This window comes from Paenibacillus sp. P36, assembly GCF_045866505.1.
In the GTDB taxonomy this organism is placed as follows: domain Bacteria; phylum Bacillota; class Bacilli; order Paenibacillales; family NBRC-103111; genus Paenibacillus_E; species Paenibacillus_E chondroitinus.
The window spans coordinates 4,118,633-4,233,975 of sequence record NZ_AP038372.1; the positions used below are offsets into that span (position 1 = coordinate 4,118,633).

The following is a 115,343-nucleotide window of genomic DNA, read 5'->3' on the forward strand; positions in this document are numbered from 1 at the left end:
ACCGAACGATCCTGTATCATGATCGCGCACCGATTAGCTACCGTACAGCGCGCCGATCACATCCTTATTTTGGATAATGGTCATGTGATGGAAACAGGAAGAAGAGAGCAGTTAGCTGCAGACCCGAATTCCCGATTCAGCCAATTGCTTGCGACAGGGCTTGAGGAGGTGCTGGTATGACTACGTTCCAGTATTTATGGCGGCTTATTATGTACCGTCCTGGGCGTTATTTTATTAATGCAATTGCTTGGACGATAATTTACTTGGCGCCGATCGTGCCAGGTTTGATTACGAAACAATTTTTCGACTCTTTGACAGGGAATTCCATGCTGGGCTATGGCGTCTGGGGCTTGATCGCTTTGCTCATTGCAGCCGCTCTAGGACGTATATGCCTCATTATTATTGGGTTTATAACGGATGTTCATTTCCGGTTTCGGATGGGGATGCTGTTGAGACGAAATTTGCTTGAGCATGTTTTGAAGCAGCCTGGGGCACAGGCGATTCCGGTTTCCCCAGGGGAAGCGATTAGTCATTTCAGAGACGATGTGGATCAATCGGAAGAGGCGGTAAGCTGGTCTGTTGATGTCTTTGGTTTGACTTGTTTTGCCATTGTGTCCGGTTATATTCTGATACGTATTGATGCTCAAATGACGATGCTTGTGTTTCTGCCGATTGTGCTTGTCATTACAGCTGCGCAGCTGGCGACGGTTCGCCTGCAGAAATACCGCGCGGCCAGCAGAGAAGCGACTTCCAAAGTGACTGGGGAAATCAGCGAAATGTTCGGTAACGTACAAGCTATTCAAGTGGCGGGAGCCGAGGATCGCGTCATTGAGCGTTTCCGCAGCTTTGGAGACAATCGCCGAAAAGCGATGCTCAAAGACCGTCTCATGACGGAGCTTCTGGATTCGGTTTTTTCCAATTCCGTAAACTTGGGTACTGGGCTTATTCTTCTGCTAGCTGGTACAAAAATGAGAGCTGGCACCTTTACCGTCGGGGACTTTGCGCTGTTCGTCTACTATTTGACCTTTGTGACGCAGTTTATTACGAATGTTGGGAAATTCATTACGTATTTTAAGCAGATGAGCGTGTCGCTGGAACGGTTAACGTTTCTATTGCAAGGAGCTTCGGCGAAGGTTCTGACGATGGTTAATTCGCTGCATTTGAAGCCGGGCAGAGCGGAGAAAAGCGCGAGCGGAGTGAAGCAGAGCGAGGGTGTGGCGCTTGGGGACAAGCGCGTAGAGAGGCAGAGCGAGCGTAAAACGCCCGGGGGCACGAGTGGAGAGAAGCAGAGCGAGAGTGCATTGCTCGGCAGCAAGAGCGATGAGAAGCAGAGCGAGAATGCAGTGCTAGAGAGCGGAGCTGCGCTGCAGCGGCTTGATGTGAATGGATTGAGCTATGCCTATGCCGATACCGGCAGGGGCATCTCGGACATTCACTTCAGCTTGCGAAGAGGATCGTTCACCGTCGTAACGGGAGCGATCGGCTCTGGCAAAACCACGCTGGTGCGTTCCCTCCTTGGGCTTCTGCCCAAAGGGAAAGGGACGATTGCGTGGAACGGAGTGCCCGTCGAAGACCCGGGCACCTACTTCACCCCGCCGCGGAGCGCCTACACCGCGCAAGTGCCGCGGTTGTACAGCGATACGCTGCGCAACAATATTTTGCTCGGGCAAGCGGAGCAAAGTGACAGCTTGCAGCAGGCGCTGCACGCGGCGGTGCTCGAGTACGACGTCGCGCAGCTGCCTGGCGGGCTGGACACCGTCATCGGCCCGCGCGGGGTGAAGCTCTCCGGCGGCCAGGCGCAGCGAACGGCTGCAGCGCGCATGCTCGTGCGCGACGCCGAGCTGTACGTCTTCGACGACCTGTCGAGCGCGCTCGACGTGGAGACGGAACAGAAGCTCTGGGAGCGGATGTTCCAGCGTCGCAGCGATGCGACCTGTCTGGTCGTCTCGCACCGCAAAACGGCGTTGACGCGTGCCGATCACATCATTGTGATGAAGGAGGGACGCATCGAAGCCGAAGGTACGTCGGAGGAGCTGCTGCAGCGCAGTACGACGTTCCGAGAACTTTGGTATGGGGATGAGCGGCAATCAGAGTGATGAATTGAAAAGGGAGCCTTTGTGGCTCTCTTTTTTTTGATGCTTGTTAGCGGAGTAACTGGAGTTCGTGGCATCATATTTTCCAGTTGGGTAGGAGGATGAGTGAAGGAAGGGGCAGCTGACAGCAAATTTGAAAGCTTACGTTGCATTTTATACAACCTGCTGACCTAGTTTGACCGCGAATGCGGCCCTTCGTTGCAAAATATACAACCATTTGTTGCGAAAAGGAGGTATGTAAACGCTTTATCGCATATATCGTTGCACTAAGTACAATATGGAGACTCGCTGAGGTCCAATACAGGCAAATGGTTGCAAATTGTACAACATAGGATGCTTTTACAATCGCGAGCAACCTCGTTTAGCTATTTTTTTACATACATTTAAAGGGAAATCCTAGTAGATAAACGAATATTTGATTTTGAGGGGAGGTTCGATCATGAGAATCAGATCAGAAGAAATGAAAGATCATCAAGCGGTCTATCAGCTGAATGTGGAGGCTTTTGGACATAGAGAAGATGAAGCTCAACTGGTTGAGCGTATCCGGGCTTCAGAGGGTTTTATACCGGAATTGTCGATTGTGGCGGAGATGAATCATCAGATTGTTGGGCATATTTTGCTAAGTAAAGCCCATGTAGTGGATGAGGACAAAGAACACGAGGTCATCGCATTAGCCCCAATTGCTGTGAAGCCGGACTTTCAAAAACAAGGCGTAGGCGCACAACTTATCCTGGAAGGCATCCGGAAAACGAAAGATTTAGGATACGGCGCTATATTCCTGATTGGTCACCCCAGCTATTATCCGAAATTCGGATTTGTACCCGCTAGGACATTTGGATTTGAGTTAAAGCAGTTTCAGGTGCCAGATGAAGTGTTTATGGTATGTGAGATCATAGAGGGTTATCTAAAGGATTGGAGCGGAGAGCTCCGATATCCAGATTCTTTTTTTAACTAGAAAGGTGTGAGGGCTCCCGTGTTAAAAGCCATTATTTTTGATCTGGACGGAACGCTGCTGGATCGAGATACATCTTTGAAAGCTTTTGTTGAACATCAGCACCAACGGATGGTTGAGCTTCAGCACATAGATAAATCCGTTTATGTAAAAAGGTTCGTGGCCCTAGATCAGAGAGGTTACGTATGGAAAGATAAAGTGTATCAGCAGCTCATACATGAATTCGAACTTGATTTACAGTGGGAGGACCTGCTAGAGGATTACATGCATCACTTCAGTTTGCACTGTGTTGGGTTTCCGAATCTTCATGAACTTTTGACCTACTTGAAAGAAAGCGGTTTTAAGCTTGGCCTGATTACCAATGGTTACGGAACTTTCCAGATGAAAAATATAGAAGCGCTAAGGATTTTGACTTATTTTGATACGATATTGGTATCCGAAATAGAAGGGCTGCGCAAGCCGGATCCTGAGATTTTTCATAGAGCGTTAGATAGATTGGGAGCACAGCCTGGTGAAGCAGCTTATGTCGGTGATCATCCCGAAAATGATGTTTGGGCTAGCCGAAGGGTGGGCATGAGAGGAATATGGAAAGAAGACGACCATTTCGCAGGTGATTTTGAGCGAGAATATACGATTAGGGATTTGATAGAGCTGAAGGAATATTTGGAGCAGTAGCAAACTGGATTGACATAGCGAAGGGGGAAAGCTAATGAATTCAGAGAATATGGTAGGACTTACGGCGGCTGCTGGCTTTCAGATTGGTGTCAGAAGGACGATTACTTTAAGCCAAGAGAAAGTATGGGAACTATTGACTTCGCCGCAAGGCCGCAAGCTTTGGTTAGGGGAGACTCCGACGATCCTTTTCGAAAAAGGGTACACATTTTGCACAAAAGAAGGAATTAACGGGGTTCTTCGTGTGGTCAAACCTAATGAACAGCTTAGGCTCTCTTGGCAGCCTGCGAGCTGGGCGGAAGCATCAACACTGCAAATTCGGCTGCTGCCCGCCGCTTCTCCCGGTAGAACGACGATTAGTTTTCATCAAGAAAAACTCGAGAGCATGCAGCGCAGAGAGGAAATGAAGGTGCGTTGGGAGGCCGTCCTGAACCGGCTGATGGAGTTAAAGATCAAATGACGATGACGAATACACTCATTTTGGTATTCATTTTAACGATGATCATTCATACCGCTGAAACGTTATCCTATTCCATACGATTTGCCGGGGTGAAGGTGAACAAGCTGGCTGTAGCGCTTTCGCTAGTTGGTATCGTCGTGCTCGTTTCCCGTACAGCCAATTTAATTCAAGCGCCCATGACGGCAAATTTCGTCGACTATGCCAAGGCTGTACCCACGTTTGATTTAGAAAGATACTTGCGAATTTCTTTGTTCGCATCGTCCATCGGCACGCTGATCGCGATCGCCTTATTTCCTTCTTTTATCAACCTTAGTGTACGGGTTATTGCCCGTTTGGAAGTGGCGGGATCTATCCCGAAACTCATTTCAAGCGTGAAGATAGAACAGTTGAAGAACACCAAAAATTACTTGAAAAAACCAAAGTTCAAGCTTAGTCAGTTCCGCTATTTAGGCGTGTCCAAAAGATTTTTAGTCATTAATATCCTGGTAACTGCTTTCTATTCTGTGGGGGTGCTGTCCTCATTGTATGCGGCGCATTTGTTACCTCAGTATGCAACGACGGCCTCCCAGGCATCAGGTCTCATCAACGGGATCGCCACGATCCTGCTTACCATTTTCATCGATCCACAGTTAGGGCTCATTACCGATAAAGCGCTGCAGGACGAGTCACAACGCAGTCAGCTAGGCAAAATTTATGCCCTGCTCATGACATCCCGATTTCTAGGTACTTTGTTGGCACAAGTATTTCTTATCCCTTCGGCCTATTTTATCGGATGGATCGTGAAATGGATTTTCTAATTCTTTCAATTCCTTTCTTTCAGGAGAGCAGCTTGTTATAATAGCTATTATCATAGTAGCGCAGCTAGAAACGGAGCCATGGCATGAAGAAGTTTAAAAAGTTTTATATTGAGATTACAAGTGTATGCAACCTGGCTTGTACGTTTTGTCCGCAAACGAAGCGGCAGGCTAATTTCATTAAGATAGATACGTTTACGAACATTCTTGATCAAATCAAGCCGCATACGGATCACATTTATTTGCATGTCAAAGGAGAGCCTTTACTGCATCCCAAGATTGACGAACTGCTTGATTTGAGCCATGAGAAAGGCTTTAAAGTCAATATTACGACCAACGGAACGTTGATTAATAAAAACAGGCATAAACTGCTGGACAAACCGGCCCTTCGCCAAATGAATTTTTCTTTGCACAGTTTTGACGGCCACGAAGGCTCGGAGGATAAAGAAGGCTATGTGATGAGCATCTTACGATTCGCCAAGGAAATTGTAGCAAAGTCTAATGTCATTATCTCTTTCCGATTGTGGAACTTAACAATGGACAATCAAACGAATCAGGAGCGGAAGCGGAATCGTGAAGTCTTGGAAATGCTGGAGAAAGAGTTCGAGCTGGATTACAAAATCGATGAGGAATTTGTGCGTGGAAGCGGTGTAAAACTCGCAGAACGCGTATATCTGAACCAGGATCATGAGTTTCAATGGCCGGATCTGAAAGCGCAAGAGATTGAAGGTCCAGGCTTCTGCCACGCTCTGCGGAATCAAGCAGGTATCTTGGTTGACGGAACGGTAATTCCTTGCTGTCTCGATGGGGAAGGTGTTATCAATTTGGGAAATATCAACCATACGCCGTTTTCTGAGATTGTTGAAGGGGAGCGGGCGAACCGTTTGTTCGAAGGCTTTTCCAGACGTGAAGTCGTAGAAGAATTATGCCGCAAGTGCGGATATCGGGAACGGTTCAGCATGTAAAATGAAGGTGATCACAGATGGGAAGCTTCTTCATCTCCACGGTTAAAGCGGAGTGAATGAAGCTTTTTTCTATCTTTCTTTGCTTTTGTAGCTAGTTAGTGAGATAATACAAGTTTGATTAGATTTCTATTTTTGGGGGCTTGTAACGTGGGACGGTATCCATTCGATTATGATCATTCACAGCCATTCATGCAGCAGGTGTCTGACTGGATTGCTGATTTATTTTATGAGGTTTTACCCGAAGCTGGGTTTGAAGTGCGCGATGAGCAGATCTACATGGCGTTCCAACTGGAGCGGGCTTTTGCGGAGAAACAGACTATTTTTGCAGAAGCTGGTGTAGGAACAGGGAAAACGCTTGTTTACTTGTTATATGCGATTTGTTATTCAAGACTCGCGAACAAACCGGCCATCATCGCGTGCGCAGACGAATCATTAATTGAGCAATTAGTTAAGCCAGGCGGCGATATTGATAAATTAATGCGGCACCTGGATCTCGTGATTGATGCGCGGCTTGCCAAATCACCTGATCAGTATCTGTGTCTTCAGAAGCTGGATGAAGCCCGATTTGGACACGAAAATATAAGCTTATACCGTGATCTTCATGCCGGATTGCCTGACTTTGTCCACACACGCGAGGCTCTGCAATCCTTTTATGCATACGGAGATCGGAAAGACTACCCGAATTTGAACGATGAGCAGTGGGAACGCGTTAGTTGGGATGCTTATCAGGATTGTTTCGTCTGCGATAAACGGCACCGCTGCGGTCAAACCTTATCCCGAGAGTCGTACCGGAAATCCGCTGATCTCATTATTTGCTCCCATGATTTTTACATGGAACATGTTTGGACGTATGAGGGTCGGAAGCGGGAAGGTCAGTTGCCACTATTGCCGGAGCATTGTGCGGTTGTTTTCGATGAAGGACATTTGATGGAGTCGGCTGCACAGAAAGCTTTGACGTACAAATTAAAGCATACCGTTTTTGAAGAGTTGGTAGTCCGGTTGTTAAAAGGGGAAGTGCGCGAGACGTTAGCCGTCTGTATTGACCAGGCGATTGAGCAAAGCGAATACATGTTCGAAGTGCTGGAAAGCTGCTGCCGACCAATCCCGGGATCGGACCGTAAACAGATTGTGATGAATGAGCAATTGCTGCGTGAGATTCACCGATTGTGTGATATTTTATCACAGATTGAAGAAGAGCTTGTCTTCGAGAGCGAAATGTTCACTTTGAATGATTATCAGCTCAAAATTGTCGAAGAGCATTTGGAAATGATGCAGAAGGCGCTGGCGTTATTCCGTCATGATCAAGCTTTCATCTGTTGGGCAACGGAAAGTATTACAGGATTAAGCTTAGTGGTCATGCCAAGAACAGTGAAAGAAGTGCTTAGAGAGCAAGTGTTTTCAGCTAAAATGCCAATCGTTTTCTCCTCGGCTACGTTATCCGTAGAGGGAACGTTTGATTATGTGGCGGATAGCTTGGGATTGGACAAGTATTTATCGTTCTCCGTGGACTCGCCGTATGATTATGCAGAACGTATGGAAGTGCTCGCACCCAAATGGGCTTCTGGCGGCACTTTCCAGGAAAAAATGGAAGCAGCCGTCGAGCTGTTGCAAAGGACGGAAGGCCGGGCGCTGATTCTATTCCCGACCCACGAAGAGCTTCGACGGTTTAAGCAAGAGATTTTGAAGCGGAGCGAATGTGAGAAGCTGCGTTTTCTATTTGAAGGCGATCAAGAAATCAGCCATCTGATCGCGTCTTTCCAAGGCGACGAGCATAGCGTGCTTGCTGCGGTAAGTTTATGGGAAGGACTTGATGTGCCAGGTCCTTCACTGTCGAATGTGATGATTTGGGCGCTTCCGTTCCCACCGCAAGACCCTGTGTTTATGGCCAAACGGGAAGCAGCCGCGAATGCTTATGAAGAAGTGGACATTCCCTATATGCTGTTAAGACTGAGACAGGGGATCGGCCGCTTGATCCGTACGCGGGAAGATAGCGGAATTATCGCGATCTTTAGCGAGGAAATGCACACGAACGAAACGCTTCGTGAACATATTGAACGTGTGCTGCCTGCTGGAGTAGCATTGAAATATAGTCTGTAGGTTTACGTGAACCAAATGTCGCGAAATCGCACCCACCCGAGGGAATCGAACGAAATGCCGCGAATCGACGGGTGGTAAGCGGTTTTGAGATGTTTCCGATATAGAAAAAGCAAGCTGTAACGCTGCTTGAGCTGTGATTCTAACTGCTCGAGCAGCGTTTTTCTGCGTATTGGGTCGATTTCATTACGCAGCAGCTGCAAGCTGTCATCAAGCAAGCGCTGCACCTCAAGCGCCGCATGCTGCTGCATGCTTTTGTACATATCGTAAAGCCGCAGTTCGCGGTGCTCGTCTATCATAATGGCGAAAAGAACAAGATCAGCCGACATACGCAGTTCGCCATTGAATTGCTCGGCAGGAATGAGCATGATTTGGAGCTTGATGCCGGATAAAGCGTACATGTTCTGCAAAAGAAGCGCATCCTGCTCGTATTGCGGAATCGTAGCAAGCGTTAGCGTCTCCCCTTGATAACCGGCAGAGTGAAGCAGCTGCTCAAAGGTTGTTGATGGCGATGGATAGGGCAAGGGTGCAGGGGGTTCTTCTTGTACCTCTGTCGCTAGATTCGGGAAGAAAGAGTTTGCTTCTTCGATGACATCCCCGGATAGCTGCTCTAATAAATAAGCTCGATCTAATGCCAGACTGAGCGCTTGGCGAATCCGTGGATTTCGTAAGGGACCTTCTTTTTTCTCATTCACGGTCATGAATTTGGTTGTCATGCCCGATTGCCGCACCTGCTGCCAGCGCTGAGCGTCCATGTCCGAAATTCGTACATTATGCATGACTTGAAAGGGCTGCTTCTGTGTAGAGTCAGACAAATGTTCATTCTCTGGCAGCGTCCACACCTCGACACGATCCAAGAAGCCCCGGCCTTGAAAATAGGCAGGAAATGCCTCCAAAATCCAAATGCCGTGCTCATGGCCCGCCAAGCGAAAAGGACCTGTCCCGACAGGGTTCGTGCCCATCCAACCGCCGGCTGCTTCACACACATCTTCTGGTACAATCGCAGCACGATTCGTGCTCAAGAAACCCAGAAACAATTCGTTACGTTCTAGTAATCGGATAACAACGGTCGTCTCATTCGGGCAGACAATCTCCTTGATTCCCGCATAGGCCCAACTGTACAACCCGCGTGGCGCTAGGCGTTGAAGCCTCTCGAGCGCATACTTGACATCACTTGCGGACATTTCACGTCCATGGTGAAAGCGGACTCCTTTTCGGAGGTAAAACGTCCAAACGGTTCTTGTTTCATCAACCTCCCATGCATGCGCCAGATGAGGCACGATGTGCTCACCCTTTGAATCCATCCGGACGAGACCATCGAAGAGCTGATTCACAAGATGGGATTCCCCGGCGTAATGGATCGCAGCAGGATCTAACGAATGAATGGTTTGAGTCAGAGGAAAGCGCAGAACGTCCGACCGGCGATCACCCTGAAGCTCGGAACGAAACCCGAATTGACCAGATAACCAATCTTGGAACTGCTCTCGTAAGTGAGAAGAATGTTCGGTCGATTGCAGCAGCTCAAGTGCAGATTGCAAATCTTGCTTTGCCACGAGCTGTTTCGCTTCTTCCAAAAGTAATTGTTCTTTGCGCATATGAAAAATGAGGGTCGAGCGATTGCCGCGGCCCTTTTTGGGCTGCCAGGTGAGCCACTGTTCTTGCTGCATTCGCTTAAGAAGAAGCACCATATTGCGATGCGTGCAATCTAACTGTGCAGCAAGCTCTTCGAGCGTTGTCTCAAGAGGAGACTCTTCCTGAAGCTGTGGAAAGGCATGTCGAAGTGTCAAATAATGCTTGCGAATTTTCATTAAGTGCCTCCGTCATAAAATATGAAATAACTGAAAATAAACTTACACTTTTTGTTCTTGTTTTAAAGGTTACAATAAAAGGCAGGAATTATCAATTCCTTGCAATTCTATTTCGCTGTGACTAAAGGAGAGAAAGTTCAATGAGAGATCCAGCTCCATGGCAAAGAAAATATAGCTACATGTTAGCGTACGCTTGTTTATTCGGACTGCTGGTACAATATTTATTTATTGGCCGCCCAGCGGGCATTTCAGTTTTTCTAAGCGTTGCCGGCTTCTATGGACTTTATTTTTATTCGATAAAAGGCCGATTAGGCGGATTCGAGCCATGGAAAGGGCAGAGTACAGCAGGGTGGCTGCTTATGGTGCCGGTTGGCTTGTTGGCGTTGACCTATGGCTTGTTCGCAAACAACTTTTTTCATCTGCTAAATATGATCGCCCTGCCGCTTTGTATCGTGATGCAAACGGTCGTGTTGTCAAGGAACAGCAAACATGCGTGGTACCATGCCACATTTCTGCAAGACATGGTTAGGCATGTTATCAGCAGCCCGATTACGTATCTTCCTGTCCCTTTCGGGATGTTGAAAGCATGGCTGCCAAGCGGAAGTAACCATAAAGATTCGTCTTGGGGTAAAGTCGTAAAAGTCTTGGCCGGTTTGTTACTGGCAGCGCCAATCCTTTTTATCGTCATCGGGTTGTTAGCATCAGCTGACCAGATATTCTTTTCCTGGATCGCGGAGATTCCAACATGGTTCAGCGGCTTGTCCATTGGGGAAAGTGTAGGACGAATCGTTCTTGCGGTCGTGATTACCCTTTACACTTTTTGTTACATGTGGGGACTGCTTTTCCCAAAAGTTATCGAAGCATCGCACCCATTCGACAGTCAGAAAAATGAAACAGCTGCCGCTACAGAAGTCATAGTCCGGAACAAAGCGCAGCTTGACCCAATCACAGCAGGAACGCTGTTAGTATGTGTGAATGTTGTTTATGTGCTATTTGCGATTATCCAGTTTTCCTATTTATTCGGGGCTGCAGATGGCCTACTGCCATCCGGTGTGGCGTATGCGGAATATGCGCGCAGAGGTTTCGCCGAACTGGTTGTTGTCGCACTGATTAATGTATCGCTGCTATTCCCTGGTTTACATTGGATACGTTCAAGCAGTCCATTAGGAGAAAAAATCCGAAAAGTGCTGCTTACTCTGCTGGTAACCTGCACGATTGTCATGCTAATCTCCGCCTATGGAAGGCTTTCGCTCTATGAAGAAGCTTATGGATTTACACAAACGAGACTGCTTGTCCATGGGTTTATGATCTTCCTTGGTATTTTGTTTATCCTTGCATTTTTCCGGATTTGGATAGAAAAGATGTCGATGTCAAGAGCCTACATAACGACGGCCATACTTGCCTATTTGGTGATGAACTACATGAATCTCGACCACCGGATTGCCATTAACAATATGGAGCGTTACGAAAAAACGGGTGTCATCGATCTTGAATATTTGGGAAGACTTTCTACCGACGTGGTTCCCGCTTTGAAGGAGCTGAAGGTTAAGCATCCCGAGCTAAGTTCTGTTCAACAAACCATAGATCGTGTGATGAGTGATCAAAAGAACAAAACTTGGCCATCCTGGAATCTATCCAGCTATCGTGCGAATAGGTAGGAAAATCGGTCTTTATTAGCGAATATAGACGGGAAATAAACATGGCAGGAGGTTGCCAGTGGGGGACCATAATGAATTGCCCGATCTTATACGCCGCGTCAAAGAGGGAGATTCGATTGCTTTTGAGCTGCTGCTCAGCGCCTATCGTTCAGCTGCCTTATCTTGGGCGCAAGCTGTCGTTCGCGATGCTTTTCTCGCTGAAGACGTGGTCCAGGAAGCTTTTCTGAAAGTAAAAGACAACATACACGATCTGAAAGACGAAGAGAAATTCGGTGCGTGGTTTCGGGTTATGGTTCGCCGAATCGCGATGAATTCGATTCGGAGAGCTGCTAACCGGAGCGAATATGTAACGGAGGATATACCGGAAACAGGTTGGGAAGCGTCTAGCGGGGGCGAAGCGTTCAGTCCAGAAGCCTGGCAGGAGCGAGAAGAAGGCGAAGACCTGATTCGCAGTTCCATGCGCCCGCTTTCTGAGCAGGCACGCGAGGTTTTAAGCGCAAATGCATTTGAGGATGCGACGACGGAAGAACTGGCTGCCCGCTTCGGGATGAAACCAAGCAATATTTACAATTTGCTGTCTCGCGCGCGAGTGAAAGCGAATGAAGAGCGATTCCGCAAGGAAATCGAGCGTTATCTGGAGGTACGGAAGAAGAGTGGTCACAGAGCCGCCAGAACGCTGCCGCTTCCGGTGTTTTCACGGCCTTATGCTTTTCTATCGGTTATGATTGGTGAAGCGCTTCGCACGGTAGGAGAGGAACACATTTCCCACACGGAACTGATGGGGATCTCAGGTGACGCGTTCCGTTTGAATGTGGCGAAAAGCTGTCATTCACATGGGATCTCAACGTTTGACTGGAGTTACACCGCCTATCGCATTCTGGAGAGGCTCGGCATTCGCGGAACCTGTTTTGGACGTCCTCAACGAAAGACGTTAACACCGGAACAGCAAGTTCATATCTTATCCATTCTTCATGGCTCTATCGACCAAGGTGTTCCTGCGATTATTTGGAACATGCAAAGCAATGAGTTTGGGTTTATCTATGGCTACGATGACAGCGAGCAGAAAATCCTGTATCTGGGTCATAATGGAGTGGAACGTATTGTCCGTTATGACCAGTTGGGACGAAAGGCTGATCAACCGCCATTGTTCGTACTTGGTATTCGCGGGAAAGTGGCGCCTTCTCAGACAGTGGACGCCACATTGCGAGCGATTATTGATCATGCAAGAGGGAAAGAGCCTCCTTTGGCTGGCTACGCCTTCGGTCTTGACGGTTACCGCCTCTGGCTGGAGGCAGTAGAGGATGGTTCACTTGATTTGCAGGGACATGCCTATCAAGTGGCGATTCTAGCCGAAGCTCGGCAGCATGCGGCTAAATATTTGCTGGAGCTGTCGAATAACAGCAACAATGTCTGGCGCAAGCAGCGGCTTGCTGAAGCGGCAGCGTGCTATACGCAAGTCAGTGAATCGTTTACTCGCTTGTATCCGAGTTTTCCATTCGGATATGGGGGCAGTCATGCAGGTCGAATGAGCAAGATTAGGGAGGAACTACGGTTCGCTTGGGAGGCCGAAAAGGAAGGCATTCATATAATTTCAGCAATTGTGGAATGAGCGTGATAGAAATTACGTAGTCGCTGTGTCTTTAAGTTGAACGACTAACTAAGGAGGAAAACGAAGATGTCACATCCGATTAATGCTTTTATGCCAGCCGTATTTGTTCCCGTGCAAGATCTTAAACGCGCTATTGAATGGTATGCGAAATTGTTTCAGCGCCCGATCGTGCCGCAGCCTGATCAGGACACCCATGGTATTTATATTTTTGCTTTGGAGGAAACAGAAATCATTCTGGACAAGAATACCTGGGGGTCTCCACCGACAGTGATGTTCGATGCTCATGATATCCATGCTGCCCATCAATTCTGTGAGCATAGACCGCATACGGTATTAACAGAAGCTTTTACTGACGAGTATATATCTGTTTTTAATGTGAACTCTCATATGGTTTGTAAAGCGAATCGTGATTTAGGTCCAAAACCGGAAAGGCCCGCAAATGCCTGTTTACGAAAAATTAGCCGTATCTTGGCGCATACCGATGATATCGAGGATACGACGGCTTGGTATGAAGCTTTTGTGGGGAAAAGCGCTGGTTCAGACCCTCTTTTCGGCGACTTGCCAGCGATTCTAATGGATCGAGGCCCTCATTTACTTATTGACGATAATCGGCTGAGTCATTCCCAAAGCAAATACTTTGAGCAGCTCCAGGTGGAAACTCGCACGAATCCGATTATGATCATTGAAACGCCGAATTTGGGCGCTGCCCTTGATCATGTTCGTTCTGTAGGTGGTCTTGTTAGAGAGGGGATTGAAAAGCGGGTGGGGGTTACCTGTTTCGAATTTCAAGATCCTGATGGCAACGGATATCTGGTTGTGGAAGAAGTGGACAAAACAGCACAATAAGAGATGAGACGGCGAGATGGCATATGGTGTTCAGCGAGGCGAATTTGGTAAAATATAACCAAATAATGCTAGGGAAGGGTTGACCATATGCCATTTTTATCATTGACGAGTTGGAGCTTGCACAGACTATTGGGGCCATTACGCTGGACGCGTTGGGATGAATCAACACGCTCACAGATTACGGCTGCGCAAGAGCAACCGGAACATCTTACACTGCTTGAGCTTCCCGCTGTGCTGGCCGACAAAGGGTTTGCCTCTTTGGAGGTTTGTCATTTTCATTTTCCGGAAACAAGCGCATCGTATCTTACTGCATTGAAACAATCATTCCAAGCAGCGAATGTTCGCTTTTACACGCTGCTGCTCGAGTATGGCGATATCTCTAGCGCTGATGAGACTCGCAGAGCCTCGGACATCGCTTGGATCAAGGGATGGATCGATATTGCTGCCATTGCAGGAGCTGAAAGAGTTCGTGTGATTGCTGGCGATGCGGAGCCTTCAGACGTACTAGCTTTAGAGCGTTCCGCTAAAGCAATACAAGAATTAGGCGAATACGCCAGCTCACGCGGGGTTAGGGTGGTTACAGAAAACTTCCACTCACTGACTTCTGTGGCTGATAATTGCCTTGCTTTGCTGGAGAAATGCGAAGATGTCCTTGGGTTCACATCCGATTATGGCAATTTCAAAGGAAGCGACAAGTTCGAAGCGCTCGCCAAAACGATCCCATTCAGTGAATCCATCCATGCCAAAGCGCAAACGGATAGCGAAGGATATCCGGATGAAGAAGAGTTCGTTCGCTGCATGGAAATTGCGAAGCAAGCAGGGTACGAAGGGCCGTTTACACTCGTCTATGATGGACCTGGCGACATGTGGGATGGAATTGAGCGTGTTCGGAAGCTTGTTGCTCCGTATGTCACATCCATGTAAAGTTGTGCAATTTCCGATAAAGTTCATCGGAATATAAGAAATATTATTGACGATACTTCCTATACAGTGATACTGTGTATATACAAGGACTACCGTTCAAACGGAGACACTTTCTCTATCGAGAGAAGTTGTCTCTTTTTTTTATTTACCAGCCAATCAGGCATTAGTAGAAAGTAGAAAGGAATGATTGCATATGACAACCCATGCACAGCAAACTGTCTTACTCCCAGAGGTAGAGGAGAACCGGCAAGGAGATTATCCGGTTCATTCGCTATTTCTGAATCGTTGGTCCTCACGTGCTTTTGAACCGAAAGAGGTTGCCGACGAAACGTTGTATACAATCCTGGAAGCCGCGCGCTGGGCACCATCCTCAAGTAATATGCAGCCATGGCGATTTATCGTAGCCAAAACGGAAGCTCAGAAGCAGAAATTTCAATCGTTCATTAAGCCAAATAACCGCTTGTGGACGGATCATGCCCCAGTACTTGTCCTCGTTTTATCGCACAAGCTCCGTCAAGACGGAGCTCTGAATGGCGCCCACGCGTTCGATGCCGGTGCGGCTTGGGCTTCGATTGCTTTTCAAGCCCATTTACTGGGTCTTGCAACACGAGCTGTCGGTGGCTATGACAGAGACATCGCCCGTGAAGTCCTCGGCGTACCCGAGGACTATGACCTGCATGCGGTGATCACTCTAGGCTATCGCGGTGCCAGTGAGCGTTTGCCAAGTGAACTGCAAGAGCGCGAACTGCCGAATGGCCGCCGTCCGCTTAGCGAAAGCATTATCGAAGGCTCCTTCTAGTTGGATGGAGTCATGGAGAAAACAGTTTGCTGCTTTGTTAACCGTTCAACTGCTGGTTTCAACAGCGCATGGCATGTTTATCCCATTGCTGCCTGGGTTTCTTCATGTCATCGGTCATGTTAGTGGAGAATCACTGTACATCTGGTCAGGTGTGATATTCTCGGCCAACTTTGTTGCGATGATGGTTGCGATTCCTTTTCTGGGTCGTATCGGGGATCGGTATGGCCGTAAGCCAGTCATGCTGTGGTCCGGTTTAGGCATGGCGATCATTACAGCGTTAATGCCGCTTGCCGCGGAGCCATGGCAGTTAGCTTTGCTGCGATTATTACAAGGCTGCTTTACTGGCATACTGCCATTTACGATGGTGCTAGTCCTGATCGGCGCTCCAGATAAGCAAGTCGGTGTTTCCGCAGGTAAATTGCAAGTGATGGGCGAGACAGGATCACTAATCGGACCGCTGATCGCCTCATCTTTGCTTTCTTTTCTATCCGTAAGAAGTGCTTATCCAGCCATGAGTGTTTTTATTTTACTTGCGACTGTATGCGTTTTGTTGTTTGTCAAAGACAAAACCCAAGTGAGAGATGAAGTTTCGAGGCCGAAAGGGACGCTTCTAGCCGATTGGCAGCAGATTTGGCATACGAAGCCATTGCCGTCTTTACTGATAAGCGCTTTATGTGTGAATTTTGCTTTTGTAGGGACGAATCCCATTCTTCCGTACTATGTGCAGCAGTCCACACACGTTTTTTCATTTTTTAATAGCCAATGGCTTCTAGGAATTACTTTATCGGCGACCTCTTTTGCTGTTATCATCTTTTCGCCGATACTTGGCAGGCTTTCCGACCAAATTGGTCCCTTATTGCTGCTGAAAATAGCTACGTCGACTGCGTTTTTCCTATGTTTGGTGCAAGTTTTCACACATTTGTACCCGCTTATACTTGGCTGTCGTTTTCTACTGGGGCTGTGCGTAGCAGGTATGATGCCGAATATCCAGGCACAGGTGAGAAAATTGGCTCGCCAAGGGATGGAAGGTCAGACATTTGCCATGGTGAATGCTTGGATGTTTCTCGGGTGCTTATTAGGCCCGTTATTAGGAGGTGTCATCATGGCACGTTTCGGCGTGGAGGGTTGGTTCATTACGGCTATGATTGTCTATGCCGTATCGTTCTGGCAATCATTCCGGATCAGTCGAATCCAGTTGATGACGGTTCAGCCAGAAAGAGGGCACGTAACTATCGCGGAGATAGGGGCCAAATAATTGTTGATCAGGGCGCTTTCAAAAATAAAAGGAACTGGGCGCACAGCGTCCAGTTCCTTTTTATTTTAGTCCGTAATGTTATTCATATAGTAGGCGATGATATCTTTGCGGCGAATAATACCCAAGAAAATTTGTTTGTCATCGACGACAGGAACAAAGTTTTGATCGGCTGCTTTGGCCAGCATATCCTCCATAAAAGCGTCAATGGAGACACATTCGTTGCGAATATGTTTTTTTATGCTGCTTACCGGGATCTCATCCATGTTCTCAAACGTAACGCCAGGCTTATTTTTGAGCGTCCACAACAGGTCGCCTTCGGAAAGTGTGCCAACGTACTTTCCACCTTCATCGACGATGGGAAGTGCTGTATAATAGTGCTGCTCTAATTGTTCCATTGCTTCCTTCATGGAAGAGGTTGACTTAATAAAGGCTACTTTGTCCTTCGGAAATAAAAATGAGGCAGTTTTCATGGTTAGTAATTACCTTTCAGGGAATTTTCAAAACATGATACATCCATTAAACCATACTTTCGGCAAGATGACCTTGAAAGATCTTGCCAAATTCGACAGAGACTTCATTATCATATACCCAAATCATGATAATTACTAACATTACGATTAAAATTTTATCAGAAAAAATAAGTAGAGAAAAGATTGGCATCTGCGTATATACTTGTCTTATGGGAATCTATGCTAATTTGAGCCACTAGGAGGCGTATATCAACATGTTGAAAATTGCAATTGCCGGAACAGGATGGTTTGCTGAGAAGCACGCAAGTTTGTTAGCTGCCAGGGAGGATGCGCAAGTCGTTGCTTTTCTTGGTTCTTCGCTGCCAAAGGCGGAGAAGATGGCGCAGAAATTCGCAGGCGCACAAGCTTTTGACGAGATAGAGATGATGCTTGATACAGTTAAACCAGACGCTGTATACATAAGTGTGCCGCCTATGGCGCATGGTAGTATTGAAGATGCCATCGTTCAGCGAAATATCCCGTTCCTGATTGAAAAGCCGATCGCGTTGGACATGGAAACGGTGAATCGCATCCAAGATCAGGTGAGTAGCAGGAATATCATCACCTCGGTGGGGTACCATATCCGATATACGGACACCGTGCAGAAGGCGAAAGAGCTGCTGGAAACCCGCAAAGTGGGAATGGCGGTTGGCAGTTGGTTAGGAGACATGCCAGGCGTTCATTGGTGGCGTAAGCAAAACGGATCCGGCGGTCAATTTGTCGAACAAACAACGCATATTGTGGATTTGGTTCGCTATTTGGTTGGCGAAGTGGAGGAAGTGTATGCGGTTTATGCACAGCAGCATATGCATACGAAGCACGACGGTGTTGAAGTGGCGGATGTCGGGGCTGTGACATTGAAGCTCGCAGGTGGAGCCGTTGCGTCTATCACGAATACGTGTATGCTGCCTTTCGGCCATCGATCGGGTTTGGAACTGTTTACGGATAAAGGTGTTCTGGAAATTCATCAAAATCGGTTCTTAAAGAATCATGAAAGTACGCAAACAACGGAGTATAAGAACCTCCTCAATCCTTATGAAATTGAAACGGATGCTTTCTTGCATGCCATCAAAACCGGAGACCGGTCGCGGATTTTGACAGATTACGCCGACGCCGCGGTCACGCTTCGCATTACTTTAGCAGCATTGGAGTCCTCTGTAAGCGGAATGCCTATTAAATTAAGATAGTCATGAGAACAAACATCGCGAAATTGCGGTGTTTTTTTCATGGGCGGGTAAATTCATAGCCTGTCAGGTATAAGCCTTCAGAAAGGCGTGTATATATAAAACATGTTATTGGAAGCGGTTACAACTTGTCCCATGAAGAAGCAAATCACCGATCTTATCCTCGGCTAAACATGCAGGAATAGCGATCATGTCGAAGGAGGCGGTCATATGGAACTGTCCTTGACGGAAGAACAGAATATGATTCGTGCTATGGTGCGGGATTTTGCCAAAAACGAAATTGAACCTACGGCTGCTCAAAGGGATGAAGAAGAGCGATTCGATCGGACTCTATTCGATAAAATGGGCGAGCTTGGCCTGACGGGAATCCCGTGGCCTGAAGAGTACGGGGGGATCGGATCTGATTTCTTGACGTATGCCATCGTCGTCGAGGAGCTCTCGAAAGCCTGCGCTTCTACAGGTGTCATGTTATCCGTCCATACGTCATTGGTTTCATGGGCGCTCTCGAAATACGGGACGGAAACGCAGAAAAAGGCGTTTTTGACGCCGCTGGCTCAAGGCAAAAAGCTTGGCGCTTACAGCTTGACAGAAAGCGGTTCGGGCTCTGATGCAGGAGCAATGAAAACAACGGCTGTCAAGGACGGGGACCATTATGTGCTAAATGGTTCAAAGCTATTTGTCACCAATGGCGGAGAAGCGGACGTCTATATCGTATTTGCGATGACGGATCCAGTAAACAAGAAGCGCGGGTGCAGCGCATTTCTTGTGGAGAAAGGGACCGAGGGCTTTATTTTCGGCCACAAGGAGAAAAAATTGGGCATTCGCTCTTCGCCAACGCTCGAGCTGCGATTTGAGAACTGCCGAGTGCCCGCAGGACATTTGCTCGGAGTAGAGGGAGAGGGCTTCCGAATCGCGATGCGAAGCCTGGACGGCGGGCGTATCGGCATTGCCGCGCAAGCGCTCGGGATTGCCCAAGCGGCGATGGAGGCATCGATTAGCTACGCGAAGCAGCGCAGGCAGTTCGGAAAGCCAATCGGTGAGCAGCAGGCTATTGCTTTTAAACTTGCGGATATGGCTACCAAGATTGAAGCAGCCAGACTGCTGACCTATCAAGCGGCGTGGAAGGAAAGCAAAGGATTGCCGTACGGGAAGGAGGCCGCCATAGCGAAGCTTTTTGCCAGTGATACGGCTGTCGCCGTCAGTCTTGAAGCTGTCCAAATTTTCGGAGGATATGGGTACACGAAAGATTATCCGGTTGAACGTTATATGCGCGACGCGAAGGTCACACAAATCTATGAAGGGACGAACGAAATTCAGCGTATTGTGATTTCCCGCATGCTGCTTGCCGACTAGACGCGGCAGGAAGAGAGAAAGGGGAGCGATGAGATGAGTAACAGCTATCACCCTGGACTGGAGAACGTTATTGCTAGTGAAACGGGAATTTCGTATCTGGATGTCGAGAAAGAAGAAATTGTTGTTCGCGGATATGACCTCATCGAGCTTGCGCAGCATGTTACCTATCTGGATGTAGCAGGGCTATTGCTTGAAGGACTTCTGCCTGATGAAAATGAACGATCCTCGTTCGAAGAAAGAATTAAAGATGAATATGGATTGCCATCGAACATTTGTTCTATCCTTCGTTTACTGCCAGAGCAAGCGAACCTTATGGATGTACTGCGAACGGGGATTTCAGCTTTGGCCAGCTACGATGACGAGCTTGAAGATCGTTCTAAAGAGGCAAATACGCGAAAAGCGATTAGGTTGCTGGCAAAGGTACCGCAAATTGTAGCAAATGGCTATCAAGCCAAGACCAAACAAATGTTCGTAGAACCTCGAAAAGACTTATCCTATTCAGCTAATTTCTTGTACATGATAACGGGTCAAGTGCCTACAAAGATGGAAGAGGATATTTTTGACCAATCACTCATCGTCTACAGTGAGCATGAAATGCCGAATTCGACATTTGCGGCAAGAGTGATTGCTTCGACGCAGTCCGACCTGTATGGCGCGCTTACCGGGGCGGTTGCCTCGTTGAAAGGAACGCTGCACGGCGGCGCTAATGAAGCTGTCATGGAGATGCTGCTTGAGGCAGGTTCGGAAGGCAACTTGGAAACACTCATGTTAAGTAAATTAGCTCGGAAGGAACGCATTATGGGTTTCGGTCATCGGGTTTATATGAAAAAAGCCGATCCGCGCGCGTTATTGATGAAAGATGCGTTAGCTGCGCTTTCGTTAGAGAAAAACCAACCTGAGCTGTACACGATGTGTGTGGTTGGTGAAGAAATCATGAAACGTGAGAAGAATCTGCATCCGAACTTAGACTATTATGCAGCTCCTGTCTATTATTTGCTCGGCATTCCGATTGAATTGTTCACTCCGGTATTTCTCGCTGCCCGTACGATAGGCGTTAGCAGCCATGTGATGGAGCAGCACGCGAATAATCGGCTATTCCGGCCACGCGTCCTGTACACAGGACCACGCAACTTACATCCTTGAGCGCTGGAAATTCATTTGCCAGAAAGGACGACATTGTAAATGAGCGGATTTGAGAACTCGGCCGATAAGGAGATGACTTTTGACCCGTTAATTGAAGTAATAGCTGACTATGCACTGAACGCGCATATTGAAAGTGAAGAAGCGTATCGCATTGCGCAGCATGTGTTGTTGGATTCCTTGGGGACCGGCTTGCTGGCGCTGCGTTTTCCGGAATGTGTGAAACATCTGGGACCGATTGTGCCGGGAGCGAGCTTGCCTGGAGGCGCCCGAGTGCCGGGTACACGATACGAATTGGACCCGGTGCATGCGGCATTCAATATCGGGTGCATGATCCGATGGCTCGACTATAATGACACGTGGTTGGCGGCTGAATGGGGGCATCCATCCGATAATTTAGGCTGTATCGTGGCGCTTGCCGACTATATTAGCCGCAGTAGGGTGGCAGAGGGCAAAATGCCGCTCTACGTGAAGGATATTCTTACGATGTCCATTAAAGCGCATGAGATTCAAGGCGTACTGGCCTTAGAAAATAGTTTAAATCGTGTGGGATTAGACCATGTTCATCTTGTGAAAATAGCGTCAACGGCCGTAGCGACTGCCATGCTTGGCGGAACGAAGGCGGAGGTGTGCAGCGCGCTCTCGAATGCCTGGATAGATGGAGCCAGTTTAAGAACTTACAGGCATGCGCCAAATACAGGGTCACGCAAGTCCTGGGCTGCGGGGGATGCGACTAGTCGCGCGGTGCGTCTGGCCTTAATGGCTGTAGGCGGTGAGATGGGGTATGCAACCGCGCTTTCGGCCAAAACATGGGGTTTCCAGGATGTGTTATTCCGAGGCAAGGAGCTGATCTTAGGGCGAGAGCTGGGTTCCTATGTGATGGAAAATATTTTATTCAAAATTTCATTCCCAGCCGAATTTCATGCGCAGACAGCTGTGGAATGTGCGCTAGAGCTGCATCCATTGGTAAATGAGCGTATAGAGGAAATTAAGTCTATCACGCTTACGACACATCAATCTGCCATTCGGATCATTGATAAGAAAGGACCTTTGTTTAATCCGGCAGATCGGGATCATTGCTTGCAGTACATGGTGGCCATCGGGCTGCTGTACGGGACATTGACGGCTGAGCATTATGAAGAAAACATCGCGAAAGACCCGCGAATAGATGCGCTTAGGGCGAAGATGATCGTCACGGAAGAGGAGCAGTACAGTAAGGACTATCTGGACCCAGACAAACGCTCGATCGCAAATGCGGTGCAAATTCATTTTCAGGATGGCACCTCAACCGAGAAAGTCGACTGTGAATACCCGATCGGTCATCGCAGGCGGCGTGCTGAAGGCCTACCCAAGGTGATAGAGAAATTCGAGACGAACCTTCTGACCCGCTTCCCTAAGAAAAAATCGGCCGACATTTTGAACCTATCGCTTGACTATGAGCGTTTCATTCAGACGCCATGTCAGGAGTTTCTATCTCTTTTTGTTATTTGACCGATGGTATGCACCAAAAAACATGAAACATGATCATGCAGGAGGTTCCTATGGCATGGCTCATTGAAGAAGAACCGGAGCAAAGGGAGTTAGCTGCTCGTTTTCGTCAACTCGTCGAAGCGGGTCCCATTGTCAAAATCCCCGGCGCTCACGATGGAATGGCAGCTCTTATTGCCAAACAAGCTCGGTTCGAAGCCATTTATCTCTCCGGTGCCGCGTATACAGCCAGCAGAGGGCTGCCGGATTTGGGCCTCATCTACTCTAACGAGGTGGCGGATCGAGCTCGTGAACTGGTTCGTGCGGCACGTCTTCCGCTGTTGGTTGACATCGACACCGGCTTTGGAAGTGTTCTGAATGCCGCACGAACAGCGAAGGAGATGGTGGAAGCCAAAGTCGCGGCCGTTCAACTGGAAGATCAAGAAATGCCGAAGAAATGCGGCCATTTAAATGGTAAAAAGCTGGTCTCCGCCGAGGAGATGATGCAAAAAATTCAAACGATCAAGACCGTTTCCCCCTCTTTATATCTGATTGCCCGTACGGACGCCAAAAGTGTAGAGGGAATGGACGCGGCGATCGCTCGAGCGAAACAATATGTAGCTGCAGGCGCAGATGCTATTTTTCCGGAAGCGTTGGAGAAAGAAGAGGAGTTTCTCAAATTCAGTCAAGAATTAACCTGTCCCTTGCTGGCGAATATGACGGAGTTCGGAAGAACGCCGTATTTTACGGCACAGCAGTTTGAAAGCTGGGGATTTCGCATGGTGATTTATCCCGTGACTTCGCTGCGTGTTGCGGCCAAGGCGATGGAGAAGGTGTTTGAGGAAATCCAGATGACAGGTTCGCAGAAGGAATCGTTAGACCACATGCAAACACGCAGCGAGCTGTACGATACGATTCGTTACTTTGAGTATGAAGCGCTGGATGGGAAAATTGCCAAAACCGTTTTGCCCGAGAGGGGCTAGGCCTCACTGATATCTTAATGTCGGTGGGGTTTTTGTGCACATCCGTCATCCGAGGAGAGGAGGTCCAGCGGTGTCATCAGGGAATCATAAAGTGCGATTCATCACTGCTTCCGCTTTGTTCGACGGCCATGATGTGTCCATAACGATTATGCGGCGGATTCTGCAAGCTAGCGGAGCGGAAGTGATTCATCTTGGTCATAACCGGTCGGTACAGGAGATTGTGCAGGCAGCGATTCAGGAGGATGTTCAAGGCATTGCCGTTTCCTCATATCAAGGCGGACATGTCGAATTTTTCACCTATATGATCGATTTGCTTCGTGAAAAAGGTGCTTCCAGCATAAAAGTTTTTGGTGGAGGGGGCGGTGTCATCCTGCCTTCGGAGATCAAACGGCTGCATGCGTATGGCGTTACACGCCTTTTCTCACCGGACGATGGCAGGGAGCTAGGGCTTCAAGGGATGATTTCTTACATGATGAAGGAGTGCGATTTCAGTACGGTTGCTACCGATAGGAAGGGAGCTAGCAGAACTGAAACAGCGAAAGATCACAGATCTCTTGCGCAGCGTATTACTGAAGCAGAACTCTCATGTGATAACGCAGCGGACAATCCGCCTGAACATAACTCGCCGTCACAGGTGCCGGCTTGCCCGATTGTCGGCATCACTGGCACAGGAGGAGCGGGGAAAAGCTCCTTAACGGACGAAATTGTCCAGCGTTTCCTGCGGCAATATCCGGATAAGACGATAGCGATTCTATCGGTTGACCCAACCAAACAACGAAGCGGGGGAGCTTTGCTTGGCGATCGGATCCGCATGAATGCTGTCCATTCCGAGCGCGTGTATATGCGCAGTATGGCTACACGCGGATCAGGTAATGAATTATCCACTGCGCTTAGCCCAGCAATCGCTGTTTTGCAGGAAGCGGGCTTTGATCTGATCCTTGTCGAAACAAGCGGAATTGGTCAAGGCGATCACCAGATCACCAAACTCGCGAATGTCTCCCTCTATGTCATGACTAGCGAGTTCGGCGCGCCTTCGCAGCTAGAGAAGATCGATATGCTTGATTACGCAGATTTGGTGGCGATTAACAAATTTGACCGGCGAGGGTCCGAAGATGCTCTTCGGGATGTGAAGAAGCAAGTGCAGCGAAATCACGGCAGATTCACTGAGCCTTATGAATCAATGCCTGTTTATGGCACCATGGCTAGTCAATTTAACGACGTTGGTGTGGATACGTTATTTCAAGCCATCATTGAGACGTTGAACCGCAAATGTTCACTGCAATGGCCGATTGATGGATTCGGCTCGGCTTCACACGCGAAAACGCATGTCATTATACCGGTGGATCGTACTCGTTATCTAGGTGAAATCGCTCAGTGCATCCGATCCTATCATGCTTTTTCGGAAAAGGAAGCGGAGCTGGCGAGCGCCTGCTACCGGCTCGATGGAGCGATTGCTGCCACAAGGCAAACTCTAGCTCCAGTACCAGATCCGGAGGAAAGTTTAGCTTCACTTCATGCAATGAAGCTGAATTATGAGAATCAAATGCATAAAGATACGCTCCGCATGCTTGCACAGTGGCCCGAACGTCAGAAACAATATAGCGGTAAAACGTTCATTACGCGTGTTCGGGAGAAGGAAATCGTGACGGAACTTACCACGACAAGCTTATCAGGAATGGATATTCCCAAAATCAGCTTGCCGAAATATAGAGATTCTGGCGATATTATTCGGTGGCTGTACCGTGAAAATGTGCCGGGAGAATTCCCTTATACCGCAGGTGTGTTTCCATTTAAGCGTACCGCTGAGGACCCCAAACGTCAGTTCGCAGGTGAGGGCACACCGGAACGAACGAATCTGAGATTCCATTATTTGTCCAAAAATGACCAAGCAAAACGTCTCAGCACAGCGTTTGACTCTGTCACCTTGTACGGGGAAGATCCCGACGAACGTCAGGATATTTATGGCAAAATCGGCGAAAGCGGCGTCAGTATCTGTACGTTGGATGATATGAAAAAGCTGTATGCCGGCTTTGATCTGTGTGATCCAATGACGTCTGTTTCCATGACGATTAATGGGCCTGCACCGATCATTTTGGCGATGTATATGAATACAGCGATGGACGATCAGATTGAGCGTTTTGCCCAGAAAAGCGGAAGAGAGCCAACCATGGATGAGGCGTCCGAAATTCGCAGGACAACGCTGAAATCGGTTAGAGGAACGGTGCAAGCGGATATTTTGAAGGAGGATCAGGGACAGAACACCTGTATTTTTTCTACGGAATTCGCACTGCGAATGATGGGCGATATTCAGCAGTATTTTATCGATCAGGAGGTACGCAATTATTATTCGGTTTCCATCTCGGGTTATCATATCGCGGAAGCTGGGGCGAACCCGATTTCTCAGCTCGCTTTCACGCTGGCCAATGGTTTTACCTATGTCGAATACTATCTGTCCCGGGGCATGTCGATTGATGACTTTGCGCCGAATCTTTCTTTCTTTTTCAGCAATGGGTTAGATCCGGAATATACCGTTATCGGGCGGGTCGCGCGCCGCATCTGGGCTACAGCAATGAAAATGAAGTATGGAGGGAACGATCGCAGCCAGAAGCTGAAATATCATATTCAAACTTCCGGACGTTCGTTGCATGCACAGGAAATGGATTTTAATGACATTCGAACGACCCTTCAAGCCTTGATGGCGCTGCTGGATAACTGTAATTCGCTGCATACGAATTCTTATGATGAGGCCGTAACGACGCCTACGGAAGAGTCGGTTCGCCGAGCGATGGCCATTCAGTTAATCATTACGAAAGAGCTTGGTTTCATTAAAAACGAAAACATGCTTCAGGGCTCTTTTATCATCGAGGAATTGACGGATCTGGTCGAGGAGGCTGTCCTGCAAGAGTTGGATCGCCTTAGTGATCGTGGCGGTGTGCTCGGTGCCATGGAGACTCAGTATCAAAGGGGTAAAATTCAGAATGAATCGATGCTCTATGAGATGAAAAAACATCAAGGAGACTTGCCGATTATTGGCGTCAATACATTTTTGAATCCTAATCCACCTGAAGGGGACATGGATATTCCGCTTGCCAGGGCATCGACAGCAGAGAAAGATCAACAAATTACCCACCTTCGGGAATTTCTTGATCGACATCAACAAGCAGCTCCAGCGGCTTTGCAGAAACTTCAGGGGGTGGCGCTCTCGGGCGGAAATATTTTCGCGGAATTAATGGAAACTGTCAAAGTGGCGAGTCTCGGGCAAATTACACGCGCGCTTTATCAAGTCGGCGGGCAATATCGCAGAAACATGTAAAAAACAGAGGAGGAATGGCGATGTCTTCTCAGCACATGCTCAAGCATCAACAGCTGGGTTTAACGGACGATGACGTGCTGAAGATGTATGCTTACATGCTGAAAGCGAGAAAATTCGATGAACGTGCTACGCTGCTGCAAAGATCAGGTAAAACGGCATTTCACATCTCCAGTATCGGCCAAGAAGCAGCACAGGTGGCGGCTGCATTCGCTTTGGATAAACAGCAGGATTATTTCCTTCCCTATTACAGAGATTATGCTTTTGTGCTCACAATTGGCATGACGGTCCAGGAACTGCTGCTGGCGGCGCTGTTCAAAGCGGAGGATATTAACGGGGGCCGGCAGATGCCAGGGCATTTTGGTTATAAAAAGCTCCATATCGTATCCGGCTCAAGCCCCGTGGCGACGCAGGTTCTTCATGCGGTTGGGATTGCGCTCACGGCTCTGATGAGGAAGGAAGAACATGTGGCCTTCGTGACTTTTGGAGAAGGCTCGAGTAATCAGGGCGATGTGCATGAGGCTTTTAATTTCGCCGGCGTATTCAAGCTGCCCGTGATTTTCCTATGCGAAAACAATCAATATGCGATTTCGATTCCAGCCCATCGGCAGGTTGCCGGTCGTGTCGTTGATCGTGCAGCAGGTTATGGTTTTCCAGGTCAACGCGTTGATGGCAATGATGCTCTGGAAGTTTATCGTGCCGTAAAAGAAGCCAGAGAGCGTGCCGTTCGCGGCTATGGCCCCACATTAATTGAAGCGATGATGTATCGAATTCCTCCTCATTCTACCGCAGACGACGATATGCTTTATCGAACGAAAGAAGAAGTGGATTACCACAAAGATCAGGAAGGCGTTCAGCGATTCCGGCGCTATTTGTTGGAGAGTGACGTACTTACTGAAGATTTGGATCGCGCCTTGCATGACAATATTGCCAAAGAAGTGAATGAAGCCACAAAATACGCTGAAAAATCGCCATTTCCGGCACCAGAGGATGTGCTTCGGCATGTGTACGCGGAAGATGGGGGTGAGGTTTGAGATGCCGATCATCACTTACTTGGAGGCTATTCGTTCAGCGATGTTAGAGGAAATGCAGCGGGATGAAAACGTGTTTGTACTAGGCGAAGATATTGGAAAAGGGGGTGTCTTGAACGCCACGAAGGGCATGCGCGATAAGTTCGGCGAGCTGCGGGTGCTCGATACGCCGCTTTCTGAATCAGCCATCGTAGGCGTCGCAATTGGGGCGGCGATGGTCGGTATGAGGCCGATTGCAGAAATTCAATTTGCCGATTTCATATTTCCAGCAGCCAACCAAATCATTAGCGAAGCCGCCAAGATTCGATATCGCTCCAATAATGACTGGCATTGTCCGATTGTCATTCGCGCACCTTATGGCGCCACAGGCGGCGGGGGCTTGTATCATTCACAATGTCCCGAATCGGTATTTTTTGGGACGCCGGGCCTCAAAATTGTCGCTCCATCCACCGCTTATGACGCCAAAGGATTATTGAAAGCAGCGATTCGAGACGACGATCCGGTTCTCTTTTTCGAACATAAAAAATGCTATCTCTCCGTGTCAGATGAAGTTCCTGCGGATGATTATACGGTACCTATCGGGAAAGCAATTACCCGACGCGAAGGTAAGGACATCACGGTCATCGCTTACGGTTTATCCGTCCAATATGCCATGAAAGCAGCGGCTGAACTGGAATTAGAGGGCGTCGGTACAGAGCTTCTTGATCTGCGAACGCTGCATCCGCTTGATAAAACGGCTATTTTTGAGGCTGCAGCGAAAACTGGAAAAGTTCTAATTGTCCACGAGGATAACAAAACGGGCGGTATTGGTGCAGAGATATCGGCTATGTTGGCTGAACACCTGTTGTATGAGCTGGATGCTCCCATCATGCGCTGCGCACCGCCGGACGTTCCCCCAGTCGGGATGGCGCCGACACTGGAGAAATTTTACCTGCCGAGTATAGATACTGTGAAGGATGCGATGCGCCAACTAGCGGAATTGTAGAGGAGGGTGGCTATGTCGCAACACGAGGAATCAGGTGCAACGCTCCCAGGCGATCAAATATTTCCTATCAGCCCGATGCGACAAGCAATTGCTTCCCGCATGCAGCAAAGTGTCACCGAAATTCCCCGTGCCTGGCTGATGATCGAAGTTGACGTTACGAATCTCGTCGCCTTGCGGCAAAAGCTGAAGGAAACCTTCTTGTTGACAGAAGGCTTTCCGCTTACAATCTCACCTTTTGTCATAAAAGGGATTGTGAATGCTTTAAAGGAGTTCCCGCTAATGAATTCATCATGGACCCCGGAAGGTATTGCTGTCCAAAGAAATATTCATATTTCCGTTGCAGCTGGCTCTGAGGATGAGGATGCTGTGATTGCGCCTGTCCTCCATCATGCAGACCGCAAATCCATCGCTGGCTTGGCGTTTGAGCTGTTCGATTTGCTCAAACGAGCAAAGGGGGGCACTATACGACCAGCGGATATGCAAGGCGGCACGTTTACTTTTCATAATACCGGAGCCTTCGGGTCGATGCTTTCATATCCCATTATTCAACACCAGCAAGCGGCTAGTCTTACCTTTGAAAACATTGTTCGGAAGCCCGTTGTGATTCAAGAAATGATCGCCATCCGATCCATGGTCTCGATCTGCCTTTCATTTGACCACCGGATTCTGGATGGGATGATTTGCGGTCGATTTTTGCAGCGAGTCAAGCATTATTTGGAAAAATATGATCTGGAAACTGTGATCTACTGAGGCTTTTCACCTTAGGAGGATTAACGTATGAAGGAAAGTGTCATTGTTGGAGGGGCTCGCACACCTTTTGGGAAATTTGGCGGCGGCTTAAAGGATGTCTCGGCAGTCGAACTTGGTGGCACTGCAATTCGGGAGGCGATACAGCGTTCTTCACTTGAGCCGTCTGTGATTGAGGCTGTCATTATGGGGATGGTCCTGCAAGGGGGAGCAGGGCAAAATCCTGCGCGTCAGGCTGCACGTTTGGCGGGCCTCGACTGGAGCGTAACGGCAGAAACGATCAATAAAGTATGCGCATCGGGTCTGCGAAGTGTCACACTTGCTGATCAAATGATCCGTTCCGGCGATGCCGATTGCATGATTGCGGGTGGAATGGAGAGCATGAGCAGTGCCCCTTTCTTGCTGCCAAGCACCCGTTGGGGGGCACGGATGGGGAATCAGACGACCATTGACTTGATGGTGCACGATGGTTTGCTTTGTCCATTTGAACTTGTTCAGATGTTCGTTCATGGCAGCAACGTAGCCGCAGAGTTCGGCTTAAGTCGTGATCGGCAGGATGAATGGGCGCTTCGCAGTCATGTTTTGGCGATTGAGGCAAGAAGGAAGGGCTACTTTGCAGAGGAAATAGTGCCTATTGTTGTGCAATCGAAGCATGGAACGAAGCGGGTCGACGAAGACGAAGGTCCGCGAACGGATACAAGTATGGAGAAGCTTGCTGCATTGCCGGCCCTGGTGAAAGGCGGAACGATTACGGCGGGAAATGCCCCTGGCGTTAACGACGGGGCGGCGGCGATGGTCGTGATGTCGAAGGATAAAGCATTAGCCTGCGGCGTTAGTCCGCTTGCAACGATTGTTGGTTCTGCGACTGTTGGTGAGAGAGCGCCGTACATTGCGACAACGCCTGCGTTAGCGATTCAGAAGCTTTTGCGGCAAACAGGCATCAAGCTGGATCAAATCAGCCGGTTTGAAGTGAATGAAGCCTTCGCTGCGGTCCTGCTGACCAGTGAACAAATGCTTGGATGGAATCCGGAACTCGTTAACGTGGGCGGCGGAGCCATCGCGCTTGGTCATCCCATCGGAGCAAGCGGAGCGCGGATTCTGCTCACCTTAATCCATGAGCTGCGAAGAAGCGGTGGCGGCTACGGCATTGCCGCAATTTGCAGCGGGGCTGCGCAAGGTGATGCCATTCTCATTCGGGTGGATGGATGAAAAGGTTGGAGGGAGCGGAGCTATGAACATACAGACCATCATGGTCATTGGCGCTGGACAAATGGGAAGCGGGATCGCACAGGTGGCTGCTGCTTCAGGTTTCCAGGTGCTGCTGCACGACACATCCCCGGAATTTCTGAACAGGGGCATGCAGGCGATCAGTAAACAGTTAAGCCGAAATGTGGAGAAAGGCAAACGGACACCTGAAAGCATGGCGGAGATTATAAGCCGCATACGACCAACTGAGTTTGTAGAGCATGCGGAGCAAGCAGATTTTGTTATTGAAGCCATTTCAGAAAATATGGCGTTGAAGGCCTTGCTGTTCCATAGGCTGGATAGTCTTTGCTCGCCTCATACGATCTTGGCAACGAATACGTCATCACTTCCTATTTCGGAAATTGCAGCTGTTACGGGACGTCCGGAGAAAATTATCGGGATGCATTTTATGAATCCAGTGCCGGTTATGCCTCTCGTAGAAGTGATTCGAGGGTTGGAGACGTCGCAGGAAGTATTCGAGGTTGTTTACGGGCTGAGTCAGCGTATGGGAAAAACACCGGTTGAAGTGAATGATTTCCCTGGTTTTGTTTCTAATCGGATCTTGATGCCGATGATTAATGAAGCGATTTTCACCGTATATGAAGGTGTAGCCTCTATTGAATCCGTGGATAAAGTGATGAAACTCGGCATGAATCATCCGATGGGACCGCTGGAGCTCGCGGATTTCATTGGACTGGATACGTGTCTTTCGATCATGGAAATACTCTATGATGGTTTTAAAGATTCCAAGTACCGGCCTTGTCCGCTGCTTCGTAAATATGTGAAAGCGGGGCGATTAGGGCGTAAATCGGGGCAGGGATTTTACTCTTATCAAGAATGAGTGTGGCGGCTAGAGGTGTGCGGCAAACAAAGTTGGGAGGGAACTACTGGTTTTTTGCGCTAAAATGGAGCGTTTCGACCATGTAGTTCCTTTAACGTTATTTTGTGTTTACACGAGAACAAATGTTTGGTATTATGTGGATATTAATTCCAAATTAAGGGGATGAGTGAAATGGGACGAGTTGTCTTATTTGAAATGAATAGTCAAGATCCTGAACGTGCGGCGAGTTTTTATTCTACTGTTTTTGGTTGGGAAATCGGCGCATCCAGTTGGGGTTACCTTCCAGTGACAACAGGAAATGAGGACAAGCCTGGCATTCACGGCGGAATTTCTAAGGGACCAAGCGATTATCCTCATGGTATTAGAATTCAAATTCAAGTTGATGACATAGATGAAGCTATACATAACTCTGTAGAAATGGGAGCTCAAGTTGTTAGAGAGAAGATGGAATTTGATAACTTCTATCTTGCTTATTTAGTTGATCCCGTAGGTAATGGAATCGGATTGATTCAGAATAAGTAGGATGGATTTGCCGTTTTGTTGGTCTTGGGAATGATTGGGGTTTATTGGTATACCCCCGTAGAATGGCTTGGCAATGCGAACAAGTATACAGATGCAGTTAGTCATAATCATTTTAAATACACACGCTACTAGGGGCATCGTCTAATAAACAGCGAGAAGGAGCGAGTCATGTTAAAGAGATTGGAAGAACTGTTTGGTGTAGATTTGGGCACCTGTAATACGCTAATTTACCAGCAAAAAAAAGGTATTGTTCTGCAAGAGCCGTCCGTAGTCGCCATTCAAACAGATACAGGGGAAATCAAAGCTATTGGCCAAGAAGCCTATGATATGATTGGGAGAACTCCCGCTAATGTGGAGGTCATTTATCCACTAAAAGATGGCGTCATTGCTAATTTTGATATGACCTTAGCGATGCTTAAATATTTTATTGGCAAAATTAGAAAAGGCTACAATTGGTTCCGCAGTTTTCACGTTTTGATTTCCGTTCCATGCGGCATTACGAATGTGCAAAAGCGGGCCGTTGAAGAGATGATCGTTCATAAAGGAGCGAGGCGGTCAACAACGGTAGAAGAGCCGCTGGCCGCAGCGATGGGAGCAGGGCTTCCTGTCGAAGAACCGATAGGCAGCATGGTCCTTGACATTGGTGGAGGAACAAGCCAAGTTGCGATTATCTCACTTGGCGGCATTGTCGTAAGTGAAGCAATTCGCCGTGGAGGCATGTCGATTGACCAAGATATTATTGAATATGTGAAACGTGCCTACAATATGGTTATTGGTGAGCGAACAGCAGAGGAAATCAAGAAGAACGTCGCCACTGTCGTGAAACCTGTGAAGGAAATTACAATGGACATCCGGGGGCGTGACTTGATGGAAGGATTGCCTCGCAGCATTACGATCTCTTCAACGGAGATTTATGAAATTTTCGATGACTTTATGATTTCAATTGTGGAGTGCATACGGCTTGCCATGGAGAAATGCCCTCCTGAGCTTGCTGGCGACGTTATGGAGCAGGGCATCCTGCTATGTGGTGGCGGCGCTTTACTGGAAGGACTGGACAAGCGCCTTCAACAAGAATTAGGTGTACCCGTGTATCTTGCGGAACATCCGATGGCTTGTATTGCTCAAGGGACAGGGAAAATGCTAAACTTCAATGGGGCGATAATTGAACGATCTGCCAAACTGATGACAGCGTCTGACAAGTTGATGACAGAGAAGCAAGAGAGCGTCCAATAAAGGAGGCTTATCCATTGAAGTTTAGAGCAGTATCCGAGCAAACAAAAATGAATTATATGATGTGGAGTATTCGAAGAGAAATTGTCAAAGAAAATGCGTATTTGAACTCTCTGCCCTATGATCCATCACCTATTATGGAGATCGTCAAACAACACTTGGATGCATGGGACCCAATCGGGCTGCTGGACATGCATGGTCTTGAAGACGAATATGAAGGTGAAGCGCGTACGCTAACGATTTATATAACGAAACACGTTTCAGATTTAGATGCGCACAGCTTTAGCCAAGCCATCAATCAGTTGTTTCGCGCTTCATTCGGCGAAGAGTATCAAGACCAGGAAACTTCGGTTGAAATTGCAGCGGCAATCCTTCATTCTCTCCGATCCAATTCAATTTTAGCGTAAACGTTGAAGCAAGTTGGGCACCGTGGTTGGTGCCTTATTTGTGTTAAGAGGGACTTGCCATGGTTGCATTAACGCGCATTTTATAAGAGAATAGAGCGAGGAATAGAGAAATGGGGAGTCATCGTGAGCGAAATGCTGAACAAATACTGTGCCAAATTATTTGGCAAAACGGGTTTTATCATTGAAATTGGCGTCATTAAAAAAGTAACGAACCGGACCATTCACGTGGATTGGGGAACAAAGACGTGGATCTATCAGAATAAAGATTTTAAATGGATCCCGCTAGACAAAGAAGAATTTGAACAAAGATATAAGAAACCTAAATTCTCTGAAGGGGCACTTAACCGTGCGGCTGAATTGGGTTTGAAAATAACGTATAACTAACATGATGGCGATATCATTGAAATGACTTGAATTCCTACGGGGAATTTCAAGTCATTTTTTTAGATCTGCTAGTTTTCAAGCTTGGTTCGCTCGAACGGCTTGCAGCCACTCGCCTACAATTGATAGTGCTTCTTCCGATTTCACGATTCTGTCATGGTTATGGCCAGCTAGAACGCGGACTTTAGCAGGTGTATATTTGCTGTACAGAGGTTCATAGGCATGGGCATCAAAGACTTCATCTTCTTCACCAACGAGGACGAAGGTAAACGGGTTTAATTGGCGCAAATAGTTCTCAAATTGATTATCTATCATGCGGGATACAGCCAATCGATAGCTTAGCTGGCAAGTTTCAGTGCCATGCAGTTTATCTTGAGGTGTGAGTCGCCGATAGACAACGGTATGGTTAAACCTGGTAATGCCAATTGCATTGAGTCCCATCAACAACGCATATTTCGGAATACTTACTGTGGATTCATTGTTGTTGCCATCCTTGCGAGCAAGTGGAGAGTTGGGACTAAGTGCGGAAGAAATAAGCAAATAGGCATGAATACTCGCGTGAATCGGGCGGATTGTTTGTCTCAGAGCCGTTGCTCCTCCTGCAGAATGACCGCCAAAGATGATGGTTGCATCCGGATAGCGACTCTGGATGTGGTGGAATAAATCTTCGATGTCATCGTCCAGCTGTCCGATATAATCGATGTCGCCTCGGCGAAGCGGATTTTCGCCATAACCGCGTAAATCGGGTAAGATGACAGTCGCCAGATGTTGTTTGGACATGTAGGTACCAAATTCACGTAAATAAAGGCTGGGTTCTGTAATGCCATGCAAAAAAATGAGCACAATATCGGAAGGTCCTTCGAAATGCCGGTAAGGCAGTTTCGCGCCATCTCGGGCCGTAAACGTTTTATAATCGGTCGTATAGCTTGTCATATTTGAGCAGCACTCCAGATGAAGGATTTAATTGGTCAAGGAAGTAATTCCATGTGACATGCACAACTTCCTTCTCTTGCAATTCCATTGCTCAGGCGATTACACATGTATGATCAAATCCGTTATAGTAGAATAATGAAAAAACTTAGATGAGGTGATGAGTATGCAAAAAGTAGCAGCAGTCACAGGTGGTGGGCATGGCATCGGACGTGCAATCGCACTTGCCTTTGCTCAAGCAGGATTCGGTGTTTCCATAGCGGATATTCATGAAGATGCCGGTTTGGAGACGGTGCAACTTTTGAATGCTTATACAGAACATGTCATTTTCACGAAGGTTGATGTTTCGAAGGAAGACGAAGTTAGGCAGTGGATGGAGCGCACGGTCTCTGACTTAGGCGGGATTGATGTTCTTATTAATAATGCAGGGATTATGCATAATGCGGATGTACTTGATCTCACGAGTGAACAGTTCCTACGGGTTATCTCCGTGAATTTAGGCGGAGCTTTTCTATGTTCGCAAGCCGCGGCGCGTGTCATGAAGGAGAAGGGGCAAGGCGGAGCCATTATTAATATTTCGTCTACGCGGGCATTTATGTCAGAGCCAAACACGGAGGCGTATTCAGCTTCAAAAGGCGGCATCTCAGCACTGACGCATGCGATGGCTATAAGCTTGGGGGAATACGGCATTCGTGTTAACGCCATTTCTCCCGGATGGATTGAGGTTCGGGATTGGCACTATCCGGCTGCACAAGGCAGCATTGTTCATTCCGAAGTGGATAAAAAACAACATCCGGTAGGCAGAGTAGGCAAACCAGAGGATATTGCAGCTGCTTGTCTCTACCTGGCCGACGAGAAAGCCGGTTTCATTACGGGTCAGAATCTAACCATCGACGGCGGAATGACGGTTAAAATGATATATGCAGAAGAGTAAACTACATAGTGAATTTAAACTGAAACAGCCCTAGACACATAGTCTGGGCTGTTTTTATTTGCAAAATGGGTTCTTCAGGACGCGAAGAGAACTACAGTCCTCTATTCCAAGCGAAAAGCACAATTTGTACGTGTGAGGGGAACTACGTTCCTCTATTTTGCCGATTCACTTAAAAAAAGCGCCACATCGGAAGACAAATAAGACCCGCCAGTTCCGTTCAGAGTGGATATGGCTCGTTTCCCTCAAAATAGAGGACACCAGTTCCCTTTGCAAAAGGGTACCCAGACTTTCGCGGAGCTTTTAGAAATGGGTACTTAGGATCTTCATCTTCCGTGAAAGTGTTTGTCACTTTTTATCAATAATAGCGACTGTACAACGTGAAATACAAATAAGTTGATTCTTCTCATCGGAGATGCGAATATCCCAAACCATCGTTTTGCGGCCTTTGTGTATAGGCGTGGCAACTGCTGTTACAATGCCATCACGTTTGCTTTTAAGATGATTCGCATTGATTTCTAACCCGACAGCCGCATACTTTTCTTTATCGACGATATTAATCTCTGAGGCAATGGAAGCGGCTGTTTCCGCGAGTAGAACCGAAGCTCCGCCATGCAGGATGCCGGCAGGCTGATGGGTGCTAGGTCCGACCGGCATGGACATGACCACCCGATCAGGCGCCAGTTCCACGAAGTCGATGCCAAGCGAGTGTATAGCTGTATGCAAACTTCGTTCTTTCATAAAGATGATAAATGTGTCTTTATCCATCCCATACGATTGATAAATTTGTTCTGCTACAATCATTAGCCATATCTCCCTTCAGAGTTCTTCCTTTTCTAGTATACGTGTCGTCTTGCAGCTAGTAGAAGGAAAACTTTTATTGTGGAAAGGATAACAATTTCCTGATAGGAAATTCTAATGGCAATAACATAAAGGGGTTGGCAGCATGCAGATTGATAATGAGAAGTGGGAGCATTTTCAAGCGGATGAGCAGGTGGAAGTCGCCGAAACCAATCAAGAGTATGATTTGATACGAGCGTATGCAGACCAATTGAATGGAGAAGTTGAAGTGGGTGAAGTGAAGTAGAGTCAGCATATGAAGGAATGAAGTGCCGCAGTCGATGCGGCATTTTTTAATTTGCAACGATTTTAGCAGTTGACAAAAAGATACTCGAAGGCGTTATATGGAATGTAATTAAAGATGCCATAACTAGCTAGAGGGGGCTTTACATGTTCTACTCGCTAAAAAACCGATTGATCGTGTTTTTCGTCGTCTTATTGTTCGTCTCGTTCGGGACGATGTCGTACTTGTTTTTTACAGAGTCACGATCCATTATACGCTCCTATATCGAATCGTCCGCTTTCGAAAAAATGGATGAATACGGGTCATTCGTCAACATGGCGTTGGTTCAAATCTACGATGTTTCATCCATTGTTTTTAACAGCTCGACGGTGAAAAACTGGGACAATACCCTGTCAGATACTGCATTGCCGGCAGGTGAAAAGATGCTGGCAAACATTAATCTCAGTCAGTTTCTAACCCAAACCACGAATAATTATTCGATTGTTTCGTCGGTGACGGTGTATCGGCAGGAGGGATTATGGATCACGGCGGACAATCAAATGATGAATGATTCTTCGTTCAAGAACGAAGCGTGGTACGATCGTTTTAAAACAAGAGGCATTCAATGGGTATCTGCTCATAAAGATCCAATTGAACTGAATCGTTCGAAAACGTTTGACGTACTCAGTTTATTGCTGCCAATCGGCACATTCGAGCCCTTGCAATCCAAAAATATGATGAAAATTAATGTTAGCTCTCAATTTTTCTTAGAGCCGCTAAGTCGGATTCATTTAGGCGAAAAAGGTACGATTTTCCTGCTGGATGGTCAAGGAGAATCCGTTCTAGGACAGCATGAATACGACTCTCACCCCGAGGCAGCGAAGCAAATGGAGGCAATCCGCAACAGCACGCAGCAGAACGGTGTCATTTATCTGGAAAATGAAGCTGGCGCTAAAGATATTATGGTCTATAAAAAGCTAAAGCTTAACAATTGGCTGTTGGTTGGCATTGTGCCTGAAGTTGATTTGTACGGTAATTTGTACAAGCTGCGCACAAGTCTCTTGATTTTTGGTTCCTTGCTGTTGGTAGGGGCAATTGCTGCGGCAATTTGGCTTTCGCACGGCATTTCGAAACCGCTCTCACGGTTGGCATCCGGGATGCGTTATGTCCAGATGGGCGATTTTGACGGCGCCGAGAATCGGATTCCTGCTGACGAAAAGGTGCGCAATGAAGTCAGTTACGTGACGGCAACGTTTAGAAACATGGTCAGCCGGCTCCGGTATCATATCAAAACAGAATTTGAGCTGAAACTGTTAAAGCAGCAGGCGGAATATAAAGCTTTGCTGATGCAGATTAATCCGCATTTTTTGTTTAATACACTTGAATTATTAAGCAGTTTGGCTATGCAGCACCGTACACAGGATACCGTAAAGGTCATCGAGGCTTTGGGGAAAATGATGCGTTTTTCCTTGAAAATCAGCAACGATTTAACACCGCTTGAAGAAGAACTGAAATATGTCCGCCATTATGCGTCCATTTTACAAATTCGATTTGCCGATAGGCTGAATCTCTCGTTAGAAGAAGATGAGTCGCTTCGTTCATGTGTCATTCCCAAGTTCATTTTGCAACCGCTGATTGAAAACGCTGTAAAATACAGCTTTAAAGAGCAGGCTGAAGCAAAGGTTATTGTTAGAGTTCGGCGTGAAGATCAGCGTTTAATACTCACCGTTGCTGATAACGGCACAGGAATCACGTTGGACCTGTATCAGCAGCTGCGCGCAGAGTCGTTGACTTCTCATTTTGACCATATTTTAAAAACAAGGTCGGAACAAATCGGTTTGCGCAATGTTTTAGCCAGATGCCAGCTCTACTACGGCAATTTGTTCGAGTTTGAAATTACGCCGGGTGAGCTCGCAGGCACAAGTATTTCACTAATTTTGCCTATTCAAGGAGGAAGCCTGGATGTATAGTGTGCTTATTGTCGATGATGAACCGGAAATTCGCCTTGGTTTGAAGCTCAAGGTCGACTGGGAACGCTTAGGCTTGAACGTTGCAGGTGAAGCAGGCAATGGAGCTGAAGCCATGGAGTGGCTGGCACAGCATCCGGCTGATGTGATCATCACAGATATGAATATGCCCGTCATGAACGGCGTGTCCTTTTTGGAAGCTTGCTACGAACAGTATCCCGCTTTGCGGTTAATTGTTATTACAGGCTATGAGGATTTTCAATATGCCAAAGCGGCGATTCGCAATCAGGCAAGGAATTATTTGCTCAAGCCTGTGACCCAAGATGAACTGACCGAAACGCTGGGCAAAATCGTTCAGGAGCTGGATGGGCTAAGGAATGAACGTGACCAGCAAGCCATGATGCAGTGGCGGCTCTCGCAATATTACAAGGAAATGAAAGAACATTTTCTTGTTCATCTTGTCAAAGAAGAGGTGGAACGGGAGTCCGTATTGCGGGAAAGAGCCAAGTGGTTTCAACTGGATGCATGGGAAAGCCGGCAAGTGCGATTTGTTACAGCGGGTTTGATCGAGCGTCATACGATGCAGCAGGAACGTTCACCTGACAAATTGCGGCTGCCTTTCGAGATGCTCTGCAGAGAAGCGGCAGAGAATTCAAAAGGGCTGTTTCATGTGTTTCGGGATGCGAATTATGCAGGATTGATGCATTTCGTAACCGCCACTGAAGAGGGGGAACTGGAATCTTTCGTACAGAACCTTCGTCATGCAGTAACCGAACATTTGGGATACGAGCCTGCGATTGGTACAGGTCAGAAGGTAACTGGCCTGAGACAATGGAAGGATGGCTATTTATCTGCGTTATTGGCTTGGAATTTGATAGGTAATCCTGGTTCGAATGTCATTCAGCAGCATGGCGCCATGGAGGCCGTTCTTTCGGAGGAAACGACGAAGGTGCTGCAGCGTTATGTGACACGAGGCGATTTGGCCGCGTTTGAGCAGGCGGTTTACAAAGAATTGAGTGCTTCTTTTGCCGCTTCGCAAGCTCGCTTTGTGAAACTTATTTTTCAGCTATATCTAATGCTGGATTCGATGGCCTTTACGGCCGGCATAGCCTTAGAGAGCAGTGAACAACTGTGGCTTCGTCCCGAGCAGGTGTGGGGCTTTGATACGGCAGCCAAGGCTCAGCAATTTCTGAATAAACTGGCTGTGAAAATTATGGCTGGGCCGGAAAAGGACTCTCTGGATGCCGATCATTCCATGATTCAAGCTGCCGAGCAATTTATTCAAGACAATTACATGTATGATCTGAATTTAACGATGTTAGCCGAACGTTTTAATTATAATTCCTCCTATTTTTCTGAAATGTTCAAAGCCAAAGCCGGTAAAACATTCATTCAATACATTACGGATGTGCGGATGGCGAAAGCTGTACAGCTGCTGGAGGAAACGATGCTCAGTTTGTGGGACATTGCGGAGCTGACGGGTTTCTCGAATGCGAGTTATTTTAGTTCAAAATTTAAACGGATGTACGGGATATCGCCATCCGATTATCGAGTGCGCCTTAAATCACCTGAAAAATTTGATAATCAAGTACCGAAGAAATAGCATTCAAAGGAGCGCCGTAAATCCTTATGATGATCCTACTGGGGGCACATCGTCCCCCGAAACGATCATGAAGGAGGAGGGCGCTCATGTCATCTCTACGAAAATCCGCCCTTTCGAGGCAAAATCGTACGGCTTATTTATTTTTATTGCCATGGCTGATCGGATTTTTCTGTCTGACCTTAGGGCCAATGCTGGGCTCGCTGTATCTCTCGTTCACGAAATTCAATTTACTGAACAGCCCCCGGTGGCTAGGACTGGACAATTATGTGCAAATCTTCAAGGAAGACGACTCCTTTCTGCATTCGATGGGACTAACGTTCCAATATGCCTTGCTGTCTGTGCCTCTTCGATTGATATTTGCCTTAATGGTGGCAATGGCGCTGAATAAAGGAATTCGGGCGCTAGGCGTATACCGAACCGTCTACTACATCCCGTCGCTGCTCGGGGGAAGCGTTGCGATTGCCATCGTATGGCGTAAAATATTCGACGGAGACGGATTGTTCAACCAATTTTTGAGCTTGTTTGGCATTGAGGGACCGGCTTGGGTCGCACATCCGGACTATATTTTATCCACGATCATTACATTGTCCGTGTGGCAGTTTGGATCTGCGATGGTTATCTTTTTGGCAGGACTGAAGCAAGTGCCCGCTGATCTGTATGAAGCTTCGCAAGTGGATGGTGCAGGGAAGATCAGGCAGTTTTTTCAAATTACATTGCCTCTATTGTCGCCGGTTATCTTTTTTAACCTGGTTATGAGCATTATTAATTCGTTCCAGGTGTTTACGCCTGGTTACGTGATTGGTGACGGGCGCGGGGGCCCGGTTAACTCAACCCTATTTTATACGCTGTATCTGTATTTAAAAGGATTTGCATTTTTCGATATGGGGTATGCGTCAGCGCTTGCATGGATCATGGTAGTTGTTATTGGCGTATTAACGGCGGTTGTGTTCCTGACCTCAAAGTATTGGGTATTTTACGGCGATGGCAAGGATGAAAGGGGATGATGCAATGACTGTGAACAGGAACTATACAAAACTACTTAAACATTTGTTGATTATCGCTTTTGGCTTGCTGATGCTGTATCCCGTCTTGTGGCTGCTCAGCGCATCGTTTAAACCGAATCAGCTCATATTCTCAAATACAAGCCTTTGGCCAACAACATTTACATTGGATAATTATATCAACGGCTGGAAAGGGCTGCAGGGTACGACGTTTGGCCGGTTTTTCCTGAATTCCGCGCAAATTTCGGTGCTTTCAGTTCTTGGAAACATCATTACGTGCTCTTTTGCTGCTTATGCTTTTGCCCGTTTGGAATTCAGATTCAAAAAGCTTTGGTTCAGTCTAATGCTGGTGACGATCATGCTTCCTTATCATGTTACATTGGTCCCGCAGTACATTATTTATAACAAATTTGAATGGATTAACACGTACCTGCCGCTGATCGTACCCAAATGGCTGGCTCACGATTCTTTCTTCATCCTGCTTATGGTGCAGTTCATTCGTGGTATCCCGAAAGAGCTGGATGAGAGTGCAACGATTGACGGGTGCGGACAAGGTCAAATCTATTTTCGGATTATGATGCCGCTGTTGGTGCCTGCCTTAATTACAACTGCTATTTTTACTTTTATCTGGACGTGGGACGACTTCTTTTCACAAATGATTTATTTGAACAACATCAAATTGTTTACCGTTCAACTTGGTATCCGCTCCTTGTTTGATCCTTCCGGAGAATCGGATTGGGGTGCGCTGCTTGCGATGTCTGTGCTTTCACTGGTGCCGATCATGACGATTTTTCTATCTTTCCAGAAATATTTCTTGGAAGGCATTGCGACTACGGGTTTGAAATAACCCGAAAAATTGAGTAGTCAACACCCGAAGAAATGACATTCTATGTACGTTGAAAATGCTTTACGATCAGGGTATCAACGATCATAACACGAAAAGCAGGGGGAATTTTCTATGAAAAAACAGTTGATCATGACAACGTTGACCATGTTGATGGCCGTGACAACGGCTTGTTCCTCAGGAACAGGCACAGGAACAAGCAACGGCACAACAAGTGCGCCGGCGACAAGCACGGCAAGTGGAGCTGCAAAAGCTGAACCAGTTGAACTCCGACTTATGTGGTGGGGCGATCAAAAACGGGCAGATCGTACGAATGAAGCGCTGCGCAAGTTCGAAGAGAAAAATCCGAACATCAAAATTGTCGGTGAGTTCGCACCAAGCTCCGGTTACTTTGATAAGCTCAACACGCAGCTTGCTTCCGGCACAGCACCTGATGCGTTTTTCCTTGGCGGGAACGTCGTTGATTACGCCAATAAAAACGTTTTGCTGGAGATGGATCCTTATGTAGGCAAAGAACTTGACCTTAGCGATATGGATAAATCCATGATTCAGTACGGGACATTCAAAGGTAAACTTCTACATGTCTCTGCCGGTGCGAATGCAAGGGGGATTGTTGTCAATACGGAGTTGTTCAAAAAAGCTGGAATCCCTGTTCCAAAAGACGGTTGGACATGGGAAGAATTTGGAAAAACGAGCAAAGAAATTTCGGATAAGTTGGGTAAAGACGTATTCGGTACGTACAATTTCACTGTCGATGGCATGGATATCTACTTGAAGCAAAGAGGCAAGATGCTTTACGACATGGATAATGCGAAGCTTGGCTTTGAGCAGCAGGACGCGGAAGAGTGGTTCGGCTTATGGGATTCGATGACGAAAGCTGGCGGCGTAGTTACACCGGCGCTGCAAGTGTCTAATCCTCCGTCGGATACGAGCAAATCACTTGTGGTTACCGGCAAAGTGGCGATGAGCCTGCTTGCTTCCAATCAGCTTGGCGCTCACCAGAACTTGATTCCGGATAAGCTGGAGTTAGTCCAACTGCCTCGTGGACCAAAAGGTACCGGTGTTGTATTCGAATCGAGCCAAGGCTTGTCCGGTTATGCCAAAACAAAGCATCCGAAAGAAGTGGCAATGCTGATGAACTATTGGATTAACGATCCGGATGCGGCGAAAATTTTGGGCAATGACCGTGGAGTTCCTGTTACATCCAAAATGCGTGAGCTGTTGAAGAAGGATGCGAATCCGGTTGATCAAGTTATCTATGATTATACGAGCCGAGTCTCTGCAGCAACGAACAAAGAACCGTTCGCGGTGAGTTACAATCCTCCTGGCAACACGGAGTACACGAAATTAATTGAAACAACCGTACAGGAAATTGGGTTTGGCAAAAAAGATGTGAAAAAAGGCGTGGCTGATTTCTATACCGGTACGGTCAAAATTTTCAACAATAACAAATAAGAAATCCGCTTGCGGGAGAAAAGGCTGCCACTGGCAGTCTTTTTCTTATCTTCTAATAAGCTTGCTGACATATTTCATTGAGACAAGAAAAGAGGCTGAAATATATGAAAGAAGACGTGCTTACGAAACTTCGCGGGATTCAGACGGAGGAAAAGGTCGGTGAGCTGAAAAAAGCTTCCGATGTTCAGGTAGTAAAAGAGTGGGTGCAGCATGGCGTGAAATTTGCGGCCTCTTCCGATAAATTTGAGAGTGTCTACTACGAGGCACTGCGTAAGTTGTTGGATTGTGTGGTGCCAACCCTCGGAGACAAGCCTATTTTACATGAAGGCGGCATCTATTTAGGTTGTTGGCTGGAAAGCACGGGGACCATTAATGCCGAGCTGCTTTCACGCTTCCTACCGTCCGTGTCGCAGACGACGTATGAAATGTTCGCCGACCACCAGCGCGAAGATGGCTTAATTCCGTATAAATTGACCGAGACGGGTCCATCGTATAGGCAAATCCAACTGGTGACACCACTTGCGCGAAGTGTGTGGAATCATTATCAACTGAACGGGAAGGATCAGACCTTTCTGCGTAAAATGTACACGGCCATGCAGCGCTATGACGAGTGGCTGGCTACTTATCGCGATACGCGTGGTACAGGTACTGTCGAAGCGTTCTGTACGTTCGATACGGGTCATGACTTGTCGCCGCGTTTCTGGCATGTAGCGGATACACCGCATAGGAATGATCCGCGGGAGTATAACCCGGATTCTCCGATTCTGCCTTTCCTTGCACCGGATTTAACGGCAAATGTGTATTGTCAGCGACTCTATTTGGCGAAAATGGCGGAAGAGTTAGGCGAAAGCGGCGAGCCGTGGCGGGAGAAAGCAGCCACCAGCTTAAATCGCTTATTCGAATACTGCTTCGATGAAACGGATCAGTTCTTCTATGATCGGGATAAAAATGACGAGCTGGTTCGCGTTCAATCGGATATCCTTCTGCGCGTGTTAGCTTGTGAAGTTGGCGATCAGGCATTTTTCGATCAATCGCTGCGGAGATATCTGCTGAACACGCGTAAGTTCTTTGCGAAGTATCCTTTTACCTCGATCGCGATGGATGATCCTCGATTTGATCCTTTTTCATCGTATAACAGCTGGGCAGGGCCATCCAACTTTCTCAGCCTGATCCGTGCACCGCATGCCTTTGAGCATCACGGCCGATTCGTAGAGTTAACGTATGTGCTGTATCCCATCATGGCGGCCTTTAATAAAATGACGCGTTTCTCTCAAGCGCTTAGTCCGTGGACAGGCGAGGAGGGGTTTACGCAAACCTACTCACCGGCCATTTTATGCGTGTTGGATTATGTTGAACGGCTATGCGGGATTATGCCTAGACCGGATAATGATCTTTGGTTTACAGGACTGCTTCCATACGCCGTCGATCACGGGGAAGAAATTGCTGAGGCTACGGCCTATAGTCGCCAAGTAGACAGTGTAACTTTTGAACTGGTGAATACGGTGGATCAATCGATTGTTTACCGGGATGGGAAGGTGCTGCTTCAGTTTCCGAATGGGTTAAGAGCTGTGACGGATCGAGAAGGAAAACTGAAATCGCTCATCGGGATGAGCGTTCGAACTGTAGAGGGGATCGTTTCTTATGATGGGCATGAGTGGCATGTAGCTGTAAAAGGAAATGAGCGAATTGATTTGATGAATGGCATAGAGCTGAAAAAGGTTGAGGTTGATAGGGGAGTTATCGCACCGACTTATCGTTAGTTCTATGTAAATAACCAAGTATAACCTCTCATCGATTAACAAATAATACCGTTGTTATGAGAAGGAGGGTATCCAAGCTATGGTTGGAAATCGAAGCAAGCGGGGCATCGCTCTGTTAGCCGTCCTGTTGGTTATGCTTGCTGCCTCAGGGTGCGGGAAACAGGAAGCGGTCAAAGTCGGCATTGAGCAAAACTTCCGTCCGTTCACGTATACGGAAAACGGGGATAAGAAGGGCTTCGAGGTCGATTTGTGGCAAGCGATTGCGAAAAAAGCGGACATTAAGTATGAACTCGTTCCCATGGAGCATGGAGAACTCATCAAGAGCGTCAAATCCGGCGCGGTTGATCTGGCGATTGCCGGTATGACGGTCAGCAATGCCCGCAAGAACAATTTTGAATACTCCAGTCCTTATTTTCAAACAGGACTGGTCGTCTTGACATCTACCGACAATGGTGTCATTAAAAGCAAGGAGGATTTAGCTCAAAAAGTGGTGGCCACCAAGAACGGATCAACTGCTTTTAACTACGCAGGTGAAATTCAAGGGGCAAAAATACGGAGCTATTCCAATGTCGCTGATGTCTACAACGAGTTAAAAAACAATACGGTGGATGCCGCCATTTTCGATGAGCGTAACGCCCATGATTTTCTGCAGGACAAAGCGCAAGGACAAGTGAAAATGGTTGGAGAAATGTTTAACAAAGAGCGGTACGCCGTCGTTGGGAAGAAACGCAATAAATATATCGGCAAAGTGAACAAGGGCATCGAGGCTGTCAGCAAAGACGGAACTTACGAAACGATGTATACGAAGTGGTTTGGCGCGAAGCCGGACCAAATGCCGGATAAAATAAAAAAAGATATGGAGTACGAAATGCAGCACGAAACCGTGAAAGGTCGCTAAATGGCGGCCTTTATTGCTTTATAGGCGGCCATTCCGGTTGACCTGGAGTATACTCCAGGCTATAAAATCGTTACAAAGGAGGCTTGGTATGGAACTTACCGAACATACACTTTCAATTTCAGAGCTGTCTGAGAAGACGGGCCTGAGCATAGATACAATACGTTATTATGAGAAAATCGGGATCTTGCCCTCACCTCATCGTAAAAGCAATGGACGGCGGGAGTATACGAGCGGCGATCTGGAACGATTCATTTTCATTACACATTTGAAACGAACACAGATGCCGTTAAAAGAAATCGACCGCTATATTCAGTTCTATATCGATCAAGACTACGAGGGTTGCTATCAAGTTCTTCATAAGCACAAAGAAGACATAGAGATGCAAATGGCTGAAATGAGCATTGCACTTGAGAAAATGAACTATAAATTGGACAATTTCAAGAGTCTCGTAGCTGGTCAAAATGGGGAGCGAAGTTAGCGATCCAGCACTCCAGCACTCGCTAATATTTTAGGAGAGTCAACGTTTGTCCCTTTCTATTTTCGAGTAATCTCATAGTATAAACTGTAAGATTACTATAGTGGAATAGGAAGTGACGAACTATGGGTTTCAGTTTCCGAAACGCTACAAATGCTCCGCTGTTTATTTCCTTCGGATACTTTAATTTACTCTGTCGACCAACGACTTTTGTCAAAACGGGTTGGTACAGAGTGGACCCTGGGCAAACGCGACAAGTTTGGAGTGGGTTCGTTGGCGGACAAACGTTTTATTATTACGCAGAAGATGCATTCGGACGCCGCTGGGCAGGGCAATTCTTCACACAAGTCCCTTCGACACCGTATCGCTGGTGCTGGGACACGGGTTGTTCCACTTGCCGAACAGTGGGTTTTAGAGGAATTAGGCTCGGCTTGCTTGTTGCCAATTTCACACTAACATTAACCGCAATTCGGAGTGCGAGAAATGCTTCTGGTCCTGTGGCATTGCCATCTAAAGGCATTTCATCACTGCGTAAAATTCCTACAGGCAAGCCTGGAAAAGTAGGCAGACCCCTTCTCGGAGGCCGCACGTCAAATCGCTTTTGGTTGCCCCCTAAATAGTCAACTTTCTCATCCGCCTTTTCGGCGGATTTTATTCTTTTCATGGGTATCAAGAGGATCGTCAACTTTTTTCGCGAATAATGCTATTGGAGATACATAGAGAGTACTCACGCCTCAGATTGACGTAAAGGAAGTGCATGTAATGAAAGTGACTGTATTAGGCTGCGGAAGATGGGGTTCTTTTTTATCCTGGTATGCCAATAAACAAGGACATGATGTGAAATTATGGGGAAGAGAAGCTTCCCGCAATTATCAGAAGTTGTTGCAGACGAGAACAAATGATTATTTGCTTTTACCACAACAGATTCAGTTAACGAATAGCTTGGAAGAAGCTGTTGCATTTGCTGAACTTATCTTTATTGCGATTAGTGCTCAAGAACTTAGAGGGTTTGCTAAGCAGCTTAATTCGTTGAACCTTGCAGGCAAGTCATTTGTTCTGTGTATGAAAGGTCTTGAAGTCAATACCGGGGAAAGGCTTACACGTGTCATGAAAGAAGAAATTCAGCAGCCTGTCCATGTTGCCATCTGGGTCGGTCCCGGACATGTGCAAGACTTCGTGCAGGACATTCCGAACTGTATGGTGATTGATTCGGACGACAGTCAGGTTACGAAGTTAATCGTTGATAGCTTGGGAAGCGAAACAATCCGCTTTTATTATGGGGAAGATGTATTAGGAAATGAAATTGGTGCGGCTGCGAAAAATGTGATCGGTATTGCGGCAGGCATCCTGGACGGATTAGGCTATTCAAGCTTGAAAGGGGCGTTAATGGCTAGGGGTACGAAAGAAATAGCCCGGTTAGTCAAAGCTATGGGCGGGAATGAGTTGACTGTGTATGGATTGGGTCATCTCGGTGATTATGAGGCGACCGTGTTTTCGAAACATAGTCATAATCGGCGATTTGGGGAAGCTTTTGTCAAACAGGAACCCTTTGAGAAATTAGCCGAAGGAGCAGCTACGGTGAAAGCCTTGCTTCATTTGTCAGCCAAGTATGATGTGGAATTGCCCATTTGTCAGGCTGTGAATGCCGTCCTTTGGGAAGAGCAAGATGCGCGAGATCAGATCATGAAGTTATTTATGCGACCTGTCAAATTTGAAACCATTTAACTAATACATATTTGTTGCAAGCATAGGTAGTCAATGTCATTACATTGATCACCTGTGCTTTTTTTGAGTCTGGGATAAAAAGGCAATTGGATGAAAATACTAAAAATTAAATGAAGATATGACTTTTCTTTTTAAGGTGTCAACGCTAAGGAGGGAAGTTGTTTGGTAGTACCTACAACGGGTTCGATAAACCCAATCGTTGAGCATAACCTAGAACGCATTCAGAATGATTTAGGTGGAAGCGATGACCTGGTCATTCGTGAGATCCGTTATGACGAACATACAGAAATTGCGGCGGCCGTCGTGTATATCGATGGGTTGTCGGACACAACAGCTATTAATAATTACATTTATGACGTGTTAAATCACAAGCTAAGTGTTGTCACAGAGTCGGAAAATGTGAATATAGACTTACTTGCCAAAGAACTTCTAGTCGGTGTCGGATCGATTCACACGGTTACAGACATGACATCTTTATTCACCAATTTACTTTCTGGTGAAGCCATCATTTTTCTCAAAGACACGGACATTGCCTATCGCGCTGACGTTCGTGAATGGAAGGGACGCGAGGTGACGGAGTCAACGAACCAGACGTCCGTGCGTGGTCCACGCGAAAGTTTCACGGAAACACTTCGCACGAATACGGCGCTGATTCGCCGAAAAATTAAAGATCCCAGGTTATGGCTTGAAACCATTTCAATAGGCAAGATAACGAAAACCGGTGTGAGTATTATGTATATCAACGGTCTAGCCAAGCCATCTGTCGTTGACATGGTTCGTACAAGACTTAACGCCATCGAAATCGATAGTATCCTTGACAGCGGTTATATCGAGGAATTAATTGAAGATACTAAGTTTTCTTTGTTTCCAACGATCTACAATTCAGAACTGCCTGACAACGTAGCATCACAGCTATTGGAAGGGAAAGTAGCGATTTTAGTTGACGGAACACCTAATTTGTTGTTGGTGCCATGCCAATTCGTTACTTTTTTTCAATCGGCGGAGGACTATTACCAGCGTGCAGCTTATGCGAGTTTACTGAGACTATTGCGATTTGGAAGTGTGTTTATTTCATTATTGCTGCCATCTTTATATATTGCCATAACAACCTTCCATCGGGACATGTTACCTGCTTCGTTGTTGATTGGGTTGGCCGCTCAGAGAGAAGGGGTGCCATTCCCCGCATTTGTCGAGGCGCTCGTGATGGAAATTACCTTCGAAATATTACGAGAAGCCGGCTTGCGGATGCCGCGAGCGATTGGCCAAGCTGTATCCGTCGTGGGTACTCTGGTTATCGGACAAGCTGCTGTGGAGGCGGGTATTGTATCTGCGGCGATGGTAATTGTTGTATCCGTTACCGCTATTTCCACTTTCACCTTGCCGGCGTACAGTATGTCCATTCCAATACGCATTCTTCGCTTTGTGTTTATGGCGATAGCTGCTAGCTTCGGATTGTTCGGGATTATCATGGGCGTGTTCGTGCTCCTGCTGCATTTATGTTCGCTGCGCTCTTTCGGCGAGCCGTACATGTCTCCATTTTCTCCGTACAACCAAACGGATTTAGAGGATACTCTCGTACGCTTGCCGAGATGGCTGATGTTCAAAAGACCTGAAACATCGTTACATAGCGGCAGCATCAGGGTACGCAAGCGTTAGGAAGGAGGCGCTGTCGTCATGAGGTGCAAATGGGCTGTCATTATACTCTGTTTGCTGATGTTAACCGGCTGTTGGAGCAGACGGGAATTGAACGAGCTGCTTATCGTGCTTGGAGTCGGTATTGACTGGGAAGACGGCGAATATTTGATCTCGTTCCAGGTCGTTAACCCCAGTGAAATTTCAGCTCAAAAAAAAGGCGGAGATCGTCCTCCCAGCACGCTTTTTCAGGGACGAGGCAAGACGATGTTCGAAGCTGCAAGATCCTTGACGGCCGAGGCTCCGCGTAAAGTTTATATGGGTCATCTGCAGCTTTATGTAATAAGTGAAAAATTAGCGAGGAAGGGAATAAAAGAATTTATCGATAATTCGTTTCGAGACAATGAGCTGCGGATGGATTTCAATATTGTTGTGGCCAGAGGCACGAAGGCGGAGAACATTTTGAAACTGTATACACCACTCGAGAAACTATCCAGCCATAGCATGAAGCAATCGCTAGAAACCTCACAAAAAAATTGGGCGCCAACCGCAGCTATTACATTAGATGAAACGTTAAATAAACTTTCCAACCCCGGTTATGAGCTCGCGCTTACAGGCATTCAAATAATCGGGGATCCCCAAATAGGTGAATCGAAACATAATGTAGAATCCTTTCTACCGCCAAGTCGTTTCCGATATTCGGGCATCGCTGCCTTCAAGGAAGATAAATTGATAGGATGGTTGGATCAACAGGAAAGCAAAGGGTACACGGATATTACGGATAATCTGGATAGTACCTCAATCGAAGTTGCGTGTGGAGAGCACAAATATATGGGCATTGAAGTCACGTCTTCCGATACCAAGTTGAAAACGAAAATACAGAATGGTTTGCCCGAAGTGAATGTTCAAGTGCGGGTGGAAGCGAATATCGTCGACAGGCCTTGCATCGATGTTGATTTGATGGATCCGGCAACAATGAAACATTTGGAGGAAGAAACCAAAAAAATTGTTCAATCCAATATGGAAGCGACCGTCGCTCATGCCAAACAGATAAAGTCTGATATCATAGGGTTCGGTAACCAAGTAGGGAAGGAGCATCCCGCATATTGGGAACAAGTGAAAGATGAATGGAATGATGAAACATTCCCCAAGACCAAAGTGCATTATGATATTCAAGTTTTTATCCGGAAAACGGGAACAACGGGCAATACAACAATGAAATAGCGTACGTGTAGAAAGGACGCGGTTCAAGCATGTCCTCTTTTTTTGCTGTACTAGCTATAGCGGCGGGAACCTTCTGGTTGGAAGCTCCAGGGCTGATTCGACGAAAGCATAAACGCGAGTTGGTTATTTTCATTATCTTCCTGCTCATGGGAACCGCGCTCTATGGAGCTTTGACGCTAAAAGTAAAACTCCCGAATCCATTTTACATATTAAAATTGTTGTTTCAATGGCTTGGTTAGCAGTTAATCTGTGTTGGTAGGAGAAAGGGAGGGCACATGAACGATTATGACAATGCGAAGATATCCCAGCGCCAGTTTACAATCTTGATCATTCTGGGGATTATTGGTGATTCCATCTTAATCTTGCCAACGATCATTGCCGCCTCAGCCAAGCAGGATTCTTGGCTATCCATGATTGTAGCCACGTTCATAGGATTACTTTCGGGCTGGTTATTCGCTTCGATTGCAAATAAGCTTCAACGAAACAGCCTGTTCGTGTTCACGCGCCAGAAGCTTGGCCACTTGTTGGGAGGTTGCTTCTGTTTGCTCTTCATATTTGAATTTTTCATATGCATCTTATCTCTTTTGAGTGAGATGAGCCAATTTATGACGACTCAAATGATGCCGGAAACACCTGTTAACGCAATCATTATTGTATTTCTCGTGGTTATTATCATCGCTTACAGGTATGGGATTGAAGCATTTGCCCGTATGAGCGAGCTGTTATTTCCCATGTTCATGGTGTTGTTTCTATTTCTCATTATCTTCTTAATGCCTCAAGTCGATTTCTCCAACTTATGGCCAATTGCAGCAAAAGGGATAAGCCAGATCTGGCAGGGAACGATGCCGGCATTCACTTACGGGTTTACAGAGATGGTTATCTTACTTATGTTGGTTTCGCATGTTACAGGAAATGCGAAGTTGACCAAACCGATTATAACAGGTTTTGCTTTCGGCGGAGTCATTATGATTTTCATTGTACTGCTCTGTGTTCTCGTGCTTGGTACGAATTTAATGGAAACGAAATATTATCCAACCTACGTATTAGCACAAAAAATATCAATAGGCCACTTTTTGGAGCGGCTCGAAGCGATTCTTGCTTTTTTATGGATCATAACTGTTTTTTATAAAACACTATTGCTCTTTTTCTCACTTACTACCGGTATATCGCAGCTGCTTAATCTGAAGGAAAGTAAAATGCTGACAATCCCAATTGGCATGATTCTTCTCGTCGGCACCGTTGTCGGCACGCCTAGTATCGTCATTTACATTGATCTTTTGAAGCAATATTACGTTTGGTTTGATCTAAGTTTTTGTGTCGTCGTTCCTTTGCTACTATATGCACTGCTTCTTATAGCTGATAGAAGAAAACAAAGTCTCTCGTCATCTAAATGAAATGGTATGGAATAGAGTTGGACACATAAAGTTTACAAGTTCGTAACATGTACGTTACCTTGCAGAGGTATAATTTCACCGAGCATCACCAACTTTGCTATAGGGAATGTAAATGGCTGGCACGGGTGCCCATGGCGTAATGAACACGGAGGGCGGATGGAGAAGACCAAAATTTTGTTGATTGAGGATGAAGCAGCAATTGCCGATCTTCTGGAATATGGACTGCAAAAGGAAGGATATAGCATTCAAAAAGCAGCTACAAGTGCCGAAGGTTTAAGAAGACTGGAGCTGTTCCAACCAGATTTATTATTGCTGGACTGGATGCTGCCGGACGGGAATGGTCTGGATATTTGTAAAAAAGTTACCGCATTATATAACATTCCAATTGTCATGCTTACAGCTAAATCTGACATTACAGATAAAATTCTCGGTTTGGAATTTGGGGCTGACGATTATATCACGAAGCCTTTTGATCTTCGAGAAGTGGTTGCTAGAATAAGAACAATTTTGCGGCGGTTTGCTCAGGCGAATCGGACCATGAACGAATCACAAGAAACCATCATCCAAATTAGAGAAATTACGATTAATACAAGCGAGCGTTTGGTTCATAGAAACAATGAGCTTATTGACCTGACCCCGAAAGAATATGATCTTCTAATGACGCTCTATCAATCCAAGGGTAAAATTTTTACACGAACAGAACTGCTCGATCAGGTATGGGGTTACGATTTCGTTGGAGATACAAGAACTGTAGATACGCACATTCAACGCTTGCGTAAAAAGCTGCAACTGGGTGATCTGATTACTACCGTGTTTAGCATAGGCTACAAATTTGAGAAACAAGTGGACGGGTAACATGCTGCACACCATAAGAGGGAAGCTGCTTATCGGATTTTTTCTCATTTTTCTTATTTTCTTTGTGATTTTAAACCAGATGGTTGCAAGAAATATTGAATCCGGTAATCAAAAGATGATGACGGATTCATTAATTGGTCTGAAAAATAACAGCAATGCCTATGTGCGGCAGTCGTTTATGATCCATCATTTTGGCAATGATGAACTGTATTTCGGACAAATCGCCGAGGAGATGGCGAAAGATTTGCAGCATGATACGTCCACCAGCATCGCTATGTATTCCGTAACAGGGGAAAAGCTGTACGCAACGGACCCTGCGCTGTTTGAGGCGGCTGGAGATGATTTGAAACAAGCCTTGCTCGGCAAAACCGCCTATCGGATTACTTCTGAGAATCAGACAACATCGGTTCTGTTCGCATTCCCGGTCATCGTTGATGGAACGAAAGTAGGGATTATTCGGTTTGCCAAGGATTTCACTTTGCTCTATGAGCAGAGCACGCAAATTAGGCGAACAATTTTTGTTACCGCTATGGCTGTTTTTGCAGCAGCTTTCCTGTTCACTTATTTGCTATCTCGGCACATAACTATACCTTTAGTGAAATTGTCTACGGCTTCCACCGAAGTTATGAAAGGAAAGCTAAACACTCGACTTACGTTTAGGCGCAAGGATGAGATTGGAAAACTGGCTGCCAATTTCAATAACATGATTGAACGCATCCAGAATCAAATTGCCACCATTGAGCAAGATCGGGATCAATTGGATGAGTTGAACCAAGCGCGCAAGCGATTTTTCGATAATGTGACCCATGAACTGAAGACGCCACTTACAACTATTATGGGGTATGCCACCATTATTCGTGAGAACGGAAATCAAGATCAAGAAATGTTTGAAAAGGGGATTACCCACATTCTTGATGAGAGCAAGCGGCTGCATGAGCTGGTTTTGAAGCTGCTCGAGCAGTCGAAGGAAACCCATGTGGCGGATCGAATGACCATCGTGGATGTGGGTTTCCTCCTGAAAGATGTTAGCGAAACAATGACGATTAAGGCCAAACGATATAAGAAAACGATTCGATGCCATGCGGACAATGGTTTATTCGTAAGTGGACAGCCGGATAAACTGAGGCAGTTATTCATCAATCTTCTGGATAACGCCATCAAATATGGCTATGCCCATTCGGACATTGTGGCGAAAGCGGAACTTGCCTCCGAAACTGTGCGTTTGACGTTCATAAACCAAGGTCCCACGGTTCGTCCGGAGCATCTCAGCCGGATCTTTGAGCCGTTCTATCGGGCCGATGCGACTACGCATGAGGCAGAAAGTGCAGGCTTGGGCCTTAGTATTAGCCAAGGAATTGTAGACGAACATCAGGGCAGCATCCGCATGACAAGCCATTTGGATCAAACCAGTGTCTATATCGAGTTGCCATACCGTAGATTGGAGAGTGATCGGGAATGAGTAAACGTTGGGTCCGCATGTTTACGATGTGCTTCCTGATTACGATCTTATTGGCAGGCTGTTCGAGCAGATCACGCTCAGAAACGATTATCATCCCGGATGCAGAGGAAACATCGCAGGTCAAAGAGGAGCAAGGTGCATATGATGTCAAGACGATCTACCGTATCCTAAGTAAATCTAGTGAGCTGGGGACACCAATAGGTTGGATCCATTCCACTTCACTTCTAAGCCTCTTTGACGAAAATGAAAATACAGTTAGCATGGAACGTGTGGATGCCCCTTATGAAGAGCATCTGAAATTATTCGGCATTGGGGCCAAGTTATCTTTCATGACTTTTTCCCCTGCCAGCCAGTCAATTGCTTATGTCAAACAAGAAAATGGATCTTTTGGATTAAACATCATGACTCTGGCGGATCAGAAAGAAACTGTGATCGCTCCAATTGCGATGGAACAGTTGCGGACATTGCGATTTGGATGGTCGAATAATGGCCGTTATCTCGTTTATCTCTCGAATAAGTCCAAGAACAAGGGAACTTCTATTAACGTATACGATTTGATGGATCATAACCTGAAAACCTATTCGTTTGGTGGATGGGACGAAGCGGATATCATCGGTTCCATTCAGCTAGCGGACGATGCCCAAAGTGTAGCCATCGTCCGCTCAAGAGGAAAACAATTTTATGTGGAAATCGGCACGTGGAACGGCAGCGAAATGGTCCGGCAATATGAACATCTCGCTGCGAACGACAGCCAAGTTGAGTGGATCCACAACGACCAGATTGCGTTTATCGGACAAGAGGGGACATTGTATGCGTATGACCGACGCAATGCTGCCTTTTCCGTTCTTGTAGAAGGGGTCAATGCGTTTCGTTTATCTCCGGATCGCAAATCGATTGCCTACGCACAGGACAAGGACACCGTCTACGCAGCTTCGTTATATGGCAACAATGTACTCAACAAGACGCAACTCTTCAAAGGAGTCATACCCTCGCTTATGGCGTGGAGCCAGGATAATAGAAGGCTTCTTCTATGCGGGTGGAAACCTTACGAATGGGATAAGCCTCGAGCGGCTCCAGCCCCTGCTCCAGCTCCCGAGTCCGCTTCGCACTCCTCAGCGGCTCAAGTTGTTGAAGGCGCATCGAGATTGAATCAAAACTTAGTGATTGAATTCAAATAAAGAATCGAAGGATTTCCTTCGGTTCTTTTTTATTGCAACTCGTTGACATTTCGTTGACAAGTTGGATAAGTGACAGCAACATCCTTGGGTTACATTGATTTTATAGGCGTTATATCAAAAATCATTGAACAAGGATGGGGTAAAATTGAAAAAATCCAGATATTGGTTAGGACTTAGTTTAAGTGTTTTCATGCTGGGGTTATCAGCTTGCAGCTCGAACTCGAGCTTGAGCCCGAGCAGTCCTGGCACGGACACGGGGAAAACGGGAGAGACTTCCACTCCACAGCAAACAGGCACGAATGCAGCAAATGAGTCTAAAGGCGGTAAAGCTACGATTGTTTTTTCTACATTTTGGCCGGATGAGGAACTCAAGAAAGCTAAGAAAAGTTATGAGGCTGCGCATCCGAATATTACCATTGAGCTGCAGGATGTCGTGACAGACGATGCGCATTTGGAAGCTGAGCTGCAAAAATATGTAACCGCGACGAATACAGCCATGTTATCTGGCAAAGGACCTGATATGCTCGCCTTAGACATGCTGCCAAGTGAGAAATATGTCGGTCAACATTTGCTTGCTGATCTAAGCGGGATGTTGAAGAAAGACCTTGGATTCCAAAAGGGTGACTATTATAACAATATTCTGGAAAGCTCCCAGACTAATGGAGGACTTTTCGGAATGCCGCTATCTTTCTTCCTCAATGTATTCATCGGTGATGAAACAGTCATCAAACAAACCGGTGTTCCGATTGACGATAAAAATTGGACGTGGGAAAAGTACGCCGACACCCTCAAGCAGCTAAGTCAAAAGGGACCTAATAAAGTGCCGGCGGGCAGTGCTCCTGGAGCTGCGGCGTCAGAAGGGAAGGAAATGATGCAAATGCTGCTGGGTGAAATGGTGAAGGAAAACTATTCTCATCTGGTAAACGAGTCTTCCCGAACGGCAAGCTTCGACTCGGCAGCTTTTACGGATATGATGGAGCAGATCAAACAGATGTATGATGACGGCATTTTCGCCAGTTCTCGCGGCGGATCCTATTTCAACCCCAAAAATATCAATTCCGCCTGGGATTATCTGGTTACGATGAAGGAATCCGGTAAAGATGCGAGACTGTATGCCAAACCAAGAGCGGAAGGAACGACAGCTGGCGGATACTTTTACCCCTACAAGGTTATCGGAATCAATGAGAAATCCCCCGTCAAACAAGAGGCATGGGAATTCCTTCAGTATTTGATGTCGGGTGACATTCAACCAGCGCCAGAACGAGCCGGTTTCCCCATCAATAAAAAGGTGTATGAGAAACAAGTCCAACAGCTCTTGGCCAGCAAGACGGTCAAAACCTATGAAGAAGGTCCATTACATGGTCAATCGATTCCCGTCGATCCCGCTCAGATCCAACTGTTGAATGGCTATTTGTCGGAAGCCGTTCATCCCGTTGCGTTCCAGCCCACCAAAATTGAAGAGATCGTTCAAAAAGAAAGCGAGGCCTTCTTCAGCGGTCAGAAACCCGCTAAAGATGTAGCCAAACTTATACAAAACAAGGTGATGACCTACTTGAATGAGTAAAATCCAACTTCCGACTTGGCTTGGGAAAGAAAGTATCGCCCCTTGGATCTTCCTGGCGCCTAGCGCAGTAGGCTTCATATTGTTCTATATCATCCCGTTCGGTATGGGGATTGTGTATTCATTTACAGATGCTACGATTGGCGGATCATTTGTCGGCTTTGATAACTATAGCGCACTGCTCACCAGCAGATCGTTTCATAAAGCAGCAATGAATACCTCACTATTTACGAGTATTAGTGTGCCGCTTCTGATCTTATTTTCCTTGGTGCTCGCTATCCTCTTAAACCGGCAGCTCACCATACGTAGTTGGCTGCAGACTTCCTTTGTTTTGCCCTTGGTCGTGCCGGTAGCTTCCATCATCATGATATGGCAAATTTTCGTTGACTGGAATGGAGCCTTAAATGCATGGTTGCATAGCCACAACTGGGCTAGGATCGATTGGATGCAGTCCGACGGCTCGATAGGGGTATTGGTGATTTTATACATTTGGAAAAACGTGGGGTACGACATGATCTTATTTCTGGCCGGACTTCAAGCGATTCCTGTTTCTTATTATGAATCCGCCAGGATGGATGGGGCCAGCAGGCTGCGTCAGTTCGTTCATATCACACTGGTCTATTTGACTCCGACGATGATTTTTGTTGTGCTGATCTCGATTATCAACTCGTTTAAAGTGTTCAGAGAGACGTATTTGCTCGCCGGCGACTATCCGTATGACCGTATTTATATGCTTCAGCACTATATGAACAATATGTTCTTTTCACTGGACATTCAGAAGCTGACCGCAGGAGCTACGCTGATGGTTGGTTGTATCCTGATTCTAGTGTTCGTACTGTTAGCCGTCGAGCGACGGTTTCAATCTTTTATGGAATAGAAGGAAGTGAAAGACATGGTAAGACGGTTGACCAAGGTTATCGTCACTTTCTTGTTAGCGATGGCAGCAGGCATCTCCTTGGTTCCCATTGTACTAACCTTTACGAATTCTCTCATGACCGAAAGTGAGATTGGACTTAACTATGATTGGATCGGGAAAATGCCTGATGCGGCAGCAGGAGATAAGGATGCATTCGTTAATCTGAAATGGATTCCGGATTGGCTTAGTTTCAATCAGTATCTCGAAGTATTAGTGCGAAATCCGAAGTTTCTCCATATGTTCTGGAACTCAGTAGGGCTGGTCGTCCCCATCATCCTGGGTCAAGTCGTTGTAGCTTCTTTAGCGGCTTATGCATTTGCCAAACTTCGTTTCCTTGGAAGAGACCAATGGTTTCTCTGTTATCTGCTGACGATGTTAATGCCTTTTCAAGTAACGTTAGTACCTAATTATATTATTTTGGAAAAGCTCGGGCTGCTAAATACACAATTGGCGATTGTGCTGCCAGGCATCTTCGCGGCTTTCGGAGTCTTCATGCTGCGCCAATTTATGTTTCATATTCCAGCTGTATTGACAGAAGCGGCCAAAATGGACGGAGCCAGCCATTTCACGATCTTTGGTCGTATCATTCTTCCACTTGTAAAACCGGGGTTTGCCGCACTTATCGTTCTGTTATTCGTTGATTATTGGAATATGGTCGAGCAGCCGCTTATCTTTCTGCAGGATGTGGTCCAGCAGCCCTTATCGCTTTATTTGGCACAGATTAGCAAAGAGGCTAGAGGTGTCGTTTTCGCAGCTTCCGTGCTCTATATGAGTCCTATGGTGGTTTTATTTCTTTACGCTCAAAACCATTTCGTTGAAGGGATTCAACTTTCAGGGATTAAAGGATAAAGCGGCATCGGGTCGATTTGAGCAAAGGCAGGATCAGGAGGAAACGTTTTGGATTTTGAAATGAAAAATGGTAATAGCAAGCCCGGAAAACGCTGGCTTCATCTTGTCACTGTACTGATGATAGCCGTGTTCGTGATTTCAACGTTGCTGAGCAACACCCTCTACGGCATGACGCTTCCGAAGGTGACGACACAAAACGTTGGTCCTGGACAATTGGATCAAACTTTTAAAGGCAGTGCATTTCTAAAACCCATGGAAATAAGAGAGCTCTCAGGACAACCAGGCTGGAAGGTGAGTAAGGTACAGGTGCAAAAAGGGGAAGTTGTCCAAAAGGGACAGCTTCTTGTACAGTACAACAATGAGGAAGCTCAAAATCAGCTGCAAACCGAGCAAACGTCATTAAACAAGCTGATGTTATCCATGGAGAAGCTGGAGTATGACTATGTACAAGCGGTGCATAGCGAGGATCAAGGCAGCATTCTGGCTGCTAAAGCCGCAGTGGAAAGCGCCAAACTTGACATCACCGCCCAACAGAAGCAGATTAGTGAAATGAACGCTAAGTTGGAGGCATCTCAATCGCTGCTCGCTCCATTCGACGGGAAGGTTGCGGAAATTAACGCAAAAGTAGGGCTGGCGGCACTCACAGGCGCCGCAGATATCCTGCTTTTGAATTCACAAATGGGCTACAAAATCAGCTTGTTGGTTCCTGCTTCTATTACCGATAGTCTCACTCTAGGAGAAGCAATTGAAGTTCAACTTCATGGGCAGAATGATCAGTCTATTTCAGGTAAAGTAGCGAATATAGAGGGAGCGGAGATTGGAAATGCCTTATTAACTGAAATCAATGGCGGACAATCTGAAAAGTCTGTAGACAGCAATCAGTTGACGATAATTTTTCAAGATGCATCGCTCGCAGGGAATGAAAGGGCTCAAGTTACGCTTACTAAGAAAGGAAAGCCCGGTATGATGCTTGTTTCGAAGGCTTCCGTGCGGAGCGATGCGGCAGGCGCGTTCGTTTATACGGTCGAAGAAAGAAAAGGTCCGCTCGGCAATGCGTTCCATGCCATTCGAAGAAGCGTGAAAGTCGTAGAATCGAACGATCAAGCTGCCGCTGTTGAAGGATTGTTTCCTCAGGAACCGGTCATTGTGGAAAGCAGTGAACCGCTTTTGGATGGGAGCCGAGTTCGAGTTGTCGAGTAATTGGATGTAGATAAATGATGACATAATTAAAATTATGTAAACAAATAACCGATTTCACATGATTATGACACATGTGGAGTTGGTTATTTGTATTGTTTGAGCTATATATTGTTGCATAATCAAGTATTCAGTTAAAGAATTGGCTATAATAAAATAAAAAAGCTTATAATATTACATAAATGTTGTAATGTGCAACACTTTATTCATACTTTTCACAAAGGGGACTCATTTCGTATGCAAATCAAAGTACTGGCGATCGCTCCATACCCCGGACTAAAGGGTTTAATTGAAAATATCGCAAAAGAGGAGCCACGAATAAAGATCGATATCGAAGTTGCGGATCTTCATAATGCTCTTCCTATTGTCCACGCTGCCAAAGGAAAATATGATGTCATCTTGAGCCGTGGGGGAACCTCAACGCTTATAAAAAGTCAAGTAACAACGCCTGTGGTCGATATTCCAGTCTCCGGCTACGATATTTTGAGAGTGCTCACGTTGGTGAAAAATTCAAATAGCAAGGTAGCCATCATTGGCTTTCCTAATATTTGCCGCGGTGTCGCAGAGGTATCCAGCCTGCTCGATTATGAAATTCCCATCTATTCGGTAGATCGGGCTGATGATGTTCCTGAAGCGCTGCAAAAAGCTTTTGAAAAGGATGCCCAAATTGTGCTTGGAGACGTTGTCACTGTGAATACAGCTGAGCAAATGGGCTATAACGGCATTCTGATTACCAGCGGACGGGAGTCGGTGCTTGAAGCGCTTGAAGAGGTGAAAAGGATCTATGAATTCGTCTGGAAAGCCCAGGAGAGCGAACATTTATTTGAGCATATTCTGGAGCACCACCGGACGGGCGTCATGGCAGTCAACGAAAGCGGCGGCATTCTTTATGCCAATGAGGCAGCTGCTTCATTATTAGGTTATAACAGCGCTGTGATACGCGGGATGAATCTGGCCGGCATAGATCCGATATGGAGCCGTTATTTGGAGGAAGCTGATAAAGGTACAACGAGCGACGTAAATAAGCAAACAAAATGGTTTCAAAAAAGGCAGGTAAGCATTGAAATCATCGTGCCTTCCAAGCAAAATCGTCTAAGCTACCACTATTTCATTTATTTATATCCTTCAGAGAATCAACTGAACAGTACCGCTACTTACAATTTCCAAATAACCGACCGGATTGCTACGTTTGCCCAGGTAATGGGCTCCAGCAGTGTCATTATGCAAGCAATCAAACGTGCCAAAGCGATGGCGCAGACACGCAATCCCATTTGGATATCGGGAGAAGAGGGCAGCGGAAAGCAGTTATTCTGTCAAGCCATTCATTCCGCTAGCGAGAGCGCAGGGGACGCGCTATATATCATTCCTTGCGAGCAATTATCGGAGGAGGAGCAGGAGGCGGTTCTACTCGGAACAAACGACTATCCGGGACTGCTTTTCAAAGAATCTGTCGGAACGATTTGTCTGGAAAATATCCAGCACATTAGTCAGCGGCTGCAGCGCAAATTACTGTCTACAATGACAACAGGTACGAACGTCCGTCTCATTGTAACTACATCCCACCCGATTAAGCTGATGCTAAAAAAAGAAGAAATGGAGCCGTCTTTTGTCCTAGCCTTTATGGATATGTACATCAGCCTGCCGCCTTTGCGCGAAAGATTGGAAGATATTGATGAGATCGCCCGTGTTTTAATTGCGAATTATAACTCGCGGCATGGCAAACAAATCGTTGGTATCCGGCAGGAGGTACTGGAAGACGATCTTATGCACAAGCTCTGGCCCGGAAATATTCACCAGCTGAGGATCGTCCTTGAGAGCATGCTTGCCTGTACGAACGGTCATTATATTGGCCTGAGTGAAGCGAAAGAAGGTTGGCAAAAAGTCAAGGAATCGTTGCAAAATGAAGCAACCAGCCAACTGGCGACGATCAATTTATCTGGGAGTTGGGATGAAATTGAGCAGCGCATTCTTTTGGAAATATTAGAAAAAGAAGGTATGAACCAATCAAAAGCCGCAAAACGACTAGGAATTAATCGTTCAACCCTCTGGAGAAAGTTAAAGGACGTGTTGCAAATTTAAACGATTGACCCCGTTGTTATCGTGGAACACCTGTCTTATAATCATCACATGGGCGATAACGATTATAGGTGTTGCATATTGCAACTATATGCTCAACAAAACTTCTTAGGAGGAAGCACACCATGAGAATTAAGGCAGCCATTGATCGGATTCCCGGGGGTATGATGATTGTTCCACTCATTCTGGGGGCTATTATTACAACATTATTCCCCTCAATGGGAAAAACATTTGGATCTTTTACAGGCGCATTGATGACGGGATCTCTGCCAATTTTAGCTGTTTTCTATGTCTGTATGGGTTCAACAATCAACTTTAAAGCAACCCCTTACATTTTGAAAAAGGGTGGCACATTGCTTGGAACGAAGATTTTAACAGCAATCGTTGTAGGATTTATAGCCGCTAAGTTCTTAGGCAATGGAATGATTAGCGAAGGTTTCTTTGCAGGCATTTCGGTATTGGCTATCGTAGCGGCTATGAACGATACAAACGGCGGTTTGTACATGGCTTTAATGGGGCAATTCGGCAAGAAAGAAGATGTTGGCGCTTACTCTGTCATGAGCTTGGAATCGGGGCCATTCTTTACGATGATTTCATTAGGTATCGCAGGTTTAGCCGCATTTCCATGGCAGACTTTCGTTGGTGCGATTTTGCCATTAATCGTCGGTATGATCTTGGGGAATTTAGACAAAGAAATGCGCGAGTTTTTATCCAAAGCTGTACCTGTTTTAGTTCCCTTCTTTGCTTTTGCTTTGGGAGCAGGGTTGAATCTTCAGACGGTTTGGAAAGCCGGTTTCCTTGGCGTATTGCTTGGTATTGGTGTCGTTGCTGTGACGGGTCTTACTTTGACACTTATTGACCGCTTGATTGGCGGCAACGGCATTGCCGGTATATCAGCCGCTTCGACTGCAGGAAACGCAGCAGGTGTACCGGCGGCTGTAGCCGCGGCGAATGCTGCCTATGCTCCGCTTGTACCCTCTGCAACCGCATTGGTAGCTTCTTGCGTGATCGTGACAGCTATCCTTGTGCCAATCGTAACCGCTTGGTATGCCAAAAAAATTGGAGCTAAGAGCCAAATCAACTAAATCGTTCGAGATTTGCATGGGAGGAACTGCACCATGAAACAAATTGCCATCATTGCAGATGACTTGACCGGAGCTTCCGACTCAGGCGTTCAATTTGCAAGAAAAGGGCTGCAAACGCAAGTGTTTTTTGATATCGAGCAAGTTTCTAAATCACAACAGACGATGGAGGCAATCGTCATTGATACCGACAGCCGTTCCACTCTGCAAGAGATCGCTTATGCCAGGGTGAAAGAAGCGGCTTGTCAGATCGATCAAGCGGCTTTCCCGCATATTTATAAGAAAATGGACTCTACCCTTAGAGGAAATCTGGGCGTTGAAATCGACGCTGTAATGGACGTCATTCCTTATGACTTTGCTGTCGTTGCCCCGGCATTCCCTAAGATTGGCCGTACCACTCTACAGGGCGTACATTATCTTAACGGTGTTCCGGTTAGTGAAACCGAAATCGCCAATGACCCGAAATGTCCAGTCAAAGAATCCGATTTAGTCAAATTATTTGCTTCGCAATCCAAGCGTAAAGTCGGCCTTATTCCTTTAGAAATTCTACATGCAGGAAAAGATCAGGTGCACCTGAACATTCATTCACTCCTTGAGGCGAAAACGGAACTTATCGTTTTTGATGCTGCAACCGAAGAAGATGTCCAGCATATCGCGGAATGGGTTGCCCAAACCAGCTATAAAATACTATGGGCAGGTTCTGCTGGATTGGCTGATTTCCTGCCTGATGCTTTATCGCTTCCTGTTCGTATAAGTGATTCTGCGCCGCAATTATCAGGCGGGACGAAACCTGTGATGTTAGTCGCAGGAAGCATCTCACAGGTGACTCGCGGGCAAGTGGCTGCTTATAACAGTGATCCGCAAGTCATTGCCGTAGAATTAGATACGGTACAAGCGATTGCTTCCGAAGAAGGCTTAAAGGCTGAGATTGAACGATGTGGTAGAGAGCTTCAGGCTGCATTAAGAAACGGGTTGGATGTCTCCCTATGCGCAAGTTCATCTCCTGATCAAGTTCGATTGACGAAGTCAGCAGGTTTGCAAAGAGGATTAGACTCGACGGAAGTATCCAACCAGATCTCGCATATATTGGGTGCAATCGCCTCCGAGATTATGGAGAGTATCGAGTTGCAAGGGGTTATTTTAACAGGAGGAGATACAGCAAAGGGTGTATGTAAGCATTTGGGCGTATCTTCTATACAATTGATAAAAGAAATTGAACCAGGGATCCCGTTAGGCCTCCTTGTTCGTAATCAACCCGTATGGGCGGTTACAAAAGCGGGAGCTTTCGGGCAAGAGCATAGCTTATCCAAGGCTAAAAAAGCATTAAAGGGGGAAACATTTCAATGAATAGACCAATCATCGGTATCACGATGGGTGATGGAGCAGGTGTAGGCCCGGAAATCATCATGAAATCACTGAAAGATGCTCAAATTTATCAAACTTGCCGTCCTTTTGTCATTGGTGATGCTAAATTATTGGAGAGAGCGGATCAATTCGTTCAAACTGGACTTCGTGTACGCCGAATTGCTTCTGTGGAAGAAGCGCAGTTTGAGCACGGAATTGTGGACTGTTATGACCTAAACTTATTGCCGGCCGATCTTCCCATTGGCCAAGTATCCAAAGAAGCCGGACATGCCGCATTTATGTATTTGAAACAGGCGATTGAACTGGCTAACGCGGGAGCAATTGATGCAATTTGTACCGCTCCACTGAATAAAGAAGCGCTTCATAAGGGTGGACACATTTACCCGGGTCATACCGAAATTTTGGCGGATTTAACAGGTACTGAGGATTTCTCCATGATGCTTTCCGCTCCAAAACTGAAAGTCATCCACGTCACGACACACGTTGGTATTCTGGATGCTGTACGTATGATCAATCCGGATCGTGTCTATAAAGTCATTCGAATGGCTCACGAAACTTTGCAAAAAGCTGGCTATACGCAGCCAAAAATTGCCGTCTGCGGGATCAATCCGCATGCGGGAGAGAACGGACTTTTTGGATACGGCGAAGAAGATGAAAAAGTTGTTCCTGCTGTGAAGAAGGCGCAAGAAGAAGGCATTCAAGTCGTAGGACCTCTGCCTGCCGATACGCTATTCTTCCGCGCGACGCGGGGAGACTTCGATATCGTCGTTGCCATGTATCATGATCAAGGACATGGTCCGATCAAAGTATTAGGCCTAGAAGCCGGTGTAAATATTACAGTGGGTCTTCCAATCATTAGAACCAGCGTTGATCACGGTACGGCGTTCGATATTGCCGGCAAAGGAATTGCGGACGAGCAAAGTCTGAAAGAAGCGATTAAGCAAGCGATTGAGTTAGCTCCTAGACGCGAGCAATAAGAGTTCGGTTAATAAACCTCTGGATAAGGCCATTGTGCCGTGTTCAGAGGTTTTTTGCCGTCGGATCTTAAAAGGGTTTAATAATGAAATGAAGAATAGTAAAAGACAGGAAATTAGAAGCCAGGAGGAGTTAAGTGATGAATATAAGAGTTTTGGAGGAGTTCGATGCCAAGTTATATCAAGAATTACGATTAAAAGCTTTGAAACTCAGCCCTGAGGCTTTTGGCTCGACTTATGAAAGAGAAGTGCAATTAACGTTGGATACCTTCGTAGAGCGAATTAAACCCACGGATGGGAAATTTGTACTTGGCGCTTTTGATGAAAACGGATCGCTGGTTGGCAGTGTAAGATTTGTTCGAGATAGCGGCATGAAAAGCAGCCATAAAGGAAATGTCTATGGGATGTACGTCGCACCTGAGGCAAGTGGGCAAGGTTTAGGCAAAAAAACTAATGCTGGAACTGGTTAGAAGAGCAAGCAGTTATGACGGAATGGAGCAAATAAATTTAATCGTTCTGTCTGAGAATGTCATTGCCAAAAAATTGTACAAGTCCTTAGGTTTTGAAATCTATGGTGTTGAACATAAAGCATTGAAGTATAACGGGCAATACTTTGATGAGGATTTAATGGTTCTGTACATCTAAACGTAGAAGATGAAGCCGATGTTAGCAGATCGATTGGATGATTATATTAGAAAGTAAAATATTTTTATAACGTGTCGATTCTTCCGTTTTTAATTCGTTGTCCTTATAGAGCGTAAAATTCTTCCCAGAAATCATGCAGCTGGCAAAAATAATACAAAAATATGGAGGGATGCATTTATGAGATTCATGATGATCGTTAAAGCTACAACAGATTCAGAGGCAGGGAACAAGCCAAGTCAAGAGCTACTTGACGCTATGCAAAAGTATAATGAGGAATTAGTGCGAGCAGGCGTTTTGCTCGCTGCCGATGGCCTGCAGCCAAGCTCTAGCGGCATACGGATTTCTTACCCGGAAGCTGGGGGCAAACCGAAAGTGGTTGATGGCCCGTTCACTGAAGCCAAAGAAATGATCGCCGGGTATACGTTAATTGAAGTTAAGTCCAGGGAAGAAGCGATCGAATGGGCGATGCGTATGCCGGATCCTCACGGTTTTGGCCAAGGGGAAATTGAACTCAGACAGGTGTTCGAGATGGAGGAACTAGCGGAAAATCCCGAAATACTTGCGAAAGACGCAGCCCTTCGTGAGCAAATACGGGAGCAGCATAAAGCGTGAACTTGTCCCAAACTCACCGAACCCTCGATACCATATGGCGAATCGAATCGCCTAAAATTATCGCGGGATTAACACGAATGGTGCGCGATGTTAGTCTCGCAGAGGATCTTGCCCAGGATGCTCTGGTCATTGCTCTCGATCGATGGTCCGATCACAATATTCCAGATAATCCGGGCGCATGGCTGATGACAACGGCCAAACGGCGAGCCATTGATCATATGCGCAGAAATAAACGACGTGATCAGAAGTATATGGAGATTGGACACCAGATGGAATTATTTAAAGAAAATGAACATTGGGACGGGGAGATCGGTGATGACATCCTTCGATTGATTTTTATGACTTGCCATCCCAGCCTATCGCAGGAAGCAAGAGTTGCACTGACCCTTCGCCTGTTATGCGGGCTTACGACGGAAGAGATTGCACGATCCTTCCTCGTTGCGGAGTCAACGATTGCCCAGCGAATCGTGCGGGCCAAGAAAACCCTGAGTACGGGAAAGGTTCCCTTTGAAGTGCCGACTGAGGAACTCAAGGACCGTCTGACTGCAGTGCTTGAAGTCATTTACCTCATGTTCAATGAAGGGTACTCGGCAACATCGGGGCAGCATTGGATCCGCCCCTTATTGTGTCAGGAGGCATTGCGGCTCGGACGTGTTCTGGCTGAGATTGCAACGGAGGAACCTGAGGTGCATGGACTTGTCGCCTTGATGGAGATTCAATCTTCCCGGTTTAAAGCACGGGTTAACACCGAGGGAGAACCCGTGCTTCTCATGGAGCAAAATCGAGCACGTTGGGACTATTTGCTGATTCGCCGAGGTTTGATCGCTCTAGAACGAAGCAAGAAGCTAGGTAAAGCTCTTGGTCCATATACTCTTCAGGCCGCGATTTCGGCCTGTCATGCACAGGCGCGAACAGCAGAAGAGACGGATTGGGTCCGAATTGCTGCGCTCTACGAAGCGCTTTCGAGAGTATCGCCGTCGCCGATTGTTGAGTTGAACCGGGCTGTTGCAATTTCAATGGCGTTTGGTCCAGCATTCGGATTGCAGATCGTTGATGAGCTGCAGTCGGAGCCATCCTTAAAGGGATACCATTTGTTACCGAGTGTTCGCGGTGATCTCTTGGTGAAGTTAGGACGGGACGATGAAGCCTGTAAGGAATTTGAAAGCGCAGCATCTATGACGAGGAATGAACGTGAGAAAGAACTTTTAATGAAACGGGTAGAAGAAATCAAAGCTGCAAAGATAGCAAAGGAGAGGTTGTAATATGAATCCGGAAGTAACTGATTTTATTGAGGCGTTGAAAGAAGCGTGGCAGAGGGACATGTCTGTCAAACTGCGACAAATTGTCCAGGAAGTCGTCCCGGACGTGCATGAACGCATGCAATATAAGAAACCGCATTTTTTGAAAAATGGCAAATATGCCGCCGTCATATCCACGTCCAAAGACGCAGTGAGCTTCACCATTTTTAATGCTAATGGGTTAACTTTCCCGAACGGATTATTCGACGGCCCACCAGAAAGAAAGACGATGAAGCTGAAGCAAGGGCAAGCCTTTGATCCCGAGCTGTTGTCCTCCTTAGTTAGCCAAGCTGTTGCAGGACTTTAAGATAATAATATCAAGAAAACAGCCCCAGGTATGCTAAGCATCCTGGGGCTGTAGTGTGTCTATTCTGCTGCACTTTCGAGATTTTTAAACTGATTGGAAAACATCCGGGAATACGTGCCATCTTGGCCCATCAAAACGTTGTGACTGCCTTGCTCGGCGATTTCGCCACGATCAATAACCATAATCGTATCCGCATCCCGAATCGTATTCAGCCGATGCGCAATAATGAAACTCGTACGCCCTTTCATGATTGAGAGGAGGGCTTCCTGAATATGCAATTCCGTTCGCGTATCAATGCTGCTCGTCGCCTCGTCCAAAATGAGAATGGAGGGATCCGCCAGGATGACGCGCGCAATCGCAAGCAATTGGCGCTGCCCTTGACTTAAATTACCGCCGTTCTCGGAGAGCGGGGTGTCGTAACGCTTCGGCAGCCGGCTAATGAAGGCATCAGCATTCGCGAGCTTCGCAGCGGCAACCACTTCAGCATCGCTGGCATCGGGCTTACTGTATTTGATGTTCTCCTTAATGGTGCCGGAGAATAGATACGTATCCTGCAGCACGATGCCGAAGCTGCGGCGTAGACTGTCACGCGTGTATGATTTAATATCGCGTCCGTCAATCAAGATCGTACCGCTCGTAGCGTCATAGAAACGGGTCACCAAATTGACAATCGTCGTCTTGCCTGCGCCTGTTGGTCCGACGAGTGCGAGGCTGCTGCCAGCCGGCGCATCAAAGCTGACTTGATTGATAATCGGCATATCCGGCCGATAGCCGAAGGTGACGTCCTGGAAAGTGACATGTCCGACGGGTTTTACCAGTTCGATAGCGCCGGGCTCATCTTCAACTTCTTCCGCTTCGTCCAACACTTCAAAAGCACGTTCTGCCCCTGCAACACCCGATTGCAGCACGTTGTACGTGTTCGCGATCTCATTAAGCGGCCTCACGAATTGGCGCGAGTAGCTCAGGAAGCTGGCAATAACGCCGACAGTGATGTGGCCTTTCACGGCTAGAATGCCGCCGACAATCGCAACGGCGGAGAAGCCGATATTATTGATAACGCTGAGGAGAGGCATCAAAAAACCGGACCAGATTTGCGCTTTTAGCCCAACCTCATAAAGCTTTTCGTTCACGTTATTAAATTCATCGATAGCTTTCTTCTCACGGTTAAAGGCTTTGACAACGAGAAGTCCGGAAATCGTTTCCTCAATGTGGCCATTCAGCTTACCGAGCTGTGCCTGTTGGCCTTTGAATAACACGCTCGTTCGCTTGGTAATGGTTTTGGCGAGGAAGAACACGAGCGGCACGGTAATAAGGCTCGCCAGTGTCAAGGTGGGGCTTAGAATCAACATCATCACTAACGATCCAACGATGGCTATGGATCCTGACATGAGCTGTGTAGTGGACTGCGAGATCGAGTTGCTCACGTTGTCAATATCATTCGATAGCCGGCTCATGATATCCCCGTGAGAGCGTCCGTCGAAGAAAGCAAGAGGCAGCTTTTGCAGCTTCGCAAACATCGTTTGCCGAAGTCGCTTCACGACGCGCTGTGCAAGCCCGGCCATGACCCAGCTCTGCAGGAAAGTAAGCCCGCCATCTGCGATGTACGTAGAGATGAGAACAATCAGCGTCACATCAAGTACGCTATAGTCAACTTGGCCTACAGCCATTGCGTCAACGGCTACACCAATAAGATAAGGGCCGGCCAAGGTTAAGGCGGAGTCGGCAATAATGAACAGAAAGACGATCGTCAGCCATTTTCGTTCGGTGCCTAAATAGGACCATAGACGGCGTAGGGTGCCTTTAAAATTTTTGGGCTTCACGGCAGGAGCGCGGCCTCCCCGACCAATCGGCCCCGTGATCATCGGGACGTCAGGTGCTGGTTGACGCGATCCTTCATTCGGCTTTGACATGATGAGGCAGCTCCTTTCCGAATTGAGATTGGAAAATTTCTACGTAGACGCGGCAGCTCTTCATCAACGTCTCATGTGTGCCGACGCCAACAATTTCGCCGTCGTCCATCACTATGATTTTATCTGCGTCCATCACCGAGGTAATCCGCTGCGCAATGAGTAGACAGGTGACACCAGATGCAAAAGATTTCAGAGATTCTTTAATGTTTGTCTCCGTCGTCGTATCCAGGGCGCTTGTACAATCGTCAAGAATCAATACATCCGGCTTGCGAACGAGCGCACGGGCAATCGACAATCGCTGCTTCTGGCCGCCAGACAAGTTCACGCCGCGTTGGCCAAGCATCGTTTCATACCCCTCGGGAAACGAAGTAATAAAGCCATGGGCTTCTGCCATTTTGGCAGCTTGCATAATCTCGTCAAGTGTTGCATGCTCATTGCCCCAACGCAGATTTTCTTCAATCGTTCCGCTAAATAGAATTGATTTCTGCGGTACGATGGCAATCTGATCACGCAGCTTAGCTGGATCAAGCTTTCCAATGTCCACTCCGTCTACGCGGATCGTACCAGTGCTCGTATCATAGAATCGGGGGATAAGGCTCACGAGACTACTTTTCCCAGACCCGGTAGATCCGATGATACCAATTGTTTCACCGGGCAGGCAGGTGAAGTTAATATTTTTCAGCACAGGATCTCCAGAGGCACCCTCATAGGCAAACGAAACGTTTTCAAAATCAATCTGACATCCTTGACGACCATTAGGCAGTGCAGCAGCGACATCCCATGTCATCGTATTGACCTGATCGAAAACTTCGCCGATTCGATTGGCGGAGGCTTTAGCTCGCACGAATAAGTTGAAAACCATGGAAATCGTCATCAGCGCAAACAAAATTTGTGTCATGTAATTGACGAATGCGACGATATGTCCAACTTGCATTTGACTGTTATTCACTCGCCAGGCTCCCAGCCATAACACGGCAGCGATCCCGAAATTGACGCTGAGCAGGATAGAGGGGTTAAAAATAGCTAGCAGCCTCGTCACCCTTATGGATTTGTTCTGATACTCGATATTGGCCTGTTGAAACTTACCCGTCTCGTGATCGAACCGGTTAAAAGCTTTGACGACGCGTACGCCGGATAGATACTCCCGCATAACCCGATTGACGCTGTCCAGCGCCTTTTGCACGCCTACAAACCGGGAAAAACCCACTTTCAAGTTCAACGCAACGAGCACGCCGACGACCGGGACAACGATGAGCAGTACGACGGACAAATTAGGGTTAAGTCGCACGGCCATAATGAGACTCCCGATGCACAGAAGGGGGGCTTTGACAAAAATGCGCATAAGTCCATTTACAAAATTTTGCACCTGCGTCACATCATTCGTTAATCGCGTAATTAATGACGCGCGTTCGAATTGCTCGATATTCGCGAACGAGAGCGATTGGATTTTTTCGAATAAATCCCTTCTTAGCTCCGTGCCGAATTTCTGTGAAACATGGCTTGCCACAATATTGCGCATCGAGGCTGCGACAGCCCCGAACGCGGTGATGATCAGCATCAATCCGCCCATACGGAGCACGTAATCGAGCCGTTTCTCCGCAACACCCACGTCCAAGATGTGGGACATAATCGTTGGTTGCAGCAAATCCGCGAGCGCTTCCAACGTCACGAAAAAGACAGCAACCAGAAATAGCTTCCAGTGCTTGCTGACATAAATCTTCATAAAACCCATCGTGTACACTCCTTTTTCCGTGGTCAGCCCCTCACTTGAACATTACTCCGATTTTGGCAAATTGTCATCCTAGGTATTTGTTAAAACTGGAAAAAAGGCATTTTTATTTTTCTCTTTATTCCAGAGTTTTCAACCTATATCATAAATTGTGAATGAGAGGTGGGATTGGAGGAGGCCACGATGGTACCTGCGCTAGTAGAACAAACCATGAATCAGTTAGTTCACTCATTAAACACTCGAACGTCGAACATTACAGCTATTTATGTGTATGGTTCAGTTGCGTTAAACGATTATATCGAGGGTTCCAGTGATATTGACTTTATCGCTATTGTACGAGAACCATTTTCGCAGACGGATGTTCAAGCCATTATCGAAGCTCATAAAGAAGTAGAAGCTGCGATTCCAAATACGGATATTATGGGGGCTTACATCCTTTTCAAGGATCTCAATAGAAAACAGGGTGATATTAAACCTTTATTGACTTACTTTGATAAGCAAATCCATATAGATGGCAGGGGAGCGGATTTAAATCCGATAACTTGGTGGATAGTAAAAAAACACGGTATCCGAGTGTATGGCTCTGAAGTAACGTTCAATTACGATTTGGATAAGGATACACTGCGCACTTACGTCATAAATAACTTAAATAGTTACTGGGTTGGTTGGATCACTAGGTTAGAGCAAAAATTGCAGACTGTTCTAGAGGCGCAGCAAGAACTTGAAGTTCAGCAGCTCGATCAAGCAATCGAGTGGTGCACGCTGGGCATGTTGCGGCAGCTGTTTACATTAAAAGAGCAGGATATCACGAGTAAAGTTGGTGCGGGACGTTATGGGCTTCAACATGTACCAGGCAAGTGGCACGGGATCATTGAGGAGGCTATAGCGATAAAGCGACTTCAACCCAATCGTTTGTATTCATCACAAATGGAGCGTTTGACTGATTTAATAGCCTTGCTTAAATTTATTCAATTGGAAGCTAATCGTGTATATGAAATAAGACTCTAAGCCCTTGATCTGTATAGGGGCATAGAGTCTTTTTTACTAGGCATTCCTAGGATTTTTTTGAAAATAAAGAAACAAATCCGTTATCAGCTTGGCAAGGATCGTAACCAGGAAGTAAAGCAGAAATAAATAAAAGTAATTCATTTTGCCGTACAGATGAAATAAATCAACGGTTGATAACAATGGTTTTAAGACAAAAGCGAAGGCGGCACACATCAGAGCACCAAATAAATAGTAATTTTTTTTATGATTCAGTGTCCACTGATATAGCAGCATCAGCACAACCGGATTAAAAGCAGCATCCATCGTGATACTTGTTGGCAAGTAAGGCATAATTTTATAGGGAAATCCCCAAATATAATTTCTTTCACCATACAGATGAATATAGGTAGCCATGACATGTACGCTGAAGCCATAGAATCCGATCTGCAACGCTTTCTTACGATCGAGAACGAACCAGAGAATGACTAAGGGAATGACGAACATAGCCATATTGACCCAGAATTCCCATGTCTGGGCGTTGGAATATTGTACCCAATAATCAATCCAGGAGTGGGACAGCGACTTCTCTTTATTTAATAATTCCTCGTACACATGCTGTTGCTCTGGTGTCATAGAAAATCTCCCTGCATGTCTTTTTGTTATTATGCGCGCTTCGCACGATTTTACACGGGATGATGGAAAATTTATCTTTTTAGTTTCGACACTACCCCCTGAAATCGACAAAATACGACGAATTGTTTAAAAGCTATGCATAATTAAGGAGTGAATCAAGATGGCGAATACTTACAAACGCTTCATTCAAAATCAACTCGAAAAAGCGAAATCTACCGCTTCCGAATTCATTACTTCAAGAAGTGACGAGCAAGATGAAGACACATTAGAATTGAGTCCTGACACATATGATCAGCTGAGAGTAATCGCTAATATGCAGCATACGACCGTACAGGAAATCGTCAATAACATCATTGCCCAATACCTGGAAAGCTCCCCTTATGAAATAACCCATATCTCGGTGGATCAAAAGGAAGATAACCCGCTATTGTATTTGGATGGCATTTGCAAATTAGAGGATTAGGAGTGCTGACGACATATGGATAACCACATGAATATACAGGATGCCATTTTCCTGGATGGTACAGCTTTAGCCGCGTTCATGAACCCTGAAGATCCCAGTTATGCGAAAGCTCGTTCTTTGTTTCTGGATTTTCATGATCTGGAACGTAATTACGTGACGACCAACTCGATTATATTTGATCTTCACGAATGGCTGCGCAATGCGTACAGCTACCAGCGGGCCGAATATTTTCTGAGTGCAATCGATAAAGCCGTGAGTAAAGGCAAGTTGACACTGATCTCCAGCAGTCCTGAATTCGAAATGGAATCGCGCAGATTACTGCTAGACAGGCCCGAACTGCGGTTCTCGCTAAGTGAAGCATTTACTGCAGTGACCATGTCCTATTATCAAGTGAAACGTATATTTACGTTCAATCGCAATTTTATGATGCTTGTTAATTTGGATAAAAGCTTTCGCATCATCCCATCTAATTAATAAATCACAGCGAAAAAAGAGGCAGTCCCAGAGTCATTTCATGACGGAGGGAGAGCCTCTTTTTTGTTTGAACTCTATTGAACCAACTCTATGAACCTTCTTGCTGATATAGAAAGAGGCATGTTGCGCATCGTCATAATCCCTACGTGAGTAGGCGGCAGCTTCACATCCAATTGAATTTCAAAGAGGGAGCCTTCTTCCAGCTCTTTCGAAATAAATTCCTTCGTCACGTAGGAGATCCCTAGTCCTTTCCGTGCAAACTCGATGAGAAGCTCCACACTGCCGACCTCAATTTCAGGCTTGAGTTTATAGCCGTAGCTTTGGAATAATTCCGTAATGGCCATTCGTGCCCGGCTGTTGCGCGAGAATAGAATGACGGGATATTGCAGCAGCATTTCCAGGGATAAAGTCTCGCCCTTCAACTGTTCGTAACGCGGCCCCGCCACAAAACAATCCTTAAGCTGAATGCTTTCCCGTACTTCAAGCTGGGCATCAACAATAGGCATACGAACAACGCCCAAATCAATCCTGCCTTCTTTAAGAAAAGAGATAATTTCCGGTGTAGTACCATGATTCAAGTGCAGCTTGATACCTGGGTGATTTTGATGGAATTCTTCCAAATACGGGAGTAAATAATGTTTGAAAAGAGAGTCGCTTCCGCCGATCCGCAGCTCGCCGCTGTCCAGATTTTTGAGCGCCGCCATCTTCTCCTCAGCTCTCGATATGAAGTTCTGAGACTGCTCGATGTAGGAATAAAGAATCGCACCTTCTTGCGTTAAAGCAACACCTTTGGAATTCCTGTAAAACAAAGCGAGACCAAAGCTGTCCTCCAGCTGCTTGATGGCGTGGCTAACGCTTGGTTGGGTAATATACAGGGCTTTGGCAGCCTGTGTTAAACTGCCTGTTTTCGCTGCCCAATAAAAAACTTTGTACAATTCGTAGTTATTTATCATAGATGAGGTCTATATCTCCTCTGAAATATAATGATTTCTTTTATAGGTGGTAATTATATTATAGTGGAGTTACGAAAAAGAAACCAGAGCTGCTAACTGATTGAGGGAGTTCTGTTGGAAGGAGAAGAGAAGAAAATGGAACCTACTACATTTGTCTTATTTGGAGCGACAGGGGATTTAGCCAAAAGAAAGATTTACCCCGCACTATTTAATTTGTTTGTTGATAATAAACTACCGGAATCCTTCTCTTTAATTGGTCTGGGAAGAAGAGAGCTTTCAGATGAAGCCTTCCAGGCGAATGTCGAACAATCTATCCATACTTTCTCCAGGCGTAAAGCAAACAATCCTGACTTATTGAAAAACTTCTTACGCACATTCCGTTACAGTGTACTTGACATAGATCGTAAAGAAGATTATCAGAAGCTGCTGCAGCTCATTGAACAACGGGAAGAAGAACTCCGCATCTTACCGAATCGCATGTTTTACTTATCTGTAGGACCTGAATATTTTGAAAAGATTGCTGCGAATATCAAAGAAAGTGGTCTAGGTTCCGCAGATGGTTGGAAACGCCTGGTGATCGAGAAACCGTTTGGCCATGATTTGCAATCCGCTCGGGATTTAAATCAGCAGTTAAGCAAAGCTTTTGCCGAAAATGAAATTTATCGTATTGATCATTATCTTGGAAAACCAATGGTTCAAAAACTTGAGGTTATTCAGCAGTCCAATCCCGTCCTTCACGCGATATGGGCGAATAATTACATTGCGAACGTTCAGATTACGGCAAACGAAACCGTTGGTGTTGAAGAAAGAGCAGGCTATTACGATCATGTTGGCGCGGTAAGAGACATGTTCCAAAACCATATGCTGCAATTGCTAATGATGCTTACCATGCACCTTCCTAATGTCAGCAACTCCGAGTTGGTTCGGTTTAAGAAGAAAAAAGTGATGGAAAACCTCGAGCCGCTGCTTAAACAGGATGTTGGTTCCAGTGTGATCCGCGGGCAATACAAAGAAGGTTCGATTGGAGGAAAGCAAGTCGTTGGTTATACTTCGGAGCCAGGGATTGCCAGCACATCCATGAACGATACATTTATTGCCGCTAAATTGCAGATCGACGATTTCTTCTGGCGGGGCGTTCCGATTTATATCCGGACAGGAAAAAGAATGCATGAGAAATCAACACGGATCGTCATTGAATTTAAAGAACCGAATACGAATCTGACCCAACATCATGACGAAAGCCAAGTGCCAAATCTTTTGGTATTTGAAATTAGTCCAAATGAAAGTATCACGCTGCAATTAAATTCGAAAGATCCTTCCAAGAACGGGAAATACAAACCTATCCAAATCGACTTTCACGAAAGTCAGGAGGATGTTCCCGAAGCTTATGAAAACTTGATCTATGATGCTTTGCAAGGAGATCCTACGTTCTTTGCGCATTGGGACGAAGTCGAATTGGCTTGGGCTTGGGTTCAACCGATCCTGGATGCTTTCCAAGAAAATCTAGTCCCGCTTCATCACTATGCCGCGGGCACGAATGGTCCTGCTGAATCCGATGCCTTATTGGCGGCGAATGGCCATCATTGGTGGTTTGACTCCAAGAATGAGCAAGAAAATAAACCAAGTGAAGAAAAATATTTTGCCCATCATACAAACTAATTGACGATTTATTCCCTGCATGCAGGTCTAAAAGGAGAGGTTCCAGATGGCTATTTCATTTAATTATTCCAGCGCATTACCGTTTGTTCAGCAGCATGAAGTTGATTACTTCAGTGAATTTGTGAAAGTGGCGCATGACATGCTTCATGAGAAGAAAGGTCCAGGCTCCGATTATCTCGGCTGGGTGAATCTGCCGCTTCAATATGATAAAGAAGAGTTTGCAAGAATCAAAGAGGCTGCACAGCGCATACGTTCCAATTCCGATGCCTTAATCGTCATTGGTATTGGCGGCTCCTACTTAGGCGCTAGATCCGCGATCGAAGCGTTGTCTCACACTTTTCATAATCAAATGGATGGAAATACACAAGTTTATTTTGCCGGTCAAAATATTAGCTCCACGTATATCACGCACTTATTGGAGCTGCTGAAAGATAAAGATGTTTCCTTGAACGTCATCTCCAAATCGGGAACAACGACGGAACCGGCTATTGCATTCCGCATCCTGCGAGATTATATGGAGAAAAAGTATGGGAAGGAAGAAGCGAAAAAACGCATCTACGCCACAACAGACGCTTCGAAAGGGGCATTGAAAAAGCTGGCTGATGAAGAAGGCTATGAAACCTTTGTCATCCCTGACGATGTAGGCGGCCGCTATTCTGTACTTACTGCGGTAGGACTTTTGCCGATTGCTGCAGCGGGGCTCGACATTGATCAAATGATGGCTGGAGCCGCGGCGGCTGCACAGAAATACAATAATGCTGACCTGGCTACCAATGAAAGCTATCAGTATGCAGCGGTTCGAAATGCCCTTTATCGTAAAGGGAAAAGCATTGAGCTGTTGGCGAACTTTGAACCATCTTTACATTATGTTTCCGAATGGTGGAAGCAGTTGTTCGGCGAGAGCGAAGGCAAGGACCAGAAGGGTCTATATCCGGCGTCTGTGGATTTCACGACTGATTTGCACTCCATGGGTCAATATGTCCAAGAAGGTCGTCGCGATCTGATCGAAACGGTGCTTTCTGTGAAGAAGCCGAGAGTCGAGTTGACGATTGAGCAGGACTCCGCCAATCTGGATGGTTTGAACTTTATTGCAGGCATGACGATGGACGAAGTGAACAAGAAGGCGGCGGAAGGCACGCGACTTGCCCATGTTGACGGAGGCGTTCCGAATCTGATCGTTGAATTGGATGCACTGAATGAGTATACGTATGGCGAAATGGTGTACTTCTTTGAGAAAGCATGCGGCATCAGCGGCTTGCTGCTTGGTGTGAACCCGTTTGATCAGCCCGGCGTTGAGGCATACAAAATCAATATGTTTGCTCTGCTAGGCAAACCTGGTTTTGAAGCGCAAAAAGCCGAACTACAAAAACGTATCGCTGCAACAGAGCAGAACTAAGAGGAGGTAATTACGATGAGCAAACAGCAAATTGGTGTGGTTGGATTGGCCGTGATGGGGAAAAACCTGGCATTGAATATCGAAAGCAAAGGCTTCTCTGTAGCTTTATATAATCGTTCACCTGAAAAAACGAATGAACTTTTGGAGGAAGCGCCAGGAAAGAACTTTGTAGGTACTTACAGCGCTGAAGAATTCGTGCAATCTCTTGAGTCGCCGCGTAAAATCTTAATTATGGTTAAAGCAGGCCAACCTACGGACGATACTATCAATTCACTAATCCCTTACTTAAGCCCAGGAGATATCCTCATCGATGGCGGTAACGCTTATTTCCCTGATACGCAGCGGAGAAATAAAGAACTTCAAGCCAAAGGATTCCGCTTTATCGGTGCGGGTGTTTCGGGTGGTGAAGAAGGGGCTCTGAATGGACCTGCGATCATGCCAGGGGGACAAAGAGACGCGTACGAATTGGTTGAGCCAATCTTGACGGCTATTTCGGCCAAAGTGAACGGTGATCCATGTTCCACCTATATTGGAGCAGACGGCGCAGGGCATTATGTAAAAATGGTTCACAACGGCATTGAATACGGCGATATGCAGCTTATTGGCGAAGCGTATCACTTATTAAAGGATGTACTCAACTTAAGTACAAGTGAATTACATGACATCTTCACGGAATGGAACAATGGCGAGCTTGATAGCTATCTGATTGAAATCACAGCCGATATTTTTGCGAAAAAAGATCCGGAAACGGGCAAACCGATGGTGGATGTGATTCTTGATTCAGCTGGACAAAAAGGAACAGGAAAATGGACAAGCCAAAGCTCATTGGATTTGGGAGTGCCATTGTCCATTATTACGGAATCCGTGTTCGCCCGTTTTATCTCAGCCATGAAAGAAGAGCGTGTTGCTGCAAGTAAACGTCTGAATGGTCCCGCGGCTTCAAGCTATGACGGTGATCCGAAAGAATTCATTGAAGCTGTTCGCAAAGCACTCTACACAAGCAAAATCGCTTCCTATGCGCAAGGTTTTGCCCAAATGAGAGCCGCTTCTGACGCGTACGGTTGGGACTTAAACTACGGAAACATTGCGATGATCTTCCGCGGCGGTTGTATTATCCGCGCAAGATTTTTACAAAATATCAAGGATGCTTATGATCGTGACCCTGCATTGAAAAACTTGTTCCTCGACGAGTACTTCGGCAAAATCGTAGACAACTATCAAGATGCATGGAGAAAAGTTGTTTCGGTAGCTGTAACAAGAGGGATTCCGGTTCCTGCTTTTGCTTCCGCGTTAGCCTACTACGATAGCTACCGCACAGAGAGACTGCCGGCTAACTTACTGCAAGCTCAAAGGGATTATTTTGGAGCCCATACATTTGAGCGTGTAGATAAATTAGGCAGCTTCCATTTTCAATGGATGGAAAACAACGAATAAATCGCATAGACTTGTGTACAAGGAAGCCGCATAATTGCGGCTTCTTTTATTTGCGCAACAATCGGCTAGGTACTTACGTCTAATAAGCTGTTAGACATACACAAAGATGAGGAGCTTTGGATTGAGAAACCGTACTTTATGGAGGTTGTTTACTGTCGTGCCGTTTCTGGCGGCCATGCTCTTGATCGGAATGATACATATGGTGATGCTGGCCAGAGAACAGGTGATGCCGTTCGCAGAACCTTATGGACGAGCGACATTGTTACCTGAGCTCGCTTCCCAAGCAGGTCCTGTTCAAATAACCGGGTACCAATCTTTTGCCTATCGTTCAGGAAATGAACTGATCTATGTGAAGATTGACAATGAGGGGCGGAGCAGCTCAGTTGTACGACCTGTGCCGGACGCGGAGCTTTTTCAGTCCTATCGCCTTATTGGTGAGGCAAAAGCCGTTTGGATCGGTGCGAGCAACAAGTTGTATGCGAGTGAATGGGATAATGAGAACTGGTCCCCGAGAAAATTACTGACTGAAACCGAAATAAATGGCGTTCAGGCCCTACAGGCGGGAACGGACAAAACTATACTTCTCACGTATAACGATGAAGCACTCATTGTGGGTATTTCGTCTGGAGAGGATGCACCAAATTGGATAAAGCTGAACGCTAGTGGAATTAAACAGGTACAAGGTTATATGGATAAAAATGGCATGCTTTCCGCTGTTTATGCGACTAGTAGGGAAGGGAATACTGCCCTGCACGTTGCCAAACTGGATACCAAATCCGGGAAAACGGTCGTCATGGAGAAGCTCAAAGATCTGGAGTTGGTCAATAGGTATTTAGAGGATTATACGTTGTATGCAGACAACTCTTTACTCAAGGTCGCCTATACGATCAGCTCTGCTAAGTCAGGGAAGAGTAGTTTACAGATGCTCACATTTCCTTGGAATCAACCGGCTGATATACAAGATGAGCGGATAGATCTTCCAAGCTCGGAGACCAGTGATTCAGATACAATCTTACAACCTATCTTCTCTGAAACAGATACTGGCGAAGCCACACTTGTCGTCTCATCCGTTTATGAAAAAAATCGGCGCTTGAGCAGCCAAGAAGTGTATGAATTAAGCTTTCATGAAACGCAGCTGGAATCATCATCAAAAATCAGTCAAAATGACGGATTCGCTCAATATCCTAAGCTTGTGCAAAGTTCGGATACTCGCCTAGCTGTTTGGCTTGATTCAGTGAACGAAGCGTCTTACCGTGTCTACTATGCGACAGATCAACAGCCTTACCGGGAGAGGATGAACCGGCTAACAGCAAATGACCTGCGAACAGCTGCCGAGAATGTTCCGCTGCTATGGGGAATCAGCCTCGTCACGTGGTTTCTAAGCCTGAAGTGGATCTTCTTGCCAGGTATCTATCTGCTGGTGCTCAGCGCTTTTTGGCAGCATCAATACGATTCCCGCCCGCGGTTGCATTTTTTCATATCGCTTGGCATGTATGTTGGAGTTAAGGCACTATTTATTCGAGATTACCGAAAAGCTGAGGCGCTCCAAGTGATGCCTGAAGCCTTCCAACCAATCTTGAGTTACTTATTTATGCTGATGATTATGGCTTTACTTGCTTATGTAAGTACGCGGCTATGGAGAAAAGGGCTGGATGATCGTAATATTGGTTTGGAATTGTTTTATTTTGTACTTCTCGATGTCTTTATGACGAATTTATGGTATTCCTATTTTATGTCCCCTGCAATTTTCTAGCGATAAATAAGGCTGCCACGTAACTGAGTGGCAGCCTTGCTGTATTATCTTTTAAGTCCTGCGCATATAGGCAATTACTGTGATAGGTGCAAAGATGGCCACAATGACAATCGCTCCGAAAAGCGAGATGGTGAGATCCCAGCCGACAGTACCCGTGTTGGCAAGTTCTCTTACGGCGGAGACGAGGTGAGAGATCGGATTGATTTTAACAAACCATTGAAGCCAGCCTGGCATGGTATCCACAGGCACGAAGGCATTGGATAGAAACGTAAGAGGGAAGAGTACAAGCATCGATATCCCTTGAACGCTTGAGGCTGTTCGGGCAATCACACCGAAGAAGGCAAAGATCCAGCTGATAGCCCAAGAGCAGAAGATGACAAGAAGCGCAGCGATCGCCACATGTCCCAAACCACCCTCAGGACGATAACCCATGATAAAACCCATGGAAAAGGTGAGAACAGTAGCAATGGTATACCGGATCGTGTCAGCCAAAAGCGCTCCTGCCAAAGGCGCAATCCTCGCGATAGGCAGTGACTTGAATCGGTCGAATACGCCTTTATCCATATCTTCCCGCAGTTGGACACCTGTAACGATGGAGGTCGTGATAACGGTCTGTACGAGGATGCCAGGAATAATGACGGGCAAATAGCTCACAACGTCGCCCGAGATGGCGCCGCCGAAGATGTAAGTGAACATGAGTGTGAAAATAATGGGCTGCAGTGTGACATCGAACAATTGTTCAGGCGTGCGCCGAATTTTCAGAAGTCCTCGATAAGCCATCGTTAACGAGTTGCGCACCGATTGGCTGAAGCTTGTATGGTTCCTCAATTTACGCTCAGCAGGCGGTAGAATGGAAGTGCTTTTCATACTCATACTCTAACCTCCTGTCTGCTGTTCGACTCATCGGATTGCTGGGAAGTCTCCCTAACACCTTGACCTGTAATGGTTAAAAATACTTCATCAAGGGTCGGCTTCTGCACACTCATCTCCGCCAAATGAATGCCGGCTTCTCGCAAGGCAATAAGCAGGTCCGTGACAAGATCCGCATTGGTCATGGGTGCTGTAATTTTTCCAGACGTGACAGTCGGGCGTACCTTGAGCACTTGCTCGATGATCCGGCAGGCAGCCTCAATATCTTGTGGATGACTGACGATTAATTGCAGAGAGGAGGTGCCTACGGAGGCTTTCAATTCATCCACAGTTCCTTCAGCGACTACACGCCCGCGATCGATAACCGCTACTCGGTCCGCGAGTTGATCGGCTTCTTCGAGGTACTGTGTGGTTAAAAGGATGGTAGAACCTGTGTTCACCAACCGGCGGATCGTGTCCCACATTTGTGAACGCGTGCGGGGATCCAGACCTGTCGTAGGTTCATCCAGGAAAATAAGAGGGGGCTGTGCGATAAGGCTCGCCGCCAGATCCAGTCGGCGGCGCATACCGCCGGAGAAGTTTTTCAATGGCCGTTTCGCGGCTTCGGTCAAGCCAAATTCCTCAAGCAACTCCCCTGTTTTGTTCCTAGCCTCTGCACGGCTTAGACCAAGAAGCCGGGAGAAGATCATCAGGTTTTCTGTCGCGCTAAGCGACTCATCAACCGATGCGTATTGGCCGGTCACTCCAATTAGTTGGCGCACAATCTGCGACTCTTTCACAACATCATGGCCGAAAATTTTCGCCGACCCGCCGTCGGGCCGAAGTAACGTTGCCAGCATGTTAATGGTGGTCGTCTTGCCGGCGCCATTAGGACCAAGTACGCCATAGATGGTACCCGCTGGAACGCTTAAATTCACGCCGTCGACCGCACGATTTTGGCCAAAAGCTTTGAAGAGCCCGCGTGCCTCGACTGCCAGAACTTCAGAATTACGCTCACTGAATGTCAGTTCCAATGCAATTCCTCCTACATAATGAATTACTGTGGATTATAACTTGCATTTATAAACTGTATATAAACGGAAATTCATGGGAAGTCACTATTAGACATGGTCTAGCGTCAACGGCAAAAAGGCATATTCGCCGTGCGTGACAATCTCCCCTTTGTGAACGCTTATGCGATGTTTGAAAAGGGGACCATCAATAACCGTGGTATGGAATTCTCCACCCTCGCCACAAGGATCAATTCCACGGGCTACAAGCTCCTCCACAAAAGCTAGGGTTAACGTTCGACCAAGATCATCTTCCCGCATTCCTAGTGCTAAATTAACGGTAACTACGATTGAAACAAAACCTAAGCGAATGAATTCCTCAACGGTTTCACGGTGATCCATTTCCCATAGCGGCATACCCAATTTTAATCCGGCAATGCTCGAGACTTTATCCTGCCAACAACCATGAGCCGTCAACTCGAGATCTCCCGTGACTAACACCTCCGCACCTTGCTTTTTAGCATCTTCTAAAAGGTGGATAAACACTTCTTCGTAATCATCCCAACTTGCCGGTGCCGTATAGACAGGCAAACCAATGGATTCGGCTTGGGCACGTATAAGATCGGGTGGTGTCCCGTGTGATCGGGAACGTTTTCCTTCCTCCTCCAGCATAACGATCAGGCCAAGAGCTTTTCCTACTTTCATTGCTTTATAAAGCGCAAGGACACTATCTTTTCCTCCGCTAAAAGAGGCGATAAATGATTGTCCGTTAGCGCCATTTTTCCAGTCTGCGACTGCTGTCATTCCTTACATCCCCTTTTGTACACCTAAGTTATTATTGCCTAATTCTATCACGAGTTGCTCAAAAAGAATGCCAGTAATAGAACTAACAATTATTATATTTTGATATCGGGAAATGAGATATTCAGTATCAGCAATATGTATTATGCAAGATAGGAGAGGGTGTTGTATATTTCTTGAGAATGATTATTCTAACTTAGGAGAGTTGAGCAAATGAGAAACGATTTTATTTTCCATATTTTAGATAAACATCTCGAACAATTTATTGAATTGGTTGAAAGTTGCCCAGAAGACAAACGTAAGGTTGTTCCAGAAGGTTTTGTCAACAGTATACATTGGCACCTAGGACATGTACTCACGGTTACTGAATTTCATGTTTTCGGTCTTTCCGAGCAGCGACTCGTCCTTCCAGCCAAATATCAAGAATTATTCGCCTACGGCTCAAGACAATCCCATTGGCAAGAAGAACCGCCAGCATGGGACATATTAATCGCTCAGTTGAAAGAACAGCGTAATCAGATTCATGAGTTGTTGAAGGATAAGTTGGAAGAACCTGTGAAAGAAAATTTTTTGAAAGGTGAAAATTATGGAGAGTTGATTGTTTCAACGGTGCTGCATTTAGTTAATCATCTTGGCATTGTATGGGCTATGCTAAAAGTACTGAAATAATCGTTGAATTCCATAAAACAACGCTAGAAGGCAGCCTTTCCATGTGGATTGGTTGTCTTTTTCCATTGGAAGGCAGGATAGCACGGAAGCAGTGAAGAATTTTATATGAAAAATTTGGCCTAAGGCAGTTTCAGGAGGGAATGAAAATCAATGAATCATGATTTAGAGTGTTTAGGCTGTAGATTAGCACTGGGTCTTGAGCCAACTCATGTCGTATACGAGGATGAACACGTGACGTGCATCTTAGTGATTGACCCATGCAGTGAGGGACATAGCATAATTTTGCCTAAAAAACATTATGCGGACGTTGACGATTTGGATGTAGAAACAGCCCTGTCTGTGATGAAGGCCTCAGCTAAACTATCGAAAGGATTAAAAACGTTATTCCACCCGGATGGAATCAGCATGATGCAAAATGGGGGGAAGTTTAGCGATTTAGGGCACTTTCACATGCACATCTGGGCTAGATATGAGAATGATGGGTTCTCATGGATTGACCCGTTGGATGTTGGCGCAAGGGAACGATTTACGGAGACAAGGGAGATACTCGCAAGCGCGATTGCCGACTTAGAAAAGTGATAGCAAAGAGCTCTAAGGAATTTCAACTCCCTAGAGCTCTTTCATTTCTTCAGCGATGTTGAACGGAAAATCAAATGGTTGACAACGTCCCGCCGTCAATCACATATTCGCTTCCTGTAATGGAAGCAGCGCGGTCAGACACCAGGAAGGCGGCAAGTTCAGCCACTTCCTCCGGCAAGCCCGGTCGCCCGATCGGAATGCCTCCGAGGGAATTCATCAGTTCTTCCAGAGCGGCTTCGCGGCTTCCAGCTGCAGTAGCGATACGGTCAATCATACGATCCGCCGCTTCTGTTTGGATGAAGCCTGGCGCTATCGTATTTACGCGAATCCCTTTCGGGGAAAATTCCTTGGACAGGCCCTTGCTGTAAGTGGTAAGGGCCGCTTTGGATGCAGCGTAAGCCAAAGTTGTTTCGTACAGCGGCATTTTTCGCTGAATGGAGCTTACGTGAATAATGGCACCTTTGCCTTGCTCGACCATTAGCGGCAGCAAGCCTCTGTCCAAGCGTACGGAACCCAGAAGGTTCATATTCAGAGTTTCCATCCAGTCTTCCTCCGTCAATGCCAAAGCACCGCCAGGAGGAGTGGAAGCACCGCCTACCGTATTAATCAAAATGTCGATACCGCCGAGTTTCTCATAGACGGCCTGAATGATGACCGCGGTACCTTCCGGCTTCGTAATGTCAGCTTGAACAAAGTGGACGTTTGGAATCTCGTTATCCGTTGGAATCTGGCGGGCGGTTGTGAGCACGGTAGCACCGGCTGCCGCAAGCCTATTCACGATCGCTAGGCCCATTCCTTTTGTTCCACCTGTTACTAATGCGCGTTTTCCTTGAAATTCATGCTCATATGAAGACAGTTTCATTATAATTATCCTCCTGTGTGTTAAGATCTGATGGTGTGAGTCTTGGTCACAGGTATAAGCTTACGTCCAAATAAATCATAAGTCTAATTCATATTAATTATAAATTACATTATTATTTTTCATACAAATTCTTCAACCTTGCTTCAATCATTAGCAGTATGTATGATAACAACAGGAATGATAACTATTATGCATTTAGGAGAGGCGATATGGAGCTTACTCAATTAGAATATTTCCTGGAAGTTGCCAGGATCGAACATCTGACGAAAGCCGCGGAAGCTTTATCCGTCACACAACCTGCACTTAGTCATTCGATCTCAAAGCTTGAAGCTGAGCTAGGCGTACCTTTGTTTGAGCGGAAGGGCAGAAACCTGCAAATTAACCGTTACGGAACCATGTTCGCGAAGCGAGTTGAGAAGATTTTGCAAGAGGTAGAGCGAGGAAAACAGGAGATCGAAGAATGTTCCAATCCTGAGTCGGGGATCATCTATCTTTCTTATTTAAATATATTAGGTGTAGGTTTAATTCCTCAATTGATACGTGAATACCAGAAAGCTAACCCGAAAATCACCTTCGAGTTGACACAGGGAGATAAGGGAGCGATTCTGGAGCAGGTCGAGAAGGGCTTCTCCGATGTAATGATCACCTCGGAAAGACCCGTCAACGAAGCCTATGAATGGGTGCCAATCCTTTCGCTGCCGTTGTATTTGGTGGTCTCTTACGATCATCGTTTTGCGGGCAGGGAATCCATCAGCTTAAAAGAAATTACAGGGGAGCCGTTCGTGGGCTTGAAGCATAACTGCTCTTTAAGAGATTCGCTTCTCACCCGTGTCCATCATATGAATTTCACCCTCGCGTCCACCTACGATGCGGAGGATCTTCCAACGGTGGCCGGTTTCGTAGCGGCAGGTCTTGGCGTTTCTGTGCTGCCCAAAACATCTGGTTTGCACCTGGAAGGTCTACAATGGATACACATCCAAGAGGAAGGTTGGCTATGGGAAGTTGGACTGCATATTAAAAAAGACCGGTTTCTGTCCCCGGCCACGCAGAAATTCGTTAGCTTTCTGAAAGAAAAAGCAGACCACCCAGAAAGGAATCGATAACTTGGAGTTACTTTTCAAAACCTCTAGCCCTAATCATGAGATTTCCGTTTACGACACTACTGAGCTGTATGGTGAAAAGGGAAGGTTTCGTGTCTTGGAGTTTTCTAATAGCGCCATCCAAGGTGCGATGGATTTGAATGATCCGGCACATATCTTATTTGAATATCCACGAGCTATGATTCATCTAATTGAATACAACATCCCGTCTATCGAGAAAATGTTTATTATCGGACATGGGATTGGGACGATAGCCGGCTATTTTTCTGAAGAGCAATGCAAGGTAGTAGAAATAGATCAGACCGTGGTGGAGTTGAGTAGAAAGTTTTTTGGATACAGGAAGGATAATGTCAGAATAGGTGATGGCCGTCAAATCCTTACGAATGAAAAGCAGCATGTTTATGATACAATTGTCTTGGATGCTTTTACTGAAAAAGGAACGCCTACGCATTTGATTTCGAAGCCATTTTTTGAAATTTGCAAAGAAAAGCTTGATCCTTCTGGACTGATCGTCATGAATCTGTTTGGTAAAGGCGACAATGACCAACTCGTGAACGCTATTCATTCTACGCTAAGTGAGGAATTTGCTTATATACAAGCATTTCTTCTACCTTCAGAAGGCACAGCAGATATTCAAAATTTCTTGCTTGCAGGAAGTCAAGAGCCAATTGGGTTCCAAGCTCGCCATATGGCAGGCTTTGCGCAGATAGAACTGGGTCAAGGGTATATCATTCGGGACAAAGTCGATAGAAGCGAGCTGAATTGATTACTCGATTTGCGATCGGAGATGTCCGGCCAAGTAATCGCCATCCAGCCGCGGCGATAGCTTCCTCGTTAATTGCTTCATACATGAGCTGACGGATGCCTTCCGCTGTCCGTATAACGACCAATGCATTTGGATTCGTCCGGCGGATTTGCTCAAGTGTTTTATCTTTCTGCGTAACAAGGCTTGCAATAAAAACATGCTGGTAAGAAGCATAATCGAACTCCGCACCATCGCCTTGCACGACTTGCACGTTATCGCTTAAATGAATGCGTTCCATCAGGGAACGTGCAGCCTCGCAAGCATCCGGATCCATATCTACACAAGTGACGCTCACATTCCATCTAAGATGAAGCAGTATCGCACTCAACGGCAAAGGCCCGCTTCCGACAAAAACAATAGGCGCAGAAAGCTCCTCGGACCGAATGATCCTGCGGAGCTGTTTCAGTTCCTCGCCAACAAGACTGTCATAATTTCCCCAGTTTTTATATTGGAATAAGCTCGCTAATCCGAATTCGGGCTGATCGTAGAGGTGGCGGGAGTCGAACAACTCCATGCCGTACTCGGCTTCGGACAGCTTGGCAAGCAGCCCTTTTTGGCGTGTGGCGACTTCAACATTCTCCATCACATACTTGACTTCTTCTGGAGTGTATACTTGCCTAAGTGCCTCTGTGAAAATAGAAATCGGTTTCGTGATCGAGGAATTTGAAGGGGTCAGATCCGACTCCCGTTGAAGGACATCATAGGTTTCTTTTACAAGAGCTATCAAATCTGATATCCGCTTAGACGGCTCTGTCGTAGAACAATATTCCATAAGCGTTTACCTCCTGTCCATTTCCGTACAATTGCTTGAACCCAATATATTCGATAAACTCATTATTTAGAAATGAATTTCTGCTTTTAGACCGACCATTCCTATAGGAGGTAATTGCGATGAGTATTCAAGCATCCAGCCCAATTTTATTCACGATACCAGAGAGCTTTGAGAGTGAACGTTTGCTAATAAGAGCTCCCTTATGGGGAGATGGCGCGATGGTTAACGAAGCGATTAGAGAAAGTATGGATGAATTGCGTCCCTGGATGCCGTGGGCTAGACAAATTCCCACCGTTGAAGAGTCCGAGATAAACATCCGACGTGCCAGGCTGGAATTTTTAGATCGGACTGATCTGAGATTACTTCTATTTCTGAAGGAAACGGGGCAGCTCATTGGCAGTAGCGGCTTACACCGCATTGATTGGGAAGCGCGCAAATTTGAAATTGGTTATTGGTTGCGTACACCTTTTAGTCATAAAGGTTATATGACGGAAGCCGTAGCCGCCATCACGAATTATGCCATACATGAGTTGCACGCTAATCGTATTGAAATTCGATGTGACGGACGTAATACTGGAAGTTCACGTGTTGCTGAACGTCAGGGATATACGTTGGAAGGAATTCTTCGACAAGAGAAGTGTGCGCAAGATGGTACTTTGAGAGATACAATGGTTTTTGCAAAAGTTCGCGGTGTTGAGTTTTAGTTCATCTCAGAAAAAGAAAAAGGAATCTGAGGTCATCCACAGGTTCCTTTTTTGTCATTTCGTTAAATTTGAACGCATTTTAATTAAACCTTCATTTTGGATATCTGTATGAAATTGAAGATCCATTTTCAGCTGAGGGTAGTATTCGGTTCGCCAATTCTGCAAATCTTTTCTTGGAATGATAGTACGGAAACGCTGCCCAATTCCTAGAATGTCAGCTTCACTTTTTTGGATTTTTGAAAATAGCATTTGAAATCTTTCTGTAATTAGCTTTTCTAATTCTTGTATAATGAGCATTTGGCTTGGATTTCCTTTTGTCTCCAGGACGACAACTTTCAATTTGATTTGTGTATGCATATAAGGTTTATTGTCAACAAGCTCGCTATTATATTTCATAGAATTACTAACAATTAAGACACTCGCATGATCCATGACCTCGATTTTTCCTTGTGTGCTTTCCTTGTTGAAGGCATTATACAGAAGAGTTTCGTCGGATGTGATCTGTTCAACCATCTTCCCATTTTTAATAACAGATGAGCCTATATAGTCACATGGGGAGGATTGACCTGATTTAATAATAGGGATCGCAATATCATTGGTGTACGAATATATACTACGATAAATTTGCCAGATTTGTGCTCGAGCAATCTGTGGGTTCCAACCCGCATTTTTTTCGAAAAAGTCGTAAACAAACGCTTGTTTGGGGACTGTTGTTTTCTTTTCATTGGCTAAATACTTTTCAATCTCTTCATCGCAGATAACAACGTACGCTTTAAGCGAAATTTCCCCGTTTCTCATGAAACCAGCGATAATATCTTTCAACCCTTGCTGTGCAAGTTTTTTTTCAATTAGAATGACTTTAATATGGAATAAATCGATTTGTTTTTCTTTATTCATACTGATTTTATCTACCGCTTGGCTGATTGTTTTACCAGTTTCACTGATTAAATTCAGTTTTATCATATTCTGATCCAACTCAGGGTCTTGCAGGATGACTTTGTACTCATCATTTTGCTTGCTTATAGCCATAACCAGTGGTAAAGTACGATGATTTATGTCCTTATTATCCCAACAGCCGCTCAACGTAATTACCATACCTAGAAGTACAATAACTTGCAACGAAGACTTAATTGAGTTCATGCCCCACCTTCCTTTTAAAACGAAGCCCCAGAAAATAAATAGACAACGGAATGGAAACTAAAACAAAAAATCTTAAAGGAGTGTTCCATAGAAATAGATTGCCGACGCTATTCCAATCCGGAATCAATAAACAGGAAACAAAGATAACAACCGAGATCGCGAGCAGTAGATAAAACGGCTTAATGATTGGTAAACACTTGCTTATAATGCGATTGGCCTGCCATAACGTTATGGAAATGAATAGCATGCTGAAAGTAATCAATGTAAGCAAGAAAAACATGGTCACTCTGTCAAACATGAACCAAGAAATATTAATGGTCTCCACAACAACGACAAAAGGAAAATGAAGAGTTACTGCTGTTGCCTCCCCGAAGGTGAGAATAGGAATATAGACGGAGAAGATAAAGAAGGGAATAAGAAAAAGGGATGCGAGAAGAATTTTTTTTCTTTGATATGTAATAACAGGCTGAATGAAGCCCAGAAACAAGAAGCCACCTGCGAAGGCAAAAAAGCTTTTAAAATAAGAGGGTTTCGTCAGGAACGAGAAGTCTTGTTCGAAAAGGGGAAAGGAGTAGTACCAATTAATGTTCTGAAACGAAGTGAAACTAATCATAGAAATTAGAGGCAGAAAAATAATAGCCAATAGTACCCCAGTGCGAAAAATGGCTTCAATCCCTTTAGCTGCAAGATACGTTGACACAAAAAGTAATAACATCATGATTGACCATAATGGGGTATTGGATAAAAAAACGATACAAATGATTTCAGAGTAAGCGCGAACGGCCAGAATGGCGATGATGAAAAAATAAAGTGTAACCGGCAGAAGAAAAATGATAGCAGCTGCTTTTCCCGCATGGAGGTAAATCCGAATAATGTCCCACTTCGGGTAGAAGCTTAGACCCTTCATATAGATGGAAATAACAACAAAATGAACAATAATTCCTATTACAATAGGGATCCAATGTGCGGAGTCTGTACTTCCAATAATATCTTCCGGATATAGGAAAAAAATAAGCCCCAAATGAGTAAGAAGGTACATAAGCATGACGGAAATGCTTTTATCCATGATTGCTCCGATCCTTTGCCACATTGATTTGAATATAGGGAACTCCAAAAGTATTTAGACTTGCCAAGTAGGCGCATACCAGGACTAAACCCGCCAAAATACCCAGCACTCCGTACATGGCAGCTAAAACCACAATTAAATATTTAAATAAACGGATGGAGAGCGAATTTTGAAATCCAACCACCGTTGAATTCGCAATTGTCGTGGCGGCCAGGATAATCAGGATGAGGTTACTCACTAATTTGGCAGCAACGATAGCTTGACCCAATATAATCCCGCCTACCATGGTAATTGTGGGCCCGATACTTTTGGGTAATCTGACACTGGCTTCCACAATTAATTCTAGAATAACTAGGATCAGCAGGATTTCTACAAGGGCAGGGTAGGGCACACTATCACGGCTTTGAGAGACCGCTAACGCAAGTTCTATTCTCAACACCTCGGGATTAACGGCTACGAGGGCTACATATAAAGCAGGAACAATTAACGTCATCAAAACGCCAATGATTCGTAAAAATCGGACTGACAGCATTAAAGGAAGCGGATAATTGCGATCGTTTTCCATTGCAAACATATCCCATAACAAACTAGGCAGAATAAGTGCTAAAGGTAATCTATCTACAAATAGTATGACTTTCCCCATACGCAAGCATTGAGCGGCCTCCAGAGGAAGTTCTGTCGTTTTAAATTTAGAGAAGGATTCCCAGGCGGAAAATCCCATCGTTTTTGATAAGTTTTGTAAATTGTGAACTTCCTTATCCAGGTTCATTTCGAGTTGACGAACAATATTATTCACCAACTCCATTTGCACATAGTTCTCACAATACAGAAGCGAAATCTTTTTTTTCTCATCCTTGCCAACATAAACCGATTTGACAAAAAGTTGATCTGTGCTTACTTGTTTCCTGACAATACCAATGTTTTGTTCAATGTCTTCGACAAAGGAACTAAGCGGCCCCTGAAGGACGTTTTCATTCGTAGGAGGTTCAGTAAACCGATTGAGCAATTTGGGTATCGGCTGCGACACAACAAATTTGTTGTATTTAGCGAAAAATAGGATTAATTTTCCCTGCAAAATAGATGAGGTGAGAACATTAATATCACTCTCTTTGACTTCCCCGAACAAGCTTAATAATTCTTCCTCTGTTATATTTGCAGAAATTGCCTTTTCTATGTACATATGCATAGCTTCTCGAGACTCAGTCAAGTCGACCAATGTGTTGAAGCCCATTAAGATAACAGAGATATTCATAAAATAATCCTGTTGAAGAAAGAAATCATCGTTATTCAGAAACTTAGCTGTAATTTCTTTTATTAATGGATTCATTTCCTGAGTCCCCTTTATCTTTCAAAACTTTTTGTTATAATTTCCCACCGGCAAGTAATATATGCAAAGTTAATCAGCAAATGAAATGACAAAAAACCTCCCGGAAGTAAGGGAGGTTTTCATTCATATCAAATCATATGGCCAAATCTTATTTGGCAGTTTCGCTATATTTTTTAAAGTTGTCTAGAAACGCTTGCCAGCCAGCTCTTTGCATTTCAACAGGATTTGCGCTTTCAGCATCAAATGATTCAATTACCTTTGTATCGTTATCTTGACGAATAAATGAGATCTCAACTTTTCTTCCATCGCCCATGGTGTAAGAAATGAATTCATGCGTTCTCACTTCATCATAAACGCCGCCTAAGTCAAATCCAAAGCTTCCATCCTTGGCTTCGAGTCTTGTAACGAATGTTCCGCCAACCCTTAAATCATTTTCGGCTCTTGGCGCGTGCCAGTCATCAGAGGCGAAAGACCATTGTGTAATATGTTCTGGTTGTGTCCAAAATGCCCACACTTGTTCAACTGGTGCATGTACTGTAGTTTCAACCGTTACTGTCTGTTTAGCTGTTTCCATAACGATTACCGCCTCACTCTAAGTATTTTGATGAACAATGGTAATTATACCATTAAATAACGGTTAGCCATAATGTTAAAGTTGTCCCGTAGGTGTCAAGGTTATTCCTGTAAAAATGGAGAAGTCTATTACTAGTTGTCTATGTTATAATTTTACTATTAAACGCTTTCACAACTCTTGTAAACAATATTACGACTCAAATTCATGTTCACAATGGAGGGAAAGATATGCAGACGACCCTGTTGTACGGTAAAGGAACTTTAACTGTTGATGTGCCAGACCATTCCAAGATTATCGAGCCTTATCATATGGATGGATTGCAAGATGAGAAACTAGCCGTTCGGGAAGCTCTTAGACATCCGATTGGATTGCCGCCTTTGGCTGAGTTGGTCAAATCTACAGACAAGGTTGCCATTGTCATTAGTGATATTACACGTCCAACACCTAACGAGAAGTTGGTCCCGTGGATTCTTGAAGAACTGGCTCACGTGCCTAAAGAAAATGTTGTCATCATTAACGGTACGGGAACGCATCGCGATCAAACCGAGGAAGAACTGATTCAAATGTTGGGCAAGTCGGTTGTCGACAGTGTCCGTGTGATTAATCACCATTGCCACAACAACGATGAACTTGTGAAGGTGGGGCATAGCCAGTTCGGGTGCGATGTCTATCTCAATAAAGAGTATGTAGAGGCCGATTTCAGAATTGTTACAGGTTTTATTGAGCCTCACTTTTTTGCAGGTTTTTCCGGAGGACCGAAAGGGATCATGCCTGGTATTGCTGGAATTGAGACCATTTTGACCTTTCATAACGCCCGAATGATCGGAGACCCTTTGGCAACGTGGGGGAATATGGTAAATAATCCGTTGCAGGATATGACCCGTGAAGTCAATCGGATGTGCAAGCCCCATTTTATGCTCAATGTGACTCTGAATAAATCGAAGGAAATCACGCAAGTTTTTGCTGGTGAGTTGTTTGAAGCCCATGACCAAGGGTGTGCTTTCACCAAACAGCATGCCATGATCCCGGTTGAGGGACGGTTTGATGTTGTCATTACTTCCAATTCAGGCTACCCGTTAGACCAGAATCTGTATCAGGCAGTCAAAGGGATGAGCGCGGCCCATAAGATTGTTAAAGAGGGTGGAACCATCATCTGTGCCTCAGAATGCTCGGATGGGATTCCGAACCACGGCAATTATGCAGAAATTTTACAGATGCGTAAAACGCCACATGAAATTCTCGACATGATTAACGACGGAAGCTTTCAAAAGTTCGATCAATGGCAAGTACAAAAACAAGCCGTTATTCAGGTCTGGGCCGACGTTTATTTGTACTCTTCATTAGCCGACGAAGACGTTGAAAAAGCGATGTTAAAAACTTCTCATGATATTCAAGTTACATTGGAGCAATTGAAAGAGAAGTATGGTGAGAAGATGACGGTAGCCGTTTTGCCTTTGGGACCTTTAACCATTCCATATGTGAATGAGGAGTAAGATTCAATAAAAGCTTGATGTTCGTTGCGTTTTGACCTGTAAAATGGTTGATCTACACGGGCGTCAAGCCTATATGTTTAAAATTAGTTGCAATAACATCCTATATGCCATATAATGAAATTAGTTGCAATAACATCCTATTTAAGGAGGGGTAAATTGAACGATCATTGGAAGCCTGCTAACGAGGACAGCACGGAATCACACGGGCAATATATCTCTGCCATCTATCGACACATGCAAATCCTGATCTCATCTGAGCTGCAACCTTATCGCATTGGAAGCGGTCAGTATATCTTCCTCATGTCAATAGCTTTTCATCAACCCATTACACAGAAAGCGCTAAGCGAGAGGCTGCTCATTGACAAGACGACTACAGCTAAAGCGATTGCGAAGCTGGAAGCAGAAGGATATGTTCGGAGGGAAGCCGATCCCACGGACAATCGCTATCAACTACTCTATCTGACAGAGTCAGGTCGTGAGGTGGTGCCTAAAGTACAAGAAGCATTGAGCCGCGTCAAGAGTAAAACCCGAAAAGGTATTTCGGATGATGAGTATGACTTGTTGAACGACCTATTGAAGACTGTCCTTCATAATCTGAGTGAACAAGAAGACGTGTAGAGGCAAGTGCTTTATATGAAGTATAAATTTAAGGAGGATGTACATGATGATTGCGATCCCTTTTATCGTAGTGGAGAACTGTAAAGACGAAATTAATTACTACCAAAGTATTTTTGGTGGTGAGATTGTTATTCTGCGCAAGCAAGGTGAAGTGGTGTTAAACGCGGACCTTCAAGTTGGGACGGCAACACTTAAATTTGCCGATGTTCAAGCGGCGAAACCGGCGTTGAAAGGTGACTATGTGAGAGTTTTCCTGAAAATCGATTCGGAAGAATCGTTCCGTGCGATTTACGGAGCATTGTCAACCGGCGGGACAATCCTTACCGAAGTATACGAGGCTCCATTTAACGGTCTGCTGGCGATAGTGACTGACCGGAACGGCGTGTGCTGGGTGCTGTCCTTTTATCGAGAGTAGAAGGGAGATCCTAATGGAACCAGTCATTTTCAATCAAAGAAAAATGGTTACATTGTTCGGCTTTTCTAAAACGCATGATCAACAAAAAAGGTACAGTGATACGATTTTCGAATTGCTGGATAAAGTTTGGAAGGAAGTACGGGAGAAGGGGCTTTCTCATAAGGGAACGAACCACGTAGTTTATGAAAATGGCCACCATATATTTGCCGGTATTGAATTGGTTCTTCCTCCGAATGAAGATTCATTACTGGAGATGAAGGATGTTATTTTAGAAAAATATGCCTATTGCAAACACATCGGACCCTATAGCGAGCTAGATAAAACTTATGAAAGCATTCGTGCAAAAGTGAAAGCTTCAGATGAATATCATGAGCTTCCGTTAATGGAAGTGTATGGACATTGGAATGAGGATGAAACCAAACTGGAAACGGAGATTTTCTATAATCTCAAATCTTAGTAGAAGAGGAAGGATGCTTACGTGACGGAATCGTTTAATGATTTTCTTTCTAAGGATGATCTGGACCCGAAGGTTATTCAACAATTCAAACAGGCGGTTGATCGCAATGAGCCGGAAGCTGTAAGACAAATCCTGCAAAGCCATCCATCGCTTGTTTCACGGATAGACGAACCAAGCTTTGCCTTTGATACACCAGCAATTGTGATCGCTTCATACAGAGGTAATCGTCAGATGGTTGATGTGCTGCTTCAATTCGGAGCGGATATCAATACCAAAAGTAGTTGGTGGGCTGGCGGATTCGGTGTTCTGCATCACGATCATCATAACTTGTCCCGTTACCTGATTGAACGAGGAGCTCGTGTCGATCCGCACGCTGCTGCAGCATTGGGGATGATAGACGTTTTGCAAAAGATGGTGGAAGAGGATGCAGAGGTTGTCAATCAGCGTGGTCCAGATGGGCAGGTTCCTCTGCATTATGCCGTCTCATCTGACGTCATCGATTTCCTGCTGGATCACGGCGCTGACATCGATATGCGGGATATTGACCACAATAGTACGCCAGCTCAATATGCGGTTAATAAACCTGACAAATGCAAACATTTGATTAAACGTGGTGCTCAGACGGATATCTTTATGGCCGTTCAGTTGGGAGACCTTGAACTTGTTCGCAGGATTCTTAACGAGAATCCCAATGCCCTTGAAGCTCAGGTGGGAAAAAGGGAGTTTACCTCCGGTGAATCGAACGGTGGGCACATTTACGAGTACATGATCGGCACTGGAGCGAGACCGTTTTTCCTTGCGGCGCACCTGGGACATGAAGCCATTACGGAGTTGATGCTGCCGTACAGTTCAGTTGAGCAGAGATTGCTGCTCGCTTGTATGCGGGCGGATACCGAAACCGTCCATGCCATGTTAAGGGAGCATCGGAATATCATCCAATCCTTGGATTGGGAATACCAGAGTATGATTACGAATGCAGCATGGGATCATCGGATAGCGGCTGTGCAACTCATGTTGGATGTTGGTTTTCAGCCAGATGCGCGGCGAAATGAGCATTCGATGACGGCCCTTCATCATGCGGCGATCCGGGGTGACAACGAAATTGTCCAATTGCTGCTCGGACGTGGAGCATCCATCGATATTCGTAATGAATATGGGGGGACCCCGCTCAATAGCTGTATGTGGGGCTCTATGCACAATCAGGACCCTCAAGGAGACTATGCCGCGGTAGCCGAGAGCCTCATTGCAGCAGGCGTAACGCTTCCGGAGAAGGCCACGGGCAGTGAGCTTGTGAAGTCTGTTCTAATGCGGCACGGAGTACCGGCATGAAAATCAGAGGTTATTCCATTTTGTTGGAATAGCCTTTTTTATATCGCGCAATATGAGAACGTTCGGTAAAAATAATTCTTTACCGAACGTTCTCAATGTGTTATAACTATATTCAGAAGGGAGGTGATGTGAAATGCCTCGAGTCAAGGAATTTGATGTCGATGTGGCGTTGCTGAAGGCTGTGAGGTTATTTTGGGAACAAGGCTATGAGAAAACATCGATTAATGATCTGGTTGATCATTTAGGTATTCATCGCAGAAGCTTATACGATACATTCGGTGACAAGCATCAACTGTTTCTAAAAGCCATAGAACGCTACAATGAGTACTTGAACGGGCAATTTCAATCAGGCATCACCCGCGCCGACAGTGCTAAGCAAGCTATTCGTTTTTTGTTTGACTTCATGATTGAAGGGACCGGCGACAAGCCCCCAGGTTGCCTGCTTGTCAATATGGCTGTAGAGCTTGCCCCTTGGGATCTAGAAGTGGATGCCAAGACTGTACAAAGCTTCGATAAAGTGGAGAATCTTCTAGCTGAATTGATTCAGCGGGGACTGGAAAGTGGTGAGTTCGCTTCGACTCGTAACGCAAGTGAGCTTGCTGAAGAAATGCATAACACAATGCTAGGTTTGCGTGTACTCGCCCGAACCTCTACCAACAAAGAGAAGCTTCACCGCATAGCTGGCTCTGCTATGTCGATGTTAGATAATTAATTGGAGCCTTATTTTTTTGCAAATACTAGAATGTTCATTCTTGATTACTAAAATTGATAGACAAAAAGGAGAAATAAATGATGAGTAAAGTATGGTTTATTACAGGAACTTCAACAGGATTTGGCCGTCATTTTGTGGAGCAGCTGCTTCAAGCTGGGGATAGAGTAGTTGCGACAGCGCGCAAACTTGAAGCTATTCAGGATTTTAAAGCAATAGCACCGGATCGTGTTCATCTTGTCGCTCTGGATGTCACCAAACCGGACCAAATTCAAGCTGCTGTTCAAGAAGCTGTTACTGTATTTGGAAAAATCGATATTGTCGTGAATAATGCAGGATACGGACTGTTCGGTATGCTAGAGGAGTACACGGAAGAACAAATTCGGAAACAGTTCGACGTTAATGTATTTGGTGTATTGGATGTCATTCGTGCGACACTTCCTGTATTTAAACGTCAGGGATCCGGACATTATCTTAATTTCTCGTCTTTCTTCGGAGTTGTTTCGTTCCCGCCGTTCAGCCTATATGCCGCCTCCAAGTTTGCAGTAGAAGGTTTCTCTGAAGCATTCGCGAAAGAATTTGCAAGCTTTGGCATCAAAACGACGATTGTCGAGCCGGCTGTTTTTGCCACCGAGTTTCTCGGACACTCCCTGGAGCAGACGGAGAAAAAGCCGGAGTACATCCCGTACTACGAAGCGTATGAAAAAAACTTATCAAACATCAAAATTGGCGATCCGGCCAAAGCGGTCCAATATATTATTTCCGTCATCAATGAAGGAAATGCGCCGCTGCGGCTTCCGGTTGGATCCCAATCTGCTTATTCCATTCGTGATGCTTACAACCAACGGTTGGAAGAACTCAACGCGTGGTACGATCGGTCAGCAGAAGCAGACTCGAATTGATTTATATAGAAGAAGGCAGTTCGCTGGTTATAGCGGACTGCCTTTTTTGATTTCATGGTCTTGACCTTAACACCTATGGCAGGGTTTAAAATGAAAGTATCTTTTACATGAAGGAAGAGGTGCAATAATGGATATTACGCCGCAAGAAGAAGAGATGATAAAAGCTCTGCGCGAAGCTTCACTGCCTCCTTTGTATGTGCTTATACGAATAAGAAATGATATTTTAAATGACACTGTAAGCATTGAAGGGAGCCGAAGAAGTGACGTCAAAAAAGCCTTGGAAAAATACATCAGCCCGTTATGGGCAGACTACAATCAAGCTAGGAATGAGTAATAGGAGTAAGTTTCTCTTACCTAATTGATGAACGTAGGCGGAGTAACTGGAGTTTCTACTGTTAATAATGGCGCGGAATAAGACTTGGATGAAATAACGGGAGTTTGTACAGGTAATTCAGTCGATTCGCCTCGAGAGGCGATGTCGGGACAGATAAGAACCGAATTCGAAGGCATACGTTGTATTTTATACAACATAACAGCGAGATTTGACCGCGAAGGTGATCTTTCGTTGCACAAAATACAACTATTTGTTGCGAAAAAGCGTGATGGAAGCGTTTTAACGCGAGATTCGTTGTAAAAAGTACAATAAAAAACCGATGTGAAGCCAAATTGCAGCTAAATGATTGCACGAAGTACAACGTAGAATACGGTTACAGTTGCAAGTTGATGATGAGCGTTTGGGGTAGGTGATGAGTAATAAATGGTTTGACGGTATGAGGTTTAGAAGATGCTTCTTAGTAGCAGAGTCGAGGTCGAAGGCTAATACACTTTTTCCTTGTTCCCCTTGAACCAATTGGGCAATTATGGTGTAATAGATACAAACATATGTTCTTGAGTTTAAAGGGTGATGAGATGAAGTTAGAACGATTAATTTCGATTACGTATGCGCTTTTGAATAATGAAGTGATTTCCGCTTCAGAGCTTGCGAACAAATATCAGGTCTCTCAACGAACCATCTATCGAGATATAGAGGCAATTTGTGCGGCTGGAATCCCTGTCGTATCTTATCAGGGCGTCAATGGCGGATATGGAATTATTAAAGAGTATAAAATGGAGAAAACTTTATTGCATGACAACGACATTGAGTCATTAATCACGCTTCTTCACAGCACGGCGACGGTGTTCAAAGATGAGGGAGCGACGGAGACGATGCATAGGCTTCAAACAATTCAAAAAGATAAAATGCCTAGCTTGACCATGGATTTAGGAAGCTGGCGAGCCAACAATGAAACACTGCATACGCTTCGTGCAGCGATAACAACACGCCAAGTCATTCGATTTGAATATATGAATTCTAAGAATGAGAGAGCTCGTCGGATCGTTGAACCAGTCAGCCTGCTATTTAAATATTATTCTTGGTATTTACATGGGTATTGTAGAGTTCGCAAGGATTATCGTGTATTTAAACTTACAAGAATGATAGATTTGGTTACCTTGCCCGAAATTTATCCGTGTATCCATTCAGCCTTTCTACAAGATCTCTCTTTGGATTATCGGAAAAATGAAATCGTAGGAGCTGTTCTTCATTTCTCAGGGAAATCATTGGCAAATGCCTTGGATTGTTTCTATGCGGAAGATAAATATTTCAATGAAGATGGCACGCTTACAATTACCATTATCAATCCTTCAGAAGCAGAACGGTTAGTTGAAATGATATTAAGTTTTGGTGAAGATGTGGAGGTTCTCGAACCTCTGTCGTTAAGGCATTTACTCAAAATTAAAATTGAAAAAATGTTAAATCGATACCCACAAGTATGACAGACTGTTGTCATAGTTGATTTCGTATAATGAGCTTAAAGCGAAGGGAAGTCATCCTATTGAGGAAATGGAGGTGTGCGCCTTGCATCATGATCCTTATTTTTTAGAGGAAACGATGAATGAGCATAGACAAGAGCTTAAAGCAATTGAAAGCAATGCCTGGAAATGGAGGCCGCGAACTATGTCGAAACAAGTCAAACAATCAAATAAACTGACCATGTTGTCCGGTCTTCTAACACTAATTGGACTAAAATGATGAACGGCACCTCCCTGCGTCATTTGGAGGTGTTTTCTTTTTCTGGAAAGGAGAATATCATTTAATTTATTTTTGCACTTGTATAATTCGACAGACTGTTGTATTTTTAAGCGGACTATAAAGATAGAGAACTATTCAATTAGTTTTCAGGAGAGGGAAGTGAAGAAACAAATGAAGCAATATAATACTAAGGCTATTATGGCGTCGCTGCTGATCTGCGGTTTCGTTGGCATGTTCAGTGAGACGGCCCTCAACATAGCTATTAGTAACTTGATGGATGTGTTCCAGATTTCAGCAGCCACTGCCCAGTGGTTAACGACAGGGTTTTTGCTGACTCTGGGAATTCTGATGCCGATGACTGGTTTACTGCTGCAATGGTTTACAACAAGGCAGCTTTTCATTATGTCGCTCTCAAGCTCGATCGTTGGGACATTGATTGCTGCTCTAGCAGTCAATTTTGAAATGTTGATGGTCGCTCGTGTTCTTCAGGCAGCTGGCATGGGGTTATTGATTCCACTCATGTTTAATACAATTTTGGTCGTTTATCCCCCGGAGAAGCGCGGTGCAGCAATGGGTTTCGTTGGCCTGGTTATCATGTTCGCACCGGCAACAGGCCCAACTGTGGCGGGACTTTTAATCGAGTATTTAACTTGGCACTACATCTTCTGGTTATCCCTACCGTTTTTAATTTTTGGGCTCTTGATCGGTTTGAGAAACCTGGAAAACGTCACCGAGGTCACAAAACCGCGTATCGATCTAATTTCAATTATTTTATCATCCATAGGTTTCGGTGGCGTAGTGTTTGGTTTCAGTAAAGCAGGCGAAGGAGAAGGCGGCTGGACTAGCGCAATCGTATTAACATCGATCATAATCGGCTTAATCTCTCTTGTGTTGTTTGCGCTTCGCCAAACATCCATGCGCGAGCCAATGATGAACTTGCGCGTCTTCAAATACCCGATGTTTATTATCGGACTGCTTCTTGTGTTGTCCTGTATGATGATTATTTTATCAACTATGATTATTTTACCGATGTATTTGCAAAATGGCATGAAGTTATCCGCGTTTACGACAGGGCTCATGCTGCTTCCAGGTAGTGCTTTGAATGGTATCTTGTCTCCACGCATGGGGCGCTTATTCGATAAGTATGGACCTAAATGGCTTGTAGTTCCTGGCCTAGCTATTGTTGCTGTGATGCTATGGTTTTTCTCCAGTATCACGGTTGCTTCTTCCGTGGCGTTTATCGTCGTCTTGCATATTGGACTCATGGTTGGTATCTCTATGGTATGGATGCCGGCTCAGACGAATGGACTTAACCAACTTCCGCCGGAACTTTATCCGCACGGTACAGCGGTTATGAACACGCTGCAACAGGTTGCAGGGGCGATCGGTACAGCAATTGCAATCAGTATCCTGACTAGCGGTATGGAGAAGTATCTAGACAGCTCTTCCAAGCCGAGTGAACCCCTCGAGGCTGCAAAAGCCATGATGCTTGGTTCCCAGAACGTGTTCATTTTCGCTATGATAGTGACACTTATCGGGTTAGCCGTAGCCTTCTTCATCCGCCGTGTCATTGTAAAGCACGCGACGATGAATGCTATGCATTAAGATTAGTAAGAAGCTCGCTCAGGCGGGCTTCTTTTTTTGTTTCACAAATGATCTACCATAGACGTATGTTGAATTATTGGTAGGAAAGGGGAGGAAACGAATGGGGAAAATCACAACGGCTGCCGGTGTTTCTATCATTACGTGTACCAATCGTCCACAATATTTCAATCACATTTTGCATAATTTTCAAAGACAACACGACTTGTTAAAAGAACTTATCATTATTATAAATAATGACCAAATGAATCTTGCCGCTTATCGCCTCAGAGCGCGTAAAGTTGCCAACGTCCGCGTGTATCAAGTCAACGAGAAGACTTCGTTAGGACAGTGCCTCAATTGCGGAATCGCGAAAACCAAATTCCCGTATATCGCCAAATTTGATGATGATGACTATTACTCACCCTTTTACTTAAAAGAGCAAATGAAGGCACTGCGTTTGACGAAAAGTGATGTTGTTGGCAAGCACGCCTGCCTGGTTTATCTCGCGGCTGCTCACAAGCTGCTTATTAGATCACCTCATGAGCGAAACAAAGAGGTTAAGTTTGTGCAAGGAGGCACGATTTTGTTCCACAGACGTGTTCTTAAGAGGGTGCAGTTTCCTGACCGCTCGCTGGGAGAAGACGTAGCTTTTCTCAGAGCATGTAATCAACATGGTTTTAAAACTTTTGCAACGACACCTTTTAACTACGTGTACATCCGTCGTAAAAATAAACAAAGCCATACTTGGCGAGTGAAAGATGATTTTTATCTAAAGGGCAGCCAGCTTCTCTCGTTGACGAGAGATTTCCGCGCGATCGCCAAAACTGAAAGTATAAAAAAACCGCCTCGCCGATAGGGGATCGGCGGTGCGGTAAGGGGGAGAGTCTACGTTTACCAATATATTCTTGGATCCATCATATGTCGTAGGTGTTCTGCCTAATTTGGCTCCGACAAATAAAGTAAGTTTATAAGAAGGAGTAAAGACCGTTCTTCTGAAAATTGTCCGCCAGAAAGCGGGCTTTTTGTACGTTATAAGGCGTAATCGTACCTTATGGTGAACTCATTTTTCCCCTACAATCAGTCATGTAAGCGCTACAATTATCTCGAATTTATTACTGGGGGTATTCGAAATGAGGGACTGGACGAAACTCAGCAGCATCGGACTCGCATCAATCATGGCAGTTTCACTTACAGCGTGTGGAACGGAAACGAAAAGTGACGCGGGCTCAAAAGCAACACCGGTAACATCTACAACTCCTGCCGCGGCAACAACAGCTGCGCCTGCTGCAACAACGGCTGCAGCACCAGCCAATGCTCCTATCAAGCTTAGCATTTATACCAATCATTTCGACGATGACACATCAAAGCCTTATGATTACGCAGTTGCGGAGCTAAAAAAAGAAATGCCCAACATTGAAGTTACGCTAGTCCCTGGCCTGCAAGATAATGGACAGAAAATCAAAACGCAAATGGCAACCGGAGATTTGCCTGATATTATTGACACGAATTGGGATATCATGCAGATCGGAAGCAAGTCGAATAATATTCTGACCTTAGATGATGCTCCGGAAACGGCACAATTCAAGAAAGATTTGAACAAAGGCAACGAAGCGAAACTAATTGCACCAGATGGCCATGTGTATGGCTATCCGTATGCCGGCACTGAATTTATTATTTTGTACTATAATAAAAAGCTTTTTGCTGAAGCAGGCATAGAGGCGCCGATCAAAACGATCGATCAATTGAAGGATGCCGCTAAAAAGTTCAATGCGAAGGGAATCATTCCACTCGCGATCTTCTCCAAAGAGAAATGGATTGGCAACGCCTTGTTGCAAGGCTTCATGACTCGAGAGGAGCCGAAAGGTTACGGAGCCCTCAATGGCGCGGCAGAAACGCCGGAAGCTCTGAAGCTGGCCGCCAAGCAAGTAGAAGAGCTGCAAAAGGCCGGCCTATTTGCTAAAAATGCGACGCAGACGAACTATGATCAAGCTTCTTCACTTTTTTATCAAGGCAAAGCGGCCATGTTCGTGAATGGTCAATGGGAAATACCAAGCTCACAAAAAAATCTCGGAGACAATGTAGAGTTCATGAATTTCCCAGCGAAAGATGAAGCCACTTACGAAAAGGCGAAGTTTGCCATGAATGGGGCCGGGGGACCAGGAGGCTTCGCCGTTTCCGCCAAAACAAAAAACAAAGAAGCTGCCATTAAAGTAGCGGCATTCATGGCACGTAAATATGCAGAGTACAAGTATACGCAAGTGGGCACACCGATTGTTTCCATCAAGGTCGATAAGCCTATCACAGCGCAAGTACCTGCTATGCTGTCTCGTCTTGGTAAAGAAGTGATCCCCAATATCACGAGCTTCGCAACCGTGCAGAATGATACAAATGTGAATCTCAGTATTGACGTCAACTCACAGAACTTGATTGTGGCAGGATTTACGGCGAATCAGTTCGTAACGAATCTCAATAAAACACTGAAGAAATAAATCCTTTCAGTACCTGATGACTCACATCGACCTGTAAGTCGGTGTGAGTTTTTTTCAAGAAAGGGAGCATAGAGATGAAACAATACTTAGGAAACAAATGGGCTATTCTCATTTTTTTAACTCCGGCAATTGTACTTTATAGTGTCATTGTGTTTTATCCCATTCTTCAGACTGTTTATCGCAGTTTTTTTGAATGGGATGGGCTTGGCGAAGCGACTTTTATAGGCGTGCGAAATTATATCGACCTTAGTCAAGATTATTTATTGACGACATCGCTGCGAAACGGGCTTTTGTTCGCCCTGGTGTTAGTCATTTTCCAAATCGGTCTAGGTACGTTGTTGGCGCTAATATGCTCGGATCCGACGGTGAAAGGGCGAAAAGTCCTGAAAACCGCCTATTTCATTCCCGTTGTACTGTCGGTCACGGTCGTGTGTCAACTTTGGCTTTCCATGTATGACCCGGTTAACGGAATCATTAATAAGTTGTTTCAAGCACTTGGAATCGCTTATCAGCAAGACTGGTTGAACTCGCCGAGCGTCTCCATTATAGCAATTGCTTTCGTTAATGCTTGGCAGTATATGGGGTTTCAGTTTGCCTTGCTTTATGCCGGCGCGAAATCCGTTCCAGAACATTATACAGAAGCTGCTCGAATCGATGGCGCAGGTAAATGGCGGGCGCATTGGCATATCACGCTCCCATTAATGAAGGAGACGTTCAAGTTTTGCTTTATTATTGCCATTACGGCTGGGATAGGGGCTTATGTGCAAATGGCTATTATGACAAATGGCGGACCAGGAACGACAAACTATACGATAACGTTCATGATCATTCGAAATGCATTTTCGGGCAATCAATATGGGTATGCTTGTGCCATTTCGGTTTTGTTGATTGTGATTAGCCTAATCGCCACCATCATCATCAATAAAGTGTTCGATAGCAGAGAAACCGGATTGGAACAAGGGTAAAGGAGAGTCATCATATGAACAAAATCGTTGGAATCGTCCTGCAGTCCTTTTTATGGGCCTATTTCGTTATTTCCGTCTATCCGTTGATATGGATGGTTTCCTATTCGTTGAAAAACAATGATGAAATTTTCGTAACCAATCCTTTCGGATTGCCAACACACTTCCGATACGAAAATTATGTGAATGCCTGGAATAAATTCAGTGTCCCGACTTATATCACCAATAGCATGATTGTTTCAACGATAACAACGATAGGTGTTGTCTTGTTCGCCGTCATGTTTGCCTATGCGATTGCCAGGCTTCGGTGGAAATTTCGCGAAACTGTGCGGATTTACATGATTATCGGAATGTTTATTCCGATTCAAGTCATTATCATTCCCTTGGCGATTATCGTGAAAGATTTTCACTTGACGAATACTTACGGTGCTTTATTGATCCCTTATGTGGCATTTGGTCTGCCCTTTGCCTCGATGGTCTTTTATGGATTCCTGCGTGGGATCCCGCAAGAGTTGGAAGAATCGGCTTGTATGGATGGCGCTTCCATTTACCTCACGTTCTTTCGTATCATGCTGCCGATTCTCACTCCAGCCGTCGCCACCATCATTATTCTGCAGTTTATGGGAACGTGGAATGAATTCTTTTTGGCATCGATTTTAATAACAAAAGAGGAACTAATGACTTTGCCGATAGGGCTCATCTATTTTCAAGGCCTTCACGCGACCGACTGGGGTGGCATGGGGGCTGTCATGACGATCGCCAGCTTGCCGATGGTCGTGTTATATTTGATTTTCACCGAACAAGTGGAAAGCGCATTGACGGTCAGTTCCGCTGTGAAGGGATGAATGGACGAATTTTTTAGGCTGCTGAGCGATAGCTTGGCGGCTTTTTGCATTAACTGGTAGAAATTAGGGAGGAATATTGAAACTTTATTAGTTTTAAAGTGTCTAAACAGAGAGACTTGAGGAAGGGAGCGAAAGAAGCGAATGGATACGTATTGGAACCACAATACAGCATTTCATGAAGAGTTGGTGGACAACGCTAAAGTTCATGGCGGTCGAGTACTCGACATCGGATGTGGGGACGGGTTATTACTTCAACGGCTCGCGCCCTTCGCTCAGCAGGTTGTCGGCATAGACCCCGATTCGAATTCATTCGAACGCGCACGGACACGGCTTGCTGCAGTATCAAATGTAACACTCATAAACGGTGACTTCCTTACCATGCCAATCCCTTCTCATGAGGAACGCTTTTCTACTGTCATTTGTGTAGCAACTTTGCACCATATGGACTTAAGAAGCGCACTGGTGAAAATGAACCAAGTACTAGCGCCTGGCGGCCGGCTCCTCATCATTGGGTTAGCAGCGGATAAGTCGATGATTGATTTTATCATCGCAGGGCTGCTGCTTCTCCCAATCCGGATTATGGACCGAGCCCATGGCGGAATGCAGGGTCCAAATGTGCGAATTGCAGAACCCAAAGAATCAATTAAGGAGATTCGTCAAGCTGTAAACGAGATCCTTCCAGGGGCAATTGTCCGGCGCCGTTTCTATTACCGTTATCTACTTTCTTGGGTAAAACCAACGGACACCCATTAAGAATATTGTTAGGAGGTTATGGTTAGTTATGACTACATACATTTATTTTGTACGACATGGTATCGCACCATTTTCACATGAACTGGAACGGGCAGGAGGAGCAAGCCTATCAGAACAAGGAAAAGCAGATGCCATAAGAGTGGCCGAATTGTTAGGCAATGAAAATATAGATGTTTTAGTTTCGAGCTCCTATCATCGAGCAAAAGAAACAGTTACTCCATTGGCAGAGCTGCTAAAACAAGAAATTATCCAATACGATGAACTCATTGAAAGACCCATTGCGAGCTTGAATTATCCAATACCCGAAGAACAATTTCTACTTGGGATTGAAAAATCATTCACAGATATTGATTTTTGCATGCCTGAGGGCGAGACAACAAGACAAGCTCAAGAGCGAGCGATACCCGTTATATTGAAATTGCTATCTGACTATGCAGGTAAAAAAATTGTTATTGGGACACATGGGAATATTATGACCATCATATTGAAGTATTTTGACTCAAGTTATGGATTTGAATTTTGGAAGCAAACAAGCAAACCTGATATTTACAAACTTGAATTCGAAGACAAGAAATTAAGAAGTGTTGAGAGGTTATGGAGGTGAAGAGATGCGAAACTCAATTAGGCTGGTACAGCCTTCGGCTGAGTATAAGGATGAATATATTTCGTTTTATGAGGATTGGATAGCGAGTGGTGAAGATATAGTTCCTTGGACTGTAGAGAAGGAGCCTTATGATTTCACCGTCATGCTGAATTTCTTATACTCACAAGATTCCGAAGAGAAGATAACGGACGGAAGATTTGTGCCGCACTCTACCTATTGGTTACTAGATGATGATTCGGGAATGATTATTGGCGCTGCAAATCTGAGGCATAGACTGAATGAAAAACTGCTCAATAGCGGCGGACATATTGGATATGGCATACGGCCGTCAGCAAGAAGAAAAGGGTATGCGACACAGCTTTTGGCCTTAACATTAGAACGGATGAAAGAGATGGGCCTGAACAATGTACTTCTTGTTTGTGATAAGGGAAACGTGGCCTCTGAAAGAACCATCCTAAAAAACGGTGGCAAGTTTGAATCGGAATATGTAGAGGATCATGGAAATGTGGTTAGACGTTTCTGGATCCAGATATGAAAAAGAGGCTGCCGGAACCAACGGCAGTCTCTTTCGTTAACTAGTTACGCTTTTTTTATCGTATAAAAACCATACTGTTCGATTTCATCTAAAGCTTTACGTCCAAAAGACTCAATGAGTTCATCAGCTCGGATTTTCGTTCCGCCAAGTGTAAGTCCGTCCCAACGTACAACTCTACCGTCTTTAACCAAGAAATAATCATCCATATTGTTGCCTCCCAAATGACATTTTGGAAATCTGTGTGTTAGCATGCGCAGAGTTCATCTGCCTATACGTATTTTACCATTATTTTGTTTTCCACGCATCTTGAAAAGCAGGGTCAGCAGGTCTGTGGAGATATCAGAACAGCAGCTTAATTCCGAAGAAACCAAACTTTAATAATCATATCATCCTTTATTTCATACATGGCCACAGCTTCCAAAATAGCGCCTTCTAATCTGCCGATGATTTGCTCATGGTCGATGACATATTTGCCATGAATGATTCTTTTATCCACCGTTGCAAACATGTTCGGGAAGGTTTCAAACAATTTTTCATAACGCGCTCTCATAGCAGCCTGGCCTTCCATAGTAAGGGTGTCAGGAAAATCATAGATTTTCACATCTTCACTATAACAGCTCATGAATAAATCAATATTTTTATCGTTGTATGCTTGTAATTGTCTTTCTACAACCGAGTTTTCCATGTGTCTTTCCTCCAAAAAAATAGTGTCGTGGCAGAAGTATAGTATAAACAAATTTGCCGCATTGTAGAAGAGTAACAGCAATACATATTCAATGGATGTCTTCACTGGTATTTGTTATGATTGAACTACCTAGTGAGTTAGAATTCATCAAGCTGAATATTTGGGAGGATTGAGACATGAGCCACAACAATGAAACAAACATCGCCGCGGCGCAAGTAGGAGATTGCGAGATTGTGATCACCCGAGTATTCGATGCTCCGCGTGAACTGGTGTTTGAAGCTTGGACGAACGAAGAGCAGTTGTCGAAATGGTGGGGGCCGAGAGGTTTTTCATCTACATTTCAGAAGTTTGAAATGAGACCAGGAGGTACATGCGAGTTTATCATGCATGGTCCTGATGGCGTTAATTTTCCTAATACCAATGAGATTCTTGTGGTCGATAAACCAGAACGCATTGTGCTTAAACACGCTGTGTTTCCTCATTTTACCGCAACAGCCGTTTTTGAAGACTTGGATGGGAAAACGAAACTTACCTATAGCTCGGTTTATGAAGAAACAGAAGCTACCTTTGATAAGGTGAAGGTTTACGCTGCTCCAGGAGCTGAACAAACCATGGACCGCCTTGGGGAGCATTTGGCAAGTTTAATTTAACGTTTAGACAATATTAACCAGCGGCAGTAGGCTAATATTTAATTATGCCGCTGGATTCATCATAATATTCTCAGCTTAACGGCCTCATTTGACAAACAAACGTTTTTAAGTTATTTTATATGCTATAGCATATATTAATTTGATAAAGAAGGGAGCGCATAGGATGGAGCTGAGTAATCTCACTGGGTTTCTTGTTCATCGAACTGATGTTAAGATGACTAATTTTTTCACAAAAATACTTAAACAATATGAAGTAACTCCGGAACAATGGGGAATCCTTCTTGTACTTGATACAGAAAGAGCGACGAGCCAGAAAGAGCTTGCTGAAGCCATCGATCGAGATCAAACTACCGTTGTGAGGATGATTTACTCACTGGAGAAGAAAGAAATCGTAAGAAGAATACAGAATGAAGCGGATAAACGCTCCCACAACTTGTTCCTTAGCGATAAAGGAATGAGTCTCAAAACCAAGCTAATGCCGATTGTAAAGGCAGCTCACGATCATGTAACCAAATATCTGAGTAACGATGAGATTCAACAGTTGCATGTAATACTTAGCAAACTATATTCAACCGTAAAAGATGAATGAGTGCCTTGGCATCAAATATATGCTATAGCATATAAATGTAATCATTTTAAAATGAAAGAGCGTGAAAACAATGATAATAGCTATTATTTTACAAGTTATTTTGGGTATTTTCTTCATAATAACAGGAACGAGAATCATTTCAGGTAAAATGGCTAAGGAATTTAGCCGAATTGGACTCCCGTCCTTTTTTAATTTCGTAACTGGTTTTTTTGAAATCATAGGCTCAGTTGGCATGATCGTGGGGATGTGGTATCCCATCGTAGCCCTGTTATCCGGTTTACTTCTAGGAGCAACAATGCTGGCCGCAGCCTTTAGTCTGCTTGTGATGGCACGTGATCCATTTACCAAAGCGATCCCAGCCATCATCCTGTGTCTGCTCTCATTTGCAATTGCTCTTTATCATTTCAACCTCTAAATGTGAAAATAAGAAAGAGGCTGCCAGCAGCAACGGCAGCCTTCTTTTTACGATTTGGAGGAAACCTCACTATACCATCGCTGTAGTTCTTGGCCGATAGCATGCGGGTTTTCCTCCACTAAATGATGATAACCCTTGCCAATATCGAAGGTTGTGAAGTTTTGCAGATTTGCTTGGCACCAGCTTATTTGCGGTTCGCGAATGGTGCATCCTGGTGTGGCGTAAAACAGGATTTTCGGCATAGAGGCCTCAGTGAACCATTTGTTACGCAAAAGCACGGCTTGTACGACTTCATCGGGGCTGCCCTCGATAGGTATTTGGTTCGGAAACACCCACATAGGTTTTCTGTTGTCCTGATTCTTGAAGGGTTCGCGATACTGTTCATGCTCTTCCAGGGATAAAGACCGGTTGATGATGATCGTAGGCATGCCTTCAACAAACACGCTCTTATCCCGCATCAGCGGCCATCCGAGCTCGGGATCGCGCAGAGTCTGGAAAAGCTCTTTCGCTTCAGCAGGCGTAAACACGGACCAATCCGGACATGGATACAAGGCTTGCGGTTCAATCATCGCAACTGCCTTCACTTTGTCCGAGTGATTCATAGCATACTGCAAGCCTATCGCCATTCCCCAATCGTGCCCGACGATCGTGAGATCAGCAAGACCTAGTTTTTCAATAAACTGGCTCATGTAGTCGACATGCTCCAAGAAGGTATACCCGACATCTGATTTGTCGGATCTGCCCATCCCGATTAGATCGACCGCGATGCAGCGTGCGGAGTCCGCTAGGTAGGGGATGATATTTCTCCACATGTATGACCATGTCGGGTTGCCATGCAAGAATAGGATAGGATTTCCTGATCCTTGATCGATATAATGCAATTGCTGACCATTTATCTCAAGAAAACGGGATTCGAAGGGATATTCTTTTCCAATTGGTGCAGTCTCATGGTTAGACATACGGTTACAACTCCCTTAATATTTATTGTTGAAATACTGGTCAAATGTTCCTTTCTAAGCAGCATCGTTTTGAATTTACTATAGAACAGATAGTTAATTCTTATCGATTGAGGTGATAGAATGGCGATCATTGAGGTATTTCCCAACAGTCAGACGGCCATTCAAGATGCGGTTACGATGGCGAATGAAGGCGACGTCATATTGGTACATAGAGGCGTGTACCATGAAAGTGTACAGGTATCCAGTATTAAAAACAACATTCGCATCATTTCCAAGCATAAGCAAGCTGCGATTTTAGATGGAAGGTGCATGCTGCTTGATGCATTTGAGTTAAATGGTGTCGCTGGCGTCGAAATTTACGGTTTTAAAATGATAAACTATCTTTCACGCGGTATTCAGCTTCTTAATGCAAAATCGAATCATATTCTTAGTAATAAAATCAGCGATATCGGCGGGGGCGTTAATCCCGTTGGTATCTTTATAAATAATTCAATAGGCAATTTAGTCATGCAGAATGTAGTTGAGCGAATTGGAAGCGCAGGATCAGGAACGGGGATTCATCTTCAATCTGTTACTGGCAGCTGGGTGATTAAGAATAAGCTGAAGCACAATTCAGCCCAAGGTATTGAGGTCATTGATGGCAGCCACAATGCGATTGTCGGTAATCAGATCTCCCATAATAAAGGCGACGGGATTCTGGTGAGTCGGGTAGACAACAATCTCATATATGATAATAAGATAACTAACAATGGAAATAACGGAGTAAATGCACAGAGCACGAATACAATTGTATTGGATAGCAAAATAAAAGGGAACCGCGAAAATGGCCTATTCATCGCATTTAATTATAACTTTGCCGGTTTCAATGAAATCAAAGATAATAAACTGAGCGGGATTCAAGTTATCTCTGACTTTAATGATATTCAGAATAATAAGATTGAAAACAATGAAAACAACGGCGTATATATCCATCAACCACATACTGCAAATTTGGTGTTCGCAAATCAATTTAAGCGCAATAACCCAAATAACATCAAAGATGAAGGAGAAAACAATAATATTATTCAGAATACGATGAAGGATTAAGTAT

General features: G+C 45.5%; 114 protein-coding genes (1 of these 114 cut by a window edge). 94 read left to right on the plus strand and 20 right to left on the minus strand.

Annotated features, from left to right (window positions below):
- From ACKTT9_RS18420 to ACKTT9_RS18455, 8 genes are all read left to right on the plus strand, one after another.
- Nucleotides 1-180, plus strand: the end of a protein-coding gene (locus ACKTT9_RS18420; RefSeq protein WP_407872730.1) for an ABC transporter ATP-binding protein. 1,584 nt of this gene lie to the left of the window's left edge; the window shows 180 of its 1,764 coding nt (coding positions 1,585-1,764); its start codon lies beyond the left edge, outside the window; its stop codon occupies nucleotides 178-180.
- On the plus strand, nucleotides 177-2,096 hold the full coding sequence (locus ACKTT9_RS18425; protein ID WP_407872731.1) for an ABC transporter ATP-binding protein: 1,920 nt from the start codon (nucleotides 177-179) through the stop codon (nucleotides 2,094-2,096). The genes ACKTT9_RS18420 and ACKTT9_RS18425 overlap by 4 nt, the downstream gene beginning before the upstream one ends.
- Nucleotides 2,097-2,532: 436 nt before the next feature.
- Nucleotides 2,533-3,048: a GNAT family N-acetyltransferase gene (locus tag ACKTT9_RS18430; RefSeq protein ID WP_407872732.1), complete on the plus strand. Its 516-nt coding sequence runs from the start codon at nucleotides 2,533-2,535 to the stop codon at nucleotides 3,046-3,048.
- A gap of 18 nt (nucleotides 3,049-3,066) precedes the next feature.
- Nucleotides 3,067-3,720 carry an HAD family hydrolase gene (locus ACKTT9_RS18435; protein ID WP_407872733.1) on the plus strand — a complete coding sequence of 218 codons (654 nt, stop codon included), beginning with the start codon at nucleotides 3,067-3,069 and terminating at the stop codon, nucleotides 3,718-3,720.
- A gap of 34 nt (nucleotides 3,721-3,754) precedes the next feature.
- Nucleotides 3,755-4,177: an SRPBCC family protein gene (locus ACKTT9_RS18440; protein ID WP_407872734.1), complete on the plus strand. Its 423-nt coding sequence runs from the start codon at nucleotides 3,755-3,757 to the stop codon at nucleotides 4,175-4,177.
- A gap of 2 nt (nucleotides 4,178-4,179) precedes the next feature.
- The gene (locus ACKTT9_RS18445) at nucleotides 4,180-4,974 is read left to right on the plus strand and encodes a lipid II flippase Amj family protein (RefSeq protein WP_127458303.1); all 795 of its coding nucleotides are present in this window, start codon (nucleotides 4,180-4,182) and stop codon (nucleotides 4,972-4,974) included.
- 83 nt (nucleotides 4,975-5,057) lie between these two features.
- On the plus strand, nucleotides 5,058-5,936 hold the full coding sequence (locus tag ACKTT9_RS18450) for a radical SAM/SPASM domain-containing protein (RefSeq protein ID WP_407872735.1): 879 nt from the start codon (nucleotides 5,058-5,060) through the stop codon (nucleotides 5,934-5,936).
- Nucleotides 5,937-6,083: 147 nt separating this feature from the next.
- Nucleotides 6,084-8,033 carry an ATP-dependent DNA helicase gene (locus ACKTT9_RS18455; RefSeq protein ID WP_407872736.1) on the plus strand — a complete coding sequence of 650 codons (1,950 nt, stop codon included), beginning with the start codon at nucleotides 6,084-6,086 and terminating at the stop codon, nucleotides 8,031-8,033.
- A 2-nt stretch (nucleotides 8,034-8,035) separates the two neighbouring features.
- On the opposite strand, the gene ACKTT9_RS18460 is transcribed toward ACKTT9_RS18455, so the two are convergent.
- Complete coding sequence (locus ACKTT9_RS18460; RefSeq protein ID WP_407872737.1) at nucleotides 8,036-9,838, minus strand: ABC transporter substrate-binding protein; 1,803 nt, start codon at nucleotides 9,836-9,838, stop codon at nucleotides 8,036-8,038.
- Between the two features lie 140 nt (nucleotides 9,839-9,978).
- Between ACKTT9_RS18460 and ACKTT9_RS18465 the strand changes: the two genes are divergently transcribed.
- The 6 genes from ACKTT9_RS18465 (at nucleotide 9,979) to ACKTT9_RS18490 (ending at nucleotide 16,929) form a co-directional block, all read left to right on the plus strand.
- The gene (locus ACKTT9_RS18465; RefSeq protein WP_407872738.1) at nucleotides 9,979-11,496 is read left to right on the plus strand and encodes a DUF4153 domain-containing protein; all 1,518 of its coding nucleotides are present in this window, start codon (nucleotides 9,979-9,981) and stop codon (nucleotides 11,494-11,496) included.
- A 58-nt stretch (nucleotides 11,497-11,554) separates the two neighbouring features.
- The gene (locus ACKTT9_RS18470; protein ID WP_407872739.1) at nucleotides 11,555-13,105 is read left to right on the plus strand and encodes an RNA polymerase sigma factor; all 1,551 of its coding nucleotides are present in this window, start codon (nucleotides 11,555-11,557) and stop codon (nucleotides 13,103-13,105) included.
- A gap of 66 nt (nucleotides 13,106-13,171) precedes the next feature.
- Nucleotides 13,172-13,951, plus strand: a complete 780-nt coding sequence (locus ACKTT9_RS18475) for a VOC family protein (protein WP_407872740.1) — start codon at nucleotides 13,172-13,174, stop codon at nucleotides 13,949-13,951.
- 87 nt (nucleotides 13,952-14,038) lie between these two features.
- A complete protein-coding gene (locus ACKTT9_RS18480) occupies nucleotides 14,039-14,875 on the plus strand; it encodes a sugar phosphate isomerase/epimerase family protein (RefSeq protein WP_407872741.1) in 837 nt (278 codons plus the stop codon).
- Nucleotides 14,876-15,068: 193 nt separating this feature from the next.
- Complete coding sequence (locus ACKTT9_RS18485; protein WP_407872742.1) at nucleotides 15,069-15,674, plus strand: nitroreductase family protein; 606 nt, start codon at nucleotides 15,069-15,071, stop codon at nucleotides 15,672-15,674.
- Nucleotides 15,628-16,929, plus strand: coding sequence for an MFS transporter (locus tag ACKTT9_RS18490; protein ID WP_407872743.1), 1,302 nt, complete (start codon nucleotides 15,628-15,630; stop codon nucleotides 16,927-16,929). The genes ACKTT9_RS18485 and ACKTT9_RS18490 overlap by 47 nt, the downstream gene beginning before the upstream one ends.
- Nucleotides 16,930-16,994: 65 nt before the next feature.
- Here the strand turns inward: ACKTT9_RS18490 and ACKTT9_RS18495 are convergent, their stop codons facing one another.
- Nucleotides 16,995-17,399, minus strand: coding sequence for a CBS domain-containing protein (locus tag ACKTT9_RS18495; protein WP_127457179.1), 405 nt, complete (start codon nucleotides 17,397-17,399; stop codon nucleotides 16,995-16,997).
- Nucleotides 17,400-17,653: 254 nt separating this feature from the next.
- Between ACKTT9_RS18495 and ACKTT9_RS18500 the strand changes: the two genes are divergently transcribed.
- The 15 genes from ACKTT9_RS18500 (at nucleotide 17,654) to ACKTT9_RS18570 (ending at nucleotide 34,267) form a co-directional block, all read left to right on the plus strand.
- The gene (locus ACKTT9_RS18500) at nucleotides 17,654-18,625 is read left to right on the plus strand and encodes a Gfo/Idh/MocA family protein (RefSeq protein ID WP_407872744.1); all 972 of its coding nucleotides are present in this window, start codon (nucleotides 17,654-17,656) and stop codon (nucleotides 18,623-18,625) included.
- A 207-nt stretch (nucleotides 18,626-18,832) separates the two neighbouring features.
- Nucleotides 18,833-19,975: an acyl-CoA dehydrogenase gene (locus tag ACKTT9_RS18505; protein ID WP_407872745.1), complete on the plus strand. Its 1,143-nt coding sequence runs from the start codon at nucleotides 18,833-18,835 to the stop codon at nucleotides 19,973-19,975.
- Nucleotides 19,976-20,008: 33 nt separating this feature from the next.
- Complete coding sequence (gene mmgD / locus ACKTT9_RS18510; protein WP_407872746.1) at nucleotides 20,009-21,118, plus strand: citrate synthase; 1,110 nt, start codon at nucleotides 20,009-20,011, stop codon at nucleotides 21,116-21,118.
- Nucleotides 21,119-21,157: 39 nt separating this feature from the next.
- A complete protein-coding gene (locus tag ACKTT9_RS18515; protein WP_407872747.1) occupies nucleotides 21,158-22,606 on the plus strand; it encodes a bifunctional 2-methylcitrate dehydratase/aconitate hydratase in 1,449 nt (482 codons plus the stop codon).
- Nucleotides 22,607-22,656: 50 nt separating this feature from the next.
- Nucleotides 22,657-23,565, plus strand: coding sequence for a methylisocitrate lyase (gene prpB / locus ACKTT9_RS18520; protein ID WP_407872748.1), 909 nt, complete (start codon nucleotides 22,657-22,659; stop codon nucleotides 23,563-23,565).
- Between the two features lie 70 nt (nucleotides 23,566-23,635).
- Nucleotides 23,636-26,878, plus strand: a complete 3,243-nt coding sequence (gene icmF, locus ACKTT9_RS18525) for a fused isobutyryl-CoA mutase/GTPase IcmF (RefSeq protein WP_407872749.1) — start codon at nucleotides 23,636-23,638, stop codon at nucleotides 26,876-26,878.
- A gap of 20 nt (nucleotides 26,879-26,898) precedes the next feature.
- Complete coding sequence (locus tag ACKTT9_RS18530) at nucleotides 26,899-27,909, plus strand: thiamine pyrophosphate-dependent dehydrogenase E1 component subunit alpha (protein WP_407872750.1); 1,011 nt, start codon at nucleotides 26,899-26,901, stop codon at nucleotides 27,907-27,909.
- Nucleotide 27,910: 1 nt separating this feature from the next.
- Nucleotides 27,911-28,891 carry an alpha-ketoacid dehydrogenase subunit beta gene (locus ACKTT9_RS18535; RefSeq protein WP_407873065.1) on the plus strand — a complete coding sequence of 327 codons (981 nt, stop codon included), beginning with the start codon at nucleotides 27,911-27,913 and terminating at the stop codon, nucleotides 28,889-28,891.
- A gap of 12 nt (nucleotides 28,892-28,903) precedes the next feature.
- Complete coding sequence (locus tag ACKTT9_RS18540) at nucleotides 28,904-29,641, plus strand: dihydrolipoamide acetyltransferase family protein (protein WP_407872751.1); 738 nt, start codon at nucleotides 28,904-28,906, stop codon at nucleotides 29,639-29,641.
- 27 nt (nucleotides 29,642-29,668) lie between these two features.
- Nucleotides 29,669-30,847 carry an acetyl-CoA C-acetyltransferase gene (locus ACKTT9_RS18545; RefSeq protein ID WP_407872752.1) on the plus strand — a complete coding sequence of 393 codons (1,179 nt, stop codon included), beginning with the start codon at nucleotides 29,669-29,671 and terminating at the stop codon, nucleotides 30,845-30,847.
- Between the two features lie 22 nt (nucleotides 30,848-30,869).
- Entirely contained in the window at nucleotides 30,870-31,724 is an 855-nt protein-coding gene (locus ACKTT9_RS18550; protein ID WP_407872753.1) for a 3-hydroxybutyryl-CoA dehydrogenase, read from the plus strand.
- 171 nt (nucleotides 31,725-31,895) lie between these two features.
- The gene (locus tag ACKTT9_RS18555; RefSeq protein WP_407872754.1) at nucleotides 31,896-32,246 is read left to right on the plus strand and encodes a VOC family protein; all 351 of its coding nucleotides are present in this window, start codon (nucleotides 31,896-31,898) and stop codon (nucleotides 32,244-32,246) included.
- A 168-nt stretch (nucleotides 32,247-32,414) separates the two neighbouring features.
- Nucleotides 32,415-33,479: a rod shape-determining protein gene (locus ACKTT9_RS18560; RefSeq protein ID WP_157326280.1), complete on the plus strand. Its 1,065-nt coding sequence runs from the start codon at nucleotides 32,415-32,417 to the stop codon at nucleotides 33,477-33,479.
- A 14-nt stretch (nucleotides 33,480-33,493) separates the two neighbouring features.
- Nucleotides 33,494-33,883: a hypothetical protein gene (locus ACKTT9_RS18565; RefSeq protein WP_407872755.1), complete on the plus strand. Its 390-nt coding sequence runs from the start codon at nucleotides 33,494-33,496 to the stop codon at nucleotides 33,881-33,883.
- A 123-nt stretch (nucleotides 33,884-34,006) separates the two neighbouring features.
- Entirely contained in the window at nucleotides 34,007-34,267 is a 261-nt protein-coding gene (locus ACKTT9_RS18570) for a hypothetical protein (RefSeq protein WP_315950203.1), read from the plus strand.
- Between the two features lie 75 nt (nucleotides 34,268-34,342).
- On the opposite strand, the gene ACKTT9_RS18575 is transcribed toward ACKTT9_RS18570, so the two are convergent.
- On the minus strand, nucleotides 34,343-35,197 hold the full coding sequence (locus ACKTT9_RS18575) for an alpha/beta hydrolase (RefSeq protein WP_407872756.1): 855 nt from the start codon (nucleotides 35,195-35,197) through the stop codon (nucleotides 34,343-34,345).
- A 163-nt stretch (nucleotides 35,198-35,360) separates the two neighbouring features.
- Between ACKTT9_RS18575 and ACKTT9_RS18580 the strand changes: the two genes are divergently transcribed.
- Complete coding sequence (locus tag ACKTT9_RS18580) at nucleotides 35,361-36,128, plus strand: glucose 1-dehydrogenase (protein ID WP_407872757.1); 768 nt, start codon at nucleotides 35,361-35,363, stop codon at nucleotides 36,126-36,128.
- Nucleotides 36,129-36,473: 345 nt separating this feature from the next.
- Here the strand turns inward: ACKTT9_RS18580 and ACKTT9_RS18585 are convergent, their stop codons facing one another.
- On the minus strand, nucleotides 36,474-36,866 hold the full coding sequence (locus tag ACKTT9_RS18585; protein ID WP_407873066.1) for a PaaI family thioesterase: 393 nt from the start codon (nucleotides 36,864-36,866) through the stop codon (nucleotides 36,474-36,476).
- Nucleotides 36,867-37,071: 205 nt separating this feature from the next.
- Here ACKTT9_RS18585 and ACKTT9_RS18590 point away from each other — a divergent pair, with 205 nt between their 5' ends.
- The 31 genes from ACKTT9_RS18590 to ACKTT9_RS18740 all read left to right on the plus strand — a co-directional run bounded on the left by ACKTT9_RS18590 (nucleotide 37,072) and on the right by ACKTT9_RS18740 (nucleotide 69,540).
- A complete protein-coding gene (locus ACKTT9_RS18590; RefSeq protein ID WP_407872758.1) occupies nucleotides 37,072-37,212 on the plus strand; it encodes a hypothetical protein in 141 nt (46 codons plus the stop codon).
- 143 nt (nucleotides 37,213-37,355) lie between these two features.
- Nucleotides 37,356-39,158 (plus strand): sensor histidine kinase, encoded by a 1,803-nt coding sequence (locus tag ACKTT9_RS18595; protein WP_407872759.1) that lies wholly within the window; start codon nucleotides 37,356-37,358, stop codon nucleotides 39,156-39,158.
- Nucleotides 39,151-40,758, plus strand: a complete 1,608-nt coding sequence (locus ACKTT9_RS18600; RefSeq protein ID WP_407872760.1) for a response regulator — start codon at nucleotides 39,151-39,153, stop codon at nucleotides 40,756-40,758. The genes ACKTT9_RS18595 and ACKTT9_RS18600 overlap by 8 nt, the downstream gene beginning before the upstream one ends.
- An 86-nt stretch (nucleotides 40,759-40,844) precedes the next feature.
- On the plus strand, nucleotides 40,845-41,762 hold the full coding sequence (locus ACKTT9_RS18605) for a carbohydrate ABC transporter permease (protein WP_157326272.1): 918 nt from the start codon (nucleotides 40,845-40,847) through the stop codon (nucleotides 41,760-41,762).
- Nucleotides 41,763-41,766: 4 nt separating this feature from the next.
- Nucleotides 41,767-42,606, plus strand: coding sequence for a carbohydrate ABC transporter permease (locus ACKTT9_RS18610; RefSeq protein ID WP_407872761.1), 840 nt, complete (start codon nucleotides 41,767-41,769; stop codon nucleotides 42,604-42,606).
- 111 nt (nucleotides 42,607-42,717) lie between these two features.
- Nucleotides 42,718-44,058 carry an ABC transporter substrate-binding protein gene (locus ACKTT9_RS18615; RefSeq protein ID WP_407872762.1) on the plus strand — a complete coding sequence of 447 codons (1,341 nt, stop codon included), beginning with the start codon at nucleotides 42,718-42,720 and terminating at the stop codon, nucleotides 44,056-44,058.
- 104 nt (nucleotides 44,059-44,162) lie between these two features.
- Nucleotides 44,163-45,818, plus strand: coding sequence for an MGH1-like glycoside hydrolase domain-containing protein (locus tag ACKTT9_RS18620; RefSeq protein ID WP_407872763.1), 1,656 nt, complete (start codon nucleotides 44,163-44,165; stop codon nucleotides 45,816-45,818).
- Between the two features lie 79 nt (nucleotides 45,819-45,897).
- A complete protein-coding gene (locus ACKTT9_RS18625) occupies nucleotides 45,898-46,716 on the plus strand; it encodes a substrate-binding periplasmic protein (protein ID WP_407872764.1) in 819 nt (272 codons plus the stop codon).
- Nucleotides 46,717-46,804: 88 nt separating this feature from the next.
- Nucleotides 46,805-47,194: a MerR family transcriptional regulator gene (locus ACKTT9_RS18630; RefSeq protein ID WP_407872765.1), complete on the plus strand. Its 390-nt coding sequence runs from the start codon at nucleotides 46,805-46,807 to the stop codon at nucleotides 47,192-47,194.
- Between the two features lie 122 nt (nucleotides 47,195-47,316).
- Nucleotides 47,317-47,811 (plus strand): DUF1036 domain-containing protein, encoded by a 495-nt coding sequence (locus tag ACKTT9_RS18635; RefSeq protein ID WP_407872766.1) that lies wholly within the window; start codon nucleotides 47,317-47,319, stop codon nucleotides 47,809-47,811.
- 142 nt (nucleotides 47,812-47,953) lie between these two features.
- Nucleotides 47,954-48,916 (plus strand): NAD(P)H-dependent glycerol-3-phosphate dehydrogenase, encoded by a 963-nt coding sequence (locus ACKTT9_RS18640; protein WP_407872767.1) that lies wholly within the window; start codon nucleotides 47,954-47,956, stop codon nucleotides 48,914-48,916.
- A 162-nt stretch (nucleotides 48,917-49,078) separates the two neighbouring features.
- Nucleotides 49,079-50,572, plus strand: coding sequence for a spore germination protein (locus ACKTT9_RS18645; protein ID WP_407872768.1), 1,494 nt, complete (start codon nucleotides 49,079-49,081; stop codon nucleotides 50,570-50,572).
- An 18-nt stretch (nucleotides 50,573-50,590) separates the two neighbouring features.
- Entirely contained in the window at nucleotides 50,591-51,772 is a 1,182-nt protein-coding gene (locus tag ACKTT9_RS18650; protein WP_407872769.1) for a Ger(x)C family spore germination protein, read from the plus strand.
- Between the two features lie 29 nt (nucleotides 51,773-51,801).
- Nucleotides 51,802-52,011: a hypothetical protein gene (locus tag ACKTT9_RS18655; protein ID WP_407872770.1), complete on the plus strand. Its 210-nt coding sequence runs from the start codon at nucleotides 51,802-51,804 to the stop codon at nucleotides 52,009-52,011.
- Between the two features lie 36 nt (nucleotides 52,012-52,047).
- Nucleotides 52,048-53,166: an endospore germination permease gene (locus ACKTT9_RS18660; RefSeq protein ID WP_407872771.1), complete on the plus strand. Its 1,119-nt coding sequence runs from the start codon at nucleotides 52,048-52,050 to the stop codon at nucleotides 53,164-53,166.
- Between the two features lie 156 nt (nucleotides 53,167-53,322).
- Nucleotides 53,323-54,021 (plus strand): response regulator, encoded by a 699-nt coding sequence (locus ACKTT9_RS18665; protein WP_407872772.1) that lies wholly within the window; start codon nucleotides 53,323-53,325, stop codon nucleotides 54,019-54,021.
- Between the two features lie 529 nt (nucleotides 54,022-54,550).
- On the plus strand, nucleotides 54,551-55,480 hold the full coding sequence (locus ACKTT9_RS18670) for a sensor histidine kinase (RefSeq protein ID WP_407873067.1): 930 nt from the start codon (nucleotides 54,551-54,553) through the stop codon (nucleotides 55,478-55,480).
- The gene (locus ACKTT9_RS18675) at nucleotides 55,477-56,658 is read left to right on the plus strand and encodes a hypothetical protein (RefSeq protein WP_407872773.1); all 1,182 of its coding nucleotides are present in this window, start codon (nucleotides 55,477-55,479) and stop codon (nucleotides 56,656-56,658) included. The genes ACKTT9_RS18670 and ACKTT9_RS18675 overlap by 4 nt, the downstream gene beginning before the upstream one ends.
- Before the next feature lie 145 nt (nucleotides 56,659-56,803).
- Nucleotides 56,804-58,222, plus strand: coding sequence for an ABC transporter substrate-binding protein (locus ACKTT9_RS18680; protein ID WP_407872774.1), 1,419 nt, complete (start codon nucleotides 56,804-56,806; stop codon nucleotides 58,220-58,222).
- On the plus strand, nucleotides 58,215-59,096 hold the full coding sequence (locus ACKTT9_RS18685; RefSeq protein WP_407872775.1) for a carbohydrate ABC transporter permease: 882 nt from the start codon (nucleotides 58,215-58,217) through the stop codon (nucleotides 59,094-59,096). Before ACKTT9_RS18680 ends, ACKTT9_RS18685 begins: the two co-directional genes overlap by 8 nt.
- A gap of 15 nt (nucleotides 59,097-59,111) precedes the next feature.
- On the plus strand, nucleotides 59,112-59,984 hold the full coding sequence (locus ACKTT9_RS18690; protein ID WP_407872776.1) for a carbohydrate ABC transporter permease: 873 nt from the start codon (nucleotides 59,112-59,114) through the stop codon (nucleotides 59,982-59,984).
- A gap of 48 nt (nucleotides 59,985-60,032) precedes the next feature.
- Entirely contained in the window at nucleotides 60,033-61,184 is a 1,152-nt protein-coding gene (locus ACKTT9_RS18695; RefSeq protein WP_407872777.1) for an efflux RND transporter periplasmic adaptor subunit, read from the plus strand.
- A 234-nt stretch (nucleotides 61,185-61,418) separates the two neighbouring features.
- Nucleotides 61,419-63,260: a PrpR N-terminal domain-containing protein gene (locus ACKTT9_RS18700; protein ID WP_407872778.1), complete on the plus strand. Its 1,842-nt coding sequence runs from the start codon at nucleotides 61,419-61,421 to the stop codon at nucleotides 63,258-63,260.
- 122 nt (nucleotides 63,261-63,382) lie between these two features.
- The gene (locus ACKTT9_RS18705) at nucleotides 63,383-64,342 is read left to right on the plus strand and encodes a 2-keto-3-deoxygluconate permease (protein WP_407872779.1); all 960 of its coding nucleotides are present in this window, start codon (nucleotides 63,383-63,385) and stop codon (nucleotides 64,340-64,342) included.
- A 33-nt stretch (nucleotides 64,343-64,375) separates the two neighbouring features.
- Complete coding sequence (locus tag ACKTT9_RS18710; RefSeq protein ID WP_407872780.1) at nucleotides 64,376-65,686, plus strand: four-carbon acid sugar kinase family protein; 1,311 nt, start codon at nucleotides 64,376-64,378, stop codon at nucleotides 65,684-65,686.
- Nucleotides 65,683-66,681, plus strand: coding sequence for a 4-hydroxythreonine-4-phosphate dehydrogenase PdxA (pdxA, locus tag ACKTT9_RS18715; RefSeq protein WP_407872781.1), 999 nt, complete (start codon nucleotides 65,683-65,685; stop codon nucleotides 66,679-66,681). The genes ACKTT9_RS18710 and pdxA overlap by 4 nt, the downstream gene beginning before the upstream one ends.
- A gap of 137 nt (nucleotides 66,682-66,818) precedes the next feature.
- On the plus strand, nucleotides 66,819-67,148 hold the full coding sequence (locus ACKTT9_RS18720; RefSeq protein WP_407872782.1) for a GNAT family N-acetyltransferase: 330 nt from the start codon (nucleotides 66,819-66,821) through the stop codon (nucleotides 67,146-67,148).
- Nucleotides 67,149-67,170: 22 nt separating this feature from the next.
- Nucleotides 67,171-67,323 (plus strand): GNAT family N-acetyltransferase, encoded by a 153-nt coding sequence (locus tag ACKTT9_RS18725; protein WP_407872783.1) that lies wholly within the window; start codon nucleotides 67,171-67,173, stop codon nucleotides 67,321-67,323.
- 177 nt (nucleotides 67,324-67,500) lie between these two features.
- Nucleotides 67,501-67,935 (plus strand): YciI family protein, encoded by a 435-nt coding sequence (locus tag ACKTT9_RS18730; RefSeq protein WP_407872784.1) that lies wholly within the window; start codon nucleotides 67,501-67,503, stop codon nucleotides 67,933-67,935.
- Complete coding sequence (locus ACKTT9_RS18735) at nucleotides 67,932-69,197, plus strand: RNA polymerase sigma factor (RefSeq protein ID WP_407872785.1); 1,266 nt, start codon at nucleotides 67,932-67,934, stop codon at nucleotides 69,195-69,197. Before ACKTT9_RS18730 ends, ACKTT9_RS18735 begins: the two co-directional genes overlap by 4 nt.
- A gap of 1 nt (nucleotide 69,198) precedes the next feature.
- Nucleotides 69,199-69,540 carry a DUF1801 domain-containing protein gene (locus ACKTT9_RS18740; RefSeq protein ID WP_407872786.1) on the plus strand — a complete coding sequence of 114 codons (342 nt, stop codon included), beginning with the start codon at nucleotides 69,199-69,201 and terminating at the stop codon, nucleotides 69,538-69,540.
- A gap of 59 nt (nucleotides 69,541-69,599) precedes the next feature.
- Here the strand turns inward: ACKTT9_RS18740 and ACKTT9_RS18745 are convergent, their stop codons facing one another.
- Nucleotides 69,600-71,402 (minus strand): ABC transporter ATP-binding protein, encoded by a 1,803-nt coding sequence (locus ACKTT9_RS18745; protein ID WP_407873068.1) that lies wholly within the window; start codon nucleotides 71,400-71,402, stop codon nucleotides 69,600-69,602.
- 31 nt (nucleotides 71,403-71,433) lie between these two features.
- Nucleotides 71,434-73,182, minus strand: coding sequence for an ABC transporter ATP-binding protein (locus ACKTT9_RS18750; RefSeq protein WP_407872787.1), 1,749 nt, complete (start codon nucleotides 73,180-73,182; stop codon nucleotides 71,434-71,436).
- Nucleotides 73,183-73,362: 180 nt separating this feature from the next.
- Here ACKTT9_RS18750 and ACKTT9_RS18755 point away from each other — a divergent pair, with 180 nt between their 5' ends.
- A complete protein-coding gene (locus ACKTT9_RS18755; protein ID WP_407872788.1) occupies nucleotides 73,363-74,187 on the plus strand; it encodes a nucleotidyltransferase domain-containing protein in 825 nt (274 codons plus the stop codon).
- A 36-nt stretch (nucleotides 74,188-74,223) separates the two neighbouring features.
- Here ACKTT9_RS18755 and ACKTT9_RS18760 read toward each other — a convergent pair whose 3' ends face one another.
- Nucleotides 74,224-74,799, minus strand: coding sequence for a CBO0543 family protein (locus ACKTT9_RS18760; RefSeq protein ID WP_407872789.1), 576 nt, complete (start codon nucleotides 74,797-74,799; stop codon nucleotides 74,224-74,226).
- A gap of 160 nt (nucleotides 74,800-74,959) precedes the next feature.
- Between ACKTT9_RS18760 and ACKTT9_RS18765 the strand changes: the two genes are divergently transcribed.
- Entirely contained in the window at nucleotides 74,960-75,262 is a 303-nt protein-coding gene (locus ACKTT9_RS18765) for a hypothetical protein (protein ID WP_407872790.1), read from the plus strand.
- A 15-nt stretch (nucleotides 75,263-75,277) separates the two neighbouring features.
- On the plus strand, nucleotides 75,278-75,736 hold the full coding sequence (locus tag ACKTT9_RS18770; RefSeq protein WP_157326245.1) for a hypothetical protein: 459 nt from the start codon (nucleotides 75,278-75,280) through the stop codon (nucleotides 75,734-75,736).
- A gap of 74 nt (nucleotides 75,737-75,810) precedes the next feature.
- Here the strand turns inward: ACKTT9_RS18770 and ACKTT9_RS18775 are convergent, their stop codons facing one another.
- Nucleotides 75,811-76,689 (minus strand): LysR family transcriptional regulator, encoded by an 879-nt coding sequence (locus ACKTT9_RS18775; RefSeq protein ID WP_127457218.1) that lies wholly within the window; start codon nucleotides 76,687-76,689, stop codon nucleotides 75,811-75,813.
- A gap of 135 nt (nucleotides 76,690-76,824) precedes the next feature.
- Here ACKTT9_RS18775 and zwf point away from each other — a divergent pair, with 135 nt between their 5' ends.
- The 4 genes from zwf to ACKTT9_RS18795 all read left to right on the plus strand — a co-directional run bounded on the left by zwf (nucleotide 76,825) and on the right by ACKTT9_RS18795 (nucleotide 82,931).
- Nucleotides 76,825-78,348 carry a glucose-6-phosphate dehydrogenase gene (zwf, locus tag ACKTT9_RS18780; protein WP_407872791.1) on the plus strand — a complete coding sequence of 508 codons (1,524 nt, stop codon included), beginning with the start codon at nucleotides 76,825-76,827 and terminating at the stop codon, nucleotides 78,346-78,348.
- Between the two features lie 46 nt (nucleotides 78,349-78,394).
- On the plus strand, nucleotides 78,395-79,744 hold the full coding sequence (locus ACKTT9_RS18785; protein WP_407872792.1) for a glucose-6-phosphate isomerase: 1,350 nt from the start codon (nucleotides 78,395-78,397) through the stop codon (nucleotides 79,742-79,744).
- 15 nt (nucleotides 79,745-79,759) lie between these two features.
- Nucleotides 79,760-81,178 (plus strand): NADP-dependent phosphogluconate dehydrogenase, encoded by a 1,419-nt coding sequence (gene gndA / locus ACKTT9_RS18790; protein ID WP_407872793.1) that lies wholly within the window; start codon nucleotides 79,760-79,762, stop codon nucleotides 81,176-81,178.
- 121 nt (nucleotides 81,179-81,299) lie between these two features.
- The gene (locus ACKTT9_RS18795) at nucleotides 81,300-82,931 is read left to right on the plus strand and encodes a hypothetical protein (protein WP_407872794.1); all 1,632 of its coding nucleotides are present in this window, start codon (nucleotides 81,300-81,302) and stop codon (nucleotides 82,929-82,931) included.
- Nucleotides 82,932-82,982: 51 nt separating this feature from the next.
- Here ACKTT9_RS18795 and ACKTT9_RS18800 read toward each other — a convergent pair whose 3' ends face one another.
- The 3 genes from ACKTT9_RS18800 to ACKTT9_RS18810 all read right to left on the minus strand — a co-directional run bounded on the left by ACKTT9_RS18800 (nucleotide 82,983) and on the right by ACKTT9_RS18810 (nucleotide 85,594).
- Nucleotides 82,983-83,798, minus strand: coding sequence for an ABC transporter permease (locus ACKTT9_RS18800; protein ID WP_407873069.1), 816 nt, complete (start codon nucleotides 83,796-83,798; stop codon nucleotides 82,983-82,985).
- Nucleotides 83,799-83,800: 2 nt separating this feature from the next.
- Nucleotides 83,801-84,814 (minus strand): ATP-binding cassette domain-containing protein, encoded by a 1,014-nt coding sequence (locus tag ACKTT9_RS18805; RefSeq protein ID WP_407872795.1) that lies wholly within the window; start codon nucleotides 84,812-84,814, stop codon nucleotides 83,801-83,803.
- Nucleotides 84,815-84,901: 87 nt separating this feature from the next.
- The gene (locus tag ACKTT9_RS18810; RefSeq protein WP_407872796.1) at nucleotides 84,902-85,594 is read right to left on the minus strand and encodes a diphthine--ammonia ligase; all 693 of its coding nucleotides are present in this window, start codon (nucleotides 85,592-85,594) and stop codon (nucleotides 84,902-84,904) included.
- A 210-nt stretch (nucleotides 85,595-85,804) separates the two neighbouring features.
- Here ACKTT9_RS18810 and ACKTT9_RS18815 point away from each other — a divergent pair, with 210 nt between their 5' ends.
- The gene (locus ACKTT9_RS18815; protein WP_407872797.1) at nucleotides 85,805-86,260 is read left to right on the plus strand and encodes a DinB family protein; all 456 of its coding nucleotides are present in this window, start codon (nucleotides 85,805-85,807) and stop codon (nucleotides 86,258-86,260) included.
- Between the two features lie 150 nt (nucleotides 86,261-86,410).
- The gene (locus ACKTT9_RS18820) at nucleotides 86,411-86,839 is read left to right on the plus strand and encodes an HIT family protein (RefSeq protein WP_407872798.1); all 429 of its coding nucleotides are present in this window, start codon (nucleotides 86,411-86,413) and stop codon (nucleotides 86,837-86,839) included.
- A 70-nt stretch (nucleotides 86,840-86,909) separates the two neighbouring features.
- Here ACKTT9_RS18820 and ACKTT9_RS18825 read toward each other — a convergent pair whose 3' ends face one another.
- On the minus strand, nucleotides 86,910-87,701 hold the full coding sequence (locus ACKTT9_RS18825) for an SDR family oxidoreductase (protein WP_407872799.1): 792 nt from the start codon (nucleotides 87,699-87,701) through the stop codon (nucleotides 86,910-86,912).
- Nucleotides 87,702-87,910: 209 nt separating this feature from the next.
- Here ACKTT9_RS18825 and ACKTT9_RS18830 point away from each other — a divergent pair, with 209 nt between their 5' ends.
- On the plus strand, nucleotides 87,911-88,804 hold the full coding sequence (locus ACKTT9_RS18830; protein ID WP_407872800.1) for a LysR family transcriptional regulator: 894 nt from the start codon (nucleotides 87,911-87,913) through the stop codon (nucleotides 88,802-88,804).
- A 1-nt stretch (nucleotide 88,805) separates the two neighbouring features.
- A complete protein-coding gene (locus ACKTT9_RS18835) occupies nucleotides 88,806-89,567 on the plus strand; it encodes a spermidine synthase (protein WP_407872801.1) in 762 nt (253 codons plus the stop codon).
- Here the strand turns inward: ACKTT9_RS18835 and ACKTT9_RS18840 are convergent.
- The gene (locus ACKTT9_RS18840) at nucleotides 89,530-90,378 is read right to left on the minus strand and encodes a nicotianamine synthase family protein (RefSeq protein ID WP_407872802.1); all 849 of its coding nucleotides are present in this window, start codon (nucleotides 90,376-90,378) and stop codon (nucleotides 89,530-89,532) included. The genes ACKTT9_RS18835 and ACKTT9_RS18840 overlap by 38 nt on opposite strands.
- Before the next feature lie 119 nt (nucleotides 90,379-90,497).
- Here ACKTT9_RS18840 and ACKTT9_RS18845 point away from each other — a divergent pair, with 119 nt between their 5' ends.
- A complete protein-coding gene (locus ACKTT9_RS18845) occupies nucleotides 90,498-91,082 on the plus strand; it encodes a GNAT family N-acetyltransferase (RefSeq protein ID WP_407872803.1) in 585 nt (194 codons plus the stop codon).
- 54 nt (nucleotides 91,083-91,136) lie between these two features.
- On the opposite strand, the gene ACKTT9_RS18850 is transcribed toward ACKTT9_RS18845, so the two are convergent.
- The 4 genes from ACKTT9_RS18850 to ACKTT9_RS18865 form a co-directional block, all read right to left on the minus strand.
- A complete protein-coding gene (locus tag ACKTT9_RS18850) occupies nucleotides 91,137-92,222 on the minus strand; it encodes a Ger(x)C family spore germination protein (protein ID WP_407872804.1) in 1,086 nt (361 codons plus the stop codon).
- The gene (locus ACKTT9_RS18855; RefSeq protein ID WP_407872805.1) at nucleotides 92,209-93,288 is read right to left on the minus strand and encodes a GerAB/ArcD/ProY family transporter; all 1,080 of its coding nucleotides are present in this window, start codon (nucleotides 93,286-93,288) and stop codon (nucleotides 92,209-92,211) included. Before ACKTT9_RS18855 ends, ACKTT9_RS18850 begins: the two co-directional genes overlap by 14 nt.
- On the minus strand, nucleotides 93,281-94,615 hold the full coding sequence (locus ACKTT9_RS18860; protein WP_407872806.1) for a spore germination protein: 1,335 nt from the start codon (nucleotides 94,613-94,615) through the stop codon (nucleotides 93,281-93,283). The genes ACKTT9_RS18855 and ACKTT9_RS18860 overlap by 8 nt, the downstream gene beginning before the upstream one ends.
- Nucleotides 94,616-94,763: 148 nt before the next feature.
- On the minus strand, nucleotides 94,764-95,189 hold the full coding sequence (locus ACKTT9_RS18865; protein WP_157326230.1) for an SRPBCC family protein: 426 nt from the start codon (nucleotides 95,187-95,189) through the stop codon (nucleotides 94,764-94,766).
- Between the two features lie 227 nt (nucleotides 95,190-95,416).
- On the opposite strand from ACKTT9_RS18865, the gene larA reads away from it, so the two are divergent.
- The 17 genes from larA (at nucleotide 95,417) to ACKTT9_RS18950 (ending at nucleotide 110,955) form a co-directional block, all read left to right on the plus strand.
- Nucleotides 95,417-96,682: a nickel-dependent lactate racemase gene (gene larA, locus ACKTT9_RS18870; protein ID WP_407872807.1), complete on the plus strand. Its 1,266-nt coding sequence runs from the start codon at nucleotides 95,417-95,419 to the stop codon at nucleotides 96,680-96,682.
- 156 nt (nucleotides 96,683-96,838) lie between these two features.
- Entirely contained in the window at nucleotides 96,839-97,300 is a 462-nt protein-coding gene (locus ACKTT9_RS18875) for a MarR family winged helix-turn-helix transcriptional regulator (RefSeq protein ID WP_407872808.1), read from the plus strand.
- A 43-nt stretch (nucleotides 97,301-97,343) separates the two neighbouring features.
- Entirely contained in the window at nucleotides 97,344-97,715 is a 372-nt protein-coding gene (locus ACKTT9_RS18880) for a VOC family protein (RefSeq protein ID WP_407872809.1), read from the plus strand.
- Nucleotides 97,716-97,728: 13 nt separating this feature from the next.
- Complete coding sequence (locus ACKTT9_RS18885) at nucleotides 97,729-98,172, plus strand: GyrI-like domain-containing protein (protein WP_407872810.1); 444 nt, start codon at nucleotides 97,729-97,731, stop codon at nucleotides 98,170-98,172.
- A gap of 21 nt (nucleotides 98,173-98,193) precedes the next feature.
- On the plus strand, nucleotides 98,194-99,501 hold the full coding sequence (locus ACKTT9_RS18890; protein WP_407872811.1) for an ankyrin repeat domain-containing protein: 1,308 nt from the start codon (nucleotides 98,194-98,196) through the stop codon (nucleotides 99,499-99,501).
- Nucleotides 99,502-99,634: 133 nt separating this feature from the next.
- The gene (locus ACKTT9_RS18895; RefSeq protein ID WP_407872812.1) at nucleotides 99,635-100,213 is read left to right on the plus strand and encodes a TetR/AcrR family transcriptional regulator; all 579 of its coding nucleotides are present in this window, start codon (nucleotides 99,635-99,637) and stop codon (nucleotides 100,211-100,213) included.
- A 77-nt stretch (nucleotides 100,214-100,290) separates the two neighbouring features.
- On the plus strand, nucleotides 100,291-101,112 hold the full coding sequence (locus ACKTT9_RS18900; RefSeq protein WP_407872813.1) for an SDR family NAD(P)-dependent oxidoreductase: 822 nt from the start codon (nucleotides 100,291-100,293) through the stop codon (nucleotides 101,110-101,112).
- A 127-nt stretch (nucleotides 101,113-101,239) separates the two neighbouring features.
- Nucleotides 101,240-101,446: a hypothetical protein gene (locus tag ACKTT9_RS18905; RefSeq protein WP_407872814.1), complete on the plus strand. Its 207-nt coding sequence runs from the start codon at nucleotides 101,240-101,242 to the stop codon at nucleotides 101,444-101,446.
- Between the two features lie 575 nt (nucleotides 101,447-102,021).
- Nucleotides 102,022-102,927: a helix-turn-helix transcriptional regulator gene (locus ACKTT9_RS18910; protein WP_407872815.1), complete on the plus strand. Its 906-nt coding sequence runs from the start codon at nucleotides 102,022-102,024 to the stop codon at nucleotides 102,925-102,927.
- A 427-nt stretch (nucleotides 102,928-103,354) separates the two neighbouring features.
- Nucleotides 103,355-104,788, plus strand: a complete 1,434-nt coding sequence (locus ACKTT9_RS18915) for a DHA2 family efflux MFS transporter permease subunit (protein ID WP_407873070.1) — start codon at nucleotides 103,355-103,357, stop codon at nucleotides 104,786-104,788.
- Nucleotides 104,789-104,888: 100 nt separating this feature from the next.
- Nucleotides 104,889-105,623: a glycosyltransferase family 2 protein gene (locus tag ACKTT9_RS18920; protein WP_407872816.1), complete on the plus strand. Its 735-nt coding sequence runs from the start codon at nucleotides 104,889-104,891 to the stop codon at nucleotides 105,621-105,623.
- A 274-nt stretch (nucleotides 105,624-105,897) separates the two neighbouring features.
- A complete protein-coding gene (locus ACKTT9_RS18925; RefSeq protein ID WP_407872817.1) occupies nucleotides 105,898-107,256 on the plus strand; it encodes an ABC transporter substrate-binding protein in 1,359 nt (452 codons plus the stop codon).
- A gap of 74 nt (nucleotides 107,257-107,330) precedes the next feature.
- Nucleotides 107,331-108,221: a carbohydrate ABC transporter permease gene (locus tag ACKTT9_RS18930; protein WP_407872818.1), complete on the plus strand. Its 891-nt coding sequence runs from the start codon at nucleotides 107,331-107,333 to the stop codon at nucleotides 108,219-108,221.
- 14 nt (nucleotides 108,222-108,235) lie between these two features.
- Nucleotides 108,236-109,063, plus strand: coding sequence for a carbohydrate ABC transporter permease (locus ACKTT9_RS18935; protein WP_407872819.1), 828 nt, complete (start codon nucleotides 108,236-108,238; stop codon nucleotides 109,061-109,063).
- 141 nt (nucleotides 109,064-109,204) lie between these two features.
- Nucleotides 109,205-109,816 (plus strand): class I SAM-dependent methyltransferase, encoded by a 612-nt coding sequence (locus ACKTT9_RS18940; RefSeq protein WP_407872820.1) that lies wholly within the window; start codon nucleotides 109,205-109,207, stop codon nucleotides 109,814-109,816.
- A 28-nt stretch (nucleotides 109,817-109,844) separates the two neighbouring features.
- Nucleotides 109,845-110,420, plus strand: a complete 576-nt coding sequence (locus ACKTT9_RS18945) for a histidine phosphatase family protein (RefSeq protein WP_407872821.1) — start codon at nucleotides 109,845-109,847, stop codon at nucleotides 110,418-110,420.
- A gap of 4 nt (nucleotides 110,421-110,424) precedes the next feature.
- The gene (locus tag ACKTT9_RS18950; protein ID WP_407872822.1) at nucleotides 110,425-110,955 is read left to right on the plus strand and encodes a GNAT family N-acetyltransferase; all 531 of its coding nucleotides are present in this window, start codon (nucleotides 110,425-110,427) and stop codon (nucleotides 110,953-110,955) included.
- 44 nt (nucleotides 110,956-110,999) lie between these two features.
- Here the strand turns inward: ACKTT9_RS18950 and ACKTT9_RS18955 are convergent, their stop codons facing one another.
- Nucleotides 111,000-111,161, minus strand: a complete 162-nt coding sequence (locus ACKTT9_RS18955; RefSeq protein ID WP_157326216.1) for a hypothetical protein — start codon at nucleotides 111,159-111,161, stop codon at nucleotides 111,000-111,002.
- A gap of 146 nt (nucleotides 111,162-111,307) precedes the next feature.
- A complete protein-coding gene (locus ACKTT9_RS18960) occupies nucleotides 111,308-111,640 on the minus strand; it encodes a nuclear transport factor 2 family protein (protein WP_407872823.1) in 333 nt (110 codons plus the stop codon).
- A gap of 176 nt (nucleotides 111,641-111,816) precedes the next feature.
- Here ACKTT9_RS18960 and ACKTT9_RS18965 point away from each other — a divergent pair, with 176 nt between their 5' ends.
- The 3 genes from ACKTT9_RS18965 (at nucleotide 111,817) to ACKTT9_RS18975 (ending at nucleotide 113,294) form a co-directional block, all read left to right on the plus strand.
- Nucleotides 111,817-112,290, plus strand: coding sequence for an SRPBCC family protein (locus ACKTT9_RS18965; protein WP_407872824.1), 474 nt, complete (start codon nucleotides 111,817-111,819; stop codon nucleotides 112,288-112,290).
- A gap of 163 nt (nucleotides 112,291-112,453) precedes the next feature.
- The gene (locus ACKTT9_RS18970) at nucleotides 112,454-112,879 is read left to right on the plus strand and encodes a MarR family winged helix-turn-helix transcriptional regulator (protein WP_407872825.1); all 426 of its coding nucleotides are present in this window, start codon (nucleotides 112,454-112,456) and stop codon (nucleotides 112,877-112,879) included.
- A gap of 70 nt (nucleotides 112,880-112,949) precedes the next feature.
- Nucleotides 112,950-113,294, plus strand: coding sequence for a DoxX family protein (locus ACKTT9_RS18975; protein WP_407872826.1), 345 nt, complete (start codon nucleotides 112,950-112,952; stop codon nucleotides 113,292-113,294).
- A 47-nt stretch (nucleotides 113,295-113,341) separates the two neighbouring features.
- Here ACKTT9_RS18975 and ACKTT9_RS18980 read toward each other — a convergent pair whose 3' ends face one another.
- Nucleotides 113,342-114,253, minus strand: a complete 912-nt coding sequence (locus ACKTT9_RS18980; protein WP_407872827.1) for a haloalkane dehalogenase — start codon at nucleotides 114,251-114,253, stop codon at nucleotides 113,342-113,344.
- Between the two features lie 120 nt (nucleotides 114,254-114,373).
- Here ACKTT9_RS18980 and ACKTT9_RS18985 point away from each other — a divergent pair, with 120 nt between their 5' ends.
- Nucleotides 114,374-115,339: a right-handed parallel beta-helix repeat-containing protein gene (locus ACKTT9_RS18985; protein WP_407872828.1), complete on the plus strand. Its 966-nt coding sequence runs from the start codon at nucleotides 114,374-114,376 to the stop codon at nucleotides 115,337-115,339.
- The last annotated feature ends 4 nt before the right edge of the window (nucleotides 115,340-115,343 follow it).

Excerpts from the sequence above, each read along its gene's own strand:
- ACKTT9_RS18535 (WP_407873065.1), top strand. The coding sequence starts at position 27,911 with ATGCCGATCATCACTTACTTGGAGGCTATTCGTTCAGCGATGTTAGAG.
- ACKTT9_RS18945 (WP_407872821.1), top strand. The coding sequence starts at position 109,845 with ATGACTACATACATTTATTTTGTACGACATGGTATCGCACCATTTTCA.
- ACKTT9_RS18830 (WP_407872800.1), top strand. The coding sequence starts at position 87,911 with ATGGAGCTTACTCAATTAGAATATTTCCTGGAAGTTGCCAGGATCGAA.
- ACKTT9_RS18445 (WP_127458303.1), top strand. The coding sequence starts at position 4,180 with ATGACGAATACACTCATTTTGGTATTCATTTTAACGATGATCATTCAT.
- ACKTT9_RS18505 (WP_407872745.1), top strand. The coding sequence starts at position 18,833 with ATGGAACTGTCCTTGACGGAAGAACAGAATATGATTCGTGCTATGGTG.
- ACKTT9_RS18860 (WP_407872806.1), bottom strand. The coding sequence starts at position 94,615 with ATGAATCCATTAATAAAAGAAATTACAGCTAAGTTTCTGAATAACGAT.
- ACKTT9_RS18810 (WP_407872796.1), bottom strand. The coding sequence starts at position 85,594 with ATGACAGCAGTCGCAGACTGGAAAAATGGCGCTAACGGACAATCATTT.
- ACKTT9_RS18465 (WP_407872738.1), top strand. The coding sequence starts at position 9,979 with ATGAGAGATCCAGCTCCATGGCAAAGAAAATATAGCTACATGTTAGCG.
- ACKTT9_RS18900 (WP_407872813.1), top strand. The coding sequence starts at position 100,291 with ATGATGAGTAAAGTATGGTTTATTACAGGAACTTCAACAGGATTTGGC.
- ACKTT9_RS18930 (WP_407872818.1), top strand. The coding sequence starts at position 107,331 with ATGAAACAATACTTAGGAAACAAATGGGCTATTCTCATTTTTTTAACT.
- ACKTT9_RS18730 (WP_407872784.1), top strand. The coding sequence starts at position 67,501 with ATGAGATTCATGATGATCGTTAAAGCTACAACAGATTCAGAGGCAGGG.
- ACKTT9_RS18580 (WP_407872757.1), top strand. The coding sequence starts at position 35,361 with ATGCAAAAAGTAGCAGCAGTCACAGGTGGTGGGCATGGCATCGGACGT.
- ACKTT9_RS18935 (WP_407872819.1), top strand. The coding sequence starts at position 108,236 with ATGAACAAAATCGTTGGAATCGTCCTGCAGTCCTTTTTATGGGCCTAT.
- ACKTT9_RS18800 (WP_407873069.1), bottom strand. The coding sequence starts at position 83,798 with ATGAAAAGCACTTCCATTCTACCGCCTGCTGAGCGTAAATTGAGGAAC.
- gndA (WP_407872793.1), top strand. The coding sequence starts at position 79,760 with ATGAGCAAACAGCAAATTGGTGTGGTTGGATTGGCCGTGATGGGGAAA.
- ACKTT9_RS18450 (WP_407872735.1), top strand. The coding sequence starts at position 5,058 with ATGAAGAAGTTTAAAAAGTTTTATATTGAGATTACAAGTGTATGCAAC.
- ACKTT9_RS18660 (WP_407872771.1), top strand. The coding sequence starts at position 52,048 with ATGAACGATTATGACAATGCGAAGATATCCCAGCGCCAGTTTACAATC.
- ACKTT9_RS18740 (WP_407872786.1), top strand. The coding sequence starts at position 69,199 with ATGAATCCGGAAGTAACTGATTTTATTGAGGCGTTGAAAGAAGCGTGG.
- ACKTT9_RS18710 (WP_407872780.1), top strand. The coding sequence starts at position 64,376 with ATGAAACAAATTGCCATCATTGCAGATGACTTGACCGGAGCTTCCGAC.
- ACKTT9_RS18920 (WP_407872816.1), top strand. The coding sequence starts at position 104,889 with ATGGGGAAAATCACAACGGCTGCCGGTGTTTCTATCATTACGTGTACC.
- ACKTT9_RS18610 (WP_407872761.1), top strand. The coding sequence starts at position 41,767 with ATGACTGTGAACAGGAACTATACAAAACTACTTAAACATTTGTTGATT.
- ACKTT9_RS18705 (WP_407872779.1), top strand. The coding sequence starts at position 63,383 with ATGAGAATTAAGGCAGCCATTGATCGGATTCCCGGGGGTATGATGATT.
- ACKTT9_RS18815 (WP_407872797.1), top strand. The coding sequence starts at position 85,805 with ATGAGAAACGATTTTATTTTCCATATTTTAGATAAACATCTCGAACAA.
- ACKTT9_RS18540 (WP_407872751.1), top strand. The coding sequence starts at position 28,904 with ATGTCGCAACACGAGGAATCAGGTGCAACGCTCCCAGGCGATCAAATA.
- ACKTT9_RS18490 (WP_407872743.1), top strand. The coding sequence starts at position 15,628 with ATGGCCGCCGTCCGCTTAGCGAAAGCATTATCGAAGGCTCCTTCTAGT.
- zwf (WP_407872791.1), top strand. The coding sequence starts at position 76,825 with ATGGAACCTACTACATTTGTCTTATTTGGAGCGACAGGGGATTTAGCC.
- ACKTT9_RS18915 (WP_407873070.1), top strand. The coding sequence starts at position 103,355 with ATGAAGCAATATAATACTAAGGCTATTATGGCGTCGCTGCTGATCTGC.
- ACKTT9_RS18590 (WP_407872758.1), top strand. The coding sequence starts at position 37,072 with ATGCAGATTGATAATGAGAAGTGGGAGCATTTTCAAGCGGATGAGCAG.
- ACKTT9_RS18630 (WP_407872765.1), top strand. The coding sequence starts at position 46,805 with ATGGAACTTACCGAACATACACTTTCAATTTCAGAGCTGTCTGAGAAG.
- ACKTT9_RS18650 (WP_407872769.1), top strand. The coding sequence starts at position 50,591 with ATGAGGTGCAAATGGGCTGTCATTATACTCTGTTTGCTGATGTTAACC.
- ACKTT9_RS18670 (WP_407873067.1), top strand. The coding sequence starts at position 54,551 with ATGGCTGTTTTTGCAGCAGCTTTCCTGTTCACTTATTTGCTATCTCGG.
- ACKTT9_RS18910 (WP_407872815.1), top strand. The coding sequence starts at position 102,022 with ATGAAGTTAGAACGATTAATTTCGATTACGTATGCGCTTTTGAATAAT.
- ACKTT9_RS18825 (WP_407872799.1), bottom strand. The coding sequence starts at position 87,701 with ATGAAACTGTCTTCATATGAGCATGAATTTCAAGGAAAACGCGCATTA.
- ACKTT9_RS18960 (WP_407872823.1), bottom strand. The coding sequence starts at position 111,640 with ATGGAAAACTCGGTTGTAGAAAGACAATTACAAGCATACAACGATAAA.
- ACKTT9_RS18425 (WP_407872731.1), top strand. The coding sequence starts at position 177 with ATGACTACGTTCCAGTATTTATGGCGGCTTATTATGTACCGTCCTGGG.
- ACKTT9_RS18720 (WP_407872782.1), top strand. The coding sequence starts at position 66,819 with ATGAATATAAGAGTTTTGGAGGAGTTCGATGCCAAGTTATATCAAGAA.
- ACKTT9_RS18865 (WP_157326230.1), bottom strand. The coding sequence starts at position 95,189 with ATGGAAACAGCTAAACAGACAGTAACGGTTGAAACTACAGTACATGCA.
- ACKTT9_RS18785 (WP_407872792.1), top strand. The coding sequence starts at position 78,395 with ATGGCTATTTCATTTAATTATTCCAGCGCATTACCGTTTGTTCAGCAG.
- ACKTT9_RS18885 (WP_407872810.1), top strand. The coding sequence starts at position 97,729 with ATGGAACCAGTCATTTTCAATCAAAGAAAAATGGTTACATTGTTCGGC.
- ACKTT9_RS18430 (WP_407872732.1), top strand. The coding sequence starts at position 2,533 with ATGAGAATCAGATCAGAAGAAATGAAAGATCATCAAGCGGTCTATCAG.
- ACKTT9_RS18475 (WP_407872740.1), top strand. The coding sequence starts at position 13,172 with ATGTCACATCCGATTAATGCTTTTATGCCAGCCGTATTTGTTCCCGTG.
- ACKTT9_RS18615 (WP_407872762.1), top strand. The coding sequence starts at position 42,718 with ATGAAAAAACAGTTGATCATGACAACGTTGACCATGTTGATGGCCGTG.
- ACKTT9_RS18685 (WP_407872775.1), top strand. The coding sequence starts at position 58,215 with ATGAGTAAAATCCAACTTCCGACTTGGCTTGGGAAAGAAAGTATCGCC.
- ACKTT9_RS18460 (WP_407872737.1), bottom strand. The coding sequence starts at position 9,838 with ATGAAAATTCGCAAGCATTATTTGACACTTCGACATGCCTTTCCACAG.
- ACKTT9_RS18675 (WP_407872773.1), top strand. The coding sequence starts at position 55,477 with ATGAGTAAACGTTGGGTCCGCATGTTTACGATGTGCTTCCTGATTACG.
- ACKTT9_RS18625 (WP_407872764.1), top strand. The coding sequence starts at position 45,898 with ATGGTTGGAAATCGAAGCAAGCGGGGCATCGCTCTGTTAGCCGTCCTG.
- ACKTT9_RS18845 (WP_407872803.1), top strand. The coding sequence starts at position 90,498 with ATGAGTATTCAAGCATCCAGCCCAATTTTATTCACGATACCAGAGAGC.
- ACKTT9_RS18545 (WP_407872752.1), top strand. The coding sequence starts at position 29,669 with ATGAAGGAAAGTGTCATTGTTGGAGGGGCTCGCACACCTTTTGGGAAA.
- ACKTT9_RS18820 (WP_407872798.1), top strand. The coding sequence starts at position 86,411 with ATGAATCATGATTTAGAGTGTTTAGGCTGTAGATTAGCACTGGGTCTT.
- ACKTT9_RS18750 (WP_407872787.1), bottom strand. The coding sequence starts at position 73,182 with ATGGGTTTTATGAAGATTTATGTCAGCAAGCACTGGAAGCTATTTCTG.
- ACKTT9_RS18485 (WP_407872742.1), top strand. The coding sequence starts at position 15,069 with ATGACAACCCATGCACAGCAAACTGTCTTACTCCCAGAGGTAGAGGAG.
- ACKTT9_RS18635 (WP_407872766.1), top strand. The coding sequence starts at position 47,317 with ATGGGTTTCAGTTTCCGAAACGCTACAAATGCTCCGCTGTTTATTTCC.
- ACKTT9_RS18895 (WP_407872812.1), top strand. The coding sequence starts at position 99,635 with ATGCCTCGAGTCAAGGAATTTGATGTCGATGTGGCGTTGCTGAAGGCT.
- ACKTT9_RS18980 (WP_407872827.1), bottom strand. The coding sequence starts at position 114,253 with ATGTCTAACCATGAGACTGCACCAATTGGAAAAGAATATCCCTTCGAA.
- ACKTT9_RS18555 (WP_407872754.1), top strand. The coding sequence starts at position 31,896 with ATGGGACGAGTTGTCTTATTTGAAATGAATAGTCAAGATCCTGAACGT.
- ACKTT9_RS18775 (WP_127457218.1), bottom strand. The coding sequence starts at position 76,689 with ATGATAAATAACTACGAATTGTACAAAGTTTTTTATTGGGCAGCGAAA.
- ACKTT9_RS18500 (WP_407872744.1), top strand. The coding sequence starts at position 17,654 with ATGTTGAAAATTGCAATTGCCGGAACAGGATGGTTTGCTGAGAAGCAC.
- ACKTT9_RS18655 (WP_407872770.1), top strand. The coding sequence starts at position 51,802 with ATGTCCTCTTTTTTTGCTGTACTAGCTATAGCGGCGGGAACCTTCTGG.
- larA (WP_407872807.1), top strand. The coding sequence starts at position 95,417 with ATGCAGACGACCCTGTTGTACGGTAAAGGAACTTTAACTGTTGATGTG.
- ACKTT9_RS18440 (WP_407872734.1), top strand. The coding sequence starts at position 3,755 with ATGAATTCAGAGAATATGGTAGGACTTACGGCGGCTGCTGGCTTTCAG.
- ACKTT9_RS18640 (WP_407872767.1), top strand. The coding sequence starts at position 47,954 with ATGAAAGTGACTGTATTAGGCTGCGGAAGATGGGGTTCTTTTTTATCC.
- ACKTT9_RS18850 (WP_407872804.1), bottom strand. The coding sequence starts at position 92,222 with ATGAACTCAATTAAGTCTTCGTTGCAAGTTATTGTACTTCTAGGTATG.
- ACKTT9_RS18665 (WP_407872772.1), top strand. The coding sequence starts at position 53,323 with ATGGAGAAGACCAAAATTTTGTTGATTGAGGATGAAGCAGCAATTGCC.
- ACKTT9_RS18480 (WP_407872741.1), top strand. The coding sequence starts at position 14,039 with ATGCCATTTTTATCATTGACGAGTTGGAGCTTGCACAGACTATTGGGG.
- ACKTT9_RS18770 (WP_157326245.1), top strand. The coding sequence starts at position 75,278 with ATGGATAACCACATGAATATACAGGATGCCATTTTCCTGGATGGTACA.
- ACKTT9_RS18955 (WP_157326216.1), bottom strand. The coding sequence starts at position 111,161 with ATGGATGATTATTTCTTGGTTAAAGACGGTAGAGTTGTACGTTGGGAC.
- ACKTT9_RS18605 (WP_157326272.1), top strand. The coding sequence starts at position 40,845 with ATGTCATCTCTACGAAAATCCGCCCTTTCGAGGCAAAATCGTACGGCT.
- ACKTT9_RS18530 (WP_407872750.1), top strand. The coding sequence starts at position 26,899 with ATGTCTTCTCAGCACATGCTCAAGCATCAACAGCTGGGTTTAACGGAC.
- ACKTT9_RS18515 (WP_407872747.1), top strand. The coding sequence starts at position 21,158 with ATGAGCGGATTTGAGAACTCGGCCGATAAGGAGATGACTTTTGACCCG.
- prpB (WP_407872748.1), top strand. The coding sequence starts at position 22,657 with ATGGCATGGCTCATTGAAGAAGAACCGGAGCAAAGGGAGTTAGCTGCT.
- ACKTT9_RS18760 (WP_407872789.1), bottom strand. The coding sequence starts at position 74,799 with ATGACACCAGAGCAACAGCATGTGTACGAGGAATTATTAAATAAAGAG.
- ACKTT9_RS18620 (WP_407872763.1), top strand. The coding sequence starts at position 44,163 with ATGAAAGAAGACGTGCTTACGAAACTTCGCGGGATTCAGACGGAGGAA.
- ACKTT9_RS18950 (WP_407872822.1), top strand. The coding sequence starts at position 110,425 with ATGCGAAACTCAATTAGGCTGGTACAGCCTTCGGCTGAGTATAAGGAT.
- ACKTT9_RS18925 (WP_407872817.1), top strand. The coding sequence starts at position 105,898 with ATGAGGGACTGGACGAAACTCAGCAGCATCGGACTCGCATCAATCATG.
- ACKTT9_RS18880 (WP_407872809.1), top strand. The coding sequence starts at position 97,344 with ATGATGATTGCGATCCCTTTTATCGTAGTGGAGAACTGTAAAGACGAA.
- ACKTT9_RS18965 (WP_407872824.1), top strand. The coding sequence starts at position 111,817 with ATGAGCCACAACAATGAAACAAACATCGCCGCGGCGCAAGTAGGAGAT.
- ACKTT9_RS18550 (WP_407872753.1), top strand. The coding sequence starts at position 30,870 with ATGAACATACAGACCATCATGGTCATTGGCGCTGGACAAATGGGAAGC.
- ACKTT9_RS18755 (WP_407872788.1), top strand. The coding sequence starts at position 73,363 with ATGGTACCTGCGCTAGTAGAACAAACCATGAATCAGTTAGTTCACTCA.
- ACKTT9_RS18585 (WP_407873066.1), bottom strand. The coding sequence starts at position 36,866 with ATGAAAGAACGAAGTTTGCATACAGCTATACACTCGCTTGGCATCGAC.
- ACKTT9_RS18560 (WP_157326280.1), top strand. The coding sequence starts at position 32,415 with ATGTTAAAGAGATTGGAAGAACTGTTTGGTGTAGATTTGGGCACCTGT.
- ACKTT9_RS18905 (WP_407872814.1), top strand. The coding sequence starts at position 101,240 with ATGGATATTACGCCGCAAGAAGAAGAGATGATAAAAGCTCTGCGCGAA.
- ACKTT9_RS18595 (WP_407872759.1), top strand. The coding sequence starts at position 37,356 with ATGTTCTACTCGCTAAAAAACCGATTGATCGTGTTTTTCGTCGTCTTA.
- mmgD (WP_407872746.1), top strand. The coding sequence starts at position 20,009 with ATGAGTAACAGCTATCACCCTGGACTGGAGAACGTTATTGCTAGTGAA.
- ACKTT9_RS18600 (WP_407872760.1), top strand. The coding sequence starts at position 39,151 with ATGTATAGTGTGCTTATTGTCGATGATGAACCGGAAATTCGCCTTGGT.
- ACKTT9_RS18940 (WP_407872820.1), top strand. The coding sequence starts at position 109,205 with ATGGATACGTATTGGAACCACAATACAGCATTTCATGAAGAGTTGGTG.
- ACKTT9_RS18840 (WP_407872802.1), bottom strand. The coding sequence starts at position 90,378 with ATGGAATATTGTTCTACGACAGAGCCGTCTAAGCGGATATCAGATTTG.
- ACKTT9_RS18985 (WP_407872828.1), top strand. The coding sequence starts at position 114,374 with ATGGCGATCATTGAGGTATTTCCCAACAGTCAGACGGCCATTCAAGAT.
- ACKTT9_RS18745 (WP_407873068.1), bottom strand. The coding sequence starts at position 71,402 with ATGATCACGGGGCCGATTGGTCGGGGAGGCCGCGCTCCTGCCGTGAAG.
- ACKTT9_RS18855 (WP_407872805.1), bottom strand. The coding sequence starts at position 93,288 with ATGGATAAAAGCATTTCCGTCATGCTTATGTACCTTCTTACTCATTTG.
- ACKTT9_RS18975 (WP_407872826.1), top strand. The coding sequence starts at position 112,950 with ATGATAATAGCTATTATTTTACAAGTTATTTTGGGTATTTTCTTCATA.
- ACKTT9_RS18700 (WP_407872778.1), top strand. The coding sequence starts at position 61,419 with ATGCAAATCAAAGTACTGGCGATCGCTCCATACCCCGGACTAAAGGGT.
- pdxA (WP_407872781.1), top strand. The coding sequence starts at position 65,683 with ATGAATAGACCAATCATCGGTATCACGATGGGTGATGGAGCAGGTGTA.
- ACKTT9_RS18575 (WP_407872756.1), bottom strand. The coding sequence starts at position 35,197 with ATGACAAGCTATACGACCGATTATAAAACGTTTACGGCCCGAGATGGC.
- ACKTT9_RS18765 (WP_407872790.1), top strand. The coding sequence starts at position 74,960 with ATGGCGAATACTTACAAACGCTTCATTCAAAATCAACTCGAAAAAGCG.
- ACKTT9_RS18495 (WP_127457179.1), bottom strand. The coding sequence starts at position 17,399 with ATGAAAACTGCCTCATTTTTATTTCCGAAGGACAAAGTAGCCTTTATT.
- ACKTT9_RS18690 (WP_407872776.1), top strand. The coding sequence starts at position 59,112 with ATGGTAAGACGGTTGACCAAGGTTATCGTCACTTTCTTGTTAGCGATG.
- ACKTT9_RS18725 (WP_407872783.1), top strand. The coding sequence starts at position 67,171 with ATGGAGCAAATAAATTTAATCGTTCTGTCTGAGAATGTCATTGCCAAA.
- ACKTT9_RS18970 (WP_407872825.1), top strand. The coding sequence starts at position 112,454 with ATGGAGCTGAGTAATCTCACTGGGTTTCTTGTTCATCGAACTGATGTT.